This window comes from Rhodanobacter sp. OK091 (assembly GCF_900142825.1).
Taxonomy (GTDB): domain Bacteria; phylum Pseudomonadota; class Gammaproteobacteria; order Xanthomonadales; family Rhodanobacteraceae; genus Rhodanobacter.
Genome location: NZ_FRCH01000005.1, coordinates 1 through 111835 on the forward strand (window position 1 = coordinate 1; position 111835 = coordinate 111835).

General features: G+C 64.5%; 114 protein-coding genes and 1 tRNA gene. 44 read left to right on the top strand and 71 right to left on the bottom strand.

The window, feature by feature from the left end:
- Positions 1-50 precede the first annotated feature (50 nt).
- From BUA26_RS17895 to BUA26_RS17910, 4 genes are all read right to left on the bottom strand, one after another.
- Positions 51-1421, bottom strand: a complete 1371-nt coding sequence (locus BUA26_RS17895) for a pyridoxal-phosphate dependent enzyme (protein ID WP_072762267.1) — start codon at positions 1419-1421, stop codon at positions 51-53.
- Between the two features lie 167 nt (positions 1422-1588).
- Complete coding sequence (locus tag BUA26_RS17900) at positions 1589-1816, bottom strand: HP1242/YdcH family protein (protein WP_072762268.1); 228 nt, start codon at positions 1814-1816, stop codon at positions 1589-1591.
- A gap of 393 nt (positions 1817-2209) precedes the next feature.
- A complete protein-coding gene (locus BUA26_RS17905) occupies positions 2210-2878 on the bottom strand; it encodes a hypothetical protein (protein ID WP_072762269.1) in 669 nt (222 codons plus the stop codon).
- Complete coding sequence (locus tag BUA26_RS17910) at positions 2875-3453, bottom strand: DUF4398 domain-containing protein (RefSeq protein ID WP_072762270.1); 579 nt, start codon at positions 3451-3453, stop codon at positions 2875-2877. The genes BUA26_RS17905 and BUA26_RS17910 overlap by 4 nt, the downstream gene beginning before the upstream one ends.
- A gap of 81 nt (positions 3454-3534) precedes the next feature.
- Between BUA26_RS17910 and BUA26_RS17915 the strand changes: the two genes are divergently transcribed.
- Positions 3535-4647 carry a PilT/PilU family type 4a pilus ATPase gene (locus BUA26_RS17915; protein WP_072762271.1) on the top strand — a complete coding sequence of 371 codons (1113 nt, stop codon included), beginning with the start codon at positions 3535-3537 and terminating at the stop codon, positions 4645-4647.
- 77 nt (positions 4648-4724) lie between these two features.
- Here BUA26_RS17915 and maiA read toward each other — a convergent pair whose 3' ends face one another.
- Positions 4725-5387: a maleylacetoacetate isomerase gene (gene maiA, locus BUA26_RS17920; protein WP_072762272.1), complete on the bottom strand. Its 663-nt coding sequence runs from the start codon at positions 5385-5387 to the stop codon at positions 4725-4727.
- A gap of 225 nt (positions 5388-5612) precedes the next feature.
- On the opposite strand from maiA, the gene BUA26_RS17925 reads away from it, so the two are divergent.
- Positions 5613-6794, top strand: a complete 1182-nt coding sequence (locus BUA26_RS17925; RefSeq protein WP_072762411.1) for a phosphoglycerate kinase — start codon at positions 5613-5615, stop codon at positions 6792-6794.
- Positions 6794-7432 (top strand): HAD hydrolase-like protein, encoded by a 639-nt coding sequence (locus BUA26_RS17930; RefSeq protein WP_072762273.1) that lies wholly within the window; start codon positions 6794-6796, stop codon positions 7430-7432. Before BUA26_RS17925 ends, BUA26_RS17930 begins: the two co-directional genes overlap by 1 nt.
- A 51-nt stretch (positions 7433-7483) precedes the next feature.
- On the opposite strand, the gene tkt is transcribed toward BUA26_RS17930, so the two are convergent.
- A complete protein-coding gene (gene tkt / locus BUA26_RS17935; protein ID WP_072762274.1) occupies positions 7484-9493 on the bottom strand; it encodes a transketolase in 2010 nt (669 codons plus the stop codon).
- Positions 9494-9756: 263 nt separating this feature from the next.
- On the opposite strand from tkt, the gene BUA26_RS17940 reads away from it, so the two are divergent.
- Positions 9757-10422, top strand: coding sequence for an outer membrane beta-barrel protein (locus tag BUA26_RS17940; RefSeq protein WP_072762275.1), 666 nt, complete (start codon positions 9757-9759; stop codon positions 10420-10422).
- A gap of 210 nt (positions 10423-10632) precedes the next feature.
- Positions 10633-11232 (top strand): outer membrane protein, encoded by a 600-nt coding sequence (locus BUA26_RS17945; protein WP_072762276.1) that lies wholly within the window; start codon positions 10633-10635, stop codon positions 11230-11232.
- Between the two features lie 99 nt (positions 11233-11331).
- Here BUA26_RS17945 and BUA26_RS17950 read toward each other — a convergent pair whose 3' ends face one another.
- From BUA26_RS17950 to pyk, 3 genes are all read right to left on the bottom strand, one after another.
- Positions 11332-12336 carry a class I fructose-bisphosphate aldolase gene (locus BUA26_RS17950; protein ID WP_072762277.1) on the bottom strand — a complete coding sequence of 335 codons (1005 nt, stop codon included), beginning with the start codon at positions 12334-12336 and terminating at the stop codon, positions 11332-11334.
- A gap of 148 nt (positions 12337-12484) precedes the next feature.
- The gene (locus tag BUA26_RS17955) at positions 12485-12925 is read right to left on the bottom strand and encodes an energy transducer TonB (protein WP_072762278.1); all 441 of its coding nucleotides are present in this window, start codon (positions 12923-12925) and stop codon (positions 12485-12487) included.
- A 99-nt stretch (positions 12926-13024) separates the two neighbouring features.
- Entirely contained in the window at positions 13025-14494 is a 1470-nt protein-coding gene (gene pyk, locus BUA26_RS17960) for a pyruvate kinase (RefSeq protein WP_072762279.1), read from the bottom strand.
- A 205-nt stretch (positions 14495-14699) separates the two neighbouring features.
- On the opposite strand from pyk, the gene BUA26_RS17965 reads away from it, so the two are divergent.
- Positions 14700-16736: a S9 family peptidase gene (locus BUA26_RS17965; protein WP_083573079.1), complete on the top strand. Its 2037-nt coding sequence runs from the start codon at positions 14700-14702 to the stop codon at positions 16734-16736.
- Here the strand turns inward: BUA26_RS17965 and BUA26_RS17970 are convergent.
- On the bottom strand, positions 16720-17535 hold the full coding sequence (locus tag BUA26_RS17970) for a S1/P1 nuclease (RefSeq protein WP_072762281.1): 816 nt from the start codon (positions 17533-17535) through the stop codon (positions 16720-16722). The two genes, BUA26_RS17965 and BUA26_RS17970, sit on opposite strands and share 17 nt — an antisense overlap.
- Positions 17536-17713: 178 nt before the next feature.
- Between BUA26_RS17970 and gap the strand changes: the two genes are divergently transcribed.
- Entirely contained in the window at positions 17714-18715 is a 1002-nt protein-coding gene (gene gap / locus BUA26_RS17975) for a type I glyceraldehyde-3-phosphate dehydrogenase (RefSeq protein WP_072762282.1), read from the top strand.
- Positions 18716-18805: 90 nt separating this feature from the next.
- On the opposite strand, the gene fdxA is transcribed toward gap, so the two are convergent.
- A complete protein-coding gene (gene fdxA, locus BUA26_RS17980) occupies positions 18806-19129 on the bottom strand; it encodes a ferredoxin FdxA (protein ID WP_072762283.1) in 324 nt (107 codons plus the stop codon).
- Positions 19130-19274: 145 nt separating this feature from the next.
- Here fdxA and azu point away from each other — a divergent pair, with 145 nt between their 5' ends.
- Both azu and BUA26_RS17990 read left to right on the top strand, forming a co-directional pair.
- On the top strand, positions 19275-19721 hold the full coding sequence (gene azu / locus BUA26_RS17985; RefSeq protein WP_072762412.1) for an azurin: 447 nt from the start codon (positions 19275-19277) through the stop codon (positions 19719-19721).
- Between the two features lie 12 nt (positions 19722-19733).
- A complete protein-coding gene (locus tag BUA26_RS17990; protein ID WP_143154325.1) occupies positions 19734-20150 on the top strand; it encodes a group III truncated hemoglobin in 417 nt (138 codons plus the stop codon).
- A 101-nt stretch (positions 20151-20251) separates the two neighbouring features.
- Here the strand turns inward: BUA26_RS17990 and tpx are convergent, their stop codons facing one another.
- Both tpx and BUA26_RS18000 read right to left on the bottom strand, forming a co-directional pair.
- On the bottom strand, positions 20252-20752 hold the full coding sequence (gene tpx, locus BUA26_RS17995; protein ID WP_072762285.1) for a thiol peroxidase: 501 nt from the start codon (positions 20750-20752) through the stop codon (positions 20252-20254).
- 26 nt (positions 20753-20778) lie between these two features.
- A complete protein-coding gene (locus BUA26_RS18000) occupies positions 20779-21216 on the bottom strand; it encodes a hypothetical protein (protein WP_072762413.1) in 438 nt (145 codons plus the stop codon).
- A 376-nt stretch (positions 21217-21592) separates the two neighbouring features.
- Here BUA26_RS18000 and BUA26_RS18010 point away from each other — a divergent pair, with 376 nt between their 5' ends.
- From BUA26_RS18010 to BUA26_RS18020, 3 genes are read left to right on the top strand one after another with little or no spacing between them, the layout of a single operon-like run.
- The gene (locus BUA26_RS18010) at positions 21593-22711 is read left to right on the top strand and encodes a PLP-dependent cysteine synthase family protein (protein ID WP_072762414.1); all 1119 of its coding nucleotides are present in this window, start codon (positions 21593-21595) and stop codon (positions 22709-22711) included.
- A gap of 35 nt (positions 22712-22746) precedes the next feature.
- The gene (locus tag BUA26_RS18015; protein WP_072762415.1) at positions 22747-23541 is read left to right on the top strand and encodes a prephenate dehydrogenase/arogenate dehydrogenase family protein; all 795 of its coding nucleotides are present in this window, start codon (positions 22747-22749) and stop codon (positions 23539-23541) included.
- Entirely contained in the window at positions 23538-25007 is a 1470-nt protein-coding gene (locus BUA26_RS18020) for a UbiD family decarboxylase (RefSeq protein ID WP_072762287.1), read from the top strand. The genes BUA26_RS18015 and BUA26_RS18020 overlap by 4 nt, the downstream gene beginning before the upstream one ends.
- Before the next feature lie 74 nt (positions 25008-25081).
- On the opposite strand, the gene BUA26_RS18025 is transcribed toward BUA26_RS18020, so the two are convergent.
- Positions 25082-25486, bottom strand: a complete 405-nt coding sequence (locus tag BUA26_RS18025) for a DnrO protein (RefSeq protein ID WP_255368412.1) — start codon at positions 25484-25486, stop codon at positions 25082-25084.
- Positions 25487-25879: 393 nt separating this feature from the next.
- Here BUA26_RS18025 and BUA26_RS18035 point away from each other — a divergent pair, with 393 nt between their 5' ends.
- Positions 25880-26494 carry an OmpW/AlkL family protein gene (locus BUA26_RS18035; RefSeq protein ID WP_072762289.1) on the top strand — a complete coding sequence of 205 codons (615 nt, stop codon included), beginning with the start codon at positions 25880-25882 and terminating at the stop codon, positions 26492-26494.
- Positions 26495-26623: 129 nt separating this feature from the next.
- On the opposite strand, the gene BUA26_RS18040 is transcribed toward BUA26_RS18035, so the two are convergent.
- From BUA26_RS18040 to BUA26_RS18065, 6 genes are all read right to left on the bottom strand, one after another.
- Positions 26624-27091, bottom strand: coding sequence for an OsmC family protein (locus BUA26_RS18040; RefSeq protein ID WP_072762290.1), 468 nt, complete (start codon positions 27089-27091; stop codon positions 26624-26626).
- 2 nt (positions 27092-27093) lie between these two features.
- Positions 27094-30336: an efflux RND transporter permease subunit gene (locus BUA26_RS18045; RefSeq protein ID WP_072762291.1), complete on the bottom strand. Its 3243-nt coding sequence runs from the start codon at positions 30334-30336 to the stop codon at positions 27094-27096.
- On the bottom strand, positions 30333-31436 hold the full coding sequence (locus BUA26_RS18050; protein WP_072762292.1) for an efflux RND transporter periplasmic adaptor subunit: 1104 nt from the start codon (positions 31434-31436) through the stop codon (positions 30333-30335). Before BUA26_RS18050 ends, BUA26_RS18045 begins: the two co-directional genes overlap by 4 nt.
- Positions 31437-31456: 20 nt before the next feature.
- Entirely contained in the window at positions 31457-32761 is a 1305-nt protein-coding gene (locus BUA26_RS18055; RefSeq protein WP_072762293.1) for an NAD(P)/FAD-dependent oxidoreductase, read from the bottom strand.
- Positions 32762-32918: 157 nt separating this feature from the next.
- Positions 32919-33302, bottom strand: coding sequence for a DUF302 domain-containing protein (locus BUA26_RS18060; RefSeq protein ID WP_072762294.1), 384 nt, complete (start codon positions 33300-33302; stop codon positions 32919-32921).
- A gap of 30 nt (positions 33303-33332) precedes the next feature.
- Complete coding sequence (locus BUA26_RS18065; RefSeq protein WP_072762295.1) at positions 33333-33539, bottom strand: YgaP family membrane protein; 207 nt, start codon at positions 33537-33539, stop codon at positions 33333-33335.
- 141 nt (positions 33540-33680) lie between these two features.
- On the opposite strand from BUA26_RS18065, the gene BUA26_RS18070 reads away from it, so the two are divergent.
- The 3 genes from BUA26_RS18070 to BUA26_RS18080 are packed head-to-tail and all read left to right on the top strand — an operon-like array spanning position 33681 to position 36058.
- Positions 33681-34049 (top strand): ArsR/SmtB family transcription factor, encoded by a 369-nt coding sequence (locus BUA26_RS18070; RefSeq protein WP_072762296.1) that lies wholly within the window; start codon positions 33681-33683, stop codon positions 34047-34049.
- A 49-nt stretch (positions 34050-34098) separates the two neighbouring features.
- On the top strand, positions 34099-35169 hold the full coding sequence (locus BUA26_RS18075; protein WP_343124231.1) for a ubiquinone anaerobic biosynthesis protein UbiU: 1071 nt from the start codon (positions 34099-34101) through the stop codon (positions 35167-35169).
- Between the two features lie 10 nt (positions 35170-35179).
- A complete protein-coding gene (locus BUA26_RS18080; protein ID WP_072762297.1) occupies positions 35180-36058 on the top strand; it encodes a U32 family peptidase in 879 nt (292 codons plus the stop codon).
- Positions 36059-36125: 67 nt separating this feature from the next.
- Here the strand turns inward: BUA26_RS18080 and BUA26_RS18085 are convergent, their stop codons facing one another.
- From BUA26_RS18085 to BUA26_RS18130, 10 genes are all read right to left on the bottom strand, one after another.
- Positions 36126-36713: an HD-GYP domain-containing protein gene (locus BUA26_RS18085; protein WP_072762417.1), complete on the bottom strand. Its 588-nt coding sequence runs from the start codon at positions 36711-36713 to the stop codon at positions 36126-36128.
- 170 nt (positions 36714-36883) lie between these two features.
- Positions 36884-37534, bottom strand: coding sequence for a PAQR family membrane homeostasis protein TrhA (locus BUA26_RS18090; protein WP_072762298.1), 651 nt, complete (start codon positions 37532-37534; stop codon positions 36884-36886).
- Positions 37535-37657: 123 nt separating this feature from the next.
- On the bottom strand, positions 37658-38866 hold the full coding sequence (gene fabB, locus BUA26_RS18095; RefSeq protein ID WP_072762299.1) for a beta-ketoacyl-ACP synthase I: 1209 nt from the start codon (positions 38864-38866) through the stop codon (positions 37658-37660).
- A 1-nt stretch (position 38867) separates the two neighbouring features.
- Positions 38868-39383 carry a 3-hydroxyacyl-[acyl-carrier-protein] dehydratase FabA gene (gene fabA, locus BUA26_RS18100; RefSeq protein ID WP_072762300.1) on the bottom strand — a complete coding sequence of 172 codons (516 nt, stop codon included), beginning with the start codon at positions 39381-39383 and terminating at the stop codon, positions 38868-38870.
- A 129-nt stretch (positions 39384-39512) separates the two neighbouring features.
- The gene (locus BUA26_RS18105; RefSeq protein ID WP_072762301.1) at positions 39513-40370 is read right to left on the bottom strand and encodes a ubiquinone anaerobic biosynthesis accessory factor UbiT; all 858 of its coding nucleotides are present in this window, start codon (positions 40368-40370) and stop codon (positions 39513-39515) included.
- A 136-nt stretch (positions 40371-40506) separates the two neighbouring features.
- Positions 40507-41709, bottom strand: coding sequence for an alginate export family protein (locus BUA26_RS18110; protein WP_255368413.1), 1203 nt, complete (start codon positions 41707-41709; stop codon positions 40507-40509).
- A gap of 253 nt (positions 41710-41962) precedes the next feature.
- Positions 41963-42532, bottom strand: a complete 570-nt coding sequence (locus tag BUA26_RS18115) for an SCO family protein (protein WP_072762303.1) — start codon at positions 42530-42532, stop codon at positions 41963-41965.
- A 9-nt stretch (positions 42533-42541) separates the two neighbouring features.
- On the bottom strand, positions 42542-43303 hold the full coding sequence (locus tag BUA26_RS18120; RefSeq protein ID WP_072762304.1) for a formylglycine-generating enzyme family protein: 762 nt from the start codon (positions 43301-43303) through the stop codon (positions 42542-42544).
- Between the two features lies 1 nt (position 43304).
- Positions 43305-44828 (bottom strand): copper-containing nitrite reductase, encoded by a 1524-nt coding sequence (nirK, locus tag BUA26_RS18125; RefSeq protein ID WP_072762305.1) that lies wholly within the window; start codon positions 44826-44828, stop codon positions 43305-43307.
- 126 nt (positions 44829-44954) lie between these two features.
- Positions 44955-46214 carry an NnrS family protein gene (locus tag BUA26_RS18130; RefSeq protein ID WP_072762418.1) on the bottom strand — a complete coding sequence of 420 codons (1260 nt, stop codon included), beginning with the start codon at positions 46212-46214 and terminating at the stop codon, positions 44955-44957.
- A 215-nt stretch (positions 46215-46429) separates the two neighbouring features.
- Between BUA26_RS18130 and BUA26_RS18135 the strand changes: the two genes are divergently transcribed.
- From BUA26_RS18135 to BUA26_RS20485, 5 genes are all read left to right on the top strand, one after another.
- Positions 46430-47191 (top strand): glucose 1-dehydrogenase, encoded by a 762-nt coding sequence (locus BUA26_RS18135; RefSeq protein WP_072762419.1) that lies wholly within the window; start codon positions 46430-46432, stop codon positions 47189-47191.
- A gap of 27 nt (positions 47192-47218) precedes the next feature.
- Complete coding sequence (locus tag BUA26_RS18140) at positions 47219-47656, top strand: universal stress protein (protein WP_072762306.1); 438 nt, start codon at positions 47219-47221, stop codon at positions 47654-47656.
- 50 nt (positions 47657-47706) lie between these two features.
- Positions 47707-48144, top strand: a complete 438-nt coding sequence (locus BUA26_RS18145) for a universal stress protein (RefSeq protein WP_072762307.1) — start codon at positions 47707-47709, stop codon at positions 48142-48144.
- Between the two features lie 76 nt (positions 48145-48220).
- Complete coding sequence (locus tag BUA26_RS18150) at positions 48221-48463, top strand: cation-transporting P-type ATPase (protein ID WP_255368417.1); 243 nt, start codon at positions 48221-48223, stop codon at positions 48461-48463.
- Entirely contained in the window at positions 48460-48621 is a 162-nt protein-coding gene (locus tag BUA26_RS20485) for a hypothetical protein (protein WP_178368626.1), read from the top strand. The genes BUA26_RS18150 and BUA26_RS20485 overlap by 4 nt, the downstream gene beginning before the upstream one ends.
- Before the next feature lie 5 nt (positions 48622-48626).
- Here the strand turns inward: BUA26_RS20485 and BUA26_RS18155 are convergent, their stop codons facing one another.
- Positions 48627-49964: a GGDEF domain-containing protein gene (locus BUA26_RS18155; RefSeq protein ID WP_072762308.1), complete on the bottom strand. Its 1338-nt coding sequence runs from the start codon at positions 49962-49964 to the stop codon at positions 48627-48629.
- Between the two features lie 147 nt (positions 49965-50111).
- Here BUA26_RS18155 and BUA26_RS18160 point away from each other — a divergent pair, with 147 nt between their 5' ends.
- Positions 50112-51503 (top strand): MBL fold metallo-hydrolase, encoded by a 1392-nt coding sequence (locus tag BUA26_RS18160; protein ID WP_072762309.1) that lies wholly within the window; start codon positions 50112-50114, stop codon positions 51501-51503.
- 10 nt (positions 51504-51513) lie between these two features.
- Here BUA26_RS18160 and BUA26_RS18165 read toward each other — a convergent pair whose 3' ends face one another.
- On the bottom strand, positions 51514-52071 hold the full coding sequence (locus BUA26_RS18165) for a cytochrome b (RefSeq protein WP_072762310.1): 558 nt from the start codon (positions 52069-52071) through the stop codon (positions 51514-51516).
- Between the two features lie 297 nt (positions 52072-52368).
- Here BUA26_RS18165 and BUA26_RS18170 point away from each other — a divergent pair, with 297 nt between their 5' ends.
- The 3 genes from BUA26_RS18170 to BUA26_RS18180 all read left to right on the top strand — a co-directional run bounded on the left by BUA26_RS18170 (position 52369) and on the right by BUA26_RS18180 (position 54824).
- Positions 52369-53127 carry a cyclic nucleotide-binding domain-containing protein gene (locus BUA26_RS18170; protein WP_072762311.1) on the top strand — a complete coding sequence of 253 codons (759 nt, stop codon included), beginning with the start codon at positions 52369-52371 and terminating at the stop codon, positions 53125-53127.
- Between the two features lie 204 nt (positions 53128-53331).
- A complete protein-coding gene (locus BUA26_RS18175; protein ID WP_072762420.1) occupies positions 53332-53910 on the top strand; it encodes a GNAT family N-acetyltransferase in 579 nt (192 codons plus the stop codon).
- A 29-nt stretch (positions 53911-53939) separates the two neighbouring features.
- Entirely contained in the window at positions 53940-54824 is an 885-nt protein-coding gene (locus BUA26_RS18180) for a universal stress protein (RefSeq protein ID WP_083573093.1), read from the top strand.
- 180 nt (positions 54825-55004) lie between these two features.
- Here BUA26_RS18180 and BUA26_RS18185 read toward each other — a convergent pair whose 3' ends face one another.
- The 6 genes from BUA26_RS18185 to hppD form a co-directional block, all read right to left on the bottom strand.
- Positions 55005-55766 (bottom strand): helix-turn-helix domain-containing protein, encoded by a 762-nt coding sequence (locus BUA26_RS18185; protein ID WP_072762312.1) that lies wholly within the window; start codon positions 55764-55766, stop codon positions 55005-55007.
- Positions 55767-55905: 139 nt separating this feature from the next.
- Positions 55906-57306: an oxygen-independent coproporphyrinogen III oxidase gene (gene hemN, locus BUA26_RS18190; RefSeq protein WP_072762313.1), complete on the bottom strand. Its 1401-nt coding sequence runs from the start codon at positions 57304-57306 to the stop codon at positions 55906-55908.
- Positions 57307-57501: 195 nt separating this feature from the next.
- Positions 57502-58488 carry a fumarylacetoacetate hydrolase family protein gene (locus BUA26_RS18195; protein WP_072762314.1) on the bottom strand — a complete coding sequence of 329 codons (987 nt, stop codon included), beginning with the start codon at positions 58486-58488 and terminating at the stop codon, positions 57502-57504.
- Positions 58489-58518: 30 nt separating this feature from the next.
- Entirely contained in the window at positions 58519-59826 is a 1308-nt protein-coding gene (hmgA, locus tag BUA26_RS18200) for a homogentisate 1,2-dioxygenase (protein WP_072762315.1), read from the bottom strand.
- Entirely contained in the window at positions 59823-60236 is a 414-nt protein-coding gene (locus BUA26_RS18205) for an endonuclease domain-containing protein (protein ID WP_072762422.1), read from the bottom strand. Before BUA26_RS18205 ends, hmgA begins: the two co-directional genes overlap by 4 nt.
- 51 nt (positions 60237-60287) lie before the next feature.
- Positions 60288-61382 carry a 4-hydroxyphenylpyruvate dioxygenase gene (hppD, locus tag BUA26_RS18210; protein ID WP_072762316.1) on the bottom strand — a complete coding sequence of 365 codons (1095 nt, stop codon included), beginning with the start codon at positions 61380-61382 and terminating at the stop codon, positions 60288-60290.
- Positions 61383-61503: 121 nt separating this feature from the next.
- Here hppD and BUA26_RS18215 point away from each other — a divergent pair, with 121 nt between their 5' ends.
- Positions 61504-61977, top strand: coding sequence for a MarR family winged helix-turn-helix transcriptional regulator (locus tag BUA26_RS18215; protein WP_072762423.1), 474 nt, complete (start codon positions 61504-61506; stop codon positions 61975-61977).
- Positions 61978-62096: 119 nt separating this feature from the next.
- On the opposite strand, the gene BUA26_RS18220 is transcribed toward BUA26_RS18215, so the two are convergent.
- From BUA26_RS18220 to BUA26_RS18230, 3 genes are all read right to left on the bottom strand, one after another.
- On the bottom strand, positions 62097-63602 hold the full coding sequence (locus BUA26_RS18220) for a peptide MFS transporter (RefSeq protein ID WP_072762317.1): 1506 nt from the start codon (positions 63600-63602) through the stop codon (positions 62097-62099).
- A 190-nt stretch (positions 63603-63792) separates the two neighbouring features.
- Positions 63793-65292: a peptide MFS transporter gene (locus BUA26_RS18225; protein WP_072762318.1), complete on the bottom strand. Its 1500-nt coding sequence runs from the start codon at positions 65290-65292 to the stop codon at positions 63793-63795.
- Positions 65293-65397: 105 nt separating this feature from the next.
- The gene (locus BUA26_RS18230) at positions 65398-66246 is read right to left on the bottom strand and encodes a tryptophan 2,3-dioxygenase (RefSeq protein WP_072762319.1); all 849 of its coding nucleotides are present in this window, start codon (positions 66244-66246) and stop codon (positions 65398-65400) included.
- Positions 66247-66449: 203 nt separating this feature from the next.
- Here BUA26_RS18230 and pdhA point away from each other — a divergent pair, with 203 nt between their 5' ends.
- Genes pdhA through BUA26_RS18245 form a run of 3 tightly spaced genes read left to right on the top strand, consistent with a single transcriptional unit; the run spans position 66450 to position 69949 of the window.
- Positions 66450-67550, top strand: coding sequence for a pyruvate dehydrogenase (acetyl-transferring) E1 component subunit alpha (gene pdhA / locus BUA26_RS18235; RefSeq protein ID WP_072762320.1), 1101 nt, complete (start codon positions 66450-66452; stop codon positions 67548-67550).
- A 3-nt stretch (positions 67551-67553) separates the two neighbouring features.
- Positions 67554-68534, top strand: a complete 981-nt coding sequence (locus BUA26_RS18240) for an alpha-ketoacid dehydrogenase subunit beta (protein ID WP_072762321.1) — start codon at positions 67554-67556, stop codon at positions 68532-68534.
- Between the two features lie 20 nt (positions 68535-68554).
- A complete protein-coding gene (locus BUA26_RS18245; protein ID WP_072762322.1) occupies positions 68555-69949 on the top strand; it encodes a dihydrolipoamide acetyltransferase family protein in 1395 nt (464 codons plus the stop codon).
- 183 nt (positions 69950-70132) lie between these two features.
- Here BUA26_RS18245 and BUA26_RS18250 read toward each other — a convergent pair whose 3' ends face one another.
- Both BUA26_RS18250 and BUA26_RS18255 read right to left on the bottom strand, forming a co-directional pair.
- Complete coding sequence (locus tag BUA26_RS18250) at positions 70133-70786, bottom strand: DUF6348 family protein (RefSeq protein ID WP_072762323.1); 654 nt, start codon at positions 70784-70786, stop codon at positions 70133-70135.
- A complete protein-coding gene (locus BUA26_RS18255; RefSeq protein ID WP_072762424.1) occupies positions 70779-71306 on the bottom strand; it encodes a M48 metallopeptidase family protein in 528 nt (175 codons plus the stop codon). The genes BUA26_RS18250 and BUA26_RS18255 overlap by 8 nt, the downstream gene beginning before the upstream one ends.
- Before the next feature lie 77 nt (positions 71307-71383).
- Between BUA26_RS18255 and BUA26_RS18260 the strand changes: the two genes are divergently transcribed.
- A complete protein-coding gene (locus BUA26_RS18260) occupies positions 71384-71767 on the top strand; it encodes a VOC family protein (RefSeq protein ID WP_072762324.1) in 384 nt (127 codons plus the stop codon).
- Positions 71768-71770: 3 nt separating this feature from the next.
- Here the strand turns inward: BUA26_RS18260 and BUA26_RS18265 are convergent, their stop codons facing one another.
- The 12 genes from BUA26_RS18265 to BUA26_RS18315 form a co-directional block, all read right to left on the bottom strand.
- Positions 71771-73999, bottom strand: a complete 2229-nt coding sequence (locus BUA26_RS18265; RefSeq protein WP_072762325.1) for a DUF5916 domain-containing protein — start codon at positions 73997-73999, stop codon at positions 71771-71773.
- A 216-nt stretch (positions 74000-74215) separates the two neighbouring features.
- Positions 74216-74539 (bottom strand): hypothetical protein, encoded by a 324-nt coding sequence (locus BUA26_RS18270; protein ID WP_072762326.1) that lies wholly within the window; start codon positions 74537-74539, stop codon positions 74216-74218.
- 27 nt (positions 74540-74566) lie between these two features.
- Positions 74567-75931, bottom strand: a complete 1365-nt coding sequence (locus BUA26_RS18275) for a tryptophan--tRNA ligase (RefSeq protein ID WP_072762327.1) — start codon at positions 75929-75931, stop codon at positions 74567-74569.
- A gap of 34 nt (positions 75932-75965) precedes the next feature.
- A complete protein-coding gene (gene rocF / locus BUA26_RS18280; protein ID WP_072762328.1) occupies positions 75966-76880 on the bottom strand; it encodes an arginase in 915 nt (304 codons plus the stop codon).
- Between the two features lie 361 nt (positions 76881-77241).
- Positions 77242-77430, bottom strand: a complete 189-nt coding sequence (locus BUA26_RS20270; RefSeq protein WP_143154326.1) for a hypothetical protein — start codon at positions 77428-77430, stop codon at positions 77242-77244.
- Between the two features lie 252 nt (positions 77431-77682).
- Positions 77683-77934, bottom strand: a complete 252-nt coding sequence (locus tag BUA26_RS18285) for a hypothetical protein (RefSeq protein ID WP_072762329.1) — start codon at positions 77932-77934, stop codon at positions 77683-77685.
- A gap of 532 nt (positions 77935-78466) precedes the next feature.
- Complete coding sequence (locus BUA26_RS20490; RefSeq protein ID WP_178368627.1) at positions 78467-78664, bottom strand: DUF3606 domain-containing protein; 198 nt, start codon at positions 78662-78664, stop codon at positions 78467-78469.
- Positions 78661-78900 (bottom strand): hypothetical protein, encoded by a 240-nt coding sequence (locus tag BUA26_RS20495; RefSeq protein ID WP_072762331.1) that lies wholly within the window; start codon positions 78898-78900, stop codon positions 78661-78663. Before BUA26_RS20495 ends, BUA26_RS20490 begins: the two co-directional genes overlap by 4 nt.
- A 316-nt stretch (positions 78901-79216) precedes the next feature.
- Positions 79217-79292 (bottom strand) — tRNA-Thr (locus tag BUA26_RS18300).
- A 39-nt stretch (positions 79293-79331) separates the two neighbouring features.
- The gene (locus BUA26_RS18305; RefSeq protein ID WP_072762332.1) at positions 79332-80006 is read right to left on the bottom strand and encodes an SPOR domain-containing protein; all 675 of its coding nucleotides are present in this window, start codon (positions 80004-80006) and stop codon (positions 79332-79334) included.
- Positions 80007-80058: 52 nt separating this feature from the next.
- Positions 80059-80799 carry a type III pantothenate kinase gene (locus tag BUA26_RS18310; protein WP_072762333.1) on the bottom strand — a complete coding sequence of 247 codons (741 nt, stop codon included), beginning with the start codon at positions 80797-80799 and terminating at the stop codon, positions 80059-80061.
- The gene (locus BUA26_RS18315; RefSeq protein ID WP_072762334.1) at positions 80796-81788 is read right to left on the bottom strand and encodes a biotin--[acetyl-CoA-carboxylase] ligase; all 993 of its coding nucleotides are present in this window, start codon (positions 81786-81788) and stop codon (positions 80796-80798) included. The genes BUA26_RS18310 and BUA26_RS18315 overlap by 4 nt, the downstream gene beginning before the upstream one ends.
- Positions 81789-82003: 215 nt before the next feature.
- Here BUA26_RS18315 and BUA26_RS18320 point away from each other — a divergent pair, with 215 nt between their 5' ends.
- Together BUA26_RS18320 and BUA26_RS18325 are read left to right on the top strand one after the other, a co-directional pair.
- Entirely contained in the window at positions 82004-82333 is a 330-nt protein-coding gene (locus BUA26_RS18320) for a hypothetical protein (RefSeq protein WP_072762335.1), read from the top strand.
- 11 nt (positions 82334-82344) lie between these two features.
- Positions 82345-83139, top strand: coding sequence for a M90 family metallopeptidase (locus BUA26_RS18325; protein ID WP_072762336.1), 795 nt, complete (start codon positions 82345-82347; stop codon positions 83137-83139).
- Positions 83140-83148: 9 nt separating this feature from the next.
- On the opposite strand, the gene BUA26_RS18330 is transcribed toward BUA26_RS18325, so the two are convergent.
- The 6 genes from BUA26_RS18330 to BUA26_RS18355 all read right to left on the bottom strand — a co-directional run bounded on the left by BUA26_RS18330 (position 83149) and on the right by BUA26_RS18355 (position 88411).
- The gene (locus BUA26_RS18330) at positions 83149-84576 is read right to left on the bottom strand and encodes an ATP-binding protein (RefSeq protein WP_072762425.1); all 1428 of its coding nucleotides are present in this window, start codon (positions 84574-84576) and stop codon (positions 83149-83151) included.
- Entirely contained in the window at positions 84542-85234 is a 693-nt protein-coding gene (locus tag BUA26_RS18335) for a response regulator transcription factor (RefSeq protein WP_072762337.1), read from the bottom strand. Before BUA26_RS18335 ends, BUA26_RS18330 begins: the two co-directional genes overlap by 35 nt.
- Positions 85234-85551: a PepSY domain-containing protein gene (locus BUA26_RS18340; RefSeq protein ID WP_072762338.1), complete on the bottom strand. Its 318-nt coding sequence runs from the start codon at positions 85549-85551 to the stop codon at positions 85234-85236. The genes BUA26_RS18335 and BUA26_RS18340 overlap by 1 nt, the downstream gene beginning before the upstream one ends.
- Positions 85552-85633: 82 nt before the next feature.
- Positions 85634-86605, bottom strand: a complete 972-nt coding sequence (dusA, locus tag BUA26_RS18345) for a tRNA dihydrouridine(20/20a) synthase DusA (protein ID WP_255368418.1) — start codon at positions 86603-86605, stop codon at positions 85634-85636.
- Positions 86606-86831: 226 nt separating this feature from the next.
- Complete coding sequence (locus tag BUA26_RS18350; protein ID WP_072762339.1) at positions 86832-88160, bottom strand: type II toxin-antitoxin system HipA family toxin; 1329 nt, start codon at positions 88158-88160, stop codon at positions 86832-86834.
- Positions 88157-88411, bottom strand: coding sequence for a helix-turn-helix domain-containing protein (locus tag BUA26_RS18355; RefSeq protein ID WP_072762340.1), 255 nt, complete (start codon positions 88409-88411; stop codon positions 88157-88159). The genes BUA26_RS18350 and BUA26_RS18355 overlap by 4 nt, the downstream gene beginning before the upstream one ends.
- 358 nt (positions 88412-88769) lie before the next feature.
- Here BUA26_RS18355 and BUA26_RS18360 point away from each other — a divergent pair, with 358 nt between their 5' ends.
- The gene (locus BUA26_RS18360) at positions 88770-89903 is read left to right on the top strand and encodes a hypothetical protein (RefSeq protein WP_218587857.1); all 1134 of its coding nucleotides are present in this window, start codon (positions 88770-88772) and stop codon (positions 89901-89903) included.
- A gap of 101 nt (positions 89904-90004) precedes the next feature.
- Here BUA26_RS18360 and BUA26_RS18365 read toward each other — a convergent pair whose 3' ends face one another.
- The 4 genes from BUA26_RS18365 to wecB are packed head-to-tail and all read right to left on the bottom strand — an operon-like array spanning position 90005 to position 97174.
- Positions 90005-90904, bottom strand: coding sequence for a DUF4434 domain-containing protein (locus tag BUA26_RS18365; RefSeq protein WP_178368628.1), 900 nt, complete (start codon positions 90902-90904; stop codon positions 90005-90007).
- Positions 90901-93813: an NfrA family protein gene (locus BUA26_RS18370; RefSeq protein ID WP_083573083.1), complete on the bottom strand. Its 2913-nt coding sequence runs from the start codon at positions 93811-93813 to the stop codon at positions 90901-90903. Before BUA26_RS18370 ends, BUA26_RS18365 begins: the two co-directional genes overlap by 4 nt.
- Positions 93810-96047: a glycosyl transferase family protein gene (locus BUA26_RS18375; RefSeq protein ID WP_072762343.1), complete on the bottom strand. Its 2238-nt coding sequence runs from the start codon at positions 96045-96047 to the stop codon at positions 93810-93812. Before BUA26_RS18375 ends, BUA26_RS18370 begins: the two co-directional genes overlap by 4 nt.
- 17 nt (positions 96048-96064) lie before the next feature.
- Positions 96065-97174: a non-hydrolyzing UDP-N-acetylglucosamine 2-epimerase gene (gene wecB / locus BUA26_RS18380; RefSeq protein ID WP_072762344.1), complete on the bottom strand. Its 1110-nt coding sequence runs from the start codon at positions 97172-97174 to the stop codon at positions 96065-96067.
- Positions 97175-97665: 491 nt separating this feature from the next.
- Here wecB and BUA26_RS18385 point away from each other — a divergent pair, with 491 nt between their 5' ends.
- The 3 genes from BUA26_RS18385 to BUA26_RS18395 all read left to right on the top strand — a co-directional run bounded on the left by BUA26_RS18385 (position 97666) and on the right by BUA26_RS18395 (position 101069).
- Positions 97666-99363, top strand: a complete 1698-nt coding sequence (locus BUA26_RS18385; protein WP_218587858.1) for a DUF2334 domain-containing protein — start codon at positions 97666-97668, stop codon at positions 99361-99363.
- A gap of 343 nt (positions 99364-99706) precedes the next feature.
- Positions 99707-100483 (top strand): ferredoxin--NADP reductase, encoded by a 777-nt coding sequence (locus tag BUA26_RS18390; RefSeq protein ID WP_072762345.1) that lies wholly within the window; start codon positions 99707-99709, stop codon positions 100481-100483.
- Between the two features lie 103 nt (positions 100484-100586).
- Positions 100587-101069, top strand: coding sequence for a DUF456 domain-containing protein (locus tag BUA26_RS18395; protein ID WP_072762429.1), 483 nt, complete (start codon positions 100587-100589; stop codon positions 101067-101069).
- Between the two features lie 12 nt (positions 101070-101081).
- Here BUA26_RS18395 and BUA26_RS18400 read toward each other — a convergent pair whose 3' ends face one another.
- Together BUA26_RS18400 and BUA26_RS18405 are read right to left on the bottom strand one after the other, a co-directional pair.
- Entirely contained in the window at positions 101082-101435 is a 354-nt protein-coding gene (locus BUA26_RS18400; protein WP_072762346.1) for a TfoX/Sxy family protein, read from the bottom strand.
- The gene (locus BUA26_RS18405) at positions 101432-102100 is read right to left on the bottom strand and encodes a PAQR family membrane homeostasis protein TrhA (RefSeq protein ID WP_072762347.1); all 669 of its coding nucleotides are present in this window, start codon (positions 102098-102100) and stop codon (positions 101432-101434) included. Before BUA26_RS18405 ends, BUA26_RS18400 begins: the two co-directional genes overlap by 4 nt.
- A gap of 340 nt (positions 102101-102440) precedes the next feature.
- Between BUA26_RS18405 and BUA26_RS18410 the strand changes: the two genes are divergently transcribed.
- The 5 genes from BUA26_RS18410 to BUA26_RS18430 all read left to right on the top strand — a co-directional run bounded on the left by BUA26_RS18410 (position 102441) and on the right by BUA26_RS18430 (position 107524).
- Entirely contained in the window at positions 102441-103109 is a 669-nt protein-coding gene (locus BUA26_RS18410) for an energy transducer TonB (protein WP_072762348.1), read from the top strand.
- A 175-nt stretch (positions 103110-103284) separates the two neighbouring features.
- Positions 103285-103863, top strand: a complete 579-nt coding sequence (locus BUA26_RS18415) for a cysteine dioxygenase (RefSeq protein ID WP_072762349.1) — start codon at positions 103285-103287, stop codon at positions 103861-103863.
- Positions 103864-103893: 30 nt separating this feature from the next.
- Positions 103894-105258, top strand: a complete 1365-nt coding sequence (locus BUA26_RS18420) for an FAD/NAD(P)-binding protein (RefSeq protein ID WP_072762350.1) — start codon at positions 103894-103896, stop codon at positions 105256-105258.
- 17 nt (positions 105259-105275) lie between these two features.
- Positions 105276-106664, top strand: coding sequence for a cardiolipin synthase (cls, locus tag BUA26_RS18425; RefSeq protein ID WP_072762351.1), 1389 nt, complete (start codon positions 105276-105278; stop codon positions 106662-106664).
- Between the two features lie 74 nt (positions 106665-106738).
- Positions 106739-107524, top strand: coding sequence for a carboxylesterase family protein (locus BUA26_RS18430; RefSeq protein ID WP_072762352.1), 786 nt, complete (start codon positions 106739-106741; stop codon positions 107522-107524).
- Positions 107525-107555: 31 nt separating this feature from the next.
- Here the strand turns inward: BUA26_RS18430 and BUA26_RS18435 are convergent, their stop codons facing one another.
- A complete protein-coding gene (locus BUA26_RS18435; RefSeq protein ID WP_072762353.1) occupies positions 107556-107945 on the bottom strand; it encodes a hypothetical protein in 390 nt (129 codons plus the stop codon).
- 112 nt (positions 107946-108057) lie between these two features.
- Between BUA26_RS18435 and pncA the strand changes: the two genes are divergently transcribed.
- Positions 108058-108711: a bifunctional nicotinamidase/pyrazinamidase gene (pncA, locus tag BUA26_RS18440; RefSeq protein WP_072762354.1), complete on the top strand. Its 654-nt coding sequence runs from the start codon at positions 108058-108060 to the stop codon at positions 108709-108711.
- Between the two features lie 9 nt (positions 108712-108720).
- On the opposite strand, the gene BUA26_RS18445 is transcribed toward pncA, so the two are convergent.
- Together BUA26_RS18445 and BUA26_RS18450 are read right to left on the bottom strand one after the other, a co-directional pair.
- A complete protein-coding gene (locus BUA26_RS18445; protein WP_072762430.1) occupies positions 108721-109200 on the bottom strand; it encodes a putative toxin-antitoxin system toxin component, PIN family in 480 nt (159 codons plus the stop codon).
- Positions 109201-109246: 46 nt separating this feature from the next.
- Complete coding sequence (locus tag BUA26_RS18450) at positions 109247-109435, bottom strand: CPXCG motif-containing cysteine-rich protein (RefSeq protein WP_072762355.1); 189 nt, start codon at positions 109433-109435, stop codon at positions 109247-109249.
- Positions 109436-109570: 135 nt separating this feature from the next.
- Here BUA26_RS18450 and BUA26_RS18455 point away from each other — a divergent pair, with 135 nt between their 5' ends.
- Positions 109571-110539 carry an ion channel gene (locus tag BUA26_RS18455; RefSeq protein WP_083573084.1) on the top strand — a complete coding sequence of 323 codons (969 nt, stop codon included), beginning with the start codon at positions 109571-109573 and terminating at the stop codon, positions 110537-110539.
- Between the two features lie 6 nt (positions 110540-110545).
- A complete protein-coding gene (locus tag BUA26_RS18460; protein WP_072762356.1) occupies positions 110546-110824 on the top strand; it encodes a hypothetical protein in 279 nt (92 codons plus the stop codon).
- 32 nt (positions 110825-110856) lie between these two features.
- Here BUA26_RS18460 and BUA26_RS18465 read toward each other — a convergent pair whose 3' ends face one another.
- Positions 110857-111819 carry a quinone oxidoreductase family protein gene (locus BUA26_RS18465; protein ID WP_072762357.1) on the bottom strand — a complete coding sequence of 321 codons (963 nt, stop codon included), beginning with the start codon at positions 111817-111819 and terminating at the stop codon, positions 110857-110859.
- Positions 111820-111835: the final 16 nt, after the last annotated feature.

Here is a 111835-nt window from a genome sequence, read left to right on the forward strand (position 1 = left end):
GGCAAACTTTCGTGGCGTGAACCGGCGGGCCACGCCGCCGGGCCCTCCGCTTAGTTCACCTTGCGGCGCAGATAGTTCAGCAGGTCGATCCGGGTGATCAGGCCGAGGAACTGCTCGCCGTCCACCACGATCGCCACGTGGCCACGCTCGAACACCGGCAGCAAGGCCTCGATCGTTTCGCTGACCTGGAGTTTCTGCAGGCTGGTCATCATGGCGGTGGAAACCGGGTCGCGGAAACGCGTCTCGTCGACATGCACGTGCATCAGCACGTCCGACTCGTCGACGATGCCGACCAGCTTGTGGCCGTCCATCACCGGCAGCTGCGACACGTCGTACAACTTCATGCGGGTATAGGCGGTGATCAGCAGTTCGTTGGGGCCGATCACCACGGTGTCGCGCTGGGCGAACGGACGCAGCAACAAGTCGCGCAGGTCGCCGTGCTGTTCGCGTTCGAGGAAACCGTTGTCCAGCATCCAGTAGTCGTTATACATCTTCGACAGATACTTGTTGCCGGTGTCGCAGACCAGGGTCACCACCCGCTTGGGCGCGCTCTGTTCGCGGCAGTATTTCAACGCCGCCGCTACCAGCGTGCCGGTCGACGAACCGCCCAGTATGCCTTCCTTGCCCAGCAGCTCGCGCGCGGTCAGGAAGCTCTCCTTGTCGGGGATCGCATACGCCTTCTTGACCCGGGTGAAGTCGCTGATGCTGGGCAGGAAATCCTCGCCGATGCCCTCGACCATCCAGCTGGCGGACTTGGTCGACAGCGTGCCCTCGTTGATGTATTGGGCCAGGATGGAACCCACCGGATCGGCCAGCACGAGTTCCGTCTGCGGCGAATGCACGGCGAAAAATTTGGACAGGCCGCTGAGCGTGCCGGACGAACCGCAGCCGAGCACCACCGCATCGACCCTGCCGTCCATCTGCTCGAGAATTTCCGGGCCGGTGGTCTGGATGTGCGCCGCCGGATTGTCCGGGTTGCCGAATTGGTTGATGAAGTACGCGCCCGGCGTTTCGCGTGCGATGCGTTCGGCCATGTCCTGGTAATACTCGGCATGACCCTTGGCCACGTCCGAGCGGGTCAGCACGACCTCGGCGCCCATGGCCTTGAGGTTGAAGATTTTCTCGCGGCTCATCTTGTCCGGCACCACCAGGATCAGGCGGTAACCTTTCTGCTGCGCGACCAGCGCCAAACCCAGGCCGGTATTGCCGGCGGTGCCCTCGACCAGGATATCGCCGGGCCGAATCCGACCATCCTTTTCGGCACCTTCGATCATCGACAGACCGATGCGATCCTTGATCGAACCACCGGGGTTGGCGCTCTCGAGCTTGAGGAACAGTTCGCACGTCCCGGTATCCAGGCGCTGTGCGCGCACCATCGGGGTACGTCCGATCAGTTCGAGAACACTCTGGTGCACCGTCATGGTGGCTCCGTCACAGGGAACGCCGGTCACGCAGGGAGCGTGTCGATTCGGCAAGACCGCCATGATAACCGAGCCGCCCGGCCGGACGCCGGAAACGCCGCGGCCCCGGCGTCCCTTCCGATAGAGCAGGAAGAGTCCGGGGCCGCGCTTCGCGTGAAATCGCAGGCTCAGTGGATGAGGTGCGCGCGACTCTCCCACATGCGCTCGAGTCGAGCCTTGGCCAGCAGTTTTTCCTTCTTCATGCTGGCGAGAGTGACATCGTCGATGGGTAACACGCCGATATCGGCGTCGTGCACCTTGCTGTCGAGTTGTTTGTGATGCTGATAAAGCCGACGAAATTCGGCATCGGCCTTCATCAATGCCTCGACATCATCACGCTGTTGGTTTTCAAACATGATCCGACCTCCTCGCGAGTGGACTTGCGGATGCCGCGACAGTGCGCATCCGCAGACAGTTGAACGATGCACACATCCACGACCCACGCCGAAAATATCGGTACGCAGGTGAAGTATTGAACGTGGGATAGGCGCATGGTTCAGGTCTGTGACCCACGAGGCCGGGGTGCCTCGTGGGACTTTGACCCTACTCTCCCGATCCAGGTGGTGCAACCCTGTTGTCGGCCTCACGGGAAATCAACAGAATGTCGACGAAAAACCTGTCAAAACAGCATTTTACATTTACGTAACTGAAGCTCCGACGAGCCGCTCAGCAGGTGTCCCGGCAGCCGCCGACCGGTGTCGGACGGCGGCCTGCAGCCGACTTGTCAATGCTGGATCAGGGACGTTTGGTCAGGGCTGGTCCGCGTGGTCCGTATGCTTTTTGGCGGGCTTCTTCTTCGGCGCCGGAGCCGCCTCGACCGCGCCGCCGTCCTGCATCTGCGATCGCATCGCCTTGGCTGCCTGCGCCGCCAGTGCCGCTTCGCGGCGAGCAGCGTTGGCCACCTTGCTCTGTGCCGCCGCCAGCTTCTTCGCCTGCTCGGCTTCCGCCCGCGCCTGATCGGCCGCCTGCGAGTATTCCTGCCCCTGCTGCTGCAGTCGGGCCGCCTCTTCCTGCGCCAACTGGTACTGCAGGCGCTGACGCTCCAGCTCGCGACGCGCCATTTCCGCATCGCGCCGGCTGTTGTCGAGCAGGATCTGATCGTGTTCGCGATCCAGCTGGGTCAGCTTGATCTGGGCGTCCTGAAACTGCGCGGCGGCCTTGGCCAGATCCACGCGACGTTCGGCCAGATACAAGTCATGCGCCCGCTCGTGCGAACTCGCCTGCGCCAGACGGTTGATCGCATCGCGCGCACGCGCCTGTTCAGCCTGGGCGTAGCCGCCCAGGCTGGGGTCGTTGGCGAGCTGGTCGAGACTGCTGTTCAGCCGACTGATGTCGATATCGTCCTGGCGGGCATGCGCGGAGCCCACCGCGACCAGGGCCAGTGTCATCGAGGCGAAAATGATGCCGAGCCGCTTCATGGCTGCACCTCCTGAGTGCTGGAACTGGAGGCGGGTTGCTGGCCGTTGTCAGGCAGGGTCTGGAAACCCGCGCCGGATGGCGGCGTGGACAACTCGGACGAGGGCGGTGCCGGCATGTCCTGGGTGGGTACCGCACCGGAAGATGCCGGCGCCGGAGGTGCCTGTTGCTGTTGCTGCTGTTCGGCGGCAGCCTGCTCGCCCTGACTGCGCAAGCGGGTGTTTTCCTGCACCTTGCTCTGGATCTGCGCCCGTGCCGCGCCCAGTCGGGCCTTGGCCCGGGCCAGTTCGGCATCGGCACGCGATTCCTCGGCCAGATTGGCCGCGTCGGCATACTTGCGCTGGGCCATGGCCGCCTGCGCCTGCTGGAACTTGTCCTGCGCGAAACCCAGGTCGACCGGCGCGTAGTCCGCGGCTCCGGCATCGCGCGCTCCCTGCAATTGCGTCTGTGCCCGATTCATCGAATCATCGGGCGGCGGCACGCTGGCGCAGCCGGCCAGCGCCAGTGTCAGTGCCAGAACAGCCGTTGCCGTACGGATGCGGCCAAGGGATCCGGCCGGCGGTGGAAAGATGTACATCACATTCCTCATGGTGTGTCGCGGCGTATTGTGGACAGGCATAATCCATCATTGCAACGCGCATAGAAACAGGGGTCTTACGTGGATATCGGTTACTTCCTCAAGCTTATGGTAGACAAGGGCGCGTCGGACATGTTCCTGACGACGGGCGCCCCGGTGAACATCAAGGTCGAGGGCAAGCTGTATCCACTGGGCAACACCGGCCTGCCCGGCGGCATGGTCAAGAAGATCGCCTATTCGCTGATGGACGAGGGCCAGGTGCCGCAGTTCGAGCGCAACCTCGAACTGAACATGGCGCTGGCGGTGAAGGAAGCCGGCCGTTTCCGCATCAACGTGTTCAAGCAGCGTGGCGAAGTGGGCATGGTGATCCGCGCGATCAAGAGCGAGATCCCCAGCATCGACCAGCTGCAGTTGCCCGGCATCTTCCGTGACCTGATCATGGAACCGCGCGGGCTGATCCTGGTGGTCGGCGCCACCGGTTCGGGAAAATCCACCACGCTGGCGGCGATGATCGACCAGCGCAACTCGAACACACCGGGCCACATCCTCACCATCGAAGACCCGATCGAATACCTGCACCGACACAAGAAGTCGATCGTCAACCAGCGCGAGGTGGGGCTGGACACGCACAGCTACCACGAGGCGCTGAAGAACGCGATGCGCGAGGCGCCGGACGTGATCATGATCGGCGAGATCCGCGATACCGACACGATGGAGGCGGCGATCGCATTCTCTGAGACCGGCCACCTGTGCCTGGCCACGCTGCACTCGAACAACTCCGACCAGACGCTGGAGCGCATTCTCAACTTCTTCCCCGAGTCGGCGCACAAGAACGTGCTGATGAACCTCGCACTGAATCTGCGCGCGGTGATCAGCCAGCGTCTGGTGGTGGGCAAGGACGGCCGGCGCATTCCGGCTGCGGAAGTGCTGCTCAATACGCCGCTGATCCGCGACATGATCCGCCGCGGCCAGATCCACGAGATCAAGGAAGCGATGGACCGCAGCCTGCAGGAAGGCATGCAGACGTTCGACCAGTCGCTGTACCGCCTCTACAAGGAAGGTCGCGTGGAACTGGAAGAAGCACTCGCCAAGTCTGATTCACGCGACGGCCTGGCGCTGAAGATCCGGCTGGCCGAAGGCGGCAGCAACGACCCGGAACTGATCGGCAACGACCCGTACGGCATGGGCTTCTGAGAAACGAGTGGTCAGAACTGAGAAAAGAGTGATGCAAGCCACTCTCGTTTCTCACTCCTCTTCACTCGTTTCTAGCTTCAAGGTGCATCCGGCTGCCCTTCCGGCGCTGCCAGCCGGAACGCGTCCAGCTCGTTGCATGCCTGATAGATCCGCCACAACGTCGGGTAATTCTCCATCGGCAGTTTCCAGCGCAATGCGTTGTAGACCTGTGGCACCAGGCAGGCGTCGGCCATGCCCGGCGTCTCGCCATGGCAGTAGCGGCCGGTCGCCGCGTTGTCGGTCAGCATCGCTTCCATCGCCTTGAAACCGGTGGCGATCCAATGCCGCGACCACGTGGCGCGCTGTTCCTCGCCGGCACCGAACTGCGCTTCGAGCTGCTGCAGCACACGCAGATTGCCCAGGGGATGGATGTCGCAGGTCACCGCCATGGCCAGCGCACGCACCTGCGCACGGCTGCGCGCATCGACCGGCAACAGTGCCGTCTCCGGCTCGGGATACATCTCGTCGAGATATTCCATGATCGCCAGAGACTGGGTGATCACCCGATCGCCATCGAGCAGGCAGGGGATCAGCTCCTGCGGATTGATCATGCGGTAGCCCTCCGCATGTTGTTCGCCGCCATCGCGCAGCAGGTGCACCGGTCGCGTCTCGTAACTCAGGCCCTTCAGATTCAGCGCGATGCGCACGCGATAGGCAGCGCTGGAGCGCCAGTAGCTGTAAAGCACCAGATCGGTAGCCATGAACCATCCCCTGGATGAGTAACGCTGCGGGTAGCCGCAGTCTAGTCTCAGTGTGGCCTCGACACATGGCCAGCTGCAATGCCGCTTCGCACACCCCGCATGAGGCCGGCCCGTATGATCGGCCGGCGTTTGCATCGACAGGCAACGCTGCGGACAATAGGCGGCTGCCGCCCGCTCAGGGCGAGCCCGATCCACAAGAACCCGATCCACTACTGGAGTTCCGCCGTGTCAGTCATCCGCATGAGTGACCTCGATTTGCGCGATCAGCGCGTGTTGATCCGCGAAGACCTGAACGTGCCGATAGACGACCACGGCCAGATCACCTCGACCCAGCGCCTCGACGCCGCGCTGCCAACGATCAAGGCTGCCCGCGATGCGGGTGCGCATGTGCTGGTGCTGTCGCACCTGGGCCGGCCGAAGGAGGGCCAGTTCGACGCCGAGTCCTCGCTGGCGCCGGTCGCCGCATGGCTGCGCGAGCAGCTCGGCACGCCGGTGCGACTGGTGGCCGATTATCTCGACGGTGTCGACGTCGCTGCCGGTGAAGTGGTGTTGCTGGAAAATTGCCGCATGAACGTCGGCGAGGGCAAGGACGACGAGACGCTGGCGAAGCGCTATGCCGCGCTGTGCGACATCTTCGTGATGGACGCATTCGGTACCGCGCACCGCGCACAGGCATCCACTCACGGCGTCATCAAATTCGCCCCGATCGCCGCGGCCGGTCCGCTGCTGTGCGCCGAGCTGGACGCGCTGGGCAAGGCACTGGAGCATCCGGCGCATCCGCTGCTGGCGATCGTTGCCGGCTCCAAGGTCTCGACCAAGCTGACCTTGCTGGACAACCTGATCGGCAAAGTCGATCAGCTGATCGTCGGCGGCGGTATCGCCAACACCTTCATCGCCGCGATGGGTTATTCGGTCGGCAACTCGCTGTACGAGCCGGCCCTGATCGATGCCGCGAAAAAGGTGCTGGCCGCCGCCAAACGCCGTGGCGCCGAAGTGCCGATGCCGGTCGACGTGGTGGTTGCGCCGTCGTTCTCCGCCCAGGCACCTGCCACGGTGAAACCGGTCGACCAGGTCGGCGACAGCGAGATGATTCTCGACATCGGGCCGGAGACTGCCAAGCGCTACGCCGAACTGATCGCGAAAGCCGGTACGGTGGTATGGAACGGTCCGGTCGGCGTGTTCGAGTTCGACGCATTCGGCAAGGGCACCGAAACGCTGGCCCGGGCGATCGCCGCGTCGAACGCCTTCTCGATCGCCGGTGGCGGCGACACCTTGGCCGCCGTCGAGAAGTACGGCATCGCCGACCAGGTGTCGTACATCTCCACCGGCGGCGGTGCTTTCCTCGAATTCCTCGAAGGCAAGGAACTGCCGGCTGTCACCGCGTTGAAGGCGCGGGCAGCGAAGTAATGCTTTGCCTGTTCGACCTCGACGGCACCTTGATCGATTCCGAACACGGCATTACCGCCTGCGTGAAACATGCGCTGGCGCGGCTGGATGTGCCCGCGCCGGCGCACGAGGAACTCCGCGGCTGGATCGGCCCGCCACTGCGGCACAGCTTCGCGCCGCTGCTGGATCACGATGCGGAGCGGATCGAGGCGGCCGTGGAGTACTACCACGAGCGTTTCAACACGCACGGCTGGCGCGAGCATGAGATCTACCCCGGCATCGAGGTACTGATCGAACAATTGCTCGGCGCCGGCCACCAGCTTGCCGTGGTGACCAGCAAACCGCACCGGCACGCCGCGCCCATCATCGCCCACCTGCCGTTCGGCGAAGCGTTCCTGCGCCTGTACGGCCCGCACCCCGACAGCCCGCACAGCGAGAAAGCCTCGATGATCGCCGAGGCATTGGCGGATTTCGGTGCCAACCCGGCGAATACGGTGATGATCGGCGACCGCCACTTCGACATCGACGGCGCGGTCGCCAACGACGTACGCGGATTCGGCGTGCTGTGGGGTTTCGGCAGTCGCGAAGAGCTGGAGCAGGCAGGCGCCAGCGCGGTCGCGGCGACTCCGGACGAATTGGCCCGGCTGCTGCTCGCCTGACCCCGCGTTGTAGGAGCGGCCTAGGTCGCTCCTACAACAGTCATCAAGTCATCAGCGGATGACGCGCTTCACGGCGTCCATGACGTGCGCCACGGTGAAACCGAAATGCTCGAACAGCTGCGGCGCCGGCGCGGATGCACCGAACGTGGTCATGCCGACCACCTCGCCGTCCAGGCCCACGTACTTGCACCAGAAGTCGGCCGTCGCCGCTTCCACCGCCACGCGTGCGCGGCACCAGCCCGGCAGCACGCCTTCGCGATATTCCAGCGGCTGCGCATCGAACACCTCGGTGCAAGGCATCGACACCACGCGTGCCGCGATGCCTTGCTGGGCCAGCGCCCGTGAAGCCTCCATCGCCAGCTCCACTTCCGAGCCGGTGGCGATCAGGATCGCCTGGAACTTCGTGTCCAGCGGATCGGACAACACATAGCCGCCGCGCATGATGTCGGCGACTTGCTGCTCACTGCGCTGCTGATGCTTCAGGTTCTGCCGCGAGAAGATCAGGCACGAGGGCGCACCCTTGCGCTCGATCGCCGCCTTCCACGATGCGGCCGACTCCACCGCATCGCACGGACGCCACAGCTGGTTGTTCGGGATATAGCGCAGGCTGGCCATGTGCTCGACCGGCTGGTGGGTCGGGCCGTCCTCGCCCAGGCCGATCGAATCGTGGGTGTAGACGTGGATCGCGTGCGCCGGGATCAGCGCGCTCATGCGCACTGCGTTGCGCGCGTAATCGGAGAACACCAGGAAGGTGGCGTCGTACGGAATGAAGCCGCCGTGCAGCGCGAGGCCATTGGCGATCGCGGTCATGCCGAACTCGCGCACGCCGTAGTAGACGTAGTTGCCCTTGCCGTCCGCGCTGTTGCCGTTGGCGGCGTCGAGGCTGCCCTTCCACTTGGTCAGGTTGGAGCCGGCCAGGTCGGCCGAGCCGCCGATCAGTTCGGGCAACAACGGGCCGAAGGCATCCAGGCTCATCTGCGAAGCCTTGCGCGAGGCGACCTCGGGACCTTCCGCCTGCAGTTTCGCGATATACGCCTGGGACTTCGCGGCCCAGTCGGCCGGCAGCTCGCCGGCCAGGCGGCGCTTGAATTCGGCGGCCAGGTCCGGATGCGCGGATGCGTATTTCGCGAACGTGTCGTTCCAGACCTGCTCGCGTTCGGCACCCGTCTTCTTGTGATCCCAACCCGCGTAAATCTCGGCCGGAATCTCGAACGGTGCGTAGTTCCAACCCAGTTGCGCACGGGCGGCGGCGATCTCGTCCTTGCCCAGCGGCGCGCCGTGGCTTTCTTCCTTGCCCTGCTTGTGTGGCGCACCGAAACCGATGATGGTCCTGGCGCAGATCAGCGTGGGCTTGTCGTTCTGCGACGTCGCCAGGGCCAGCGCCTTCTTCACCGCCTCGGCATCATGACCGTCTACGCCGCGGATCACATTCCAGCCATACGCCTCGAAGCGTGCCGGTGTGTTGTCGGTGAACCAGCCGTGTACTTCGCCGTCGATCGAGATGCCGTTGTCGTCGTAGACCGCCACCAGCTTGCCCAGCTGCCAGGTCCCGGCCAGCGAGGCGACTTCGTGCGAGATACCTTCCATCAGGCAGCCATCGCCGAGGAACACATAGGTGTGGTGATCGACGATATCGTGGCCGTCGCGGTTGAAATGCGCTGCCAACACCTTCTCGGCCAGCGCGAAGCCGACCGCATTGGCCAGACCCTGGCCCAGCGGACCGGTGGTGGTTTCCACGCCGGGGGTTTCGCTGGCTTCCGGATGGCCGGCGGTTTTCGAATGCAGCTGGCGGAAGTGCTTGAGCTGACCCATCGGCAGGTCGAACCCGCTCAGGTGCAGCAGCGCGTACTGCAGCATCGAGCCGTGGCCGTTGGAGAGCACGAAGCGGTCGCGGTTGAACCACTTCGGGTTGCCCGGATTGAACTGCAGGAAGTCGTTCCACAGCACTTCGGCGATATCGGCCATGCCCATCGGCATGCCCGGATGACCGGACTTGGCCGCCTCGACGGCGTCCATGGCAAGGGCGCGCACGGCGTTGGCAAGTTCGCGGCGGGTGGTCATCGATACATCTCCGAAGGCTTGGCAAAACGCCGATTGTCGCCGATCCGACCCGGCGCTGTCGCCCCCGCTCACCGTATCCGCACGTTCCCATTCCGCGCACATAGTGCGCCACGAATTAACTCATCCTTAATTTCTCCGGGCCGAATACCGCCGAGCTTCAGCTAAGAATTCGTTCAATGCCCGGTGCGCGGTTTCCGCGCGCAGCCATCCGCGCACGTCCCCAAGTGCCTGATGGCTTGTTGTCTATAAGAAGGAGAATCCCCATGAAAAAGACTTTGCTTGCCTTTGCACTCGCCACCACCAGCCTGCTCGCCCTGCCCGTCTTGGCGCAGGACGCAGCACCGGCGTCCCCGACGCCGGATGCGGCGGCCAGCAGCACTCAGCCCGCCGGCGGCAACTATCAGCCGAACCAGCCGGTCGGCAGCGGCAACTGGTTCATTGACGGCAGTGTCGGCCAGGCGCATCTGTACAAGGGCCCGTATAACGATCACCCGACCACCTATGCGATCAACGGCGGCTACCGCTGGAAAGTAGGCCAGGATCTGGGGCTTGGCGTCGATGTCGGCTACAACGATCTGGGCAACTTCAAGGTGAAGAACGTCTTCAACAGCAACGACGTCAACCTGACTTCGCAGCGCAACGCCTTGCGTGGCTGGACTGCCGGCGTGAACGGCAAGATCAACGTGTGGCAGGGCCTGTACGTCAGCGGCCGCGCTGGCGTGTACGGCTGGAAGGGCCACGGCTACGACAATCAAAGCATCAATCGCCATGACCTCGACAAGGTCAGCTATTACTCCGGCGCCGGTGTGGGCTACGACTTCAGCGACCATTTTGGCCTGGGCCTCTCCTACGACTACTTCCACGCCAAGAAGGATCATGTCGACCTGTCCACCGATACCGCATCGCTGACGGCCGAATACCGCTTCTGAAGATAGGCAACCGATGGCGCGGGGGCTCGCCTCCGCGCCATCGTTGCATCTGATATTAACCTCGGCTTAATACTGAACTAATCGGTATTGAATCTTTCTGCCACTGCCCAATCTAAGGGTTCGAGTGCCGCCGCCCGACTTGGGCAGCGCACCTGCAGCAACGGCCATTCCCCCTCTGGGCCGACTGCCATGACAACTGGAGCATCTCTAATGAAAATGAAAAAGACCCTGCTTGCCCTCGCCCTCACCACCGCCGGCCTGCTGGCCGTTCCTGCCGTGTTTGCGCAGAGCGCGCCGACCGACAACGGCGGCTGGTTCATCAACGGCAACGTCGGCCGTACCGCCATCAACCAGGGCCCGTACGACGGCCATGACACGGGCTATGCGCTCAACGGCGGCTACCGCTGGTCGCTGGCACCGAACTTCTCGCTGGGCGCCGAGGTGGGCTACAACGACCTGGGCAACATCCACGCGAAGAACGTCTTCAACAGCCAGCCGGTCATCGCCCCGGGCAAGTCGCAGCTGCATGGCTGGACTGCCGGTGCCAATGCCCACTTCGATCTCACCCCGAACTGGTACATCAGCGGCCGCACCGGCCTCTACAGCTGGACGGGCCACGGCATGAGCAATGACGTCAACCCGGTCCGCAAGGGCTTGAGCGACAACAGCTGGTATGCCGGCGCCGGCGTGGGCTACAACATCACCAGCAACCTCAGCGTCGGTCTGAACTACGACTACTTCGACGCGCAGAAGCACAATGTCGATCTGAGCACCGACATGGTCTCGGCCAGCGCCGAATACCGCTTCTGATCCACCTTGCCGGTCGCAAGGCCGCATGAAAAAGGGCGCCGCAAGGCGCCCTTTTTTTGTCCGATCCGCCGCATCTACAGCTGCGACGAAGCTAGCTGATCAACCGTTCCACTGCCCCAGCGCGGCCAAGCCGTTGTCACGCGCCCGCGCGTGCACGGTTTTCTGCGCATCGGCGTAGTTCGCCTTCATGTCCTTCGCCCACAGCTTCAGCGCCGCCTGCTGCATGGCGCGACCGTAGGAGAACGACAACGGCCACGGATGCGGGCCGATCTGGTTCATCGCGTTCAGATGCGCGGTGGACTGCAGGTCGGTCTGGCCGCCGGACAGGAACACGATGCCCGGCAGCGAGGCCGGCACGGTGGTCTTGAGCACGCGCACGGTGGCTTCGGCGACTTCCTCGACATCGACCTGCTCATCCGAATCCTTGCCCGGAATGACCATGCTGACCTTCAGGATGGTGCCTTCCAGCATCACGTTCTGCTCGTACAGCGCATTGAACAGGCTGCGCAGCACGGCCTCGTGCACTTCGTAGCTCACTTCGATGCTGTGGTCGCCGTCCATGATCACTTCGGGCTCGACCATCGGCACGATACCCGCTTCCTGGCACAGCGCGGCATAGCGAGCCAGCACGTGGCAGTTCGCCTCGATCGCGGTGGAGCTGGGATTGTCCTCGGAGATGTTGATCACCGCGCGCCACTTGGCGAACTGCGCGCCGAGCTTGGCGTACTCCTGCAGGCGCTCGCGCAAGCCATCCAGGCCCTCGGTGACCACATCGCCCGGGAAGCCGGCCAGCGGCTGCGGACCCTTGTCGACCTTGATGCCCGGGATGATGCCGAGCTTCTTCATCAGCTGGGTGAACGGCACGCCGTCCTTGGTCGACTGGCGGATCGTTTCGTCGTACAGGATCGCACCGGAGATGTGCTCGTTCAGGCCCGGCGTGGTCAGCAGCAATTCGCGGTAGGCGCGGCGGTTCTCTTCGGTGTTCTCGATGCCGACGGCCTCGAAGCGCTTCTTGATGGTGTTGGTCGACTCGTCGATGGCGATGATGCCCTTGCCGGGCGCGACCATCGCCAGGGCGATGCTTTCAAGATCTTCAATACTCATGACGACTCCGTGGTGCGAAGGCGGTGTCCGCCGGCACAAAGGTTGAAGCCGCCTCGAAACCGGAGCGGCATGGTTCAAAACGGCAATTATAGGCCAGATCGGCGGACCGGACGCGCCGGCCCGCGGGCGCCGATATATCAGCGCTGATTCAGGGCGCGTAGCCAGGCAGCTTGCACGCATCCATCAGCTGCTGGCGTTGCGCCGGGTCTTTCGGTGCGTTGAAAGGCACCACGTAATAGGTGGCGACGGGCTCGCCGATGCGGTTGCTCAACGACGGACCGTAACGAAAATGGGATACCGCGCTGAGCGCCGCCGGGCCCAGATCGCTTTTCGGCACGACCTTGACCACCCGCACGTCCAGCGGCACCCCATCGGACCCCACCGTATACGTCACCGCCGCACAACCGGGGTTGTACAGATTCAGCCCGCTGTTGGGCGCATCCATCTGCACTTGGGTATTGAGCAGGATCCAGTAGCGGTAAAGATCCTTCTGGTCGACCTTGCGTGACTGCGCCAGCACCGGCGCCACGAAGACCAGCGCCAATGCCAGCAACAAGGCCTGGCGAAGCGGGCGAAACATGGATTTCATGGCGATCTCCTGGGCCGGAAGGGAAGCTGGTTCAAAGTGTAGCCGCCCTTTCGTTCGGCGGCAGTCAACGTGCGATCAGTGGACAGCCGCGCGTCAGCATCACAGATCGCGCAGACTTTCGACCATCCCGTCGGCGCCGACCGAGAGCAGCTTCAAGGTGTTGGTGCCGCCGCCCTGGCCGACATGGTCGCCGTGGGTGAGCACCACGCGGTCGCCTTCGCTGAGGCGGCCTTGCGCGAACAGCTGCTGCACCGCGGCACGCGTGGTAGCCACCGAACTCAGGCCCTCGTGCGAAAACGCCACCGGCTGCACGTCGCGCAACAGCAGCATGCGTCGACGCGCGTCGGCCAGCGGCGACAGCGCGTAGATCGGCACCGCCGTGCGATAGCGCGACAGCCATTGCGCCGTGGCGCCGGACTCGGTCAATGCGACGATGGCGCGCACGCCCAGCTCGCCGGCCAGCAGCATGGCCGCCAGCGCGATCGCCTGATCGGTGCGATCCAGCATGTGCCCACCCGTGGTCAGGTCTTCTTTCGGCTCGAACTGACGCTCGGCACCGAGACAGATTCGGCGCATCGCCGCCACCGCCTTGTCCGGATGCGCGCCGGCGGCGGTTTCCTCCGACAGCATCACCGCGTCGGTGCCATCGATCACCGCGTTCGCCACGTCCAGCACTTCGGCGCGGGTCGGGATCGGCGACCGCACCATCGACTGCAGCATCTGCGTGGCGGTGATCACCGCGCGATTGCGCTGCACCGATTCGCGGATGATCTTCTTCTGCAGCCCGGGCAACTCGGCATCGCCGATCTCCACGCCGAGATCGCCGCGCGCCACCATCACTACGTCGGAGGCGTCGATGATCTCGCCCAGCACCGGAATCGCATCGGCACGCTCGATCTTCGCCACCAGCGACGCCTTGCCACCGGCTTCGTGCAGCAGGCGGCGGGCTTGATGCATATCTTCGGCCGAACGCACGAACGACACTGCCAGGAAATCGGCACCGATCTCGGCAGCCAGCTTGATGTCGGCCTTGTCCTTGTCGGACAGTGCCGTCACCGACAATCCGCCGCCTTGCCGGTTGAGGCCCTTGCGATTGGACAGCTTGCCGCCGACCAGTACCCGGCAGCGCACTTCGACACCGACCACTTCAAGTACGGTCAGCGCGACCAGGCCGTCGTCCAGCAACAGCACGTCGCCGGCATGCACGTCCTGCGGCAATTCGTAATAGCTGACGCCGACTCGGGAGACATCGCCGGGAGGCGCACCGGGACGGCAATCCAGCACGAACAAAGCGCCGTCGGCCAGCTCCACCGGTCCGTTCGCGAACGTCTCGATGCGTATCTTGGGACCTTGCAAGTCGGCCAGCACGCCGACCTCGCGGCCAGCAGCCAGCGATGCGGCGCGCACGGCGTTGGCTCGCGCCCGATGGTCATCGGGCTGGCCGTGCGACAGATTCAAGCGAACCACGTCGACGCCTTCGGCGATCAATTTTTCGAGCATGCCAGGCGCGTCGGTGGCGGGGCCGAGGGTGGCAACGATCTTGGTACGGCGTATGGGAGTGTCGGTCATAACCACTGAGGCTAGCAGATGCGAGCCATTGCGCCAGCCCTGCAAACGTATGCAATGGATGTCTGGGCGTCCAGACATCTCGGCATCCGCCCGACCGGCCCATCTGGGTAGTGGCATTACGCGGGATAGGTCCCTCTCCCTCCTGCTTGCCTGAAGCCGCACGGAAATCCATGCTACGGATCGCATACAGGGGGCTGTGACACTCATGTCAGGGACATTCGGTTTGACCGTGCTGCTCGCCACGGCCGTTTTCACGGGAAGCGTCTTGGCGCAGGACACCATGCAGGCGCGCCCGCGGCCCAGCATCGACGACTTCGCACGCAACCCTGATTTCACCCAGGTCACGGTGTCGCCGGACGGCAACTATCTGGCGGCCTTGGTGCCCAAACCCGGCAAGCCGCATCAGAACCAGCTGGTGATTCTCGATGCCGGTACCGCCAAGCCGCTACGCGTCCTGAACTCGGGCCCCTACCAGCTCATCAGCCATTACCTGTGGGTGGGCAAGAGCCGGCTGATCGGCACGGTGGCCATCCAACTCGATGGCCTCGACACGCCGATACCGACCGGCGAGTTGTACGCCATCAATGCGGACGGCAGTCGGCCGGCCAACCTGTTCGGCTTCCGCGCCCGCGCAAACACCGAGACCGGCATTGGTCAGAAGCAGCGACGGGATGCGGCCGCGACCGTGATCAGTACCGAACTGGCCGACAGCGGCCGTGTGCTGATCGCAACCCGCGCATTCAGCAGCGACCGTGACGGCACCGATACCGGCATCGAAACACTCGATGTGATCACAGGAAGCAGCCGGCGCATCGGGGTTTCACCGGCGCACGACGCGGACTTCGTCGCCGACCACAACGGCCAGGTCCGTGTCGCCTCCGCCAGCCGCGACTTCCTCGACACGCTGCTGTGGACAAGACCCGACAATGACGCTCCGTGGGTTCTGGTCAACGACCCTGCCAAGTCAGGTGTCAACCTCGTGCCGATCGGATTCAACCGCGACAACAGCAAGCTTTACGTGCAAACCAGCCAGGGCGATGCACCCGACGCGATCGAACTGATGGACATGGCGAGCGGCGAACGCAACCTGGTCTACCAGGGACAGGTTGCCGATCCGATCCGCCTGCTACCCACCGCAGATGGCGAGGACTACTACGCCGCGATCACCGCGGAGGGCCGCCAGGATATTCATTACATCGACGCAAACAGCACTGAGGCCCAGCTCAACCGCGATCTCGCAAAGCAGTTCCCCGGGCGGCTGGTCTACCTCTCCAGTTTCAGTGCCAACGGCAAGCGCGCCATCGTCCATGAGCAAAGCGATCGCAATCCGGGCGACTATTTCCTGCTCGACCTGAATGCACGCAGCGCACACCACCTGCTCAGCACGTCACTCCACATCGATCCGTTGCAGATGCGCCCGATGCAGCCCATCGCCCTGAAGGCGCGCGATGGACTTGCCCTGCATGGCTTCATTACCTTGCCGATGGGACATGCACCGTTTCCCCTGGTGGTGCTCGTCCACGGCGGGCCGTTCGGCGTTTCCGATCCATGGGCGTTCGATCCGGAAGTACAGATGTTTGCCAGTCACGGCTACGCGGTTTTGCAGGTGAACTACCGCGGCTCGGGCGGCTATGGATCACGCTTCATCAGTCGCGGCTACAAGCAATGGGGACTGGCGATGGAGGACGACCTGATCGATGCCACGCGCTGGTCGATCCAGCAGGGTTACGCCGATCCCGCGCGCCTGTGCATCTACGGCGCAAGTTACGGCGGCTACGCCGCGCTGGAAGCGGTGGTGCGCGAGCCCGACCTCTACCGCTGCGCCATCGGCTACGCCGGCGTCTACGACATGCGCGTGCAGCTGGAAAAGAGCGACATCCAGGACACCAATGCCGGCGTGAGCTTCATGCGCCAGACCATGGGCGACGACCCCGCCAGCCTGCTGATGCATTCGCCCCTGGCGGGCGTGGACCGTATCAAGGCCGATCTTCTGTTGATCCACGGCGGCAAAGATCAGCGCGTGCCATTCAAGAATTTTCGCGAGTTCACCACCGCATTGGACAACCAGCACAAGGCGTACGAAACACTGGTGGAACCGGGCGAGGGGCATGGCTTCTTTGTCGAGGCCCACCGGATCGGGGCCTACGAGAAGATGATCGACTTCCTCGATCGCCATATCGGCGATCGCCGCACAGGCTCGCACCTGCGAACCGTCAGTCAGCCACTTACTGGGTCAAGGTGAGATTCAGCACTTCAGCCAGGCGGCGGCCGCCTTCGCGCAGGCGCTGTTCGGCCACCGGCAACTCGGCGCGCACATAAGCCGGGTTGATGTCGTGGCCGTCCGGATAGAAACCGGCTTCGGCGGTGATCCGGCAGGACTCTTCGGCCCATTGTGCGTAAGGGTTGTCCAGCGGCGCCACCGGTGCCGGCATCGCCACCGGAACCGGCGAGTCGAGCTGCTGCGCATAGGCCTGCCATTCGAGGCCGCGGGTGCGCAACATGCCCGAGTCCCACACCTTGTGCAGGTTGCTGCCCTTGCCGTCGAACTGCACTTGATAGGTATTGCCGCCCTTGTCGTCGCGGTAGCCGGCGTGCAGCGGCTGGTGGACGTCGCCGACAAAATGCACCACGAACTTCAGCGCCTCGCGGCGTGCGCTGTCCGACTGGCTGCGATCGCCGAGCACGCCCACGTAGTACTGCAGCGCCGACACCACGCAGCGACCGTCGCGGCAGTCGCGCGGTGGCGCGTAATCGCAGTCGCTGCCGCCGCGAAAATTGATGTAGTGCTGACCGCGGGTCTGCTTCCACAGGGCATCCTGCGCCGGGTCGTCCTGGATCTGATCGGCCCAGTTGGCGATGTCGGCCAGCGAACGCGTGTGCTCCGATGCCAGCAGGCGCTCGACCTCGGCCTCGGCCGCGGGACTGAGATGACGCTGCGCCAGTTCGGCCACCACGCTGTGACCTAGCGGCCCCCACGCCTGCACCGGTGCGGCCAGGAGGCAGGCAAGCAGGACAGTGGCGGCGCGACGGGTCGAGCTCATGCAGATGATCCTTTGGGCAATCGGGGCAGTCTGCCACAGCCGATTCGGGTTTTTATGACAGGTGCGGCAACGGCGGACACGGCGCAGCGAGCGGCCGGCCTCGATTGGCTGTAAAATCGCGGCTTTTCCGGCTGCCGTTCGCAGCCACGTTTTCATTCCTTCTGGAGGACGCCCACTCATGACCATCAAGGTCGGCATCAACGGCTTCGGCCGCATCGGTCGCAACGTACTTCGCGCCGCCGTGCAGAACTTCGGCAATGACATCGAAATCGTGGCGATCAACGACCTGCTTGAGCCGGACTATCTCGCCTACATGCTCAGCTACGATTCGGTGCATGGCCGCTTCAAGGGCGACGTCAAAGTGGAAGGCGGCCACCTGGTGGTCAACGGCAAGAAGATCCGCCTGACCCAGGAGCGCGACCCGGCCGCACTGAAGTGGAATGAAGTGAACGCCGACGTGGTGATCGAATCCACCGGCTTGTTTCTGGACAAGGTCACCGCGCAGAAGCATCTGGATGCGGGCGCGAAGAAGGTCATTCTGTCCGCGCCGTCGAAAGACGACACACCGATGTTCGTCTACGGCGTCAACGACAAGACGTACAAGGGCGAGGCGATCATCTCCAACGCCAGCTGCACCACCAACTGCCTGGCGCCCATCGCCAAGGTGATGCACGACAAGTGGGGCATCAAGCGCGGCCTGATGACCACCGTGCATGCTGCCACCGCCACCCAGAAAACCGTCGATGGCCCGAGCAACAAGGACTGGCGCGGCGGCCGCGGCATCCTGGAAAACATCATTCCCTCCTCCACCGGCGCCGCCAAGGCCGTCGGCGTGGTGATTCCCGAACTCAACAAGAAGCTCACCGGCATGAGCTTCCGCGTGCCGACCTCGGACGTGTCCGTGGTCGACCTGACCGTGGAACTGGAAAAGCCCGCGACCTATGCGGAAATCTGCGCGGAAATGAAGGCGCAAAGCGAAGGCGCGCTGAAGGGCATCCTCGGCTACACCACGGACAAGGTCGTCGCCACCGACTTCCGCGGTGACGCACGCACCTCGATCTTCGACGCCGACGCCGGCATCGCGCTGGACAACACCTTCGTCAAGCTGGTCAGCTGGTACGACAACGAATGGGGTTATTCGAACAAGTGCCTGGAGATGGTGCGGGTCGTGGCGAAGTAAAACGCTTTCGACGTGCGACAGGAAAGCCGGGCGCCCGCCCGGCTTTTTTGTGCGTTGCCGGCCAATGCCGCGACGCATGCGTGGTTTGGCTCAGCGCTTGAGCAAGGGCAGTTTGTCGGGCACGCCGTCCCACCTGGCGGCATCCTCCATTGCGGCGATCTTGCTGGTCAGCACCGGCCACTCTCTGGCCAGCTCCGCGTTGATCGACAGGAAGATCTCTTGCCCGGCCGGAACATCGAGCTCGGGGAAGATCGCGCCGACCGGACATTCCTCCACGCAGAGCGTGCAGTCGATGCATTCATCCGGATCGATAACCAGGAAATTCGGCCCGGCGTGGAAACAGTCTACCGGGCACACCTCGACGCAGTCGGTGTGCTTGCAGTTGATGCAGTTGTCGGTGACGACGTGCGTCATCGCGCCTCCTCCGGCGCCAGCCGATACGTGGCCCCAGTGTCGGCGATGACGGGTGCCCTCGTCATGATCCAGATCAGTGCCGGTCGTGTGCCATCGCGACAGAATGGCCGCGCATCTTCCCTTTTCCCCCACGGAGCCATACATCGTGCGCAAACTGATTGCGATCGCACTGCTCGGCCTGCTGTCCACCCCGCTGATGGCCGCCGAGTGTTCCACCACCGTCGAAGCCAACGACGCCATGCAGTACAACCAGAAGACCATCGCCGTACCGAAGACCTGCAAGACCTTCGGCGTGACCCTGAAACACACCGGCAAGCTGCCCAAGACCGCGATGGGCCACAACTGGGTATTGGCCAGCAGCGCCGACGAGTCCGGCGTGATCGCCGACGGCATGAAGGCCGGCGCGGCCGGCAGCTACGAGAAGCCGGATGACAGCCGTATCATCGCCCACACCAAGCTGATCGGCGGCGGCGAATCCGATGTCGCCACATTCAGTGTGGCCAAGCTCAAGGCAGGCGAGTCGTATGCCTATTTCTGTACCTTCCCCGGCCATGCAGCGCTGATGAAGGGCACACTGAGCCTGGGCAAGTAAACCTGGCCCACGATGTCCCGCATGAATCCACCAGACGTATTCGACGAGTCGGCCATCGCCGCCCTGGTCGACCGCTTCTACGAAAAAGTGCGGCGCGACCGGGAGCTCGGCCCGATATTCAACGCGGCCGTGCACGACTGGGACGAACACAAGCGTCTGCTCACCACGTTCTGGTCATCGGTGGCGTTGCGCGCGAGCAGCTATCGGGGCAACCCGATGGCTGCGCATCGGTCCCATCCGATCCGCGCCGAACACTTCGACCACTGGCTCGTGCTGTGGCGCGAAACCTGCGCGGAAGAACTGGACGAAGTCCACGCCGCGCAGATGCTGGAATATGCCCAGCGCATCGGCCATAGCCTCAAGCTAGGGCTCGGCTTGCGTCCGCAGGCACGTCCGCTCGGCGTGCCGATCGTGGGTGCCGGTCGCTGAACCTCATTTGCGGGAAGAAACCATCCTGTGGGAGCGACTTCAGTCGCGATGGCTTTTGGAAAACCAAGAGCATCGCGACTGAAGTCGCTTCCACCGATCCATCACGCCAACGCGTTCAACGCCGCGTCGTAATCCGGTTCATGCGCGATCTCGCCGACCAGCTCGGCATGGATCACCTTGTCGTGTTCATCCAGCACCACTACCGCGCGCGCGGCCAGGCCGGTCAGCGGACCGCTGGCAATCGCCACTCCGTAGTCGTCGAGGAACTGGCGGCCGCGCATCAGCGACAGATTGATCACCTTGTCCAGCCCTTCGGCACCGCAGAAACGCGCCTGCGCAAACGGCAGATCGGCCGAGATACACAGCACCACGGTGTTGTCGAGCCGGCTCGCCGATTCGTTGAAATGGCGCACCGACATGGCGCAGGTCGGCGTGTCGACGCTGGGGAAAATGTTCAGCACCTTGCGCTTGCCCGAAAATTTCGACAGCCCGGCATCGGACAGATCGCCGCCGACCAGCTGGAACGCCGGCGCGGTCGACCCGACCGCCGGAAACTTGCCGTTGACGCTGATCGGCTGACCCTTGAGCGTGACGTTGGACATGTTGCACCTCGTGAGGAAAAAACGGCCTACAAGTAGAACATGGTCTTGGCCAGAAAGACGATCCCTATCGTCAAGCCCAGCACGATACGGTGGGTAAGCTGGAACCGGCAGACGTCCATCCCGCCATGGCGCATCGCCCACATCGCGTCGACGAATATGGCCAGCACACCGAACGCCAGCAGCACCTTCAGCAGCAGTAGATTTCCGAAGCGCGAGCCGACGCAGTCGAGGCCGTCGCAACGGATGTCGAACAACATGCCGCCACTGACGAACAGCAGGATCACCACCGCCGGCATGAAGCGGCGTGCCGCTGCCATCACCGCCTGTTCGATCCGCTGCATGGTGGCGCCGTCGAAGTGCTTGTGCAGCGATTCGACCACCAGCACCTCGAACGTCACCGCGCCGGCAAACACGATCGCGCAGGACAAGTGCAGCAGGACGATCCATGGATACCAGGCAGACACGGCGAAGCTCGGCGAGAGGAAGAGGTACAGGCTCCACCGCCACCGACGCATCGGCCATGACTTGCATCAAGCGTCGCCGTTCCGTGCCTGCAGGAGCGGTTCCGCTTGCGCAAAAAAAAATAGGCACACGGTCATCCGTGCGATCCCCTGCGACAATTCGTGCGACGCACGTGCGGCAGGAACTGACCTGCGTCAAGAAGGCCCACCGGCATTGCCTCCAACATGCGTGCATGCTCGAAGGAAAATGCGCGATGAGTAGGCGTTCCGAGTTCTTTTCGGAGTTGCTCCGTGTGCGCGTGTGGATCCCGATCCTCGCCATGCCGAAATCCTGGACCTCCGCCATCGGGCACGCCCAGCCATGATCACGGAGTCTTCGATGGATACCATCCTGCGCCTCGTCAATCCGCAGCGTGAAGCCGAACGCCGCTGGGTGCACACCGCCCTGGCCAAGTTGATGCAGGAATCGGCGCGCTCGGCCGACACGCATCTGCTCAAGCTGAATTTCCCCGGATTCCACGGCATCGACTTCTATTTCAAGGACGAGGCCTCGCACCCCACCGGCAGCCTCAAGCACCGGCTCGCGCGCTCGCTGTTCCTGTATGCGTTGTGCAACGGGCGACTGCATGACGGCCAGACGGTGGTCGATGCCTCTTCCGGCAGCACCGCCATTTCCGAGGCGTGGTTCGCGCGCATGCTGGGGCTTCCGTTCGTCGCGGTGATGCCGGCATGCACCGCGCCGGGCAAGATCCGCGACGTGCAGGCACTGGGCGGCGAATGCGATCTGGTCGACGACCCCGCCCGGGTGCACGCACGCGCGGCCGAACATGCCGCACGCGGCGCCTGCCATCTGGATCAGTTCGGCCTCGCCGAACGCGCTACCGACTGGCGCGGCAACAACAACATCGCCGAGTCCATCATCGGCCAGCTCGCGCTGGAGGCGGAACCGGAACCGGAATGGATCGTCTGCGGCGCCGGCACCGGGGGTACTTCGGCCACGATAGGCCGCTACCTGCGCTACCGCCGACTGCACAGCCGCCTGTGCGTCGCCGAGCCCACCGGCAGCGGCTTCGTGCATGGCTGGCGCACGCGCGACGCCGGCGCCGTAGCCAGCCAGCCCACCTTGATCGAGGGCATTGGCCGGCCGCGGGTCGAGCCCGGTTTCCTGTTCGATGTGGTCGACCGAGTCATCGAAGTACCGGACAGCGCCTCGATCGCCGCCGCCTGGCTGCTGGAGGAACTGCTGGGCCGTCGCTACGGCGGCTCGTCCGGCACCAACTTCGTGGCTTGCCTGCAACTGGCCGCGTCGATGCGCGCCCGAGGCGAACGCGGCAGCATCGTCAGCCTGTTGTGCGATCGCGGCGAACGCTACGCACAGACGCTGTTCGATCCGCTGTGGCTGGCCGCCCATCGCATCGACACCACGCCATGGGACGCCGCGCTGCGCGCGAGCTTGGCCAGCGGCAGCATGCCGGTCGAAGCCAGCGCCACGACGTGAGCGCCATCGCTATGCAATACCTCGCGAAGCCCGCGATGACCTTCGCCGTGCTGGGCTATGGCCGCTTCGGCCAGGCCTTTGCCGACTTGTTGCTGCAGGCGGGACATCGTGTTCGCGCGTTCGATCCGCGCGCCGACGTCCCGACCGCGCTGGCTGCCGCGTCGATGTCCGCCGCGGTCGACGCCGCTTCATGGATCGTGCTGGCGATGCCGGTGCCGCAGATGCGCGATGCGTTGCACGCGCTGCGCCCGCGACTGCATGCGGGGCAGACCGTGCTCGACGTGGGCAGTGTGAAAATGCATCCCTGCGCGATGATGGACGAGCTGCTCGGCGCCGAGATCGCCCACGTCGGCACGCATCCGCTGTTCGGGCCGCTCAGCCTGGCCCGCGGCGAGCGGCCGCTGCGCACGGTGATCTGCGCCAGCGCACGGCACCCGCAGGCCGCGGCGCGGGCGCGCGCACTGTTTATCGAACTCGGCTGCGAAGTGATCGAGCAGGATCCGGACAGCCACGACCGCGCCATGGCGAATACTCACGCACTGGCCTTCTTCCTGGCCAAAGGCCTGGTCGATCTGGGCGTGGACGACGACATGACGCTGGCGCCGCCGTCGTTCCAGGGCTTGAAGCACATGCTGGCGGCGGTGCGCGGCGATGCCGGCCACCTGTTCGCCGCGATCCAGCGGGAGAACCCTTACGCCGCCGAAGCGCGTTCACGATTGCTCGTGTCGCTGGAGTCGATCCATCGCAAGCTGCTGGTCGACGACGATGATGATGATGATGATGCGGATGGCAGTCTGGCCATCCCCGGCAGCCCGGGCCTCTTCCCGTGAGCTTTCACGACCTGCGCGGTTTTCTCGCCTTGCTCGAACGCGACCGGCAGCTGCTGCGCGTCGCTGCCGCGATCGATCCGCATCTGGAATCCACCGCGCTGAGCCTGCGTGCGTTGCGCGAAGGTGGCCCGGCACTGCTGATGGAGCAGCCGGCGGGCGCGACGCATGCGCTGCTCGGCAACCTGTTCGGTCATCGCCGGCGCATCGAGCTGGCGCTGGCCGGGCGCCCGCTGGCCTCACTGCGCGAACTCGGCCAGCTGCTGGCGGCGATCAAGGAACCGCGCTGGCCATCCAGCCTGCGCCAGGCCTTGTCGAGCTGGCCGGAGCTGGCCCAGCTCGCCCACGTGGCACCGCAGCGCGTACGCGAGGCCGCGTTCGAGCACGAGACACTGCAGGGAAGCGAGATCGACCTCGCGCGCCTGCCGATCCAGCACTGCTGGCCCGACGATGTCGGCAAGCTGATCACCTTCGGCCTGGTGGTGACACGCGGCACGAACAAGCCGCGACAGAACGTGGCGATCTACCGCCAGCAGGTGATCGGGCCGAACCGCGTGATCATGCGCTGGCTGCCGCATCGCGGTGGCGCGCTCGACTACGCGGACTGGTGCGCCGCGCATCCGCAGCAGCCATTTCCCGTGCTGGTAGCGATCGGCGCCGACCCGGCTACCATGCTGGCGGCGGTGGCGCCGGTGCCGGACAGCTTGTCCGAATACGAATTCGCCGGCTTGTTGCGCGGCCAGCGCACCCGCGTCTGGCACAGTGAATTGGCCGGCCTGGATGCACCGGCCGGCGCGGAAATCCTGCTGGAGGGTTTCATTCATCCCGGCGACACCGCGCTGGAAGGTCCATTCGGCGACCACACCGGCTACTACAACGCTCAGGACCGCTTCCCCGTATTCACCATCGAGCGCATGCGTCTGCGGCGCGAGGCGATCTATCACGGCAGCTACATGGGCCGCGCGCCGCATGACGAACCGTCGGTGCTGGCGCTGGCGTTGAACGATATCTTCGTGCCGATTCTGCAGAAGGTGTTTCCGGAGATCGTGGATTTCTACCTGCCGCCGGAGGCGTGCTCGTACCGCATCGCCGTGGTCAGCATCCGCAAGCAATACGCCGGCCACGCACGACGCGTGATGATGGGCGTGTGGTCATACCTGCGTCAGTTCACCTACACCAAGTTCGTGATCATCACCGACGACGATATCGATGTGCGGGACTGGGCGCAGGTGATCTGGGCGGTATCGACCCGCGTCGATCCGGCGCGCGACGCGATGCTGATGGAGAACACGCCGATCGACTATCTCGACTTCGCCAGCCCGACCGCGGGGCTGGGCTCGAAGCTTGGCCTCGACGCGACCAACAAATGGCCGTCCGAAACAACCCGCACGTGGAGCCGGCCCATCGTGCCGGATGCAGCGGTGGAGCGACGCGTCGACACGTTGTGGGCGGTGCTGCGCGACAGGTAGGAGCGCACCCTGTGCGCGATGGCTCTTCGTCACGTGACGGAAGGCATTCGCGCACAGGGTGCGCTCCTACCGCCTCACGGTTCGTCGTGCATCACGTGTTCGACCGGAGCTGGCCTGTCCCAGCCGGGATCGTTGAAGTACTGCGGGTAGTGCGCGATCGCCGCACGCATGTCGGCTACCGCCCCGACCTTCTTCGGATCGGCCTTCAGCGCCTGTGCCGCGCTCATCAGCGGCGCCAGGATGCCGTGCAGCGCGGCATCAGGCTCGGGCGCCAGCTTGCAGTGGACAAACATGAAGGTCACCGCCTCCTCGACGGTGGTGGCCCGATCCACCGCCATCGGCGCGCTCATGTGACCCATCTCGTAGTGGCGCAGCTCGTCGACTGCGGCATACGCGCGGCGCATGCCGTCGCGCAGCGAGGTGTCGGGCGTCCAGCGCTTCACCGGCGCGGATGCGGCTGTCGTGGCGGCAAGCCTCATGAACGTGCCCGGGAACGGCGTAGGCAGTCATGACCACGCCGAGGCCAGCCGCCAGGGCAAGAACGGTTCTCATGGATTTCATGCAGGAAACTCCAGCAGGCAGTGCAGACTCCGCGAATGGAAGCATGCTAGCGCGCGACGACGCGGCCCCTACTGATTCATATCAACATCACGGCGCACCAGCCGCATTGTTTCGTTTCCGTCCCAATGGATTTTGATCGCGATCAAGTCGCAGGCAAATCCGTGCGCGATGGCTAACCGCCGCATGCGCGGACGCTGTGGCGTAACGTCGCAACCCCCAGGCTTCCCCACCGTGAAACTGACCTGCATCAATTGTCCTCAGGTGTCGTCTCGGAGAATGCGCGCGGCACACACCAACCTAAGGACAACAACATGAAATCCCTGCTTCCCCTGTTTATCGTTACCGCCCTCGCTGTCGGTGCGGCATCTACCGCGCACGCCACCGATACCGATTCCTGGGTGGTCCGTTTCGGGGCGCATACCATCAATCCTCAATCGGATAACGGTCATCTCGCCGGCATGAAGGCCAGCATCGACAGCGACACCAAGCCGACCGCCAGTCTCGAATATCTGTTCGCTCCGTCCTGGAGCGTCGAGATACTTGCCGCATTGCCGTTCAAGCACGAAGTCAGGCTCGATGGTCAGAAGGCGGCCAGCACCAAGCAGCTGCCGCCCGTGCTCGGCGTGAACTATCACTTCATGCCTGAGGCGCAGGTGTCGCCTTTCGTCGGCGCCGGCATCAACTACACGCGCTTCTTCAGCACCAAGGGCGAAGGCCTGCTGCAAGGCGCCAAGGTGAAGATCGACAACAGCTGGGGCGCGGCCGCGCACGCGGGTGTCGACGTCAAGCTGTCGGAGCGCTGGCTGCTGACCGCCGACGTGCGCTGGATCGGTATCAAGGGCGATGTGCATGTCAACGGCGCCAACGTGGGCACGGCGAAGGTCAACCCATGGGTCTACGGCCTGAGCTTCGGCTACCGCTTCTGATCTAAGGACGCCCGAGCATACCTTGGGGCGCTCGTGTCTTCCTTGAGCGCCCTTTCCTTTCGACACGCAGTCAGTGATCCGCAGCAAGGGCGGGTGGCGCCGCGTGGGCGCTGCCCGATCTCGCGCACATCAAGCGGACACCGCGGGATGTACCTGTACACCGCTACCGTCGCGCACGGTGACGTCCACCGCAATACCGTGACGCACGCTTTCGGTGACGATGCAGAAGTCCTCGAACTGTGCCAGCAACCGCTCGATCTGCGCGTAGCTGGCGGCGGTCTCCGGCAGCTCGATCGCCACGTCGATATGCACCACGCGCAGGCGGTTGTGCTCGTTGCGCTCCAGCCGTGCCTTCGCCCTGGCCACGATGCTGCCCGGGTTGTTCTTGTACTTGCGCAACGAGAACAACAAGCTGGCACTCAGGCAATTGGCCACGGCGGCGACCAGCATGCGCGACGGATTCGGGCCAGTGTCGCCGCCCAGCGGCGCGGATTCGTCGGTGTGCAGCGCGGGGATCGCGGTGTCGTCGAACTCGATGCGGAAAACGTAATCCGACTCCTGGGTCAGGGTGAGAGTGAATTCCTGGGTCTCGCTCATGCTCACGCTCCTTCGGGGGATGGTGTCTCGGGTAAGGGATGCCGCTGCAACCATACGTAATACAGCAGCGGAATTACCAGCAAGGTCAGCGCCGTCGACACCAGGATGCCGAAGATCAGCGACACCGCCAGGCCCTGGAAGATCGGATCGTCGACGATAAAGAGGCCGCCAATCATCGCCGCCACCCCGGTCAGCACGATGGGCTTCGCGCGCACCGCAGCGGCGTCGATCACTGCATCGCGCAACGACTGTCCGGCACTCAGCGCATGGTTGATGAAATCGATCAGCAGGATCGAGTTGCGCACGATGATGCCGGCCAGCGCGATCATGCCTATCATCGAAGTAGCGGTGTATTGCGCGCCCAGCAAGGCATGTCCCGGCATCACGCCGATCACGGTCAGCGGGATCGGCGCCATGATGATCAGCGGCACCACGTAGCTCTTGAACTGACCGACCACCAGCAGGTAGATCAGCAGCAGGCCGACTGAGTAGGCCAGCCCCATGTCGCGGAACGTCTCGAACGTGATCTGCCACTCGCCATCCCACTTCACCGCGGCGCGTGTGGTGTCGGTGGGCTGCGCGGTGAAGTACTGCTGCAGCAGCTGGCCGTCCAGCCGGTCGTGGCCCAGTTCGCCGACCAGCGAGAACATGCCGTACAGCGGGCTGTCGGTGGCGCCGGCATCGTCTCCGGTAACCGTGGCATAAGGCAGCAGATCCTTGTGATAGATCGCCTTTTCCCAGTTCGCCGGCTGCACGCCCACCACCTCGGACAGCGGCACCAGCGCACCGCCTTGCGCACGCATGCGCAACGCCAGCAGCTGGCTCATCGCCGCCTGGTCGCCCGCGTCAAGGCGCAGGCGTATCGGCACCGCATACTTCGCGTGGCCATCCATCAGGTAGGTCGCATCGTCGCCCGACAACGCGGTGCGCAACACCTGTGCGATGGACGCCTGATCCAGCCCCAGCCGCGCCGCGCGTGCACGATCGACCACCAGCACCTCGCGTGGCGCATCCGCTTCCACGCTGGTGTCGACATCGACGATGTCGGGGTTGGCCTTGAACTTCTGCTCGAGTTCGCGCGCCGTGCGGCGCACGCCGGCGTAGTCGGGTCCGTAGACCTCGGCCACGATCGGTGCGAGCACCGGCGGACCGGGCGGCACCTCGACCACTTTCACCGAAGCACCGTAGCGCGCGCCGATGCGGGCCAGCGCGGGCCGCACAGCCAGCGCGATGGCATGGCTCTGGCGCGAACGCTCGCTCTTGTCGACCAGGCTCACCTGCAGGTCGCCGACGATAGGGCCGCTGCGCAGGTAGTACTGGCGCACCAGCCCGTTGAAGGTGATCGGTGCGGCGGTACCGGCGTAGCTCTGCCAGTCCTTCACTTCGGGCACGCCGGCCAGGCTCTGCGCGAGTTCGCCGAGCAGCCGGTTGGTGCGCTCCAGCGTGCCGCCTTCGGGCATGTCCACCACGATCTGGAACTCGGACTTGTTGTCGAACGGCAGCATCTTCAGCACCACCGCCTTGATCACCACCAGGCCGACGGCGCCCAGCACCAGCACGCCCATCGCGGCAAACAGCAGACGGCGTCGACGCGGCGCACGGTTGCCATCGAGGAACGGCAGCATCAGGCGATGAAAGACGCGGTGCAGGCGACCGTCGCCCGCGGCATGACCTTCCGTCGGCGTCGCATCGGTGTGCCGGTGATGGCCGAGCAGCTTGAGCGCCAGCCATGGCGTCACGATCAGCGCGACCGCCAGCGACAGCAACATGCCGGCCGAGGCGTTGATTGGGATCGGCCGCATGTACGGCCCCATCAAGCCGGATACGAAGGCCATCGGCAGCAGCGCGGCAATCACCGTGAAGGTGGCCAGGATGGTCGGCCCGCCGACCTCGCTGACCGCCGCGGGAATCGCCTCGCGCAGGGTGCGCCCACCCAGCGCCATGTGCCGGTGGATGTTCTCCACCACCACGATCGCATCGTCGACCAGGATGCCGATCGAGAAGATCAGCGCGAACAGCGAGACCCGGTTGATGGTGAAGCCCATCGCCCACGACGCGAACAAAGTCAGCGCCAGCGTGATGACCACGGCGCTGCCGACCACGATCGCTTCGCGCCAACCCATCGTCAGCAGTACCAGCAGCACTACCGAGAAGGTGGCGAAGATCAGCTTGTGGATCAGCTTGTCCGCCTTGTCGGTGGCGGTCTGGCCGTAGTCGCGGGTCACCGTGACGTGGACGCCGGCGGGAATCACCACGCCTTCGAGCACACGCAGTCGCGCGCCGATCGCGCGGGTGATGTCGGCGGCATTGGTCCCCGGCTTCTTCGCTATCGCGATGGTCACCGCCGGCGCGTTGCCGGTGGCGGGGCCGGCCTTGCCGGCGGGCGCGCCGAACCGGACATAACGGCTGGGCAGATCGGCACCCTGATGGATCGCGGCCACATCGGAAAGGAGCACCGGCTGGCCATCCTTCAGGCCGATCACCAGCTGGGCCACGTCTGCCGCGTCGGCGAGAAAGCGTCCGGCGGTCACCGGCACGTCGCGGCTGCCTGTCACGCGATCGCCGGCCTGCGTCACCACATTGGCCGCACGCAAGGCATTCGCCAGGTCGCCGATCGCCATGCCGTACGCGGCCAGTTTCGCCGCATCCAGGTCCACCACTACCGCCCGCTCGGGTGCGCCGATGGTGTAGACGTCGCGCGTACCGGGCACGCGCTTCAATTCGGTTTCCAGCGTATGCGCGACTTCGGCCAGCTGGGTCGGGCCTCGCGCGGGATCGTCGCTCCACAACGTGAGCGCCATCACCGGCACGTCGTCGATGCCCATCGGCCGCACCAGCGGCCGGCCCACACCCAGGTTGGGCGGCACGAAGTCCTGGTTCTGGAACACCTGGTTGTACAGCCGCACGATCGCGGTCTGCCGCGGCACGCCGACCTGGAACTCCACCGTGATCACCGCCATGCCGGGCCGGCTCACCGAGTAGACGTGCTTGACGCCCTCGAGCTCGGCCAGCTTCTGCTCCAGCGGATAGGCCACCAGGTTCTCGACGTCGTGCACGTCGGCACCCGGGAACGGCACCATCACGTTGGCCATGGTCACGTCGATCTGCGGTTCTTCCTCGCGCGGCGTGATCATCACGGCGACCAGGCCGAGCAGCAGTGCCGCGATGGCCAGGATCGGCGTCAGCGGCGAACGCTGGAAGGTGCGGGCGATGCGGCCGGAGAAGCCGAGCCGTGGCTCACTCACGGCGCCGCTCCGCGCTTGCCGTCGGTCGACCTGTTCTCGATCAGCCAGCGCGCGGCGGCGGCCGGATCGGTGGCGACCCGTTCGCCGTCATCGAGCCCGGCCAGCACCTCGACCCGATCCGCATAGCGATGGCCGATGCGCAGCTGGCGCAAGGCTGCACCGTGTTCATCCAGCACGTATACGCCCAGCAATTCGCCTCGCTGCACCAGTGCGCTGGCCGGCACCAGCAGGCGTTTCGCCTCACCGGTGGCGAAGGCGACCTTTACTGTCATGCCCGGGTACAGGCCCGTATCGCCACCGGGCAACTGCAGCCGCACGTTGAAGGTATGCGTGCTCGGGTCGGCATACGGAAACACGCCGACGCTGCTGGCGGCAACGCGGCGTGCACCGTCACCGGCGAGCAGCACATCGGCCGCATGAAAATGGCGGATGGGGTCGACCGCGCTCTGCGGCACCCGTACGTTGACCCGCAGATCGTCCAGCGACTGCATCGCGATCAGTGGCTGGGGTGACGGCGGACCGGCCTGCACGGCCTCACCCACTTGCACGTAGCGGCGGGTGATGATGCCCGCATAAGGCGCGCGCAGCACCGTGTAGTCCAGCGCCTGGCCCACTTGATTCAACTGGGCTCGAGCCGACGCCAGTGCCGCCTGTGCCGCATCGCGCAGGGCACGCTGCTGATCCAGTTGCGCCGCGGAGACAAAACCCTTCGCGTAAACTGCCTTGATGCGTTCGTACGACGCGGCGGCCTCCTTGTAGGTCGCCGCGGCCGAAGCGACCTGCGCCTGTGCTGCGCTGCGCGCCGACTTCTGCTCGACATCGGTGAAGCGCACCAGCACATCGCCCTTGGCGACGACATCGTTGACGTCATGCGGCAACTCGAGCACTCGTGCGTTGGTTTGCGCCGTGATCGTGGCCTGATTCACCGCCTCCACCACGCCATCCCAGACCTGTTCGTCGTGCGCCGTCTGTGCGTGCACGACCACGCTGGCCAGCGCCGGTGGCGGGCTCTGCGCGGCAGTCGGCATATTCCGGTTGCCGCAGCCGGCCAGCGCGATGACCGCTAACGACATGGCGACGGGATGGAGGAAGAACTTCATGGCAATCGACTCCGGGTGTGTCATCGGGGTGGATTTACACCGGGCTGCGTTCCCGGCTTGAGCCGCTCGATGCCGAGAGCCTTCATCACGTACTTTTCGTAGATCGGATCGGTATTGCCCGAACGGATCTTGCGCATGAAATATTTCTCGAACGCGATCTTGGCCAGATGTACCCACCTGCCCTGCTTCGCCCAGGTGACATTGCGCGGCGGGATCTGCGGAAGAGCCACGAAGGCCGCGCCGCTGTCGCCCATGTCGGCCAGGCAAACCGCGTTCCAGGTCGCCTCGGCGGTGGCGGCATTGCCGTCGATGATGGCCTTGATGTTGGCGGTCAGCGCACCGACCATGGATTCGATCATGAAGCCGGTCTTGGGCGCCCCGGTCGGCACCGCCGTCGCTTCCACCGGCGGGATCGCCACGCATACCCCGGCGGCGAAGATGTTCGGAAACGCCGGATTGCGCTGGTGCTTGTCGATCAGCACGAAACCGCGCGGATTGACCAGACCCTCGACGTCCCGCACCGCAGCCACGCCGGTAAACGCGGGTATCACCATCGAGTAGGCGAATGGAAGCTTGTGCTCCTCCAGCGCCTGGCCGTGCGCGTCACGTTCGCTGACTTGCATCAGTCCGGGCTCGACCTTGTCGATGCGTGCGTTGGTGATCCACTTGATATGGCGCTGACGCAGCTCCTTCTCCAGCAAGCCCTTGGAGTCGCCGACGCCGCCCAGCCCCATGTGGCCGATATAAGGCTCGGGCGTCACGAACGTCATCGGCACCCGATCGCGCAATTTGCGCCTGCGCAAATCGGTGTCGAGGATCATCGCAAACTCGTAGGCCGGGCCGAAGCAGCTCGCACCCTGCGCGGCACCGATCACCACCGGACCGGGCGCTTTCAGGAACTCCTCGTACGCCTGCCAGGCAGCAGTCGCATGGGGCGTGGTGCAGACCGATTGCGTGTACCCGCCGAGCGGCCCCAGGCCCGGAACTTCATCGAATGCCAGGCGCGGACCGGTGGTGATGACCAGGTAGTCGTACTTCAGCTCGCGGCCATCCTGCAGCAGCACCCGGTTTTCCGTCGGGCGAACCGCGCTGGCCGGCGAGTCGACGAACGCGATGTCGTGCCGGCCCAGCGCTGCCGCGGCATCGATCTGCACGTCGGCAGGCTTGCGCCAGCCGATGCCGACCCAGGGGTTGGATGGCGTGAACGAGAACAGGCCACCCTCTCCGACTACCGTAACGCGATGGGCGCTACCCAACGCGGCCTTGATTTCATAGGCGGCACTCATGCCGCCCAAACCCGCACCAATGATGACGACGTCGCACATGGCCGACTCCTACTCAGGGTTGTTGACAGCGTGCGCTGTCCGAGCATGGCCGGACTTGAGCCCAGTCAAGTCGGCAAGAGATGGCTCGTTGTCGACAAGCCGGACAAGCCGGATTGGCACGGACATCGCGCGGGGACTTCCCGACGTGGCCACGGTGCTACCTGGTCTCGTCGATGATGCGCGTGACGACCTGCTCCACTTCGCCAGCCGTCGCCACCAGCGCGGGATCGGTCGAGAGCAGACCGAGCATCGGCACCGGCCGTATCATGCCGATCCAGGTCTTGCCGGCGTCGGTGTAGACCGAAATGCGGCAGGGCAGCGCCATGTTCAGCCGCATGTCCGCCGCCAGCACGCTGGCCGCCTGCCTCGGGTTGCATACTTCAAACACCTTGCACTGGCGCTCGAACGCGATGCCCTTGCCGCGCAACGCGGCACCCAGATCGTGCACGTGCAACACGCTGAAGCCGTTGCGCGTAACGGCTTCGGCCAGGTCGGCGGCGGCCTGCTCCGGCGTCTTGGATGTTTCAACGATGTAGTACATGGCTCACCTCGTCCAGATGGACAACGGCACTCAGGACGGAAAGGCGCAGCCGGGTTTCAGGCCCAGTTTGCGCAACAGCATCGCGAGCGGGCAGAAGCCGGTGAACGCGGACTGCAGCAGGTTGGCGCCCACGAACACCGACAGCCAGATCCAGCCCGGCGCCACGAAATGCGCCAGCGCGATACCCACCAGCACGACGGTGCCGGCGAAACCCAGAACGACACGATCGACATTCATGGCGAAACTCCCGTGGTGGATGGAAACCGATGTGCAGCTCACTTATTCAAGTGTTTCTAAATTAGATTTATCTTAATTAGAGTTTCATGGTAAAGTCAAGCCCGCGGAATCGACAACTGCAATCGCGAGGAATACCACCCGATGAACATGCCGGCCGATGCGGATCTGAACCTTATGCAGTCGCGCGCCGAAGAGGCCTCGCAACTGCTCAGGACCCTGGGCAACGCGCAGCGGCTGCGCGTGCTGTGCCTGTTGCTGGACGGCGAGATGTCGGTGGGGCAGATCAACGAACAATTGCCCGAACTCAGCCAGTCGGCGCTGTCCCAGCATCTGGCCCGGCTGCGCAACGAAGGTCTGGTCAGCACCAGGCGCGAGGCACAAACCGTCTGGTACACCCTGCCCGCGGGCCCCGCGCACGCCATCATCGCCTCGCTGTACGACATCTACTGTGCGACAGACACCGCGCGCGGTGCGAAGAGCCGCTCCGGCCGCAGGCGCCGCGCCGGCTGACATTCACCGTGCATCTCCAGGCCAGGCCTGTTCACTGACACGATCGGGGTTGATCCAGGTCAGCACGGCGGCCTGGGGCAATCGCGACAATGCGCCCCGAACTCCCGGCTTCGAGGTGTCCATGCAACTGGTCTGTCCCGCCGGCAACCTGCCGGCGCTGCAAGCGGCGATCGACGCCGGCGCCGATGCGGTCTACGCGGGCTTTCGCGATCAGACCAATGCGCGCGCTTTTCCCGGCCTCAACTTCAGCGACGCGGAGCTGCGCGACGGCATCGCCTATGCGCACCAGCGTGGAAAGCAGGTCTATCTGGCGCTGAACACCTACCCCGACAGCACGCGTCTGCGGCAATGGTACGGCGCGGTGGACAAGGCCGCCGAGTTCGGCTGCGACGCCATCATCGCCGCCGAGATGGCGGTGCTCGACTACGCCACACGCATGCATCCCGCGCTGAAGCGGCATCTGTCGGTGCAGGGTTCCGCCACCACCGCGCCGGCGCTGCGCTATGCCTACGAGCGCTTCGGCATCAGCCGCGCGGTGCTGCCGCGGGTGCTGTCGATCCAGCAGGTCGAGCGCCTGTGCGAAGGCTCGCCGGTGCCGCTGGAAGTGTTCGCGTTCGGCAGCTTGTGCATCATGGTCGAAGGCCGCTGCCAGCTGTCCAGCTATGTCACCGGCGCCTCACCGAACCGGCACGGCGTGTGTTCGCCGGCCAGCTTCGTGCGCTGGGAGGAACACGACGACGGTCGCCGCAGCGTACGGCTGAACCAGGTGCTGATCGACAAGTTCGAGCCGGCCGAACCGGCCGGCTACCCGACCGTGTGCAAGGGCCGCTTCGACGTGGGCGGCGAGATCTTCCACGCACTCGAAGAACCGACCAGCCTGAACACGCTGGAGCTGCTGCCGCGATTGGCGCAAGCCGGCGTGGCGGCACTGAAGATCGAAGGTCGCCAACGTGGCGTGGCCTATGTCGGTTCAGTCACCCGCACCTGGCGCGCGGCGCTGGACCGTTACCGCGACGCCCCGGCCAGCTGGAGCCTGCAGCCTGGCTGGCAGCAGTCGCTATCGAAACATGCCGAGGGTCATCAGACCACGCTCGGTCCCTATCACCGTTCCTGGCATTGAGGCGACGACGATGAAACTCAGTCTCGGACCGCTGCAGTATTTCTGGCTGCGCGAACGCACGCTGGCGTTCTACCGCGCGGCTGCCGACTGGCCGGTCGACATCATCTATCTGGGCGAGACGGTATGCAGCAAGCGCCGCGAGCTGAGCACGCGCGACTGGATCGTACTGGCCGGCGAGCTGGCCGCCAGTGGCAAGCAGGTCGTGCTGTCGTCGCTGGCGCTGATCGAAGCCGAGTCCGAACTGGGCGTGCTGCGGCGGCTGGTCGATCACGGCGGTTGCTGGATCGAGGCGAACGATCTCTCCGCCGTGCAGCTCTGCCGCGAACGCCGGCTGCCGTTCGTCGCCGGCCCCACGCTCAATGTCTACAACCATCGCGCGCTCGCGATGCTGATGGACGATGGCCTGCGCCGCTGGGTACCCGGCGTGGAGCAAGGCTATAGCTTGTTGCGCGAACTGCGCGACGCGATGCAGGCGGAAGGCCGGCCGATGCCGGAACTCGAGGTGATCGCCTTCGGCCGGTTGCCGCTGGCCTTCTCCGCACGCTGCTTCACCGCACGGGCGCTCGACGTCGGCAAGGACCAGTGCGACTTCCGTTGTATCGACTATCCCGACGGCATGCCGCTGGCCACGCGCGAGGGCCGGCCGTTCCTGCGCATCAACGGCATCCAGATCCAGGGCGAGGAGGTCACCGACCTCGGCCCCGAACTGCCGGCATTGCGCGAACTGGGCGTGGATGTATTGCGGCTGTACCCGCAAGCCGCGGGCATGGCCGAGATGGTGGCTCACTTCCATCTCGCCCGCCGCTCGCCGGTGGCACCGCCACGCATCGGCGCCCGCAACGGTTACTGGCACGGCGAGCCGGGCATGCACATGACCGGGCTCGCATAAGCTCGTCCTCGACCCTGCTCACGAGCAGCGGGGAATCCTGGCTGCAGTTGCGCCTTCGCTGACCGTATCAGCTCAGCCGGTCGAACCAGCTTCTGTCATAGGACAGGAACGCATCGAGGATTTGCGGATCGTGTTTGGTACCCCGTTCGCTGGCCAGAATGAATAACGCATCCTCATGCGACTGGGCTGCATGGTAGGCGCGACGATTGCGTATCGCGTCATAGCTGTCGATCACGGACAAGACCCGTGCTGGCAGGGGAATGGCCTGCTCACGCAGACCATCCGGATAGCCGTTGCCATCGTAGTGCTCGTGATGATGGCGCACCGTCCGCGCGATTTCGTCTCCCAATACCAGGCCCGCATCCATCCGGATGATGTACTCGCCGCGGGCGCTGTGGCCCTTCATGATTTCCCACTCGGCGTCATCCAGCGATCCATGCTTGTACAGGACCGTATCGGGAATACCGATCTTGCCGACGTCATGGAATCGGGCTGCCACATCCAGGGCCAGCAGCGCGTCGCCGCGCAGGCCGAGGTCCTCCGCGAACATCAAGGCCATCTGGCTGACACGTCCGCAATGGACCGACGTGTGCAGGTCGCGCAGTTCCAGCGCAGCACCCAGTACCGGTTCGACCCGCGAAAACCACGTTTCCATGTGCCCCTCCGTCACGACGCCCCACTGCTGTCGCGACGCTGTGTTGTCGATGCGCCCTTTCGGGTACACAGCGTGCCGGCAGCCATGCTAGCGCGCCCAGGCCAACAGAGATACCAGGACTCGGCAATCTGGCAACGGCTGGCATGAGCGAGGCCCGTCCGGGCCGCGAATCAAGCGATGTACATCAGCACGGTGGCGTAGTGGCAGCCGGTGCCGGCAAGCACGAACAGATGCCACACGAAATGGCTGTAGCGCAGCCGCTCGTGCAGCATGAAAAACACCACGCCCAGCGTATACGCCGCGCCACCGCCGAACAGCAGGATCAACCCGCCCGCCGGCAGGTGCAGCCACAGCGGCCGGATCGCGATCAGCGCCATCCAGCCCATCGCCACATACAGCGCGGTGGACAGCCGGTGGAACCGCGCACCCACCACCAGCTTGAACACTAGCCCCAGCAGCGCCAGGCTCCAGATCACGCCGAGCAGGGCCAGGCCCCAGCTACCGCGCAACACACCCAGCGCAACCGGGGTGTAGGTGCCGGCGATCAGCAGATAGATCGCGCCATAGTCCAGCCGCTGCAGCCACGCCTTGGCCCGCTGGTGCGATACCGCGTGATACAGCGTCGAGGCCATGTACAGCAGAATCGCGCTGCCGCCGAACACCGCCGCCCCCACCATCGCCGCCGTGCTGCCGATGCGCACCGCGTTGACGACCAATATCGGCAGACCAACGATGGCCAGCAACACACCGAGGCCATGACTGATGCTGTTGGCCAGTTCCTCGCCGAAGGTGGATGGGCGCGAGGCGGAGATGGATGACATGAGGAGACTTCCGAAAGATGGGCGAACATGTAGGAGCCCGCTAGCGGGCGATGCGGTTGCTTTGATGTTTGGACAGCATCGCCCGCGAGCGGGCTCCTACAACAACAACGGCAGCGGTGACCGCTACACCTTGGCGAACACCAGGCTGGCGTTGGTGCCGCCGAAGCCGAAGCTGTTCGACATCACGGTGGCCAGTTGCGCCGGCCGACTCGAGCGCACGATCGGGAATCCTTCGGCGCGCGGGTCCAGTTCGTCGATGTGCGCCGAGCCGGCGATGAAGCCCTCGTTGAGCATCAGCAGGCTGTAGATCGCCTCGTGCACGCTGGCCGCGCCCAGCGCATGGCCGGTCAGCGACTTGGTCGAGGACAGCGGCGGCACGGCGTCGCCGAAAACCTCGCGCACCGACTGCAACTCGACGATGTCGCCCAGCGGCGTGGCGGTGCCATGGGTGTTGAGGTAGTCGACCCGCCCACTGACGTTGGCCAATGCCATTCGCATGCAGCGCACCGCGCCCTCACCGGAGGGCGCCACCATATCGGCGCCGTCGGAAGTGACACCGTAGCCGACCAGTTCGGCATGGATGCGCGCGCCGCGCGCCCTGGCATGCTCGTACTCCTCCAGCACCAGCATGCCGCCGCCACCGGCGATGACGAAACCGTCGCGGCCGGCGTCATACGGGCGTGATGCGCGCTGCGGCGTGTCGTTGTAGCCAGTGGACAGCGCGCCCATGGCGTCGAATTGCGCGGTCATGCCCCAGTGCTCTTCCTCGCCGCCACCGGCAAACATCACGTCTTGCGCACCATGCCGTATAAGATCGGCCGCGGCACCAATGCAATGCCCCGAGGTGGCGCAGGCGGCGGCGATCGAATAGCTCAGGCCAAGAATGCCGAACGCGGTGGCCAGCGTGGCCGACACGGTGGAGCACATCGTGCGCGGCACCATGAACGGGCCGACCTTGCGCACGCCCTTGTTGCGCACCAGGTCACCGGTCTCGATCTGCCATTGCGCCGAGCCACCGCCGGAACCGGCGATCACGCCGCTGCGCGGATGCCGCACCTGCTCGATGGCAAGCCCGGCATCAGCAATCGCCGAACGCATCGCCACGCAGGCATAGGCGGCGGCATCGCCCATGAAGCGCCGCGGCTTGCGGTCGATCTCGGCATCCAGGTCGATCTGCGGCACGCCAGCCACCTGGCTGCGCAGGCCCTGCTCGGCGTAGCCCGGCATCGCGCGAATGCCGCTCTGGCCCTCGCGCAGCGCGCGCGACACCGTCGCCGGCTGGTTGCCCAGGCACGACACGATACCCATGCCGGTCACCACGACGCGGCGCATCTCAAAAACCCTCGGTGGACTGGAACAAGCCCACGCGCATGTCGCTGGCCTCGTAGATCAGCCGGTCGTCGACGAAGGTCTTGCCGTCGGCGATCACCATCCGCAGCTTGCCGCGCATCACGCGGCGGATATCGATCTCGTAGCGCAGCAGTTTCGCGCTCGGCATCACCTGCCCCGAAAATTTCACCTGGCCCACACCCAGCGCGCGGCCGCGGCCGGGCTCGCCCAGCCAGGGCAGGAAGAAACCGCTGAGCTGCCACATCGCATCGAGCCCGAGGCAGCCGGGCATCACCGGATCGCCGATGAAATGGCAACCGAAAAACCACAACGCGGGATGGATGTCCATTTCGGCATGGATCAATCCCTTGTCATAAGTCCCGCCCTCGGCGGCAATGTGCGTGATGCGATCGAACATCAGCATCGGCGGCGACGGCAGCCGTGCATTGCCGTCGCCAAACAGTTCGCCGCGGCCACAGGCCAGCAATTGTTCGTAATTGAACGAGGAAGGGCGGGTCATGGAAAGCTCACTAGGTGGGGAGGTCGCAGTCTGGATGGCGCAGTGCAGGACTGCCTTGACTCGGATCAACCAGCGTCATCCGGCAGCACATCGTCGCGTCGCTTGCGCGCAGCGATATACCGACGCTCGTCAATCGTCACTTCGATGAGCGGTGCGCGCTGCCCGGGCAAACCGCGCGCCCCGGTTGAGCGCGATACGCAAGCCCAGCGGCACCGATTCCCAAGGCAGCCGTTCGAGCAGATTACGCGCAGTGAGTCCGAGCTCGGTGTCACCGGTCAGTTCCAGTGCACGCTGGAAGAACAGCGTATCGGCGTCCTCCAGACGGCTGGCCAGCAGCAACAGATCGGTGGCGCTGCCGCGCACGCTGGCTTCGGGTTTCCCATCGCCGACGCGCAAGCGGCCATCGTGCAGTTCAAGCACCCAGCGCAGTTGCAGGTCGCTGACCTCGATGCCGAGGCGGCGGCCGCGCATGAATTCCAATGTGCCGTCCTGCAGCGGAACGGCAAGCACGCGCGCCATTGCGCGCTCCAGCAAGGCGCGTTGCCAGCGCAGGGGCAGTACGCGCAGCAGCGGTGCGAACCGGCGCGGCGGTGGCAGCAGGCGCAACAGATGCGGTGCGCGCGATTCGGAGAGAAGCGGGTCGGACATGATGGGCTGCATCATGGCGGGCAACCGCATGGGACCGCCTTGATCGAGGTCAATCGCCATGCCCTGCTGGCGACACGCATCGACGATCGCCAGGTCCAGCAGACCTGCGGCGGTGTCCGCGGGCAGATCCAGCCGACGTGCCAGCGACTGCGCGCGCGTTCGCACCTGCCGCTCGCGCGCCAGGTCACGCGACGGCACGCCGGCGCGCGGCTTCAGCGCCGCCACCGCGCGCACAAGCCGGCGCCGTGCAGCGAGCAGCACGATCAGGCCATCGTCGACGCGGTCGATCGCGCCACGTACATGTGTCAGCGCGAGACGCTCAGGATTGGGCAACAGCATCGGTAGGCTCCGTAGATAGTGTTGGAGCGGCGTGGGAGCAACGACCGGGCAAGTTGCATGGCGCTATCTCGACACAGTGCCAATGCGGCTGCGTTGACTTGCGTCAAAGCAGCCGCGGCAAGACATGCATCTTCGGTCAAAGCGCGTTCGTCAACGCCTGCTGCCCATGCCATTCGAGTTGCAGCCACAGTTTGGCGCTGTCGCGACCGAGGCCGTCGGCGCGATAGTCCGCCATCTTGATCAAGCCGCTGAGGCCCGCCGCCAGCGGGAAGCTCAGCGACGCATTCCATTCGCTGCCATAGCGGCCGCCACGATCGGCATGGTAGTCGTGGTACGACACCACCCAGCCCAGCTTGCCAGCGAGGCCGCTATGACCGAGGTTGCCGCCGACGCTTGCATAGCGATCCTCGAGGCCGCCGGCGGGCGTCACGTTGAACTGGTCGTCCCAGCCATTGAACGCGTGCAGCGTGGCCAGCGGGGTTTGCAGTGCATGATGGCCATTGCCGCCCAGATGCTCCCAGCCCAGTTTCGCGGTGATCCCTTGCACGGTCCAGGCCGGCTCGAGCAGCCAGTAGCTGTGGGCGAAGTGCAGTGGGTTGTTGGCGTAGTCGACTTGCCGAGCCGCCTCCAGTGTCCAGCCCGGCCCATAGCCATCGCGCACGGCCTTGCCGCTCCAGCGCAGACCATAAGTCGCACTGGACGCGCTGGCCACGTCGCGGTCCTCATGCAGATACGCATAGCCCACCCACTGCTGCACACCTTGTATCCAGGCCAGATTCAGCAGATGGGTATTCAGCTTGCGCTCGCGCGCCAGCGGGTTGAGCGCATCAAGTCCAGCCACCCGGTGCACGCGGTCGAGCCAGTCGTAACGCACCGTCAATGCCGCCAGCGGCTGCCATTGCAGTGCCAGCGCGTCGTACGTCTGCTCATACTGGCGCCAGCCGCTGTTGCCGACCCAGCGCTGGTTGTCCAGCAGCAGCCGCTGACGCCCCACGGTCACGCCGAATGCGTCCTCTTGCCAGCCCAGCCAGGCCTGATTGAGTTCGCCGCCATGCGGATCGGTGATCGCCGGATACTGTGTGCGGCCGTTCGCGCCACTGTTGTAGCGCTCGCCGGCGCTGGCCACGCCGGCGCCTTCCAGCAGCCCACTCCAACCGTCGCCGAAGTTCGCGCGCAGGCCCAGCCGCAGACGCAAAGTGTCGGCATTGGCGTCGCGACTGAAGGCATCGTCGTCCACCTGCTCGTGGCGCAGCCGCGCGTCCCATTCGAGTTGCAGCGGTGCGCTGGCGGATGTTGCCGGCGTGCCGGCACCCTCGGCGCGGATCGATGGTGCGGTCATCACCGTTGCCAGCAAGCATGCAACGGAAAGAATCCTGCGTGTCGTTTCTATCATGGCGCGTCCCCTTGTGGATACACGCAGTCTGCAAGCAGCCAGGCATCGAAAAACTGACCTTGATCAGGCCGTCGCGATGAATCCGCCCGCTGTGACAACACGCCACGCCAGCGCACATGCGAAAACGCCGCCATGATGGCGGCGTTTCGCGAATCGACGGATCTCGATGGACGTACAGACGTCCATATCGATCATCGACTCAGTGCCTTGACACCGTCTCGGCGATCGCTTTCACGAACGCCGGATCCAGTCGGCCGATCACGCTGGTGCGCGCCGCCATGCGGCCGTCGGCATCGAGCAGGATCAATTCGCTGCTGTGGTTGAAGTCGCCACCGGGCAACTGCCGATATTGCAGGCCGAGCACGGCGGAAAGCTGGCGCACCTGCGCCGGCTCGGCGCGGGCCAGAGTCCAGAAGCGCGGATCCAGCTTGCGCTTGTCGGCATAGCGGCGCAGCGCGGCGACATCATCGCGAGCCGGATCGAAGCTCACCGCGAGCAGGTCGACCTGCGAACGCACTGCCGGATCCAGCGCATTGCGGGTCAGCCGCAGGCTGTCGATGATCAGCGGACAGACCATCTGGCACGAGGTGTAGAACATCGTCACCAGCTGCGGCCGGCCACGCCGCGCGGACAGCATCTGCTGCCGGCCGTCCTGACCGGTCAGCTGCACCGGCAGCTGATAGACCGAATCGCCAGGCAACGGCTGGGCTGCATGAGCGCTGCCAACCAGCAGCAGAACCATGGCGAGAAATGGCAGCAAGCGTTTCATGACGGTTCCTCAATCGGACTTCGCGCAGCGAAAGCCCATGTTGTTGGTGGTGTCGGCGGCTTTCAGTGCGGACAGCATCGCGATGCGCATCAGCACCGCGTAGTTTTCCTTCTGCTGCATGCTGAGTGCGCCGGCACCGCAGAACTTCAGCAGATCCGGATCGCCCTGGTCGCGGCTGTCGCTGGCGACCATCAACGCATTGAAGTCGTCGACCCACTCCCAGACCAGGCCATTGATGTCGCGCACGCCGTAGACGTTGGCGGCGCCGCCGACCTCCGGCAGGGCCGTGCCGGAAGGCCGCGAGTACCAGCCAAGAATGCTTTCGCGCCATGCGGGGTCGGAGCGTGCATCGCCGCGGGTGGCATCGGCCGCGGCAGCGAACTCCCACTCGTACCAGCTCGGCAGGCGCGCCTGCTCGCTTTCGCAATACGCCTGTGCGGCAAACCAGCTGACCCGCGTTACCGGTTGCCCTGGCAGCGCTTCGTCACCCAGCGCATCGGCAGCAGCCCACTGGGTGAGGTAGCGCGCATCGGCAAGGATGCGCGCTACCTGATCGCGTCGCCAGGAAGGATGAGTCTCCACGAAGGCGAGAAACTCGGCATTGGTGACCAGCTCGGTACGCAGACGGAATGGCGCGACCTGCGCCGCGGCTGCCTTGCCGTCCGCCGGCAACACGCTGGTAAAACTCCCTCCCGGCAGGGCGACGTAGTCCGCCGCCGTTGCCGGGAGCGCCAGCAGCAAGCCCAGACAAGCCAGTGCCAGCGCGCGCATCTCAGTGCGCCGCTGCCGGCGGGGGTGTCGCTTCCGCGCGTGCCTTGGTCACCTCATCCTTGCTGAACTGGCCACCCGGGTTGCCCCAGCTGTTCAGCACGTAGGTCAGGATGTTGGCCACCTCGTCGTCAGTCAGCTGCGACATCGGCGGCATCACCGAATCGTATTCATGGCCGTTGACGGTGACTTTGCCGGTCAGGCCATGCGTCACGATGGTCATGGCGCGCTTCGGCGTGGCCGCCAGCAGGCTAGACTTGGCCAGTGGCGGAAACACATTCGGCAGACCTTCGCCGTTGGCCTGATGGCAGACCGAGCACGTGCCGGCGAACAGCTGTTTGCCCGCGGCGACCTGGTCGTCCTTGGTCAGCGTACCCGACTCATGCGCCTTGGCTGCCGTAGTCACTGCCTGCAAGTTGCTGCCGGCACGGTCGCTCAGATAGACCGAGTCCACTTCCTTGCCCGAGTAGACCGTCTTGTTCTCCGGGCCGTCCACTTTCAGGATGCCCAGCGCACCCTTGTTGAAGGCGCGGAAGATCGAATGATCGACCAGCACGTAGCTGCCCGGCACGTCGGTGTGGAACTCCACGATCGCGGCGCCGCCGGACGGGATCAACGTGGTCTGCACGTTGTGCTGCGCCACGGTGCCGCCCTCGGGCTGCACCTTGTCGAAGATCTCGCCGATCACGTGGAAGCTGGAGACAAGGTTGGGGCCGCCGTTGCCCACGAACAAGCGCACCTTCTCGTCGGTCTTGGCGGTCAGCGCATTGTCGCCGGTGAGCGCGCCTTCCTTGCCGTTGAACAGCACGTAGGTCGGATGCTCGTCGATCGCCTTCTCCATGTCGAACGGCTGATGGCCCTTCTCGCGGTACTTGCCGGTGGTGTAGAAGTCGCCCTGCATCACGTAGTACTCGTGATCGACCGGGCTCAGGCCCTCCGGCGGCTCGACCAGCAGCAGGCCGTACATGCCGTTGGCGATATGCATGCCCACCGGCGCGGTGGCGCAGTGGTACACATAGATGCCCTGGTTGAGCGCCTTGAAGGTGAACTGCGACTCGTGTCCCGGCGCGGTGAAGCTGGATGCGGCACCGCCGCCCGGCCCGGTCACGCCGTGCATGTCGATGTTGTGCGGCATCTTGTTGTTGGGGTTGTTCTTCAGATGGAACTCCACCGTGTCGCCCTGGCGCACGCGGACGAAACTGCCCGGCACGGTGCCGCCGAAGGTCCAGAACGTGTAGCTCACGCCCTCGGAGATCTGCATCTCCTTCTCAATCACTTCCAGCTCCACGATGACCTTGGCGGGATAGTTGCGATGGATCGGTGGCGGCACATGCGGCGGGCTGGTCAGCACGGCGTGGATCGGCGCGCCCTGCGGCGGACCGAAGTCGCCGCGTTCGGAGGCGACCGATGTGCCGGCGGCCGGTGTAGCGGCGGTCGTGGCCAGACTGGATGAAGCAGACGGCTTGCCGGAACACGCCGCCAGCGCAAGCATCGCGGCAGCGGCGAGATAAAGGTGCGGACGTGTCATGAAGGTTCTCCCTGGGTTCTGCTGCCAGATTATGAGAACGCGGTATGGCACCTTTGATCTGGATCAGCCGGAATGGATTTGCGGCGGCGCTGCGTCACCCTGCCACAGCCCATGGTCCACCTGGCTTCAGCCGGGTTTGCCGTCAGCACGCGGGGTCAGATAGATCCATGCCGAACGCAGCACCCACGGCAGAAACGCCAGCAACCAGCCGTATGCGGCGACCACCAACCACAGGTAGACGTCGCCGCCGAACTCGGCGCGGATGCGCACCAGCGCCACCGCTTGCAGCAGCGCGAAGCACAGCCACGGCACCGCACCCATCTGCATCGGTCGGCCCGAGTGGCCCTGGGTCACGCGGGTCACCATCGCTACCAGCATCGAGCCGAAGTAGCCGATCGCCAGCGCATGCAGCGGCGCGCGGAAGAACAGCATCTGGCCGCTGGCGGCATAGATCACGTCCTGCACCGCATACAGCGCGAAGGCTACCGGCAGCCACGCAAACGCCAGATGCAACACCGCCAGCACGCCTGGCCGCATCACCTTCCATGGCTGCCACGCCAGCGCATGCCAGGCGAATACCAGCGCCAGCGGAATGTCGGCCAACCACAGCCAACCCAGCGCGCCGCGCCAGTCCAGCAGCAGATGTGCCAGCAACAACGCCCACACCACCGGAAGGCTCCAGCGCGGGCGGACCACCGAATAGCTCTTGATCACATTGCTGCTGAAGAACGGCAGCATGCGGTGCGTCACCGAGAAGAAGATCGGCAGCAGCAAACCGAAGGTGCCTAACCGCGTGGCCAACCGCGCGCATTCGTCCGGAGCGCCGAACAGATAGGCCAGAAAAGCGATCAAGCCGAGCACACCCAGTGCCAGCGCCAGCAGACAGGAACGCGCATGGTCGTTGCGATCGCTGGACGCACGCAGTACCGACGCCAGCGTGACCAGTCCGATCAGATAGCCCAGCAGCATCAGCGCCATGCCCAACGCCAACAGCCATGGAAGATCGAGCAATCCCACATTCGCCAGCACGTAGCCGCCGAACACGCAGCCGGCCACCGGCACGTAACGCGATCGTGGCAACGAAGGCCGATTCAGCCAGCGCGGAAACACCGTCAGCAGGAAGCCGAAGATGAAAAGCGGAAACATGCCGTACTGGATCAGCATGCTGTGCGCATACGCCGGCGGAATCGACGGCTGCGGCCAGCTGCCCAGTCCGAAACGCATCCAGGTCAACTCAAGCGCCCACCACGCCATGCTCAGCAGCACCGCGACGGAGCCAGCCAGGAACAGCAGCCGGTGCGGCGCCGAGGCGAGCAAAGCCGGCAGCTCGGCGAAGGTCGCGGGCTTGACGGCTGAAGTGGGCAATGAAGTGGGCGATTCAGCCATGGCGAGCCAGCTCGGATAAGAACGACTCGCCATGCTGGCAGGTTGGCAGGGACAGCGGCCATGACCTGCATCAGCTGCCGTGCCGCGATGCCGGAAGGCTCCGCCACAATCACCATGATCGCATGCCGCCCCGGCAAGACATTCAGTTGATCCCGGTCAACACCGCCCCAGGCCATCTCGCGCACGCTGCCGTCATCAATCGCGGAGGCACGATCATGCGCAGGCTAGCCGGCAAGGTGGCGTTGGTAACCGGTGGCGCCGTGGGTATCGGCGCAGCCTGCGTGGCGCGACTGGTGGAAGCGGGCGCACGGGTCGCCATCGTCGACCTGCATGACGGACCGGGTCGGCAGCTGGCCGGCCAGTTCGGCGACGCTGCCCGCTATTTCCACGCCGACGTCTCGGTGGAGGCCGAGGTGGCAGCGGCGATCGCCGGTACCGTGGCAGCGTTCGGACGTCTGGATGTGCTGGTCAATAACGCCGGCATCGCGGGGCCGAACAAGCCCACTCACGAACTCACCGAGGCCGAGTGGGACCGGGTACAGGCGGTCAACGTGAAGGGCGTGTTCTTCTGCACCAAGCATGCGATCGCTCCTCTGCGCGCAGCCGGTGGCGGCAGCATCATCAACCTGTCGTCGATCTACGGCCTGGTCGGTGCGCCGGACGTGCCGCCCTACCACGCGTCCAAGGGCGCGGTGCGGCTGATGAGCAAGACCGACGCGTTGATCTATGCGGCCGACCGCATCCGGGTCAACTCGATCCACCCCGGCTTCATCTGGACGCCGATGGTGGAACAGCACATCGCCTCGATGGGCGGCGATCCGCAGCAGCACCGGCGCGAAGTCGATGCGTTGCACCCGCTAGGCCACATGGGCGAGCCGGACGACATCGCCTGGGGCGTGGTCTACCTCGCCTCGGACGAGGCGAAGTTCGTGACCGGCAGCGAGCTGGTCATCGATGGCGGCTACAGCTGCCGCTGAAGATTCATTCCAACCGGGGAATCAGCCATGTTCAAGCACATCCTTCTACCCGTCGATGGTTCTGACCTGTCGCTGCGCGCCGTCAGGCTCGGCGTCGAGCTGGCGAAGACCTGCGGCGCACGCGTGTATGCGCTGCATGTGGTGGCGCCATTCCACACCATCGCCTACATGGCGGAGATGCTGGCGGCCACCGAAGTCGTGTACACCAAGGATGCCATCGTGCGCGCCAGGCAGTACATCGCCGAGGTGCAGCGCATCGCCGCGGAAGCCGGCATCGAGTGCGCCGGCAGCTATGTATTCGATGACCATCCGCACGAAGCCATCCTCGCCACGGCGCGCGAGCAGCATTGCGATCTGGTGGTGATGGCATCGCACGGCTGGCGCGGCTTCACCCGGCTGCTGCTGGGCAGCGAGGTGCACAAGGTGCTGCTGAAAAGCGAAATCCCCGTGCTGGTCTGCCGCTGATTCTCCGCCGTCCCAAAGGCGCCTTGATCGATTCAACGCAGGAGTCACCCATGTTCAAGCACCTGTTGTTGCCTGTCGACGGATCCGAACTGTCGTTGCGCGCGGTCGATCGCGGGATCGCGCTAGCCGCCACGCTGGGCGCCCGGATCCATGCGCTGCATGTGTTGCCGCCATTTGCCGCGGCCACGTATTTTGCCGCCATCGCCCAGGCCGACGAAACGATATACGTCGAGCGTGCCCTGGCCCGTGCCGAGTGCATACTGGGCGAAGTGCGGCACCGCGCGCAGGCCGCCGGAGTAGCCTGCGAGAGCAGCCACGAGATCGATGGCCGGCCCTATTGCGCGATCGCCGCCGCCGTTTCGAAATACCACTGCGACATGATCGTGATGGCCACCCACGGCAGGCACGGCATCGAGAAGCTGTTGCTGGGCAGCGTGACCCAGAAGGTGCTGCTGCTGGCCGAGGTACCGGTGCTTGTCTGTCATTGAAAGCCGCATGAGCACCATGAGGCCGCCTCAACCTACCAGGCTGACCGGACTGGATCCGGCCTAAGCGGCGCGCCGGCTGGCCGCGGAGGGTCCAAACCTGCTGACCGGCAGCATGCCCAAGACACTGTGGAAGATGGTCATCGGCGTACTGCTGGAACCGATGTTCCTGATGCTGCTGGTCGCTGGTGGCTTGTACCTGGCGTTGGACGACCAGGCCGAAGCGGCGTTCCTGCTGTCGTTCGTGTTCGTGGTGATCGGCATCACGCTGGCACACGAGCGCAAGACGCTACGCGCGCTGGAATCGCTGCGCGAACTGTGATCGGCGCACCATTCTTCCGCAGTGTGATGGCGCCGGCGCTACCCGATGCGGCGGCGCTGGCCTGGATCGCCGGCATGCTGCTGGCGAGCGGCGCCTGGCTCGAGGGCTGGCCGCATTTCGCACGACGTATCCTCGCGTGGCGCACGGCATCGGATTGAGGCATTCAACGTGCAGTCGTCGCCGTGACCGCCTGATCCCGCCCCGCGCGCTTGGCGTCGTACAACGCCGCATCGGCACGCTGGATCAGATCCATGGCGTCGTCGCCGGCGGCGGACTGCGCCACGCCGATGCTGATGGTGACCGCGCGCCGAGACCAGGCAAAGCCGCGGAAGGCACCGAGGATGCGCGCCGCCACGTCACTGGCCCGGCTTATATCGGCATGGGGCAGCAGCAACGCGAACTCCTCGCCGCCATAGCGTGCGGCCAGATCCGACGGGCGCAGCGCGGTGCCCAGCAGATGGCCGGTGATGCGCAATACTTCGTCACCGGCGAGGTGGCCGAAATCGTCGTTGTAGCTCTTGAACCTGTCCAGATCGAGCATCAGCAGGGAGAACATCGCGTCATGCTTGCGCTGCCCGTGCAGCAGGTTCGCCAGCGCATCGTCGAACGCGCGCCGGTTAGCCAGCCCGGTCAAGGTGTCGGTGTCTGCATCGTTGCGCAGCAACAACGTCTCGCGACGTTGGCGCTCCAGCTTGTCGAGCAGGTTTGCCACCCACCACACCAGCAACGCCACCGCGGCACCGCTGAACAACGCCATGAACGCGAATGCCAGCGTTTCAGGCAGGCCCAGCCCGGACTGCAACATCTCGAACACGAAAGCAAAGACCACCGGCAGTAGCAACGCCGGCAGCAACAGGCGGCGCGCAAATGCACCACCCAACGTATCGGCCGTGGCCACCCGGGTAAGGCCGGTGGTGGGTGTGGAGGACAACCAACCCAGCACCGCCAGCAGCAGGAGCGTGGTGTAGATCGGCACCCGGTCGAACAGAGGACCGTGCTTGCTCGCCAGCGCGATGCCATACGAGGCCAGCCCGATCATCGCGATCGCCAGCAAGGCGATAGCCAGCCCCTCGCGCAGATACAGCCAGCGGCGCGCGGATACCAGCAGACCCAGGCCGCCGAGCAGCACGAACACCAACGCCATGAGCGAATCGTCGACCAGATAGTCGACGCCAGGATCCGCCGCCCAGACATATTCGCCGAACGTGGCCACGCCGATAGTCATCACGGCAAGCGACAGCCACGACGCCAGGCGCAATCGCAACGACCCGGAATCATCCTGGCTCAACAGCAGCGAACTGCCGGACAGCGCAAAGCCGATGGCGGCATTGGGCTTCATCGAAGGCTGCACCGGCACCGCGGCGGTCAGCAGCGGCACGTTCCAGCACCAGCCTGCCAGCAGGACCAAAGCAACCACGCTCATCATCACGGCGACGGCGCGCGAGAAGTGGGTGAATCCCCGGACGACCCGTGGGTCCTGATGGAACGGCACTGCAATCATGGTCGCTACGCTGGCCGGTGGGTCCGCCGCTGTCAATGTTCGATCGAACAATGCGCCGGTTGACGCCGATCAATCCGATTCTCGCAGCACCCTGCCACAGTCCCGGCACGAACTGACCGAACGCCCGCAACCACAGGCAAAACAAGCATGATCATCTATAGCTGCCACGGGGCCGCCAAACAGGTCACCGGCTCCTGTCACCTGATCACCTGCAACGACTACCGCGTACTGGTCGACTGCGGCATGTTCCAAGGCGGCCCGGAGATAGAGCGCGGCAATGCCGAGCCGTTCGGCTTCGACCCGGCCGGCATCGACGTGCTGTTGCTGACCCACGCGCACCTGGATCACTGCGGGCGGATTCCGTTGCTGGTGCGACAGGGTTTCCGCGGCCGCATCCTCACTACTGCCGCCACCCGTGAGCTGGCCCGCGTGGTGATGCTCGATGCCGCCGGCCTGCAAGAGGAGGACGCGCGCCGGGCGGAGCGCCGCAACCGGCGTGGCGAACCGGTGACGCCACCGCTGTACACGCTGGACGATGCACTGCACGCGCTGGATTTCTTCGGCCCGGATGTCGGCTACGACGAAACCGTGCACTTGACTGATGGCATCACCGCCCGCTTCCTGGATGCCGGCCACATCCTCGGCTCCGCATCGATCCTGCTGGACGTCGACGACGGCACGCTGCGCCGCAATCTGCTGTTCTCCGGTGATCTGGGCAACCCGGGCCGGCCGATCGTGCGCGATCCGGTGCCCGCACCCGCCGCCGACTACGTGGTGATGGAAACCACTTATGGCGACCGCCCGCATCGTTCGGTGCCGGATTCCATCCAGGAGATGTACCAGGCGATCCGCGACACGTTGGCGCGCCGTGGCAATGTGGTGATCCCCACCTTCGCGCTGGAGCGCACGCAGGAGGTCCTCTATTACCTGAATCACGGCATTCGCGAAGGGGCGATCCCTGCCCATGTGCGGGTATTCCTGGATTCGCCGATGGCGATCTCCGCCACCGAGATCTTCCGGCGCCACCCGGAATGCTTCGACGACGACTTTCTCGCCGAGCTGCAGCACGGCGATCCGTTTGACATGCCCGGCCTGCATTTCACCCGCGACACCAGCGAATCGATGGCTATCAACAACATCGAGGACGGCGCAGTGATCCTGGCCGGCTCCGGCATGTGCAACGGCGGGCGCGTGCGCCATCACCTGAAACACAATCTGTGGCGCGATCGCTGCAGCGTGGTGTTTGTAGGCTATGCGGCAGAGGGCACGCTGGCGCGGCGGATCGTCGACGGTGCCACCACGGTACGCATCTTCAACGAACCGATTGCGGTACGCGCGCAGGTGTGGACGATCAACGGTTTCTCCGCGCATGCCGATCAGCTGTCTTTGCTGTCATGGCTGGGCGATGCGCCCCGCCGTAAGGTATTGCTGGTGCACGGCGAGTACGAACGCGGCATGCAGGCGATGCGCGATTGCCTCGCCAGCCGCGGCGTGGCCTGCCAGCTGCCGGGCATGCACGAGCCGATCAAGATCGACTGACCGATGCCGCTTACGCAAGCCGGTTCCTCCGCGGCAGCATGCGAAGCAAGGTGTTGTCGCGGGCCACGTAGTGATGGAACAACGCCGCTGCTGCATGCATGCCGATCAAGTAGTAACCGATCGTGCCGATGGTTTCGTGGATCTCTTTCAGCGAGTCGGCAAGCGTCTTGTCGACACCGAGCAGAGCCGGCAGTTGCAGGCCGAAGAACGGAATCGGCTTACCCGCGGCGCTGAGGCTGAGCCAGCCCAGCAACGGCATCGCGACCATGAAGATATACAGCGCCAGATGCATCAGGCCGGCCAGGCGCTTTTGCCAGAGCACCGGTTCCGGCTGGATGCGCGGCGATACGCCGAACCAGCGAATCGCCATGCGCAGGAATACCAGCACAAACACGGCCAGCCCCAACATGAAATGCCACATCTTCAGGCCCTCGCGCAGGTCGCTGCCGCGGGGAAACCATTCACGCAGGTTGATGCAGACGTACACGGCCACCAGCAGCAGGAGCATCAGCCAATGCATGGCAATCGACAGCGAGCCGTAACGATCGATGGTGTTCTTCCAGTTCATGGTGATCCTCCGTAGTAGGCCCCGGTCACCTCTGGCTATATGCGAAACGACATCGGACCGGAAACAAGCGGCGTCAGCATGCGCCCATGCGATACGCATCGACTTGAGCCTGATCAAATTCGCGGCCGGTGACCGCTGCGTCATCTGCCACGCGCCGTCGCACATTGGCGGTACTTGCGGCGTTTCGCCGCGTCCGGCTTTCCATCGCATGAAGGCGGAGCGCCGTGTGATAGTTTTCGCAGGCAGGGAACTCCAACCTGGCCAACCTGGGTCGGTTTCCGCCCGCGCGAGGCGTCGATGGAACCCACGGCCACTGTGCTCGACCTCAATCAGCTGCGCCGCAGCTGCAGCTCATGCGCACTGCACGAGCTGTGCCTGCCGGCAGGCATCGGCGCCGACGACCTGAACCGGCTGGATGCCACGGTGAAGGACAAGCGCATGCTGGATCGCGGCGCCATGCTGTACCGTGAAGGCGACAAGTTCGATGCGCTCTACGTGGTGCGTTCCGGCTCGCTGAAGAGCTTCGTGCAGAACGAAGCGGGCGACATGCAGATACTGGCGTTCCATCTGCCCGGCGAGATCATCGGCTTCGACGCATTGGCATCGAACCAGCATGTCAGCCAGGCCGAGGCACTCGAACGTTCCAGCATCTGCGAACTGCCTTATGCCCATCTGCAGCGGGTCACCAGCGAGGTGCCGGCGCTGCATCGGCAATTGATGCGGGTGATCAGCCGCGAGGTGGTGGAGGAGCACCGGCACCTGATGGTGATGGGCCGGCAGCAGGCGCAGGAGCAGATGGCCACCTTCCTCAAGAGCCTGGCGAACCGTTATCAGCGTCTGCAGCGCGACGGCGCCGCGCTCAACCTGTCGATGTCGCGTTACGACATCGCCAACTACCTCGGCCTGGTGGTCGAGACGGTCAGCCGGCTGTTTTCTCGCATGGAGGAAATGGGCGTGCTCGAGGTCAATCGGAAATCCGTGCGCATCCTGCGTCCCGACCTTCTGGCCGGACTCTGCCGCGCCGACACCATGTCGAAGCAGAAAGACGCCAGCTGAGCTCTGCCCCACTGCGGGCCGCCATCCGCCCTTTCGCCCGCGCATCACGCCGCACCCGGCGACCCGGGCGGCTCGATACGGCGATCTATTGACGGAGGTCAACTGGCACCGGCGGCTAGCGGCGTACAAACATCGTGCAGGAAGTCGCCATGTCCGCCCACCGGGCATCGGAGCCGCATGATCACCCGCATCGAGAACCACGCCATGCCCAATATCGCTCACCCTCAAGCCGACGCTGACGACGCCACCGACATCCATTTCGGAAAGCTGAGTGGCACACACTGGATCGAATCCCTCACCGACGGCACGCGAGTGCTGATCCGGCCACTGCGCGAAGAAGATCGCGAGCGCGAGGAAGACTTCATCCATCGCCTGTCGCCCGCTTCCCGCCGATTTCGTTTCATGGGCGGATTCAAGGAGGCCAGCCCGGAACTGATCAACCAGTTGATGGATGTCGACTACGATCAGCGGATGGCATTCGTCGCGCTGGCCCACGACAACGGCAAGCTGCGCGAAGTCGGCGTGAGCCGCTACAGCGCCACCGACGACCAAGGCCATTGCGAATGCGCGGTGACGGTGGCCGACGACTGGCACCATCGCGGCCTCGGTGTGCTGTTGATGCGGCACCTGATCGACCTCGCCCGCAGGAATGGCTTCAAACAGATGGTGTCGCTCGACTCCGCCGACAACGAGGCGATGCGCGACCTCGCCAGCTATCTGGGTTTTCGTCGCCGGCTCGATCCGGGCGATTCGACCCAGGTCATTCATACGCTGGATCTCTGACCAGCGCCGTTCCCGTCGAGATGCCGCTCATGCACACGGAAAGATCTGAAACCGCCCGCATCGATTCCGCCGCCGATCAGGCCACGCTTGTCGCCGGCCGCTGTGACGTACTGGCACTGGTGACCTCGACCTGTCCCTGGAGTCCAGCTGCGGTAGCCGGCGCGTCGCTCGCTTCGCGCTGGGGTAGCAACCTGACCGGCTGTTTCCTGGAACCCTCGGCGCGAATGCTGCACGACGCCGATCACGAGCCCACGGTACTGGGCTTGCTGGAGAAACCGCCTGCCCATGATGCCGATGCGCACGCCGCGTTCGGCGCTTTCGCGCGGCAGTCGGGCGTGCACGAAGCAACCTGGGCAGTCAGCCACACGGGCTTGGCCCGGACCCTGAAGCATCTGGGCGCCTGGCATGACCTGGCGGTGATCGAACGGGACATGGTGGAGACTTCCGGGTTGCTCGACATCCTCGGCGAGGCGATCCTGGGCAGCCAGCTGCCGTGCCTGATCCTGCCTCCACGCTGGAACCGCGAGCTCAGCTTCGAGCACGTGGTGATCGGCTGCAACGGCAGCATCGAATCGATCCGCGCGATCCATGCCGCCCTGCCGTTTCTGCGGATGGCCAAACACGTGACCCTGGTCGATGGCGACGTGCGCAGTTCGAACGACGCCGACAGCTGCCTGCCGCACTTCGATCCGTTCGTCTATCTGCTGCGCCACCGCATCACCGCCAAACCGCAATACATCCGCGCCTCGTCCGACCTCGCCGGCGATATCCTGCTGAAGAAGGCGCGCAATGCGCAGGTCGATCTGCTGGTGATGGGCGCCTACAGCCGCTCGCCGGCGCGTGAGCGCGTCTTCGGCGGCGCCACCCGGCGCGTGCTGGAAGAAGCGGACATTCCGGTGCTGATGCAGCACTAGGGACGCCTTGATGTAGCTCGTCATCCCGGAATCGCGAAGCGGTATCCAGGACCCAGCGCCTTTAGGCATCGCCGCGTTACGCGAAAGACAGTAGATGACCAGCCATGCGGCTGTTGAAAACCGCGGGAATGACAAAACGGAGGTCGGTCAGGACGTCCCTGGGTACATCGCGCAACCGCATCACTCGGGCAACAGTGCCTGTCCGATCGCGCGCAGGCCTTTCGGATCCAGCACCTGCAGTTCGCGCCCTTCGATCTGGATGAGCTTCTGGATACGGAAGCGGCTGAGCACGCGACTGACCGTTTCGGCGGCCAGTCGCAGGTAGTTGGCGATGTCACCGCGCGACATGCTGAGGTGGAATCGGGTGCCGGAGAATCCTCGCGCCTCGTAGCGCGAGGCCAGATCCATCAGGAACGCGGCAACCCGCTCGTCGGCACTGTGGTCGCCGGCCAGCAGGCTGGCGGTGCCCAGCTCCTTGCTGAGCATGCGGAACAGATGCTGCTGAACGGCGGGGATGCGCGAAGCCAGCGCACTCATCGCCGGAAACGAGAACCGGCAGAAGAACGTGGTGTCCAGTGCTACCGCATCGCACGGGAAGTGCTCCGGATAGATCGCGTTGAGGCCGATCACTTCGCCGGGAAGATAGAAACCCAGCACCTGTTCGCGACCGTCCTTGTCGACCATGCGGGTCTTCACGGTGCCGCCGCGCACGGCGAAGATCGCGCGGAACGGGTCGCCGGTACGAAAGATGTGTTCACCCGCGCGGAACGGCCCCACATGCTCGACCAGGCACTGCAGCGCAGCGAGTTCGGGCTTGTGATAACCGGCCGCGATGCAGGCGCTGGAGAACGCACAGGTGCCACAGAAACGCGCCTCGTCACCGTCATCGGCGATCGGGCTGGGCGGATCGGGCAGGCGACCTGCCGGGTGCTTGGATTGCATGAGGATGATGGATGCCGGGTTGGGGCTGGATGATTCAGCTCGCTCGCGAACGGATCGTGCTCGACCGGGTCAGGCTTGGTCAAACCATGCCTGACCAGACCAGATTCGATCAGATCAAGTTTGATCAGATCAGGTTCGATCAGATCACGCGCGAATATCGCGGTGTCTGCGCCGCGTCACCTCGATAGGCGTCGAAGCACATGGCGATGATACGCAAGAGCAGCCGCCCTCGCGAGGTCACCCGCAGCATGCGCGCGTCTTCGACGATCAGACCATCGGCCAGCAACGGCGCCAGCTGCTTCCGCTCGCGCAGGAAGTATTCGTCGAACAACAGCCGATGGCGCGTGCCGAAGGCACGCTTGTCCAGCACGCCATGGCACATCAGCTGGCCGATCAGCTCGCGCCGGATCAGGTCGTCCTCATCCAGTTGCAGGCCCCGCGCCACCGGCAGGCGGCCGGCGTCAAGCGCCGCGTAGTAGCCGACCAGGTCGCGCGCGTTCTGGCTGTAGCTGTCACCAATGCGGCCGATGGCGCTGACGCCGAGGCCGACGATGTCGCAATCGCCATGCGTCGAATAGCCCTGGAAATTGCGCTGCAGCGTGCCGGCGCGCTGCGCCCGCGCCAGCTCGTCATCGGAGCGGGCAAAGTGATCCATGCCGATGTAGACGTAGCCGGCCGCGCTCAGCTTCTCCAGCGCGCAACCGAACAGCGCCAGCCGAGTCGCCGCATCGGGCAGTTCGGCCGCGTCGATCTGGCGCTGCGCCTTGAACATTTCCGGCAGATGCGCGTAGCCATAAACGGCGACGCGATCGGGCCCCAGCGCCACTATCTGATCCAGCGTGCGGCTGAAACCGTCCAGCGTCTGCAACGGCAGGCCGTAGATCAGGTCGACGCTGACCGAACGGAAGTGCGCGGCACGGGCTGCGTCGATCACCTCGCGAGTCTGCTCGAAGCTCTGGATGCGGTTGACCGCCTGCTGCACCGCCGGGTCGAAGTCCTGGATGCCGACCGAGATGCGGTTGAAGCCCAACTCGCCCAACGCCCCGACGTACTTGCCGTCGGCATAGCGCGGATCGATCTCGATGCCGTATTCGCGATTCGTGTCGTGGCTGAAGCTGAAATGACGCGCCAGCGATTCCATCAGCTCGCGCATGCGCACCGCATCGAGAAAGTTGGGTGTACCGCCACCGAAGTGGAGCTGGCGCACCGGCCGGTCGCGGTCGAACAGCGGCGCGATCAGCTCGATCTCGCGGTACAGCCGTTCGAGATAGCGATCGGCCTGGCCCACGTCGCGGGTGATCACCCGGTTGCAGCCGCAATAGAAACACGGGCTCATGCAGAACGGCACATGCACGTATAGCGACAGCGGACGGGGAATCGGCTCCTCGTTGGACGCCCGGATCGCCGCGCGCAACGCCGTCTCGTCGAAATCGGCGGTGAATTGCGGCGCCGTCGGATAGCTGGTGTAGCGCGGGCCGGCCACGTCGTAGCGGGCGATCAACGCGGGATCGAATTCAGGAATAGAGACGGGACTGGCCATGGAGAGGAGTCTGTCCATGTACCGGGTCGCGCGCCTTGATCCGGATCAATTGGCGCGACTGCCGCGGCGCACCTGCACTTCTTTTGTAGGAGCCCGCCAGCGGGCGATGCTCCTGCTCTGATGGTCGATAAGGAAATTCAAAGCCAGGGCATCGCCCGCTAGCGGGCTCCTACGACAGCGAGGTCGCGGTGCGCTTCAGGGCTTGTAGGGTTCGATCCGCTGCTCGATCGAACCGAAGATCGAGGCGCCGGCGGCGTCGGTGATGTCGATGCGCAGGGAATCGCCGAATTTCATGAACGGCGTGCTGGGTTTGCCGTCGCGCAGAGTTTCCACCGTGCGTTGTTCGGCCAGGCAGGAAGCGCCCTTGCCGGTGTCCTCGTTGGCGATGGTGCCGGAACCGACGATGGTGCCGGCGGCCAGCGGCCGCGTCTTCGCCACGTGGGCGACCAGTTCGGCGAAGCTGAACTGCATGTCGACGCCACACTCGGCCTCGCCGAACCAGGCGCCGTTCAACCAGGTACGCATCGGCAGGTGCAGCTTGTCGCCCTGCCAGGCGTTGCCGAGTTCGTCCGGGGTCACCAGCACCGGCGACAGCGCCGAGCGCGGCTTGGACTGCAGAAAGCCGAAGCCCTTGGCCAGCTCGTCGGGAATCAATCCGCGCAGGCTCACGTCGTTGACCAGACCGATCAGCTGGATATGCTCGGATGCCTGCGCGGGCGTGGCCGCCATCGGCACGTCGTCGGTGACCACGATGACTTCGGCCTCGAGGTCGATGCCGTAATCCTCGCTAGGCACCACCACCGGATCGCGCGGACCGAGGAAACCGGCACTGGTCGCCTGGTACATCAGCGGATCGGTGTAGAACGACTTCGGCACTTCGGCGCCGCGGGCGCGGCGCACGCGCTCGACGTGCGGCAGGTAGGCGCTGCCGTCGACGAATTCATAGGCACGCGGCAGCGGCGAGGCGAGTGCAGCCATGTCCAGCGCGAATGCGCCGGTCGCGTGGCCCGCGTTCAACTCGTCGGACAGCGCGTTGAGTCGCGGCGCCGCGTTCGACCAATCGTCCAGCGCCGCCTGCAGTGTCGACGCAATGCCGCCGGCCTTCACGGCGCGGGTCAGGTCGCGACTGACCACGATCAGCGTACCGTCGCGGCCGCCTTCCTTCAGACTTCCCAGTTTCATGCAATTCCCCAGACAAAATGGTGTGACGGCTCAGGCCTGCGACGGCTCGAAATGCTTGCGGATGCCCTGCCAGCATTCGTAATAATTGTCCTGCAGCTGCGGTGAAGCCAACGCTTGCTGCGTGGGGCGGATCACCCTGCGCGTCTCGAACATGAAGGCCATGGTGCCGCCGATCACGTCGGGTTTGGAAAGGTCGGCAACCGATGCCTTCTCGAACGTAGCTGCATCCGGGCCATGTCCGCTCATGCAGTTGTGCAGCGAAGCACCACCCGGCAGGAAGCCCTCGGCCTTGGCGTCGTACACGCCGGTGATCAAACCCATGAACTCGCTGGCCACGTTGCGATGGAACCAGGGCGGCCGGAACGTGTGCTGCGCGACCAGCCAGCGCGGCGGAAAGATCGCGAAGTCGATGTTCGCCGTGCCGGCGGTGTCGCTGGGCGAGGTCAGCACGGTGAAGATCGACGGATCGGGATGGTCGTAGCTGATCGAGCCTATCGTGTTGAAGTGGCGCAGGTCGTATTTGTACGGCGCGTAGTTGCCGTGCCAGGCGACCACGTCCAGCGGCGAGTGGTCGATCTTCGCCGACCACAGCGCACCCTGGAACTTGGCGATCAGTTCGAACGCGCCGTCGACATCCTCGTAGGCGGCATGCGGAATGAGGAAGTCGCGGGCGTTGGCCAAACAATTGGAACCGATCGGACCGAGATCCGGCAGACGCAACAGTGCGCCGAAGTTCTCACAGACATAACCGCGGGCCTGGTCGCCCAGCAGCTCCACGCGGAAACGCACGCCGCGCGGAATCACCGCGATCTCCTGCGGCTCGATCTCCAGCACGCCCAGCTCGGTGGCCAGCCGCAAGCTGCCCAGCTGCGGCACGATCAGCAACTCGCCATCGGCGTCGTAGAAGAATCGCCCCTGCATCGAGCGATTGGCCGAATAGAGGTGGATACCTATGCCGGCCTGCTCGGCCGCGCCGCCATTGCCGGCGAGCGTCGTCAACCCGTCGACGAAATCGACCGGCCCGGAAGGCAGCGGCAGCGGGTCCCAGCGCAACTGGTTCGGCGTGGCGGGCGCCTCATCGAAGCGATTGTGGAAGGCGGCATGCGCCAGCGGCTGGAACGGCTCGTGCACCGCCGCCGGACGGATCCGGTACAGCCAGCTGCGCCGGTTCGTGTGGCGCGGCGCGGTGAACGCGGTGCCCGAAAGCTGCTCCGCATACAGACCATGCGCCACGCGCTGCGGCGAGTTCTGCCCCTGCGGCAGCGCGCCGGCGATCGCCTCGCTGGCGAATTCGTTGCCGAAGCCGGATTGGTAACCACGAGATTGCATCGCACTCATCGATCTTCGCCTTCGAGCCCCTCTCCCGATGGGAGAGGGGTTGGGGTGAGGGTTCGGTTTCCGATGGCGCTCAAGATCGCCTCAAGCACCACATCCATCTGCTGCAGAACTTCATTGTCCCAATATCGCAGAACCTTGAGGCCTTGCGACTCGAGAAATCGAGTACGTGTCCGATCGACTTCATCGTTGTGCTGTGAACCGTCCAGCTCCACCACCAGTTTCATCGCATTGCAGTAGAAATCGACAATATATGGCGGGACCGGATGTTGGCGACGAAACTTCAGGCCATTCAGTTGCCCGGCTCGCAGCCGTTGCCACAGCTTGTGTTCGGCATCCGTGCCGCCTTGGCGCAACTCACGTGCATGCTCGCGTGTTCGTGTAGGCAATGGTGACTTGATGCGTTCCGGCATGACCGAACCCTCACCCCAACCCCTCTCCCGCGGGGAGAGGGGCTTTTTCATTCACAGGAAACCGCGTTTCATCTGATCGCGTTCGATGCTCTCGAACAGCGCCTGGAAATTGCCCTCGCCGAATCCCTCGTTGCCCTTGCGCTGGATGATCTCGAAGAAGATCGGACCGACCGCGTTCTGGGTGAAGATCTGCAGCAGCTTGCGTTGTTTGGTTTCCAGGTCGGCGTCGATCAGGATCTTGTTCTTCGCCAGCCGCTGGACGTCCTCACCGTGGTTGGGTACGCGCTCGTCGATCACCTCGAAATACGCGTCCGGCGTATCGAGGAATTCCACACCGGCGGCGCGCATCTTCTCCACCGTGGTGTAGATGTCGTCGGTGAAGCAGGCGATGTGCTGGATGCCTTCGCCGTGATATGCGTCGAGGTATTCGTTGATCTGGCTCTTCGGGTCGCTCGACTCGTTCAGCGGGATGCGCACCACGCCGTCCGGCGCGGTCATCGCCTTGGAGACGAGGCCGGTCTTGACGCCCTTGATGTCGAAGTAGCGGATCTCGCGGAAGTTGAACAGCCGCTCGTAGTAGTCCGACCACTTCTGCATGTTGCCGAAGTAGAGGTTGTGGGTCAGATGGTCGATGAAGGTCAGGCCGAAACCGGTGGGATGCTGGTCGGCGCCCTCGATCGCCACGTAGTCGGCGTCGTAGATGCTGCCCAGGTCGCCGTAGCGATCGATCAGGTACAGCATGCAATCGCCGATGCCCTTGACCACGGCCGCGTTCACCGCCTTGCTGGCTTCCTTGTGGTCGATCTTCTCGCCACCGTTGCCGAGGACGGTCTGCAGTACCTGCACGCCGGGTTTGCGGAAGCGGATGGCGAAACCGCACGCGCAGGGGCCGTGCGCCTTGGCGAAATCCGCCGCGAACGAATCCGGATCCTCGTTGACCAGGAAGTTGACCCCGTTCTGCCGATACACCGTGATCGGGCGCGCCTTATGCTTCAGCACGGCGGTGAAGCCCATGCGCTTGAACAGGTCGCGCAGCTCGCCGGCGCGGCCGGCCGGTGCGGCAAACTCGACGAATTCGAAACCGTCGATGCCCATCGGGTTCTCGAACGTGGTGACCTGCATGCCAAGGTTCGGTTGGGCGTTCATGGCGCTCTCCTGTATGTCGGTGCACGATGACGACGTCTGAGCGTGCCATGAGCGTGCCACCATCGGGATAATCCCCACGTTATAGTTTCATATGAAACCATTTGCAAGGAGCGTCGCCGCAGTGCCCGCCAAACGACAGCCTGCCCCCACCACCGCCGAACATGCGCCGCTGGAGCTGGAACACTTCCTGCCGTACCGGCTTTCGATCCTGTCCAACACGATCAGCCAGGCGATTGCCGACGACTATCAGCGCCGCTATGACATCTCGGTGACCGAATGGCGGGTCATGGCGGTGCTGGCCCGTTTCGACGGACTGTCAGCGCGCGAAGTGGCCGAGCGCACCGCGATGGACAAGGTCGCGGTGAGCCGCGCCCTGGCGCGGCTGGTCGCGGGCGGCCGGGTCAGCCGGGCGATCCACAACAACGACAAGCGCCGCTCGGTATTGGGCCTGACCGAGGCGGGCTGGGCCATGCACGACGAAGTCGCGCCGATGGCGCGTGCGCGCGAGCGCGAAGTGCTGGCGAAACTCGATGCCGAGGAACGCGCCTGGCTGGAACGCATCCTCGACAAGCTCACGCCTGTGAAGCAGGAGTGAGAAATGAGAGAGAGCAAGACAGCCGCCTAGCCCGGCTCTTCTCTCATTTCTCACTCCTCTCCACTCATTTCTCGCTCCTCCCCACTCATTTCTCGCTCCTCCCCACTCACTTCTCAGCCTCACTTCACCCCGTGCATCAGCCGGTTGATCAGCGGCGCGATCAGGAATAGCAATACACCACCGCCGAGCAGTATCCAGAAGCCCATGCTGTAGCCGGACAGCGCCGACTCCACGGTCATCCCGGTTTCGCCGCTGACGCCAGCGGCGAACAGGCCGGCCAGGTTGTTGCCTATCGCGGTGGAGAGGAACCAGCCGCCCATGCCCAGGCCGACCAGCCGTGGCGGCGCCAGCTTGGTCACCATCGACAAGCCGATCGGCGACAGGCACAGCTCGCCGGCGGTCTGCAGCACGTAGCACAGCACCAGAGTCCACAGCGGGATCAAACCGTCGCTGCCGACCAGACGGGACAGCGCGTACATCAACACCGCAAAGCCCAGCGCATTGCCGATCAGGCCCAGCCCGAACTTGCGCGGAATCGACGGTTCGATGCGCCGCTTGTCCAGCCAGCCCCAGGTCAGCGCCACCAGCGGCGCCAGCGCCACGATCGCGATCGGATTGACCGACTGGAACCAGCCGATCGGGAAGTCCCAACCACCCAGATCGCGGTCGACGATGTGCTGGGCGAGGAAGTTGAACGAGCTGCCGGCCTGCTCGAAGAACATCCAGAACAGCACGTTGAAGGTGAAGATGATCAGCATGGCGATCGCCCGCTGGATCTGCACGCGGCCGGTACGAATCGCCTCGATCACCAGCACCACGCCCACACCGAGGAACAGCGCCGTCAGCAGCCATTGCAGCATCACCGCCCCGGCGCGATCCATCAGCAGATAAACCAGCGGAATGGCCACCAGCACGCCGATCGCCACATAGACCACACGCATCGGGCTGGCGACTTCCGGCGCCGGCATGCCGACCCGGCCGAGCTGGCGTCGACCGAACCAGAACCACACCAGGCTGATCAGCATCCCCACGCCGGACGCGGCAAACACTACGTGGTAGTTGTCATGCGCCGGTGTGCCGAAGACGTGTCCGGCAAGATAGCTGGTGAGTACAGGCGCGATCAGCGCGCCCGCGTTGATGCCCATGTAGAACAGCGTGAAACCGCGATCGCGACGCGAATCGCCAGGGGCATAGAGCTGCCCTACCATCGAGGAGATATTCGGTTTGAACAGGCCGTTGCCGACGATGATCGTGGCCAGCCCGAGCATGAAGATCTGCTGGTTGGGCACCATTACCATGAACAGTCCGGCCGCCATCACCACCGCGCCAAGCAGGATCGCGCGCTGGTAGCCGATGACCCGGTCGGCCACGTAGCCGCCGAAGACCGCGGTGGCATAGACCAGCGCCAGATAGGCGCCATAAGTGCGGCTGGCCGAGGCCTGGCCGGCGTTATCGCCATCGAAGAACTGCGCCACGATATACAGCGTCAGCGCCCAGCGCATGCCGTAGAACGCAAAGCGTTCCCAGAACTCCGACATGAAGAGCATCCACAACGGGCGCGGATGGCCAAGCGTCTGCGGGTAGTCGGGCGCGGCGCCCGGCGGCGTATGGGTGGCTTGGCTCATGGATTTTCCCGGTGATGGTCGGCACTTCACGTGCGGACACGTAATTTCTTGCGGGAAGATGTAATCGATGGCGGCACGCCGCGTCAAATGCGCTGCAACACGGGACATCGGCCCCGCAAGAAAATGTGAACGGCAAAATGCAGAAAGGCGGCCGATGGGCCGCCTTTCTGCATGGCAACCAGTTTCCGGATCAGCGCACGCCATGCATCAGCCGGTTGATCAGCGGCGCAATCAGCAGCAGCAACGCGCCGGAGGCGGCCAGCAGCCAGAAGCCGAAGCTGAAGCCCGACAGCGCCGAGGCGGCGGTCATGCCGTGCTCGCCGGCGATGTAGCTGGCCAGCAGGCCGGACAAGTTGCCGCCGGCGGCGGTGGACAGGAACCAGCCGCCCATCGCCAGGCCCACCAGCCGCGGCGGCGCCAGCTTGGTCACCATCGACAAGCCGATCGGCGACAGGCAGAGCTCGCCCACGGTCTGCAGCGAATAACACGCTGCCAGCGGCCAGAACGGGATCATGCCCTGCGGGTCGATCAGATGCTGGAGCGCGTACATCAACACCAGGAAGCCCAGGCCGTTGAAGATCAGGCCGAAGCCGAACTTGCGCGGGATCGACGGCTCCATCCGTCGGCGCCCCAGCCAGCCCCAGGCCAGGCTGACCACCGGCGCCAGCAAGATGATGGTCAACGGACTGACCGACTGGAACCAGCTCACCGGGAACACCCAGTTGAACATCTTGCGGTCGACCAGGTTCTCGGCCAGGAAGTTGAACGAGCTGCCGAGCTGGTAATAGAACATCCAGAACAGCACGTTGAAGCCGAAGATGATCAGCATCGCCCACACGCGATCCAGCTGGATGCGGTCGTGACGCATCGCCTCGGTGATCAGCAGCGCCGCGACGCCCACCGCCAGCAGCCCGATCAGCCATTGCAGGCCGATGGTGCCGACCCGCGACAGCAGCAAGTAGATCAGCGGCACCGCCGCCACCGCTCCCACCAGCACCAGCAGCGAGCGGGTGCGGCCTTCCATGCCGGGCAGCGGCCGGCCCACGCCGCCGAGCTGGCGCCGGCCGAACCAGAACCACAGGAAGCTCAGCAGCATGCCCACGCCGGCGGCGATGAACACCAGCTTGTAGTTCTGCTGCAGCGGCGTGTCGGTGAAGGTCGCAGCCAGCCAGCCGGTCAGCAGCGGCGCCACGAACGCGCCGGCGTTGATGCCCATGTAGAACAGCGTGAACCCGCGGTCGCGGCGAGGGTCGTCGCGGCCATAGAGCTGGCCTACCATGGAGGAGATGTTCGGCTTGAACAAGCCGTCGCCCACGATGACCATAGCCAGGCCCAGCAGGAAGACCGTCTTGTCGGCCACGATCAGGGTGAACAGGCCCGCCGCCATCACCAGGGCGCCGATCAGGATCGCGCGCTGGTAGCCGATCAGCTTGTCGGCCACGTAGCCGCCGAAGATGCCGGTGCCGAAGATCAGCGCCGTATAGGTGCCGAAGATCGCACCGGCCCAGCCCTGCCCGGAGGGATCGCCGTGGTAGAACTGCGCCACCACGTAAAGCGCCACCGCCCAGCTCACGCTGTAGAACGCGAAGCGCTCCCAGAACTCGGTCATGAACAGCATCCACAGCGGGCGCGGATGGCCGAACAGCTGCGGATAGTCCGGTACGGCGTTTGTCTCGGCAATCTGATTCATGGATTCCCCTGGATGGTTCCGGATCGGCGCAGTGCACGCCGCCCGGAATCGTGATGTCGGTAGATGTAATGGCTACTCGCGCGCAGCATCAATGTGCCACACGGTTCAGCTGCCCAGCACGGTGCGTACGTCCAGCAGCTCGGGAAAGAACTCCAGATCGAGCGCCTTCTTCAAAAAGCTCACCCCGGATGAGCCGCCGGTACCGCGACGATGGCCGATGATCCGCTCCACGGTTTTCATATGGCGGAAACGCCACAGCTGGAAACTCCCTTCCACGTCCACCAGCTGTTCGCACATGTGATATTCCGGCCAGAAATCCGCACGACTTTCGTAGATGCGTTTGAGCACCGGCAGCAACGCCTCGCTGCGCCGATAGGCCTGGGTCCAGTCGCGTTGCAGCAGTTCGGCCGGCACGGCATGGCCGCGTCGCGCCAGGTAACGCAGGAATTCGTCGTACAGGCTCGGCGCTTCCAGCACCTCGCGCAGCTGGGCCTGCGCCGCCGGATCGTGGGCGAACACCTTGAGCATGCCGGCGTTCTTGTTGCCCAGCAGGAATTCGATCTGCCGGTATTGCAGCGACTGAAAACCGGACGACGGCCCCAGCACGCCGCGAAACTCCAGGTACTCCGACGGCGTCAGCGTCTCCAGTACCGCCCATTGCTCGAACAGCTGGCGCTGCACCTGTTTCACCCGCGCCAGTATTTTCAGGCAAGCGTCGATATCGTCCACCTGCAGATGCGTCACCGCCGCCTTCAGCTCATGGATCAGCAGCTTCATCCACAGCTCGGAGACATGGTGCTGCACGATGAACAGCATTTCGTCGTGATGCGGCGGCTGGCTCAACGGCTGCTGCGCCGACAGCAGCGTGTCCAGATGCAAGTAGCCGCCGTAAGTCATCTGGCCATTCAGGTCCGTCTGGATGCCTGCCTCGATATCACGCTGGTTGTCACTCATGCGGCTTCGTCGTCCTGCAAGGATTGACCATTTTAGCGGTTGCTGCGGTTCATGCCGTACGCCCACGAATGCTGCACCGTACCTTGCAGTGCAACATGCCGGCCTGTTATCAAGCGCGGTCTTGTTCGGACCTACGGCTCCCACCGACCCGGTAAAATGCCGTGTTCCATTGCTTCCCTTCTTCTATCACCCCGGAGCGAGTCGTGACCATCGCCGCCAAGTTTGAAATCGAATACCTGCAATATCTCGATGCCGAGGGCAAGCAGGTCCGTGACGATCTGCCCGAGTTTGCGAAAGACCTCGATCACATGGTCGAGCTGTACAAGCTGATGTTGTCGACCCGCGTGTTCGACGCCAAGTCGATCGCGCTGCAGCGCACCGGCAAGCTCGGCACCTACGCCAGCTGCCTGGGCCATGAGGCCGCGCATGTCGGCATCGGCAGCGCGATGAAGCCGGAAGACGTGTACGCGCCGAGCTACCGCGAATACGGCGCGCAGCTGTATCGCGGCGTGCAGCCGCGCGAGGTGTACATGTACTGGGGCGGCGACGAGCGCGGCAACGACTACCAGAAGGAACCCGCGCGGCACGATTTCGCCTGGTCGGTGCCGATCGCCACGCAATGCCTGCACGCCGCGGGTTCCGCGCTGGCGTTCAAGATCCGCGGCGAGAAGCGCGTGGCGGTCTGCACGATCGGCGACGGCGGTTCGTCCAAGGGCGACTTCTACGGCGCGATCAACATCGCCGGCGCGCAGAACCTGCCGCTGGTCTGTGTCATCGTCAACAACCAGTGGGCGATCTCGGTACCGCGCAAGATCCAGTCCGGTGCGCCGACGCTGGCGCAGAAAGGCATCGCCGCCGGCCTGTTCTCGATCCAGGTGGACGGCAACGACATCATCGCCGTGCGCAAGGCGATGGAGGACGCGCTGGAGCGCGCGCGCAGCGGCCAGGGAGGCAGCGTGATCGAGGCGGTGACCTATCGCCTGGGCGACCACACCACCGCCGACGACGCCCGCCGCTACCGCGGCGAGCAGGAAGTGAAGGACGGCTGGGAAAAAGAGCCGATGAAGCGCCTGCGCAAGTGGCTGGTGGCCAAGAAAGTATGGGACGACGCAAAGGAAGAAGCCTGGAAGGCCGAATGCGACGAGTGGATGGACAACGAGGTGAATGCCTACCTCGAGACCAGGACGCAGCCGGTATCGGCGATGTTCGACTACATCTTCGCCGAAGTCCCCGCCGATCTCGCCAAGCAGCGCGATTACGTCCTCTCCCTTGAAAACCAGCTCGAATCCAAGAAGGGCCACTGAGTCATGGCACAAATCACTCTCATCGAAGCCGTCACCCAGGCGCTCGCCTATGAAATGGCCCACGACGACAGCGTCGTGGTGCTGGGCGAAGACGTCGGCGTCAACGGCGGCGTGTTCCGCGCCACCCAGGGCCTGCAGGAAAAATTCGGCGAGCTGCGCGTGCTCGACACGCCGCTGGACGAAACCACGATTGCCGGCGTCACCGTCGGTCTTGCCGTGCAAGGCATGAAGCCGGTCGCCGAGGCGCAGTTCGAGGGCTTCATCTATCCGATGATGGAGCAGATCGCCTGCCACGCCGCGCGCATGCGCAACCGCACCCGCGGCCGGCTCACCGTGCCCGCGGTGTTCCGTGCACCGTGGGGCGGCGGCATCCGCGCACCGGAGCATCATTCCGAAGCGAACGAGCACCTGTTCACCAACATCCCCGGCCTGCGCGTGGTGATGCCGTCCTCGCCGGCGCGCGCCTACGGACTCCTGCTTGCCGCGATCCGCGATCCGGATCCGGTGATGTTCTTCGAACCCAAGCGCATCTATCGCCAGTACAAGGAAGAGGTGCCGGACGACGGCGAGGCTCTGCCGCTGGATGTGTGCTTCGTGCTGCGCGACGGCACCGACGTGACCCTGGTGACCTGGGGCGCGCAGGTGAAGGAGGCGCTGGAGGCCGCCGACGAACTGGCCCAGCAAGGCATCAGCGCCGAAGTGATCGACGTCGCCACACTGACCCCGCTGGATTTCGACACTATCGCCGAATCGGTGCAGAAGACGGGCCGCTGCGTGATCGTGCATGAAGCGCCGAAGACCGCCGGCTTCGGCGCCGAAATCGCGGCACGGCTGGCCGAGGAATGCATGTACGACCTGCTCGCGCCAGTCGAGCGCGTCACCGGCTTCGACACGCACATCCCGCTGTTCCGCCTGGAAATGAAATACATGCCGAGCGTGGAGCGCGTCGTCGACGCGGCCAAGCGCACTCTGGCTGCCAGCTAACCTTCAACGGACCCGATCCCATGGCTGATATCAAGACGTTCTACCTGCCCGACCTCGGCGAAGGCCTGCCCGACGCGACCATCGTCGAGTGGCACGTGAAGGTGGGCGACAGCATCAAGCTCGATGCGCCGCTGTGCTCGATGGAAACCGCCAAGGCGGTGGTCGATGTGCCCTCGCCGTACACCGGCAAGGTCACCAAGCTGCACGGCGCTCCGGGCGACATCATCGAGACCGGCGCCGCGCTGGCCGATTTCGAGCCGGACCCGAACGCGAAGCAGCGCGCCGAAGCCGAATCCACCGGCCATCACCACGGCCCCAAGAAAAGCGTGGGCAGCCCCGCCGCAGACGACCGCAAGGTGGTCGCTTCGGATGAAGGCGGCGAAGTCGAAGAGACCACCGCAGCCCGCGAAGACGAAGGCACCGTGGTCGGCGCGATGGTCAGCGGCAGCCATGTGCACGTCGAACAAGCCGCCAGCATCGGCGGCGTCAAGGCCGTGCCGGCCGTGCGTGCGCTGGCGAAGAAACTCAAGGTCGACCTCGCCCGCGTGCGGCCGAGCGGCGCCGACGGCGTGGTGACGATGAAGGACGTGAAGGATGCGGCCGCGAACGGTTCGGCCACGCTCGGCGCCGCTCCGGCGCGTGCCGTGCCTGCCTCCGCCGGCCGCCATCTCGCACCGGAGCTGCCGCAGCCGGGCCATGCTTCACAGGAACCGGCACGCACCGCCACTTCCATTGCCGGCAAGCCGGTGCGTACCGCGCCGCCTTCGCAGCAGGCCAGCGGCCAGCCCGAGCAGCTGAAGGGTGTACGTCGCAACATGGCCCGCGTGATGGCCGACGCCCACGCCCAGGTCGTGCCGACCACCCTGGTCGACGACGCCGACCTGCACGCGTGGATCGGCAAGCAGGACATCACCGCGCGGCTGATCCGCGCCATCGTGTCCGCCTGCAAGACGGTGCCGGCATTGAACGCCTGGTTCGACGGCAAGAACCTCAGCCGCACCCTGCATCCGCACGTCGACATCGGCATCGCGGTGGATACCGACGACGGCCTGTTCGTGCCGGCGCTGCGGAATGCCGATGTGCTCGACGCCGCCGGCGTACGCGCCGCCATCAAGCGCCTTCGCACGCAGGTGGAAGATCGCAGCATCCCGGCGTCAGAACTGTCCGGCTACACCATCAGCCTGTCGAATTTCGGCATGTTCGCAGGCAGGTACGCCACCCCGGTAGTGGTGCCGCCGACGGTCGCCATCGTCGGCGCCGGCAAGCTCAGCCACGACGTGGTAGCAGTGATCGGCGGCATCGAAGTGCATCGCCGCATGCCGCTGTCGCTCACCTTCGACCACCGCGCCGCCACCGGCGGTGAAGCCGCGCGCTTCCTCAAGGCGATGCTGGACGATCTGGCGCTGCCGAACTGAACTCGCTACATCGTGCAAGAAAATGGGCGCCTCACGGCGCCCATTTTTTTTTACCATGATACCCACCCGAGGCTGTAGGAGCCCGCTGGCGGGCGATGCTTTTGCTTTGATGTCTGGATGTGGAGATTCAGAACAAATGCATCGCCCGCCAGCGGGCTCCTACGACAACAAGAGGCAGCGGGGTCAGTAATCGCGCACGTCCAGCAACATGAAACAACGCGCGCTGTAGTCGCCGCCATGCGGCCATGCCACTGCGGTCAGCGCCAGGGTTCCCGCTGTCCACAATTCGTTGTCGAGCAAAGCCTCGCTGCGCGAATCGTCGCCGCTGCCAGCATGGCTGTGCACCAGCCGAAGCCAGTGCAGCTCGGGCGTCAGTGCTTCACGTTTCAATGCGGCCTCGATCGCCGCCAACGCCTCGGCCGGCATGCTCATGGCATCGCCGTCCGCGCCTCGCACGTTGAACGGGCCGATGAACACGTCCCAGCTGCGCACGCCGATATCCCATGTGGCAATTCGCATCCGGCGATCGTCGGTGACATACCAGCACGCAGCCAGCAACACGTGGAACGCGCTCTGCTCGAATGCATGCAAGGCATCGCGGCAACCGGCTTCACCCGCGCCGAGGCCAGCGAAGCTTTCCTCGATGCGGCGGTCCTCGCTCAACACCACGTCGACATCGAGGCGACCCGGTTCGGTCGCGCTGCCCTCGTGCCACTCGGCACGGATCGCGGGGAAATCGCCGTCGGTGACCAGCCAACCGTCTTCGTCCGCGTCCAGTTCGACATCGTGCCGCTCGAACAACCGCAGCAGGTATTTCTGTAGCGCCGCACTATTCATCGCCATTTCCGGTTGTTGCGTTCGTCGTCGACGGCAGCTCACGCCAGGTCAGATACACGCGCAGGTCGAACTCCAGCTGATGGTAGTCCGGCAACATGTGCTGGCACAGCTGGTAGAACGCCTTGTTGTGATCCTGTTCCTTCAGATGAGCCAGTTCGTGCACCACGATCATCTGCAGGAACTCGGGTGCGGCCGCCTTGAACAACGTGGCCACGCGGATTTCCTTCTTCGCCTTGAGCTTGCCGCCCTGCACGCGCGAAATCGCCGTGTGCAGACCCAGCGCGTTGCGCACTACATCGAGCTTGCTGTCGTACAGCACCTTGTCGATGCCCGGCGCGTTCCTCAGATGCTGCTGTTTCAGATCCATCGTGTAGGCATACAAGGCCTTGTCGCTCTGCACTGCGTGGCGCTGCGGATAACGCTTGGCCAGATGCTCGCCAAGACGCTCCTGTGCAATCAGCTCGCGCACCTTGTCCTGCAAGGTGGCCGGGTATGCCTGGAGGTATTTGAGCGGAATCATGCGCGTATTCTCGCATTGCGCCGGTTCACGCGCTTCGGCGTAAAACACATACTTTCGATTACCAGCGGAGGTGTCCCATGCATCACAGCCGGCTCAGCACCATCGTCATCGATTGCGACATCGACGACCTCGACGTGGCCACCGCGTTCTGGAGCCAGGCGCTAGGCAAGCCGGTCGCCAATCCCGATCAGGACGGCGATGGCAGATATGCCGAACTGCAGACTGCTGCGGATGAACCACTTATCGTGCTGCAGAAAGTGGACCACGCCAGCCGCGTGCATCTGGATATCGAGACTGACGACCTGGATGCGGAGGTGGCCCGGCTGGAAAAGCTCGGCGCTCGCCGCGTTGCCCTGGCACATGATCGCTGGTGGGTGATGGAAGCGCCCAGCGGCCAACGCTTCTGCGTGGTGCAGCCGCAGCGCGCGGCGTTCGGGCCGCACCTCAACCGCTGGGACTGAGGCCTATATGTCGAAGCGATAGCTGACCTTGACCAGCAGTTGCTCGTCATCGCGCAATCCAAAACTGTTGCCGAACACGTCGGTGGTGCTGTGCGAAAAGCTGTCCTGTGTGTAGCCGCCGCGACCGTAGACCACATACAGATAAGACAGCGGCGCCAGTTCATAGCGGTAACGGATCTGCAGGCCGAGGTTGCGCACGCTGAAGTCATCGACCGGGTCATCCGTGGCGACCGCGCGACCGTTCGCGCCGACGCGGTAGCCGCCACGCACACGCGCATCCAGTCCGATCGCCTGCAGTTTCAGCCGCAGCTCCTGGCGACTGTCGATGTTCCAGTTGAAGCCGGCGTCGAGCTCCAGGCTGTGCTCGTTGAAGCGGCCGATCAGGTTGTCGTGTTGCCATACCAGCCAGTCCGGCATGTGCTCGTAATACGGGCCGGCATACACGCTGAAGGCATCGTTGATGAAATAGGTCGGCAGGAATTTGACGTTGTAACCGACCTGGTGATTGCCGCCGAGGCCGCCGCTGACGACCTCGGCATTGAGCTTGAACGCCCAGTCGCCATGACGCGGACTGATGCGTTCGTAGACCAGATCCACCCAGGGCGGCAGATACAGCGCACCGTGGCCACGGGTCAGCAGATCATCCCAGCCGGCGCTGTTGATGTTGAGCTGCACCTGATCGGTGGCGCCGTTGCGCAGATCGCTGCGGTCGCCGATGCGCAACTGGCGGCGCAGGCGCAGCCCGTGATCGTTATCCAGCGCGTCGATGCGGAACTGAAAATCATGCGAGCTGTATGCCGAGTCGGCCGGCAAATCCGTGTAGCGCTTGCGCACTTCCCAGTGGCCATAGTTGAAGTTGTTGCGCTCCAGGTAGCCGAAATCATTGACCTGCAGCTGATCGCCGAAATGCATGCCTAGCCACTGCTGGCGCCAGCCATTGCCCATCTCATAATCCGCCACCACGGTTGCGCCGCTGTCGCGGCTATGCGTGCCGGACTGCAGGATGTCGCTGCCGATCAGGTTGGTCGCTATGGTCCATTGCGGGGTCAGCCGCCAGTGGTGATCGATGCCGAGCACGGTTGCCTGCCGATCCAGCCACGGCCGATCGACGCGGGTCAGCAGCATGCCCAGGCTCTGGTCGCCGAAGTCGTGGGTTATCCGTGCGGCGCCGAAGAACCGGCCAGCCTCGCCAGCCTCGTCCGCCGCCATCACGCCGTAGCTGGTGGTGCCCACGCTGCCGTTGAGCTTGACGGCGGCGTCGATGTCGGCCGCTCCGTGGCCATCGTCGGACGGACCGCCGACACGCCGCGTGTAGACGAGCTGGCTGTTGTCGTCGAGCAGGCTGAAGTCGAAGATGCCCTGGTTCTCGGTGAAGAACGGCCGCTTGTCGCTGACATAGGTTTCGGTGGCGCTGAAGTTGACCACCAGATCGTCGCTTTCGACCTGACCGAAGTCGGGATTCAGCGCCGCGGTCAGCTGGAACTGGCCGTTCGGCTTCCACAGCAGGTCGGCACCTTCCTGCAGGCGGCTGCGGCCGCGTACGTTGTCGTACAGGCCGGACATGTATGGCGTGACCGCCAGCAGCGACTGGCTGTACTGCTGCACCTCGACCGGGCTGAATTCGGAAAGGAAGCGCGGACGGGTGAAACTGGCGACCGGCCAGGAATCGCGTTCACCGGTCGAGCCCACAACGCGATCGAGATACACCCTTAGCGTTCGCTTGCCGTCATGGTCGGCGTGCATCGGGGCGATGTACCACGGTATCAGGATCTCTACGGTCCAGCCGGCGGCGTCCTCGCTGACCGCATGCTTCCAGTTGCCGTCCCAGTCTTTGTTGAAGGTGTTCTGGTTGGTGATCACGGCATCGTTGATGCCACCGGTCGAGCTGACCACGAAGTCGTAGCCGGTACGCCCATCGCCATCGAAGTCGACCATCAGGTTGACGCGATCGACCTGATCCTCGAAATCGCGCTGCACGCGCTGTCGCGTGCGTGGAACATCCGCCGGCTGGTCGCAACGAAAGGCCACCGCGAGGCCTTTCGGCGTAGCCAGGATCCAGGCCTCGGTATGCACCGAGCCGGGCTTGCCGCTGAGCGGCTGGGTCTGGCGGAAATCGGTAATGTGGCGCGCGCCCTCCCATTCACCGGGCTCGATGTGGCCGTCGATGTCGACAGCGAGTGCAGGTGCCGACAATGCGGCCAGGATCACGAACAACAGGCATGCCATACGCATGTCGTGGGGACTTCCATTTGATGCTGCGCAGGATTGCGCTACGCGGCGATGAATTCGCCGCGTCGGATAGATGCGCAGATTGCACTTTGCGTTTAGCTGTCATCGACAGCCATAAGTCACGCATGACTTGTGGCAGGCAGTGGCTCGCCGTGATGGATGGCTTACCGCTTCACACGCGACAGAATCGTCGGCATGGCGCAACTGCCATCGGGCGAGTCAGCGGCGGCGACCCCAGACCACATGGCGCAGCAGCATCGCCAGCAGCAGTACTGCGGTAAATGCGCCATAGCCGTACAACGCAGGCAGTACCTGTTGCCAGATCGCGCCACTGGCGCGCCCGAAGCCGTCGACCACGGGCAACTCGACACGGTCGAAACCGATCACCGCGCACTGCGCGGCGGCGATCAGCGCCAGCAGCAGGGCTGCAGCATCCACGATGCGTCTAGCCAGGGTGCGCGGCAAACTCTTCGGATAGGCCCAGTAGGCCCAGCACAGAATCAGCAGCCACGGCGCAAGCAGCAGGATGGCGAGGTAGCGCATCGGTCAGTCACTCATGCATCGGGCGCATCATTCCTGCGCCGCGAGTTGATCCAGTGCTTCGCGCAGTTGCGCAAGAGCGTCGTTGCGTGCCGAGTCGTCGCGGTAATCGGGTGTGCTGGCAACCGGCTCGCCATCCAGCGCCAGGGTCATGCCCGACGCCTCGACCTGCAGTACAGCTGCGGCTGCACCCAGCGTCTTGAGACGTTTCTGCAGCGCACCGGCTGCCTTTGGATCGGCGAACGGCATCGACAACAGCAACTCCTCACCGTCCGCGGAGAACAGGCGAAAACGAAAGTTACCATCGGCGTCGCGGAAACTGGCGAAGCGCGGCATTTTGCCCTGCTTCGGCGTCGCCTTCGGCGAGCTCGCCGTGGTTGCCACCGAAGTGGCGGAACGCAGCCCCAACGCGTCGCGCAAGGCGGCGATTTTCGGCGTGGCGATCGCCCGTGCTTTCTGCGCACCTTGTTGCAGGATCGCCTCGATTGCCGCCGGATCGGCCATGAACGCCTCGTAGCGTTCGCGCATCGGCGCCACGTCGGACTCGATTCGTTCGTACAGCACCTGCTTCGCCTCGCCCCAGCCAATGCCGTCCAGCAACGCCTGACGGAATGCCGCCGTTTCAATCTCGCTGGCAAAAGCGCGGAAGATCGTGAACAACGGAGAGTTGTCCGGATCCTTCGCCTCGCCCGGCAAGCGCGAGTCGGTGACGATACGCATGATCGTCTCGCGCAGCTGCTTCTTGCCTCCTTCAAACAGCGGGATGGTGTTGTCGTAGCTCTTCGACATCTTGCGCCCGTCCAGGCCCGGCAGTGTCGCGACCTGCTCCTCGATCAACGCCTCCGGCAGCACGAAGAACTCGCGACCATGGATGTGGTTGAAGCGCTGGCCGAGATCGCGCGCCATCTCGATGTGCTGGATCTGGTCGCGGCCCACCGGCACCTTGTGCGCATCGAATGCGAGGATATCGGCCGCCATCAGCACCGGGTACATGTACAGGCCGGCGGTGATGCCGGCATCGGCGTCCTCGCCGGTCTCCACATTCCTGTCCACCGCCGCCTTGTACGCATGCGCGCGATTGAGCATGCCCTTGGAAGCGACGCAGGTGAGGAACCAGGTCAGCTCGGGAATTTCCGGAATGTCCGACTGGCGGTAAAACGTGACCCGCGCCGGATCGAGGCCAGCGGCCAGCCATGTGGCTGCGATCTCCAGCCGCGAACGTTCGATCCGCGCCGCATCGTCGCTCTTGATCAGCGCGTGATAGTCGGCCATGAAATAGAACGCATCGACGTCATCCCGCCGGCTGGCTTCGACGGCGGGACGGATCGCGCCCACGTAGTTGCCCAGATGCGGGGTGCCGGTGGTGGTGATGCCGGTCAGGACTCGGGTCTGCATGCTGCTCGCTTGTGTTGTCTTCGGAGTGGAATGATCAACGGATCAGAGTGGACTTGCCGAACAGCGATTCGACCAGGTCCACCGCCAGCTTCGCGGTCTGGTTGCGCTTGTCGAATGCCGGGTTCAGCTCGACGATGTCCAGCGACGCCATGCAGCCGGTGTCGGCGATCATCTCCATGCACAGCTGCGCCTCGCGGTAATTCGGCCCACCACGCACGGTGGTGCCGACACCCGGCGCGATGCTGGGGTCGAGGAAATCGACATCGAAGCTCACGTGCAGATGGGTGTTCCCGTCGATGCCGGCCAGCGCCTCCTCCATCACCCGCTTCATGCCGACTTCGTCGATATGACGCATATCGTGGACCTGCATGTCCGCACTGCGCACCATCCGCTTCTCGCCTTCGTCGACCGAGCGGATGCCGATGTAGCGAAACACATCCGGCGTGGTTGCGGGCGCATGACCGCTGAGGCCGGTCAGCTCGGCCGGGCCGATACCGCACAGACAGGCTACGGGCATACCGTGGATATTTCCCGTTGGCGTGGCCTGCGCCGTGTTGAAATCGGTATGTGCATCCAGCCACAGTACCCGCAGCTGCTTGCCCTCGTCATGGCAATGGCGGGCCACGGCCGAGATCGAGCCGATCGCCAGGCAATGATCGCCACCGAGCATGATCGGCAAACGCCCCGCCTGAAGCTCCTGATGAACGGCCGTATAGACGGCCGTATTCCAGGCCACCACCTCATCCAGATGGCGATAACCGTGCTCCGGCGGCTGCCACGGATTGAGCGGCCCCTGCAGATTGCCGCGATCGATCACCTTCAGCCCCCGACGCTCCAGCTTTGCCGCCAGATTGGCCACCCGAAGCGCCTCCGGCCCCATGGCGGCACCGCGATGACCGGCACCGATGTCGGTCGGCACGCCGATCAGTGAAATGGTCTGTCTGCTCATATCTCTGTTTTACCTGCCTGTGGCACGCCGACGGGCACGGGCCACGGCCGTCACGCTCCGTCGATGTCGGTGCGGCGGCCAGCGAGGGCGGCATCGAGCCACCGCTCCCAGGCGAATCACCGGCGTCCGTGTGAGAAAGATATTCGCAACATGAAGCATCACGAACCGGCCGAAGTTTACCGGAATAGGTCCGTCCACGCCGTTGCACCGCCTCTCGCACAGCGCAACGCACTGCCAGCGAATTGCTGACGGATTGCGCCAATCGTTTCAGGTCAGGATCGAAAACGGCAGCAAGCCGCAGCACGGCGTTATGGTGGGCGCCATGCGCTTCGATCTATCCACATCGGGATGAGGCGTATGTTTAGTGGGATACGCCCTGACTTCGCGCCAGCTCATCTTCGCGGCGCGAGCGCGCAGCCGAACTCCAGGACACCAGCTCGTCGCGACGAACCATCCCGGTGTTCGAATCACGTGCGATCTTTCCCAACAGCATCCCTGCAAACAGCGCCACTCCACGCCAGAAGGCGGAATGTGCAAGAAGCGTTTGCATGTCGTTACTCCCGGCTGCCCCTGTGCAACCGTCGAGCCGATCCTACTGGTTTTCACGCCGCGTGCACATAGTTTTCGCATTCGGAAACGCCGAGTTCCGGCGTGAAAACAGCCCCTGACATTTACATAACACTTCGAGACCGACGACGTACCGCAGCCGGGATTCGGGGAACGATTTTTCGGTGTTGCGCCGAAGCGGGATCAACGCTCGGCATGGCGCCGAGCGGCATGGATTCCTGCCCAGGTACGGGGGCTATCCGACCTGTGAAAGGCTTTGTTGTTCCGGATGCGGCACCAGGCCGTACTTCGCAAGAATGACCGGTTCCGAGTATTCACCACGATCGATATCTGCAGCCTGCGCATACACCAGTACGCCATCGCGTTGTTCGGCCAGCATCTCGCCGCGCGTGCGGGCCAGCTGTTCCATGCCATGGAGGATCGGTTTGTCGGCAACAACGTCGCCGCCCACCTCGCAAAAACCCTGCACCACGTAAAGTGTTCCCATGATGTGTCCTCGCGTCTCAGAAGATTGCCCCTGATAGCTTCGAGCCTGAACAAACGAAAGTGTACAGTTCGCGATAATGAAGTTAAGTATCTTCGGAACGGTTCAGGCATGGCGCCCTACAGACGAGGGAAAAATCAGCCGCCGAAATGGAGGTCGTCCCGTAAGACATTTTTTTAATGAGCGGTCTCATGTTGTTCCACGAACATGCTCACGAAATTACTCACATGCGATGCGCGATGGGAGTCACAGCGAAGCCGCCATCAGCCGACCTGCCGGGGTTGGGTACCATTGGCCCAGCAACGACAACTGGGCGAGGTCTCTCCGCTCCAGTCGAAGACCGACGATAGGGTCATAGCGGCGATTCCAGACGCATGGGACCGCGCAGAGCTGGCTCAGCATGCACCGTTCATCGCCATCGAGAGGACAAGTCATACGGTTGCTCCGCGGGTTCTCGAGGGTTGAACCCCGTGTCACCGTGAAGCCGCCTGTGTGCACTCAATGGCACAGCGCAGTTAACAGGCGTGGGTGCGGTTCATATCCGCGGGCCTGCATCAAACGACTCCAAGGCGTACCGGGTGGCGAGATACAGCCCCACCACGCCTACCTCGGTACTGCCGGTGGTTCGTACCGCCTCGATCAGATCCTGATCGCTGCAGGCGAAGCAGCCACACCAGTGTGCACGGCTCAGCCGGTCGCGGACATTGATCCGCTCGCCCACACTCGCGATCACGCGGTAGCGCCCGTCCAGAGGTCCTGTGACTTCTGGTAATTGGCCAGGGGCACGATGGCATCGGCACCATGCATTTCCACCCGCGTGGCGAGTCCGGAGTCCAGGTGCTCCGCACGGGCGGCGTTTCGGGCCTGCTTGATGGCGGGGCCGAGTTGCAGGCCGTCCGCGAGCGTGATGCTCATGTAGCGAATGCACCACAGACCGCTTTCGTTTTGCTTGACGGTATAGAGGATCATGCGCAGCACCCATGCAAGGGAAGTCGCCCCGGTCATCGGTCCGCGCTGACAGAGGACAGTCTGGACCTGACTCGCGGGGCATGGGCATGCTGGCGGCGTTGGTGTCTGGATGGGATCAGCAGAGCACGCTGCTACGTGTAGGCGTCCGCCTATAGGCAACAGAATCGCGCCCCCGGAGCCAATTCACACCGGATGGCAGGGGCACTGCGCGGGTTTCAATGACACGACCGGAACCTATGGGCACAAAAAAAAACCCGCTGCCATGCGGGTTTCGTTGGAGTCCTGGGCCGTGACGGGGTGGCTTGGGAGGGTCATTTGGTGCCGGCACCCGGATTCGAACTGGGGACCTACTGATTACAAATCAGTTGCTCTACCAACTGAGCTATGCCGGCGAAGGTCGGGGATTCTAGCAGGCCAGCCGGGGCGCATGCTCAAAAACAGCCGGTGCTGTGTGAACCGATGCCGCTGGCATGGACGCGGCTGCGCCAGTCGAAGCGGCTGCTGTCGGCAACCACCAGATCCAGCCAGTACTCGGGCACGCTTTCGCTGCGTTCGCTCATGCGGGCGGGGAAGCCGGCGGCGACCACTTCATCACGGCGCTTGCGCGCGTTCGCCGGATCCTTGAACAAGCCCAGCGAAACGGTATTGGGCTGATCGCCGGAACTGACCACGAAATAATCGCTGATCTGGTGCGCACCAAGCTGCCGCGCCTGCTCCAGCGCCTGGGCGCGGCTGCTGGCAGCCGGCAGATACACCCACCAGCCACCTGACTGACTGGCCTGCTCCTGGCGCGAACGCATGCGCGTGGCCTGCGCAGTGAGCGCCTGACGCGCATTGCGCAGATCCTGCGGCGTCGCGAACGGACCCAAGGCGACGCAGCTGTAACTGAGGGCGGATGACGTCGCCGTGTCCGCTACCGGCGGGGCCGCCGTGGCAGGCGTCGAGGGTGCCGGTGCGGTCTGCGGCAGCTCCGACAGGAGACGCAGCTCCGTCACGCCCGGATCGCTGGCGCTGCCACCCCGGGCATACGGCTGCCCCAGCAACAGCCAGGCGCCCACAGCAATATTGAGTGCGCTCAAAAGCACAAACAGCAGACGCAGAAACATCGAACCCCCATCACCCGGCAGCAATCGCCATTCTAGACGGACCGCGCCGGCGTCATGGCGTGTTGGCCCACACGGCCAGGCCACGCAGCACGCTGTCTTGACTTAGCTGGGCCGGTATCGAGAGCAACGACGCCAGGCGTGCCGCATCGCCGCCGCCGAGGATCAGCGCCGGCGTGGTGCCCAGCCGCGGCGCCATCCGCGCGGCGAAGCGCTCGATCAGCGCGGCCGCCGCCTGCCAGCAGCCCGACACCACCGCGTCGGCAGTGTTGTCGGCCAGTTCGAGAATGTCGCCGGGGCGATCGGGTCGCACCCGGGCGGTCGCGTCCAGCAGCGATTGCTGCATCAGCTGCGGACCCGGCGCGATCAGACCACCCAGATGCTGGCCATCGGCGGCCAGCGCATCGAGGGTAAGCGCGGTGCCTGCACCGGCCACGATGCAGGGCGCATGGCCATCGGCGCGCGCCGCGACCATCGCAAGGAAACGATCCACGCCCAGCCGTTGCGGCTCGGCATACGCGTTGCGCACGCCGCAGGCACTGGCGGGCGTGCGCAACCAGCTGGGCGCGCGGGCGAACAAGCGTTCCGTAACGTTGGTTACCTGGGCTTCGCGCGCGGTGTCGACGACCGACGCTGCGATCACCGTCACCGGCCGCTGCAGTTCGGCCCAGGCCGATTCCAGCGCCGTCGCCATGTCCGGTTGCCAGTCGACTGCGCCGCGCGCCAGCCATCCGGCTGATTGCGCCTGCAGCGCCCACTTCAGCCGCGTATTGCCCATGTCGAGCAGCAACTTCATGGGCGACGTACCGTGACTTCCGCGCTGTCGATCTGCCGCACGCTGCCGTCGGCCATGCGAACCCGCAATGCGCCGCGCGCATCCACGCCGGCGCCGATGGCGTCGAATGCGCCGAGTACGCCACTCAGCTGCAATGGCTGATCGCGCAGCAGATCATGTCGCGCATAGTCGTCGACGAAGCCGGCGAAACCGTCACGCTCGAATTGCCGCAAGCCCTCGACCAGCGCCTCGACCAGTACCGCGGCGACACGGTTGCGGTCCGGTGGCGTACCGCCGGCCAGCGTGGCCAGATCGCAAGCCGGTTGCCCGGCCTGTGTGCGCAAAGCCGCGGTCAGTCGCAGATTGAGGCCGATGCCGATGATCGCCGCGCACGGCCCTTGATATTCACCGCTGAGCTCGACCAGGATGCCGCCCAGTTTGCCAGCCGGACGTTTATCGGCGGCGACCGCCAGCACGTCGTTCGGCCATTTCAAGCCGGCCCCGGCCATGCCCAGGTTTTCCAGCGTACGCAGCACGATCACGCCCAGCGCCAAAGACAGGCCACTCAACGCGGCAAAGCCCTGATCGAAGCGCTTGAGGCAGGACAGATACAGGTTCAGCCCCGGCGGCGACAGCCATCGGCGGCCACGCCGGCCACGGCCGGCGGTCTGGGTTTCGGCCAGCACGACGCTGAAATCCTTGGCCGTGGCGCCGCGGCGCTGCAGTTCGCTGGAGGTGGAATCTAGTTCCCAATGCACCTCCAGCGCGCCCAAGGCGCTCAGCGTAGAGGCCGGCAAGGCGGCGCGGATCTGGGTGGCATCCAGCATCTGCAGTGGCCACGGCAGCTGATAACCGGCAGCGCCACGCGCCTCGATCGGCACGCCACGGGCGCGCAAGGCCTCGACCTGTTTCCAGATGGCGGCCCGGGTCACCCCGGCCTGCGCCGCGAGGCCCTCGCCCGGAAGCGGCTCACCCGCGGCGAGCAGCGCCAGCAACTGCGCCGGCTGCATCAGCCAGTCCCGGTCGCGGTGGCGATCGCCAGTTGGTGGCAATCGGAGAAGGAGAAACCTGGCAGGATGGGCATCGGCGGATTTTAGCCCGGCTCGCGCGTCGTGCGGCATGCGGCGTCGCGTGACAGCCGTCAAAACGGCAGCACTGGCACGCCGCCGGCGTTTCTGAGACGATCAGGACCTTCGCTTGCGGGTCGTCAGGGAGTTCGATCGCCATGCGCCTCACCCATTGGCTTGTCGGTTGCGCCTTGTGCATTGCCGGAATCGGCAGTGCCACGGCAGCGAGTTTGGAAACCCAGCAGGGGCAGGACAGCTCCTCACACACTGCGCTCGAGAGCACCAGCTCGCACGACGGCAACACCAGCAGCGGCGGCGATGCGCTGGGGTTGAATCGCGATTGCCCGTCGGCCAGAAGCAGCGACAACTCAGGCAGTACCTCCAGCAACGGCAACGATCGCTCGGGCGGCGGTGGTTCGTCGGTATCGATGCCGGCCCGCCGGCCGCATCTGGGCTGGCAATCGCTGCTGCCTGGATCAATCCAGTAGCACTCGGCGTCGTGCCCGGGCGTTGGTGGCGATCGCTGCGGGCTCGGTTCGAACCCCCTCCGATTGCAGACTCGCTGTGGCGGCGCGCATTGATCGGCTGCCCACTGGCACGTCGGCTGGATCCCGAACGGCAATACGAACTGCGCCAGCTGGCCACGCTGTTCCTCGCCCGCAAAAATTTCCATGCGCTGGCGGGGGCCGTACTCGACGATTACTGGCGGCTGCTGATTGCCATGCAAGCGTGTCTGCCGGCCCTGCGGCAAGGCGCTGCCAGCTTGCGCGGCTGGCGCGAGATACTCATCTATCCGGGCGAGTTCAAAGTGCGCCGCAGCCATCACGATGACCATACCGGCGTCGTCACCGAAGGCGACGAAGTACGGATCGGGGAGGCGTGGGAACATGGCCCACTGGTATTGTCATTGGCCGATGTGCAGTTGGATCTGGAGCAGCCGTGGGACGGCTACAACGTGGTCGTGCACGAGATGGCCCACAAGCTGGATATGCTAGACGGCCCGCCCGATGGCGTACCGCCGCTGGTGGAGATTCCGCGGCGGCGCTGGATCGAGCAGTTCCAGCTGGCCTATGACCGGCTGGTCGATACTCCGCCGGACAGTCACGCCAGCCCGATCGACCACTACGCAACGGAAAGTGCCAGCGAATATTTCGCAGTGGTCAGCGAACTGCACTACTCGCAACCGGCGTTGTTGCGCGAGGCGGAGCCGGCAATCGCCGATCTGCTGGAGGCGTTCTACGGCCGCTCGCCCGCCGAAGGTTGCGAACCGCCTGGCTTATGCCGTCCGCGCTGAACCTTCGAGTCAGCTCGCCGCCAGTCGCACGCTGAAGCGCGCGCCGCCGAATTCCGGCGAGCGATCGACCACCAGCTCGCCCTGATAGGCATGCACGATATCCTGCACGATCGACAGCCCGATGCCGTGGCCTTGCACTCGCTCGTCACCGCGCACGCCACGCTGCAATACCTTTTCAATCTTTTCCTCAGCGATGCCCGGACCGTCGTCTTCCACGCTCAGGCTCAGCCCCGGTCGCTGCCGACCCGATTGCGGCCGCATCTTCACCACCAGCAGCACGCGGTGACCCGCCCACTTGAACGCGTTCTCCAACAGATTGCCCATCAGCTCCAGCAGGTCGCCCTGCTCGCCGTAGAACACCGCGCCGTCCTCGATGTCGAATTCGCACAGCACATTCTTGGCGGCATAGACCTTTTCCAGACTCTGCACCAGATCTTCGGCGTGACCGGCGATCGGCACCGCGCTGGCGAAGGTGCGACGGCCCGTGGTGGCGGCGCGCGACAGCTGGTAGGCGACCAGTTCATCCATCCGCCGCACCTGGGCAAGCACGCTGCCGCGCAACGATGGCTCATCGCCAGCCGTTGATTCCAGTTGTGAACGGATCACCGCCAGCGGCGTCTTCAGGCTGTGCGCGAGATCGGCCAGGGTATGCCGGTAACGGGTGCGCTGCTCGCGCTCGTTGTCGATGAACGCGTTGATGCGTTCGGTCAGACCGGTCAGCTCCAGCGGATACTGGCTGTCCAGCAGTTCACTGTCGCCGAGCTCTACCCGGCTCATGTCGCTGGCCACCTTGCGCAGCGGGGTCAGGCTCCAGCGCAGCAGCAACAGCTGCAGCACGATCAGCATCACACCGAGAATCGACAGCCAGATCACCAGTGAGTGCCGGAACGCTGCGTTCACGCCTTCGAATTGCTCTTCAGTCTGCGCCACCGTCATGGTGAGCTGAACCGATTTGCCCTTCTCGCCGGTATCGAGCGCCACCCCGTAGCTGTAGTAGTACAGCCGACCCATGCGCGTATCGATCGGTCCGACGAATTGGCTCTGCCCCGGCTCCAGCGCTTTCAGGAAACTGAAGTCGCGGCCGATCGCCGACGACGACTCCCAGCGATACCCGTAATCACCCACGGCCACCGCGTACAACCCGGATCCCGGTCGCGAGAAATTCGGATCCGGCAAGGTGTCGCTGGGCGGCAGCAGTTTGTTGCCGTAGCGATTGACTTCCGTATTGGTGATGTAGGCAATCGCGAAATTCTGCAGCCGGTCATGCAACGCGCTCAGCTCACGGTCCTTGTTCGCCTGTGAAAGGGTCAGCCCGACCAGGCCGAGGAATCCGGCCAGCACGAAGCCGGTGGCGATCGCCGCGCGTGCCGCCAGTGACAGCGGGCGGCGCGGCGATTCCAGCTCATTCGTCGTCGCCGTCGGTGCGCGGGATGGCAAAGCGGTATCCGCGTCCACGTACCGTCTCGATGGGTTTGAGGGAGCCTTCCGGATCGAGCTTGCGCCGCAGCCGGCCGATGAACACTTCGAGCACGTTGGAATCGCGGTCGAAGTCCTGCTGGTAGATGTGCTCGGTGAGGTCGGCCTTGGAGACCAGCTCGCCGGCGTGCAGCATCAGGTATTCCAACACCTTGTACTCGTAGCTGGTCAGATCGACCAACTTGCCTTCCACCGTCACCGTCTGCGCGGTGGTGTCCAGCTTGATCATGCCGCAGGCCAGAATCGGCTTCGACCAGCCGCTGGCGCGACGCACCAGCGCGTTGATCCGCGCCAGCAGTTCTTCGACGTGGAACGGCTTCACCAGGTAGTCGTCGGCGCCGTACTTCAGCCCCTCGACCTTGTCCTGCCAGCTGCCGCGAGCGGTCAGGATCAGGATCGGATAACGCTGGCCGGCCTCGCGCAGCGCCTTGACCAGATCCATGCCGGACATCTTGGGCAGGCCCAGGTCGATGATCGCCAGATCGAACGGCACCTCGCGGCCGAGGTAGATGCCCTCCTCGCCATCCTGCGCCGCATCGACCGCAAAACCGTCCCGCTTCAGGCGTGCCGCCAGCGTCTCGCGCAACGGCGCCTCGTCCTCCACCAACAGGATGCGCATCAGTGTTTCTCCTTGCTGCCCGGATTCTTGCCGGGCGGGTTCTTGGTTGACGGTGTCGAAACTGGATTCTTGCTCGCCTCGGAGGAAACCGCCATCTCTCGCACATGACCGTCCGGCGTGAGTACCTTGATGCGGTATTCCTGCCGGTGCCCGATTCCGCGCTGCTTGGCCGACAGCACCTTGCCCCCGGTATCCTGTTGCACCTTGAGTACCGCCTGATCCAGCGTCATCGCCGCCGACTGCGCCCCGGCCGTCGCCACAACACCCATGGACAGCCATATGAGCAGAGCAGGGATGAAGTTTTTGTGCGTTGTCATGCGTGAAAATTCCGCCCGGCAGCTGCCATGCTGTGTAGCCTAGGCAATCGGGGCTGAATACTGACCGGATGACCGTCAGCTGTCACGCGGTCACCGAGCAGGGCGCCAAAGCCTGTTCGAGCAGGCCCCAGCCCGCCCCCGGCAGATGCGCCCCTTCGCTGATCGTGCGGCGGAACGCACGCGCGCCCGGCTCGCCCTGGTACAACCCCAGCAAGTGCCTGCTGATGTGCTTGAGCGCGGTGCCGCGCACCAGTTCGGCCTCGATATACGGACGCATGTGCCGCAGCACGTCGTCGCGCTGCGGCAGCGGCTCGCCGTACAGCGCCGCCTCGACCTGCGCCAGCAGATACGGATCGTGGTACGCCGCGCGCCCCAGCATCACCCCATCCAGCCGGATCAGATGCGCCCGCACCTGTTCGACCGTGGTGATGCCGCCGTTGATCACCACGATCAGCTGCGGAAACTCGCGCTTGAGCCGGTACACCCGCTCGTAGTCGAGCGGCGGGATCTCGCGGTTCTCCTTCGGCGACAGCCCCTGCAGCCACGCCTTGCGCGCATGCACCATCAGCACCTCGACGCCGGCAGCGAGCATGATCTCGGTGAAATGCTGCAGGCCGGCGTAGTCGTCCTGGTCGTCCACCCCGATGCGGCATTTCACCGTAACGGGTACGCTGACCGCATCGCGCATCGCCTTCACGCAATCGCCGACCAGCGCCGGCTCGCGCATCAGGCAGGCGCCGAAACGGCCCGACTGCACTCGATCGGACGGGCAGCCGACATTGAAATTGATTTCATCGTAGCCGGCCTCGGCGCCAAGACGCGCCGCCTGCGCCAGCTCATGCGGATCGCTGCCGCCCAGTTGCAGCGCCAACGGATGCTCCTGCTGGCTGTGCTCCAGCAGTCGCAGCTGTTTGCCGCGCACCAGCGCCGCGCTGGTCACCATCTCCGTATATAGCCGCGCCCGCGGCGACAGCAGCCGATGAAAATAGCGGCAATGCCGATCGGTCCAATCCATCATCGGGGCGACGGATATGCGCCAGTCGCCGGGATCCAGCGACTTTTGGCTCTGCAGCGGATTTTCTTTGATTTCTGTGGCGCTCACGTTCTTGGGCATTTCCGGCAGTTTTCGGGGTGTTTCGAGTATTACGGTGCCACGTTAGTTGCTTCATCAACGGTCATGTAGCGCCACTTCACGGGCAAGTATGGTTCAACGCCGCCGAAGCAACGACTCAATAACGAAGAACGAAGACTTCCACGAATCCCGAGGATCGCAAGGACGCTTATTTTTTCCCCGGCAAATCGGATCGTCCCCTGACGGCGCGACGTGCCTTCGTCGGAGCGGAATCCGAGGAGCTACGGAAGGCCTCGCCCAAATCCGCACCGTCCATGGCGTACACCCGTTTGTCGCGCAAGCCGGCGATGCCATCCTGCCACGCCGACAGCATGCGCTTGCCGATGTCGACGAAACCCGGGTGCTCATTCATGGCGTCACGCACGCGGGGGCCAACGTCGATCATCGCGTCCGTGATTCGATCGACCATGAGCCTCTGGTCCCGGGCGGAAATTCCAAAGGTCGCCGTGATGAATTGCTGAAGCTGCTTCCTGGGCGCCCAGGTCTTCCTCCCGCCGAGGGCTATGCCCGGTGGGTTGTTGCTGTAGTCCGCATAGGCTGCGGTAGTGATCATGCCGCAAGCGGGGGTGAGATGGACGTCCTCTCGGCCGGTGTAGAGCAAGGCGACATTTTTCGCATGGCAGTTGGCGTTTCGGAGCGCATAGGTCAGAAGCAGCATGACCGCCATTTGCTGAAAGACACCGGACCGGTTGGCGACCGGTACGTGATCCCGCACAGCCTTCCCGATACGCTCCCAAGTCGTCTCATACTTGGCCGCCGGGCGCAGCCCAAGCAGCGCGCAGAAGTCCTCCATGCCCCAGTGGGGAACGCCATGCTCGTCCACGTCGAAGCGGTGGACGATCAACGCCTGGCCATCACGCGAGATCTCGGTCCTGGCGGTGGGCATGACCTGGGCTGCGACTTGCATGCACAGGTGCTCGTTCAAGGTAACAAACGGCAAAAGCCTGGATGAGCCTTTGATGATGTGACGGTGGGTGACCAGCGTTATCTTCTTGTGGGGACCCGCAGCTATCTTTTCTGCGTTCGCATCCAGGAATTTCGGAACCACGCCGGATACACCACTGGTGGCGTGCTGACGCACCAGCTCCGCGAAGGCCTCCTCGGAGTTGTCCCCTTGAAGCAGATCAGCGACATCCACCGGCTTGGGTGGTTCTTTCAAATTGACGCCCGGCGGCGCCACCTGGATGCGGCCGATCATGTTGCGGCCAATCACCGCCAACAACGCCATGGGACTGGCGCCGACATGCGGACCGAACTGCTCCTGCAACACCTGAAGCAGGTAGCCCTCCGGCAAATTCATCTGGAATATCGGATGCAGCACGTCGTCCCAGAGATAGGGGTCGTGGCGTACCCGCATGGTCAGAGAGACGAAGTCTTCCGGTGCCACGCCCTGGTGATAAGTCATCAAGCTTTTGAAGTCGCCAATGGACTCCAGCGCGGCGACTTCGCGACCAAGCACGTAGACCGAGAGCTTCATGTGCCACCCCGCTCGCGACGAAGTTCATCCAGTGAGCCTGACCACCCCAATTCGGTGAACTGCAACTCCATTCCCAGGACGGCCAGCACGGCCAACAGTTTTCGCGAACCGAATTCCGCCGTCTTCCCTCGCTCGAAGCGGGAAAGCGCTTCCTGGGTAAGGCCGGCACGCGCGGCGACCTCGCCCTGCTTCAGGCCGAGAGATCTCCGCCTGGCGGTTACCGCTTCTCCAAGTTCGAGAATTGTCTGCATTTGATGTATTTGTCAAAAATGGGAGTCATGGGCCGATATTTGACAAATAGATCAATAAAGCCATCTTACGCCTAGATGATGTCTTGTGATCACGTCTGCCAACTACGTCACAAAAAACATAGTTCACCGCGACAAATTGGCGCGTGCTAACCAAATTTTGATCTCCCTGAATGTCGATTCGTTAGACTCGCCTGCGCCAGTGAGGGTCGGGTACCCAGTCTTCCGATAAAGGCTGATTCGATCGCTGTGCTGCGGGATGGTCCGACATGGTTTCGGCCTTCCGTGCAGTCTTCGCTGGCATTCCCAACGGTGGTTCCATCGCCCCCTTTTGCCTTGGCGCAGGGGAGGCAGCCGTTTTATGGACGATTTTCATCAGTGCTCGGACGAGCGCGACTCAACTCAACTTCGCAAGTTTTCCCATGGCGCCGTCTTCATGCCGTGGCGGACCACTTGTGCCATAGCCATGACTCCTGAACCGGGTAAAGGATCGCCCAATTACGAGAACTCCAATCTGATGACAAATCTTGCAACTGCCGCAAAGACCTTTTTGGTCCCACTTGCAGCATCCCTTGCCCTCTATGCCGCGGCGGCACCACTCGCTTCGAACGCCCATGCCCAGGCCGCGACGACTCTCAAAACCCCCATCTACGGCGTCACTCTGGATGACCTGTCCAACATCAATGCGATCGTCACGTCGCTGACCAAGCTGCCGTACAAGCCCACGGTCCGCGTGGTGTTCGATCCGGGCACGACCGCCGCCGAGTACTATCCCGCACTGGTCAAGCTGCATACGGTGGCCAACGTGATGGGCGAGATCATGGACTCGTACTACTTCCCGACCGATATCAACACCTATACGGCGCGTACCAAGGAGCTGGTCTACGGCCTGAACGGCACAGTCGACGTGTGGGAGATCGCCAACGAGATCAATGGCGAATGGCTGCGTCAGGATCCGAGCGGCAACAACACCACGGTGAATGCGGAAGAGACCGCCATCGGACAGATGGTCGCCGCCGCGAATTCGATCGTGAAGGGCGTCGGCGGCAAGACCGCCATCACGCTTTACTACAACGATGACAGCAAGGGCACCAACTGCTGGGAGAAACCGCAGGATTACTGGAAGACCTGGCCTACCACCTTCCTCTCATCCGCCGTGCGCCAGGGTGCCGACTACGCATTCTTCAGCTACTACCCTTACCAGGACTGCCCTGGACTCTCCCCCTCGTGGGGCGCCGACTTCAGCGCACTCGAGAGCATCTTCCCGAACGCCAAGGTCGGCTTCGGTGAGATCGGCACGTCGAGCACCAGCGCGCCCACATCGGTGCAGACGAACCTGATCAAGACGTATTACCCGATGGTCAATACCAATAAAGATCCGAAGTTCGTCGGTGGTTTCTTCTGGTGGAATTACGCCGAGCAAATGGTTCCGTACACCAAGGCGTACTGGACCCTGCTCGACCAGACGATCGCCCCGCTGAAGGTCCCGCAGTAAACAGAGACCGTTCCATGCAATAGATCGATCGCCTTGCGTGATCGCTTTGCAAGTAAGACAAAACGCCTCCAGCTGGAGGCGTTTTGTCTTTTTGCACGTGGCTAGCGCCGCAATACGTTCGCCAGCTCGGGCAGATAACGCAGCTCGAAAAAAACGCTATCACCCCCGCACGGCGCTCGCTGCGCCAATGCCGCGGTGGCTTCGACGACGGGCAACGCCGATGCGGTGAACGCCGTGTCCCCGCCGGTCTGGCGGAAGATTTCGTAGACGATGCCGTGGGCATGCACTCCTGTACATTGGCTCACCGCGCCGAGATACAGCTCACGCTCTCCCTTTCCGAGGCGCCCTGTGCCCGCGCCGTCCTGTACCCAGGCCCGCACGCCGCTGCGCTGGATGTCGGCCAGCAGCTCGGCATAACGCGATGGCGTCATATTGCCCGCGAAGAACGAGGTCACGTAGATCGGCCGCTGCGCGATGCCATCCAGCTGGCGTCGCTCCGCCGCGAGATAAGCTTGCAGCCGCCCGCGTGCAGCGGGATCGCGCCAGCGCCTGTCGTCGATCTCGATCGGTAGATACCAGCCGGCAATCGCTTCGCTCCCCAGCTCTCCGGCCCATTGGCGGGCGGCCTCGGCGTTGCGGCGCGACAGCATGCGCAGGTAGTCGTCCAACTCCATCGTCGACGCTTCCTGGCGCTGAAAAAAAGCGGGATCGCTGTCCAGCCCCAGCACGATACGCAAACCGGCAGCGTGCGCCTCGCGCACTCGCTGTAGCAACCATGCGTGTCCGGCCTGGTCGCCGAAGGCGTCGCCGTACCGGGTCCACTGCACCACCAGAGTGTCGAAGCCCCGTGCATGCACTTGCGCAAACATCGACGGCCACTGCGCTTGCGCGACCTCGCGATCGCGCAGCTGAGGCTGGTAGAAGACCGCCGTGGTCGCGTCGACCAGCAACGTCGACAGCAGCAGCGTCAGTCCCGTGAGCCAGCGCAGTGCGAGGCTCACCACTGGGTCCTCACGATCAGGAACACCGCGTTGTTCTCGCGCAGGTAACTGGTGAAGGCGTGCTGCCCTTCCACCGCGACGATGAAGCGATGCGGATAGGCGTCGTAGCGGGTTTCGCCGTACCACAGGTTCCATTGCAGACCGACGCCGGCTCGCGCATCGCGGACATAACCCGCGCCGTGCGCGCGGTCGATGCCGGTGTATTGCATATGGACATAGGGCTCGATGGTTTGGCCGTCCACCAGTTTGTGCTGCCAGCCCAGCTGGTAGTCCGCGGTGAACACGGTTTGCCTGGCGCGCAGGTAGTGGGCGACGTCGACGTAGAAGTTCTGGGTGAACCAGCCCCGCCCGGTCGCATGCCAGTCGTCGTTGAGCCGCGGGCTGAAGGACCACGACCCGCTGGCACGCAGCATGGTGTCGTTGTGGGTGTCGCGGCTGTTGCCGGCAGGTGTTTGCTGCTCGATGGACAATATGACGTTCTGCGAGAGCAGCGGCTTCCAATGCACACCCACACCCAGCATCGGCGAATGCACCGGCCACACCGAACCGCTGGCGCCGCTGCCGGCGAAGACGCGCGCATAGGCGGCCAGCGTATTGGCGTCGCCACCGGTGAGATGGGGATCGAGGCGGTATTGCGCTTCGAGTTGCATGTAGCTGCGATAGGAGACGCCCGGCGCTGCCGCATTGGCCGCCGAGGACACGCTATCGCCCAAGGTCATGTCGGCATTGAAGCGCCACTTGCGGCCGAGATCTTCATGCAGGCGCCGCAAGGTGTAGCGCTCCTGGTCTTCGCCTTCCCGCGTCGCGCCGCCGCTTGAAGTGTCGGCATCGGCGGCGGGACCGAGCTGGTCGATCGCCTGCGCCGCATAGACCTGCGCCTGTGCGCTGTCGCCGAGCTGCTGGTGCACGTATAGCAGTTGCCGGGTCAATGCCGGGTCGTCCGGGTTGGCCTGGTGCGCACGCTCGAATTCCACAACCGCTTTGTCCGGCGCACCCGTCTGCAGATAGGCGTAGCCCAACGATGCCGCCAGCCTGGGGTCGTCGGGCGCGAGCGCGCTGGCATGCTGCAGCGAAACCAGCGCCTGCTGGGCTTCGCCGGCGTGGCTTTGCAAGGCCGCCAGGCGCGCGTAGTACCGTGGATCGGGATGCATGGCTACCGCGTTTTCAAGATCGGCACGCGCCAGCGCCGGATCGCGCGGCTCGTCGGCCTGCGCGCGCAGCCACCAATACGTATGATCCCGTTGACCACCTTGCGCTGCATACGTATCCAGCCAGGAACGTGCCACGGCCGGTTCGTCGATGGCGAGTGCGGTGGTCGCGGCGGCCATCAGATCGGCCGACCGCATGTGCGCCGCCGGTACCGAGCGCCAGGCCTGCAAGGCCGTTGCATAGTCCTGCGCGCTATAGGCCTGATAAGCCAACGCCCGGGTGACCTCGCTGTCGGGCTTGCGCTTGTTGGCCTCGGCGTAGGCGTACTCGGCCAGACCTGGCCGGTCGTTGCCGTAGCAATCGCCGAGCTGTCGCCACAGTTCGGCGGGATAGCTCGGTGAGAGGTCGATCATCACCTGGCGGATGCCATCGCAGTCGCGTAGCGCGGCAAGGATGGAAATCTGCGCGATGCGCAGCGGCACGCTTTCCAGCGGCTGCCGCAGGCGTGCGCGATCGTCGGATGAAAACAGCGCCGGCTGCTTGTCGGCCAGCACGGCTACGCGGGAAAACAAGGCTGCCGAGCCCGGGTTGCCGGCAAACGGGTATGCACCCAACAGCAGTTGCTTTGCCTCCCCACCGGCACCCGCATCCATCAAGCGATAGCTGAGGGGATCGAGCAGATGATGCCCCTCCGGTTGGCTGATCAGAACCTCGGCCTGCTGCCTTGCTTCGGCATACCGGCCCTGCTGCAGATCCAGGCTGAAACGATCCTCGCGGAAACTGCTGTCAGGCAACCGCGACAGCATGCGCTGCGCCATCGCGTTGTCGCCACGCGCCATCGCCAACGGCACCGAAAGGCGCGCCTGCAACGCGCCGTTGGCAGGATAGTGCGAGGTATAGCGGGCCAACAGCTCCGGTCGATCGTGCGCCACCAACGCGAACAGGTTTACCCATTGCCGCTCGTCTTTCTCGCTGGCGAATGCGGGCTGGCGGGACGCCATATAAGTGGCCAGTCCTTTGCGATCGTTGTGGTTGGCCATGGCCTGAGCCATGGCCAGGTCCTGTGCCGGCGCATCCAGCCCGCCACGCGATTGCAACTGACGTGCGGCATCCAGCTTGCCGAGCTGAAGCAGCAAATTGAACCATTGGCTGCGCTCGTCGGTGCTGAGCTTGTCGCTGGCATCCAGTACGGCCAGTTGCGCATCGGCGCGCTGAAGGTCTCCGAGGTAAATCGCACGCTGGACCAGTGCATGACGCAAAGCGCGACCTTCGGGGCTGCGCGCGAAATCCGGGGCATCGAGTTCTGCCTGCGCCTTGGCGAGATCGCCCACCTGCAAGTCGTCGAAGCCGCGCTGGGCGCGGCATACCGGCCTGCCGTCGCGACTGCAGTCCACGGCAGGTGTCGCGGCAACGGGCGGAGGGGCGCGTAGCCGTGGATCGTTCGGCGTGTAGCGGCGTTGCTCGTCCAGCAATTTCCGCGCTTGCGCCGCATGGCCGAAATGCCGATAGGCCTCGGCCAGGTCCAATGCGGTGTCGATGCTCTGCGGCGCCAGCGCGCGCGCGCGCGCGAACTCGGCAACTGCGACGCGCTCATTGCCGGCGCGCATGGCCGCATAACCGGCCTGACGATGCGGATACACCATGAACTGCCGGTAGCGGCTGCTATCTGCGGCTGATTCCTGCCCCGCCACGTAAAGCGGCCACGCCGGCGCCATGACGAACAGCGCCATCGCACATCGAGTCGACCATGGCTGTTTCATGCTGCTTGCTCCGTTGACGTCGCCACCTGCGCCGGTACATCGGCCTCCTTCTCCAGAAGGTTGGCGATGCTCGGCTGCAGCGCTGCCTGAAGAGCCAGTGCGCGATCCAGTATTTCGCGACTGATCGCACCCTGCTCGACCAGGAACTCCCCCAACGGCTGTGCACTGCGCGCATAGTTCAAAAGCAATGACCTGAATGCCACTTCATCCAGATGACCTTGCGCGATCAGGATCTCGCCCAGCATGACCTGGCGCGACACATAGCTGTCCCATAGTTGCGCCATGCGGCCGCCGTTGATTTGCCCATGGCGCGCCGCGGCGTCAAGCAAATGATGCGAGTCGCGATCGCGGTCGTACACATGGGCGTACCAGCGACGCAGGCCGACTGCGACCTGGCCCTTGTGTGCGATCACATAGCGCACCGGCCGGCCGAGCTGGCGCGCGATGGCCGCCAGCGACACCGGATCGATGTAGGACTCGCTGGCAAGAGCCAGCGTGTGGCCTTCGAAGCGCAGCGGCAGCACGGCATAATGCAGCGCCATGCGCGCCGGGAGCATATTCAGCAATTCGCGCGGCAACTTGGCGAAGTCCACCGATTCGCAACCGACGCCGATCTGCTCGGCGATCGAGCGGGCCAGTTGCGTGGCGCTGATCCGGGACTGGTGGATCATCGAGCTGCCCAGTTGCAGACCGTCGATGCAATGCAGTTCCGCTTCACGCAATTCCAGCGCCGATACCACGCCATTCCCGACCAGTATCTCGTCGAGCGAACGCTTGGCGTGGTTCTCGCCACCGATGCTGGGGAAATCGTGGGTAGTCTTGTCCCAGGCCACGCGACGTGGATCGCCGCACTTGATGATCTGGCGGATCGCCCGCCAGTTGGCGAGAAAATTGATCAAGTTGCCCCACAGCAGTCGCGGTATCGACAACAGGCCCTGTTTCACGCCGTAGTAGCCGGACACAAAAATGATCCGCTGCAGCATGCGGTTGCCCATCAGCGCGATGTTCGCTGTCAGTATGGTGTCGAACCACGGCCGCCCCTCGAAGATCGAGACGAAGCGCGGCGCTTCCGTCCACACCTGCTGCAGCAGCCAGATCACGATCAGCTGGAGCAGGATCAGCATCGCCGCGAAACTGACGAAGTTGTTGATCGCGCCCTTGCGGTCGCGCCACAGGAAATAGTTGAGCACCAGACCGTGCTTCCAGCCGTGTGTGCGGTAGCCCTGGTAGACGATGCCGATGATCCAGCGCGATTTCTGCCGCACCGCCGTCGCCAGGCGGTCGGGAAAATATTCGCGCACGCAGATCACATTGGACTCGCGCCGGCTCTGGCCGAAGCAGTTCTCGCACGCAGGGCGACGCTGCTGACGCAGTACCGGGAATCGCACGAAGATCTCCTCCATGCCCCAGGCCTTCAGGCGCAGGCCGATGTCGTAATCCTCGGTAAGGCTCTGCACGTCGAACGCGACGCCGTTGCCCGCTTCTATCAGCGTGAGCACGGCGCGTCGGCTGAAGCAGGTGCCGACGCCGGCGCTGGGCACCTGCCCTGCCAGTGCCTCGCGCACAGGCACGTCCTTGCCGTGCAGCTCCGCGAATTCGTCCAGGTAGTGCAGGCTGGTGAAATTGTTCCATTGCCGCGCGAACGGGTAGACCGGGATCTGGATCAGATCCTTGCGGTCAACCAGGAAGTTGTACAGCCGCAGCTCGTGCTCGCACACGACGTCTTCGGCGTCGTGCAGAATGAAGCCTTCGAACTTCATGCGGGCGCGCTGCTCGAACTGCAAGATGGCGTCCAGCACGTTGTTGAGGCAATCGGCCTTGCTGGTCGGCCCCGCCCGCGCGCATACCACCTTGTGCACGTTGGGAAAGCGCGCGCATACCTCGTCGACGTCGCGCTGGGTATCCGGGTCGTTCGGATAGGTACCGACAAAGATGTGATAGTTCTCATAGTCCAGCGTGGTCGCGACCAGCTCGGCCATGTGGCCGATCACACCGGTTTCATTCCAGGCCGGCACCATGATCGCCAACGGCTTCTCGGCGGGGCCGTACAGCTCCTGATAGTCGGTACGCTCGTGCTTGCTGTAGATGAACAGCGACTTCCACAGCCGATGCGACCAGTAAACGGTGTCGATAAACAAGTCGTCCACGCCGCTGACCAGCATCAGCAATGCGATCGCGGTGGCGACCACGCTCAGGCCGTAAAGGTAGGTTGAGAATCCGTCCAGCCACCACATGCCGCACCCCCATCGCGTTAGATCGCCACGCGCAGGCGCTCGCCGCTCGCCAACGCGTTTTGCAGTAGATCGACGATCCGGATGCTGGCGTGGCCATCACCGAACGGATTGCCCGCGCGTGCCATCGACTGGTACGCGGCCGGGTCCGACCAAAGCTCCTCGATCTGCCTCACGATGGATGCACGTTGTGTGCCAGCCAGCCGGGCGCAACCGGCTTCGATCGCCTCCGGCCGCTCGGTTTCCGTACGCAGCACCAGCAGGGGCACGCCGAAGGTGGGGGCCTCTTCCTGCAGGCCTCCGGAATCGGTCAGTACCAGCCAGGAGTCGATCAACGCTTGCTGCATCTCCAGGTAGTCGAATGGCGGACTCAGGCGCACGTTGGCCAGCTCGCCGAGGATGGCATGTACGGGTTGGCCCACCACCGGATTGAGATGTACCGGAAACAGCACCTGCAGCTCCGGGTGACGACTCGCGACATCGGCGATCGCGTAGCAGATCTCGCGCAGGTCGCTGCCCCAGTTCTCGCGGCGATGCGCGGTGACCAGCAGATGGCCCCGCCCCTCCACGCCACGCCGCACCCGGCGATGCCGCACCACCCAATGCTGCGCATCGATCACGGTATTGCCGGTGACGAATATGCGCTCTTGCGGAATCGCTTCTTCGCGAAGCGCTCTCGCCGCGCGCTCGGTCGGTGCGAAATGGAAACGGGTGATGCGGCTGACCATCTGGCGCAGCCCCTCCTCGGGGAATGGCCGGTCGAGGTCGTAGGTCCGCAGGCCTGCTTCGACGTGCGCGACGGGAATCCGGTGATGAAAGGCGCTCAGCGCGCCGAGGAAAGTGCTCTCGGTATCGCCTTGCACGATCACTAACGACCAGGACTTGTCCGCCATCACGCCGTCGAGCAACTTGCGGCAATCCGTGCTGAATTCGCACAGACTCTCGCCGCCGCGCTCAAGCGAGATGTCGGGAACGATGTCAAAGCACGCAAGCATCTGGCGTGCCATTTCGTCGTGCTGCCCGGTGTGCAGCCATTGAGGCCGCCATCCGCTGGCGCGGAGGCTGTGATACAGCGGCGCCAGTTTGATGATTTCCGGACGCGTGCCACAGATGATCAGTATGTCCTGCATACATTTCCCCTCGCAGGACGGCGACGCGGCCCTGCCACGCGGCACCTTTTCCTTAGCCTTCAAAGCTTCATCAGTAGCAAGTGGACCGTGGACGCTTATTCGGGCGACGCCCGCGGCCGGCAAGCGCCGGCGGCCAAGAAACTGTGCATGAATGTTTGATTTTGAGAACTAGTCGTTAAATTTGGAGATATTGTTAGGGAAATTTATCCAACATGCACTTGACTAAAATCAATATATCGTGTGGCTAACTAAAAAAACTGATCATTCGGGCGTAGGCTTGCCGTTGGAAGGCAGGGCGTCCCCTTCGCGGGATCAGGGATAGGGCATTCGGGATGCATATCGCATTTCCAGCAATGCGCGCGGTAGCCGCGCGTCGACCCAATCACTGCGCGTGAGGCACTCCCATGACCAGATCAACGCTTCTCAGGCTGTCGACTTTCAAGTCCCTCGTCGCTAGCGCAGTACTGGTCTGCGCTGCGGCATCCGGCCCGATGTCCCTCGCCAGTGCCACGCAACTGACCCCCGCTCCTACAGCGGCCGTGCAGTCCACGGGTTCCCGCACGCTTCCAGCGCCGCCGCCGCCCCCAGGCGCCGCACTGCCGACGAAGGATTCGCTGACCGTCCTCTCGACGCCGACCACTTTCGTGACGTCCGCGCTGCTGCTGGCACCGAACCAGTACACCGGCGCACCCGGTGCAAACCCGAACCAGAACACCTTGGTGCTGTATGACACCTCCGGCCAGTGGGGCTGGTTGGGCGAGGCCTATGGCGTGATGGCCGGCAACCTGGTCACCCACGGCAGCAAATACACCTTGCATCCGGCGGTGAACTACGTCGCGGGCGAACTGGGCAGCTACACCGGTCTGATCTATATCGGCTCGACGTATGGCGAACCGCTGCCGACCGCGCTGCTCGACGACGTGCTGGCGACCACCAAGCCGGTGCTGTGGATGAACGACAACATCTGGCAGCTGTCGGCCCGTGCCAGCAACTTTGCCGGGCAGTACGGCTTCACGCCCATGTTCTTCGACTTCAGCAATGCGCTGACGGTGACCTACAAGGGCATTGCACTCCAGCGCAATGCGCTGACGGTTCCTACCGGCCTGCTGCAGACAGCGATCAACGACCCCACCAAGGCGCAGGTACTGGCCACGGCAACCAACGACGTCGGCGGCACCATCAACTGGGCCACTCGCGGCGCCAACCTGACCTATATCGGCGAGATCCCCTTTAGCTATACGGGGCCGAACGACCGCTATCTCGCGGCCGTCGATTTGATCAGCAAGGTATCCAACCCGACCATGCTGTCGCGCAAGCGCGCACTGGTGCGCATCGAGGATGTCGGCCCGGATGCCGATCCGGCCGAGCTACGTGCGGTCGCTGACTACCTGTATAGCGTGCATGCACCGTTCAGCGTGACGGTGATCCCGTACTACGTGGACCCGAACGGTTATTACAACAACGGCATACCGGTTTTCCAGCATCTATACCAATCACCCAACGTGGTCAAAGCGCTGAAATACATGCAGTCGAGGGGCGGAACACTACTGATGCATGGGTATACGCACCAGTACTCCAATATCGCCAACCCCTACAGCGCGGTCAGTGGTGACGATTTCGAGTTCTTCCGCGCGCACATCAACTCGAGCAACTATGTGGTCTTCGACACGCCCGTGGCGGAAGACTCCATGTCGTGGGCGCTAGGACGCATCACCAGTGGTCAGCAGGATTTCGCCAAGGCAGGCCTTTCCGCGCCGACCATTTTCGTGCCGCCGCACTACGCCGCTTCGGCCATCGACTATCAAGTGTTCCAGTCCGCCTTTACCGCACGCTACGATCGCGGCCTGTACGCGTCAGGCTGGTGCCCGAATGGAGCCTGCGGCACCGGCACACCGGACTACACCAGGATCTACGGCGAGTTCTACCCGTACCTCGTACGTGACATTTACAACTCGGTGGTGGTGCCGGAGCAGCTTGGCAACGTCGAACTGGTCGAGTTCAACAACAACCCGCCACGCTTTCCTGCCGACATCCTCTTCAGCGCCAAGTGCAACACCGTTATCCAGGATAGTGTGCAGAGCTTCTTCTTCCACCCATACCTGAATATCAGCTACCTGAAGCAGATCGTCGCGGGCCTGCAGGCAATGGGCTACACCTTCGTACCTGCGAACACCGTCAAGCAGGGCTGACGGATCGTGGCTGGCAGGCCGCCGCTGCATGGCGGCGACCTGCCTCTGCGACACATCATCGCCAGCCGATCCAGGTGAGGGGCGCACGTGCCCCGGTGGCCGCTGCGATGCCTTGTTTCCATGCCACCCATTCGATCGGCACATGACGCCGCTGGACGTTCCCGGAAGGAACGGGCACCACCCCGTGCCGACAGCCGCATGCCATATCGCGTAAAATGCCGAGACGGCCCTGAGCTCATTGCGACATTCGCCAGGCCCCGGCACCCCGCCCTGCCTGCAAGCGAGCATCGCTGCCGCGGTGCGCAGCGCCGCCCGACCCCCGAGAGATATCGAGACAAGCACCATGGTGGCAATGGCAACCGAGCACGTCATCGACGTGCGGCACTGGAACGACACGCTCTTCAGTTTTCGCACTACGCGCGATCCCGGCTTTCGCTTCGACAGCGGGCAGTTCGTGATGATCGGATTGGAAACGGACGGACGACCGCTGATGCGTGCGTACTCCATCGCGAGCGCCAACTGGGAAGAGCACCTGGAGTTCTTCTCGATCAAGGTTGCCGACGGCCCGCTCACCTCGCGCCTGCAGCATCTGCAACCCGGCGACACGCTGATCGTCACGCGCAAACCCACCGGCACGCTGGTGCTGAACGATCTCAAACCCGGCAAGCATCTGTACCTGCTCGGCACCGGCACCGGACTGGCGCCGTTCATGAGCATCATCCGCGACCCCGACACCTACGAACGCTTCGACAAGATCGTGCTGGCCCACGGCGTGCGCCACATCGACGACCTCGCCTACGCCGACTATCTCGAACACGAACTGCCGCAGCATGAGTACCTCGGCGAGCTGGTGCGCGAGAAGCTGATCTACTACCCCACGGTCACGCGCGAGGCGTTCCGCCATCGCGGGCGCATCACCGATGCTATCGTCGATGGCGTGATGAGCGAGACGATCGGTCTGCCGCCACTGAATCCCGCTACCGACCGCGTGATGCTTTGCGGCAGCCCGGTGATGTTGAACGATTTGTGCACGTTGCTCGACGGCCGCGGATTCCACGCTTCGCCGCGTACGCGCGAGCCCGGCGATTACGTGGTCGAGCGGGCATTCGTGGAGAAGTGACCTGCGAGGAGCGAGTGGAGGCACAGCTTTCTCTCGTTTCTCACCCCTCTCCACTCACTTCTGCTCCAATCCCTGCATCGCCCGCATCGACCAGACCAGCATGATGGATATCGCGTTGTACGTACTCGCCGCATTGTTGATCGTCGGGGGTCTGGCCGGTGCCGTGCTGCCGACGTTGCCGGGGATTCCGATGCTCTTCGGCGGGATATGGCTGGTCGCCGCAGTAGACGATTACCGGCATCTCGGCCTGTGGTGGCTGCTGGTCATCGGCGCACTGGGCAGCCTCGGCGTCATCGTGGATTTCGTCGCCAGCACGCTGGGCGCCAAACGCGTCGGCGCCAGCAAGCTGGCCTTGTGGGGCGCCACGGTGGGCACTCTGATCGGGATGTTCTTCGGCATTCCCGGCCTGCTGTTGGGACCGTTTCTCGGCGCGCTCGGCGGTGAGCTTGCATCCGGCACCAGCGTGCTGCGGTCGGCGCACGTAGGGGTCGGCACCTGGCTCGGCCTGCTGTTCGGCACGCTGGTCAAACTCGTGCTCTCGTTCGTGATGGTCGGCTTGTTCGGCGTGGCGATGCTGTTTGGTTGACCGGGCCGCAGGTCAGCGACGCGATCTGCGCGGCGCGCCGGCGGCGCTCTTCGCCAGCCAGCCGGCCAGCTGCACCGTGTCGCGACTGAGCGCAGCGGGCAGCACGATGTAATGCCGGCTCGGCGCCGCACCCGGCTGGGCGATCAGCCGCGACGCGCCGGCGAGCTGCAGCAGCGCCGGCTGGTCGGCGGGCGCCAGTTTCAACGCCATGCCGCCTGCCGTCAGCCAAGCACACGGCTTTTCATCGAGCCAGGCCATCAGCCCACCGAACATCGGCTTGAAGCGCAGATCATGCAGCTTGCCCAGATGCGCGGCCGCGTCCTCGAGCTCGCCACGCATGACAGCGAGTGCCGCCGGCATGCTCATGTCCGCGCGTCGGGAATCACGTACAGCAGCACGGCGAGGAAATGCAGCACGCTGCCGGCCAGCACGAACACGTGCCACAGCGCATGGTGGTACGGCAGCCGCCGCCACAGATAGAACGGCACGCCCAGCGTATAGGCCGCGCCGCCGCCGATCAGCAACAGCATGCCGCCGGCCTGCAGGTGTTTGCTGAGCGGCTCGAACGCGACCATGCCGATCCAGCCCATGCCCACATACAGCAGCACGGCCAGTTTGTGATAACGCTTGAACAGGCCCAGCTCCAGCACACTGCCGGCCAGCGCCAGCATCCACACCGCCACGAACAGGCTCCAGCCCCAGACACCGGGCAGCGCGATCAAGGTGAACGGTGTATAGGTGCCGGCGATCAACACATAGATCGCGATGTGATCGAGCGCGCGCAGGGCCGGCTTGGCGGCGGCGACGGAAATCGAGTGGTACAGCGTGGAGGCGGTATACAGCAGCACCAGTGACGTGCCGAACACCGCGCAGGCGACCACGGTGAGCGCATTGCCATGCAACGCCGCAAACGCCACCAGCGTGGCCAGCCCGGCGATGCTGAGCACGATGCCGACGCCGTGAATGACGCTGCTGGCCAGTTCGTCGCCGAAGCTGTAGCGCGGGATCAGCGCGCCGGATGTGACGGACATGGTGAACTCCTGACTGCGCGGCAGGCCTGCCAGCGCCCCGACTACCTTAACGGGCGCGTCGACGCTTGCCTACCGTTGACCCACCTTGCTGCGTAACCACAGCCATCCCTTGAGTTCAAGGTGGTCGCCGTTCTTCCCGGCACGCCTGGCCGGTTGCCGATGATGGATTTTGCAGAAGTACCTCGCGACCCGCGACAATGCCGCCCCCGTATGGCCGTCCAGCCGCCTGCTTGCGCAAGATCACCGCAGAGGCATACGCTGCAGTCGCGGCACCGCGATCCCCCTGCTCACGCAGCGCGACTGCCGCCACATCCCCACAGTCGATGTCAGGAGGTCGCCCATGTCGTCCGCAAGCCTGGCCGTTGCTCATCGCCCACACCCCGACAGTGCACGCATCGCCGCCCTCAGCGCCGCGATGGCACTCAACCTGGCCGTCATCCTGATTGCCACCCGACCGATCACTCCGGCGCAATTGGCGGTAGTCAGCCAGCTCACTCCGGCGTCGCTGATCCGCATCATCGATCCACCGGCGGTGCTTCCGCCGCCGCTGCCGGTCGAGCTGAAACCGTTGCCGCATCCACCGATACCGCCGCGGGCGCTTCCGCGCCCCACACCGGTCAGCCCGCCTGTCGTCATGCCCAGCGAGGAAGGCCGTATCGCCGCGCCGCCGATCAGCGCGCCGACGCTGCTGCCCAGCGATGCCGCTCCCGGCGCGGCGGTGGCGGCACCCGCGATCGAGGCCAGCCTGGCCTATCGCGTGGCCCCGTTGCGTTTCCCCGCGCAGGCCCGGCAACAGCGCATGCACGGCACCGTGCTGTTGCGAGTGCTGGTGGATGAAACCGGCAAGCCGCTGCAAGTGACGGTGGAACAGGGCAGCGGCTATGCCCTGCTCGACCGCAGCGCACGGGATCAGGTCCTCGCCGGATGGCGCTTCCTGCCCGCGATGGTGAATGGGCAGGCGGTGCGTGCATGGGCCCGGGTGCCAGTGAGTTTCCAGCTGCTCGATTGACCGCCGCACCAAGCCCGGCCGCACCAAGCCCGGCCGGGCTTTTCCAGGTCCGCAGGCGCTCGCCCTACGAGCCGGCGCGGACGCTTCAACGTGGCGAATATCCGACTGCCGGCTTACGCGTCTTTAACGATACGCATGCTCCACTGGCGCCCATCCACCCTGCCAGGTTTCATGCATGGGCAAGCACTCGAACACCTTGAAAACCCTGCGCGCGATCGCGCTCGAACATGGCGCCGCCGAGCAGCCCGATCTCGCCTTGATGGCACGCGAACTGGGTAGGGTGGTGCATCAGAATGCACCGGCAATGGCCGCACGCCTGGCTCCGCTGCATGCACGCCGACGCGGCTTCGAACGCTGGCTGCTGGCCGAGCGCAGCAAACCGGCACTCAGCGTGCTGGTGATGGCATGGCCACCGAATCATCTCACCCCGGTACACGATCACGCCGGCTTGTGGGGCCTGGAATTGACCCTGCATGGCGCACTGGAAGTGCAGTCGTACAGACGCGATCCCGTCTCGGGCGACTTGCGCATGCAAGGCCTCGACTGGCTCGGCCCGGGCGACGCCACCTGGTTCGAAGGCGATCGGCACTATGCGCACCGCTGCCGCAATCTGTCCCGCTACGATACGGCGCTCACCCTTCACGTCTACGGCGGCAATCTGGCAGAGTACCTCGCGTACGAGCAGGCGGAGCCGGCCGGGCGATGGATCGCACAGCCCCAGCGCAGTGCGATTGCCGGGCATCTGTTGCGCTGACTCGCACGACACTACCCAACAAGGAATTTCATGTTTCGACGGGTCGCCATCATCGGTGGCGGTGCCGCGGCAGCCACGCTGCTCAGCGAACTGCTGGAGCGCAAGCCGCCGCAGCCGCTGCATCTGGACTGGTATACGGGCGGCGGCACGTCTGCGCGCGGCGTGGCCTACAGCACCAAGTCGGACCGCCACCTGCTGAACGTGCGGGCAGCGTCGATGAGCATGTTCGCCGGCAGGCCGCGCGGTTTTCTGGACTTCGTGCAGCGCGATGATCCGGCGATCTCCGGCACCGACTTCCTGCCGCGCCACCGCTACGGCGACTATCTGGAGGCGGAAGTGGCGCGCGCACTGCAGCAGGGCAAGACGCACGGACATGACGTGAACATCATCCCATTCGCGGTCGATGCGCTGGTGCCCGAGCGCGAGGGCGCCACCGTGATCCACGGCGAGGAAAGCCACCAGGTGGATGCCGCCGTGCTGGCGCTGGGCGCACTGACGCCGCAGCCGCTACCCGGCGTCAGCGCCGGCGCACTGGTCAGCGGCCGCTACGTGGTGGATCCGTGGAGCTTGCTGGCCGCTGCCGGCGAGTTGCAGCCGCCGCGCAAAGTTGTGCTGATCGGGCTGGGGCTCACCGCGGTCGACGTCCTGCTCGACCTCTCCGTGCAATGGCCGCAGACCGAATTCATCGCGATCTCCCGTCACGGCCTGTTGCCCGAGGCGCATCTGCATGCGGCCGCCGCGCCCGCCGGTGACAGCGCCGAACTGATCGAGGCGATGCATGACGCACCGGAAATCCGGCACTGGATGCACCTGATGCGCGAGGCGATCGCGCAGGAAGGCAAGGAGTGGCGCACCGTCTTCGACAGTGTGCGGCCGCACGTGCCCGGCCTATGGGCCGATCTGCCGCTGGAACAACGCGCGCGCTTCATGCGCCATGCGCGCTGGGCCTGGGAGCGCGTCCGTCACCGCATGCCGCCGCAGGTGGGCGCGGCGATCAGCGTGCTGGAGCAGACCGGACGCCTGCAACGCCAGCGCGGACGCGTGCAGTCGGTGGACGCCTTCGGCGACGCGTTGCAGCTGAACCTGAGCCACGCCGGCAAGACGCGCACCTTGAATGCCGACCTGATCGTTCAGACCGTCGGCCTGGATACCGACGTGCGTCGAACCAGCCATCGGCTGATCAGCCAACTGCTGACCAATGCGCACATCACGGCCGACCCACTCGGGCTGGGCGTCAAGGCCGACACGGATGGCCGGCTGCAACATGACAGCCAGCACTGGCCGCACCTGTTCGCCATCGGCAGCCTGTTGCGCGGCACGCTCTGGGAATCCACCGCGATGCCGGAGATTCGCCAGCAGGCGCGCCATCTGGCCGATCGGCTGCTGAGCGCCTAGCGCCGCCGGCGCCCGCGATGACAGCCAGCGCATTCACCCTCGGCATCGCCTTGCTGCACTTGCTGGGCATGTTCGCGGCGATGCACGCGGTGATGTATACGCGCACACCGCAGGGCGCGATCGGCTGGGCGCTGGGTCTGTTGTTGCTGCCGTACGTGACCTTGCTGCCGTACCTGTATCTGGGCTCCAGCCGCTTTCTAGGTTATCGCGTGGGGCATCGCCCGTTGCCGCGCTCGGTATCTGCCGCGGCGGACACGCTCGCCATCGACTCAGGCTGCACTCGTTTCGCCGCGATCAGCGCGCTGCAGGGGCGGCCATTTCGCGGCGGCCATAAACTGCGCCTGCTGATCAACGGCGAAGCCGCGTTCGACGTGATGCTGGCAGCCATGGCCGCGGCCGAGCACTGCTTGCTGGTGCAGTTCTTCATCATCCACGACGACGCGCTGGGCCGGCGCCTGCAGCAAATACTGCTTGAGCGCGCGGCCGCCGGCGTGCAGGTCTGCGTGCTGTTCGATGGTATCGGCAGCCATGCGCTGCCGCGGCATTATGTCGACACGCTGCGCGCCGGCGGCGTGGCGATCCACCGGTTTGCCACCCATCGCTGGCGCAACCGGCTGCAGCTGAATTTTCGCAACCATCGCAAGATCGTGGTGGTGGACGGTGCGCGCGCCTTCGTCGGCGGCCTCAACGTGGGCGACGAATACCTGGGCCTGAAACCGCCGTTGGCGCCGTGGCGCGATACCCAGCTGGAATTGCAAGGACCGGCCGTAGCCGACCTGCAGCAGCTGTTTGCCGACGACTGGCAGTGGATCACCGGCACGCGACCTCCGCTGCTGCCGTCACCACCTTGTGACGGCAACGCCACTGCGCTGGTCGTCGCCAGCGGCCCGGCCGATCTGCAGGAAACCGGCTCGCTGTTCTTCGCTGCCGCCATCAACGCGGCACGTCAGCGCGTATGGCTGAGCACGCCTTACTACGTTCCCGACCACGCCGTGCGTGCGGCGCTGCAGCTGGCGGTGTTGCGCGGGGTCGACGTGCGCGTGCTGATTCCGGTCCGCCCGGATCACCACACGGTATTTCTCGCCTCCACCTTGCATGCCTATCACGCGGTGCGCACCGGCATTCGCGTCTTCCGCTACCAGCCCGGCTTCCTGCACCAGAAAGCGCTGCTGATCGACAGCGACAGCGCCGCGATCGGCAGCATGAACCTGGACAGTCGCTCGTTCCGTCTCAACTTCGAGGTCGCTGCGCTGGCCGTCGACCCCGCTTTCGCCGCCGACGTGGCGACGATGCTGACGGAGGATTTCCGCCATGCCCGGGCCGTGGACGAGCGCGAATACCGCGATGCGCCGTACCTGCGCCGGGTGGCGATGCACGTGGCGCGGCTGTTCGATCCGCTGCTGTAGGCGATGCGGCGATGCGGCTCGCCCACCGCGCGGCATCATCATGAACTGGAGTACTTCATCGTGGATTTCCTGCCATGCGCCCTCTCATCCTGCTGCTTCTCTTGATGGTCGTCAGCCTTGCCAGCCATGCGGGCGAACCCGCGCACTTCATACCGCGCTCGCTGGAGCTGCATGGCAAGACATACCGGTACCAGGTCTTCATTCCGGACGGCTGGACGGCCAAACGCACATGGCCCATGGTGCTGTTCCTGCATGGCAGCGGTGAGCGCGGCAACGACAACCACAGCCAGCTAAGCCAGGGCCTGCCGCCGTGGCTGGCGCAGCACGGCAAGGACTTCCCCGCGGTAGTGGTGATTCCGCAGGCGCCGGCAGACAGCGAGTGGAGCGGCGAGGTCGAGCAGATGGCATTGCAGGCGCTGGATGACAGCATCGCGAGCTGGCGTGGCGATCGCCGGCGGCTCTACCTCACCGGCCTGTCGATGGGCGGTTACGGCTCGTGGCAGATCGCACTGGATCATCCCGGCATGTTCGCCACCGCCGCGATCATCTGCGGCGGCATCAGCCATCCCAATGACATGGAGTGGTTGCGCGTGCGGGGCATTCCCGCCCGGATCACCGATCCGTATGCATGGGTGGCCATGCACATCGGCAAGCTGCCGGTGTGGATCTTCAACGGTGCCGTCGACGACGTCGTGCCGCCGGACGAATCGCACCGCATGCACGCCGCCCTCGAGAAGCGGGGCGACGAGGTCCGCTACACCGAGTTCCCCGGCGTCGGACATGGCTCATGGGAAGCGGCTTATGCCACTGCGGAACTGTGGCCATGGATGTTCGCGCACCGGCTACCGGCCATCCCATGACCCTCCGAAGCATGCGCCCCGGCGTGGCGTCTCAACCCGACTCGCGCTTGTCGCCGGAATCCCCTCCCCGGCGACTGCACAACCAGCCGATATAGATGCCCAGCGCCACGCCCAGCAATTCGCACAACACCCGCGTGCCGATACCGTCCGGATCATGCACCTGCGCCAGCTTGGCCTTGAGCAGTTGCAGCGACTGCAAGCGCGCGTAGTTGAAATAGAACAGATCCCACAGATCGCCGCTGGCCGTCAGCACTGTCGCCAGCAGGAACGACCAGCCGATCTGCGGGCCATAGCTCCAGTCGTTGCGCCCTCCCAGCCAATGGAACAGACCGAACAGCAGCAGGCCCGCCAGCGCCGAAATGATTCCCGCCTCGATGCCGCCGATGATGCCGTAGCCCATCCAACTTTGATCGTAATGCATGGTGCCGCGGCTTCCATCGATGGTTGTCCTGCGCATTATGCCTGCAGCCGCTCATCGGGCTGGCGACGCAGCCGCGCTAGACTCGTATGTCCGTCCATCCGCGAACTGCAGCATGAGCCACCATCTCTCGTCCCGCGCCGCGCTGATCGTCGTCGACGTGCAGCCGGACTTCATGCCCGGTGGCGCGCTGGCCTGCCACGAGGGCGACGCGATCGTGCCGGGCATCGACCGATTGTTGCGCTCGCGCCTCTTCCGCCACGTGGTGGCGACCCAGGACTGGCATCCACGAGGGCACGTCTCGTTCGCCAGCTCGCATCCGGGCCGCACGGCGTTCGAACAGCTCGCCTTGTACGGCCAGCCACAGACGCTGTGGCCGGACCATTGCGTGCAGGGCACGCCCGGCGCCGTGCTGCACCCGGCGATCGATTGGTCGGCGCTCGATGCGGTGATCCGCAAAGGCAGCGATCCCGGCGTGGACTCCTACAGTGGCTTTCGCGAGAACCACGGCCCGGGCGGCGCGCGTCCCAGCACCGGCCTGGCCGGCTGGCTGCGTGAGCGCGATGTCGACGAGGTGTTCGTATGTGGGCTGGCACGCGATGTGTGCGTGCTGTGGACGGCGCAGGATGCCTTGGAGCTCGGTTTTCGCGCCCGCCTGCTGTGGGATCTCAGCCGCCCGGTGACGCCGGACACCGATGCGGCAACCCGCGCTACGTTACTGGCGCAAGGCCTCCCGATCACCGAAGCCGGTGAGTTGCGGCGAGACTGAAGCGGGCAGTCACCCGGGCTTGTGCGGTCGCGCGTCGGCTATCGACCACGACTGCGGCAACCGGATCGCGAACAGTCCGGTGCTGCGGGTGCGCCGGTCCAGCTTCAACAGCTCCTTGTCCTTGCTGAGCAGCCAGCTGGCCCCCGATGCCAGCGCCAGCTCCAGAAATTTCTGGTCATCCGGATCGGCGCAGCGCGGCAGGCGGACTTCATCGTCGCCTACCGTCGATGCCTCGGACGGCAGCCACTGGATCAAGGCGTCGAAAGCGTCACGGAACCCGGGACGCTGTCTATCGTCGATCGGCAGTTGCGGGTAGTGCAGCACCCGGTGCCATTCCTCGCGACAATCGTCGCGCGTCACCGCCTGCACCGCCCCGCTCCGCAGCGCCGCCAGCACATGCGAGCTCAACGAGTCGCCGAACACGAACAGATCCAGACACACATTGGTATCCAGCACGATGCGCGGCACCGGATGGTCGATGCGAGTCATCGCAGCAGCGCCGGGCAAGACCATCGCATGAGTGCGGCCGCTCCCATCAAACGTCGTTTTCGGATGCCGCGGTTACCTGCGGTTCGCCGTCCTCATCGATCTGGATGCTCAGCGTGATGGGCCGGCAACATACCTGGCAGTCTTCGATGTAGTGCTGATCGCCGGCCGATGCATCGACCAGGATCTCGATGGGCTCGCCGCAATACGGGCATGAGATGTCGAAGGGCGTAAGCATGGCGCACTACCGAAGCATGGATAACGCAGCTTGCCACAGACCAGTCGCACAGACCGCCACAAGACGCGCGCTACAATCGATACGCCTCGCCGCCCCTGTCCTGAACGGCATCCATTCTTGCGAATCAAGCCAGCGATGAATCCCAAGCAGATACTGCGTTTCCTGAATCAGCCCCGGACGGTCGACATCGCCGGCCGGCCGTTCGTGAGCCAGGGCTTGTCACACCGCATCTGGGACGATATCTATCATCGCGCGCTGACCGTGCGCTGGCCGGTGTTCTTCGGCCTGGCGGCGACCATCTTCCTGCTGCTCAACACCTTGTTTGCCGGGCTCTACCAGCTCGGCGCGCAGTCCATCGCAAACCAGTATCCGCACGGTTTCGCCGGCGCGTTCTTCTTCAGCGTGGAGACGCTGGCCACGGTCGGTTACGGCGACATGCATCCGCAGACCGTCTACGCCCATATCGTGGCCACGGTGGAAATCTTCACCGGCATGGTCTGTATCGCGGTGGTCACCGGCTTGATCTTCTCGCGCTTCTCGCGGCCGCGCGCGAAGATTATCTTCACCGATCATCCCATCGTGCGGATCATCGACGGCAAGCCGACCTTGATGATACGTGCGGCAAACACCCGACTGAATCTGATCGCCGAAGCGTCGGCGCAATTGCATCTGCTGCGCCTGGAGACATCGCCGGAGGGTTTCAAGCTGCGCAGGATCCACGACCTGAAGCTGGTGCGCGATCGCCATCCGATCTTCATGCTGAGCTGGAGCCTGATGCATGTGATCGATGAAACCAGCCCACTCCACGGCGAGACCCTGGAAACACTGGAAAACACCCAGTCAGCCTTCCTGCTGAGCATCGAAGGCATCGACGAGACGACCTCGCAGTCCATGCTCGCACGCCGGCAATGGAGCCATCAGGACCTGCGCTGGAACCATCGCTATCTCGATCTCGTCAGCGACGACGGCAAGGGACTCAATATCATCGACTACGGCATCTTCCACGCCGTGCTGCCGCTGGATGAGGGTGAGCGCCTCGTCGGTTTTGGCAGCGAGGCGGTACTGCCGTCAGGCGATACACTGAGTCTTTCCTCTAAAGGATAACCATCCATGGCCGAGCGCGAGTTCGACAATTACCTTGCCCGCTCCGGCGCCACCCTCGAGGGCTCCCGCTATACCGCCTATCTTGCGGTCACGCCGCGCAAGAGCGGCTTTCCGATGTATTTCGCGATCTGCGAGAACCGCAGCTTCCGCGACAAGACCATCGCCGAGACCGCCGCCGCCAAGGCGCTGGCCGACATGCTGGGCCTGGAGGACGACGGCACCCCGATCTTCCCGGACGGCTACACGGGCTTCGACGACGACAAGCCGGCAGACCCGCCGCCATAGCCCGGCACCTGGCGCTCGCCAGGCGGCGCACATCACAGCGTCAGCAGCACCTTGCCGATCGCCTCGCGGCTTTCCAGATACGCATGCGCCCGGGCGCCGTCGACTAGCGGAAAACGCGCCGCGATGTTCGGCCGCAACCGGCCGGTGCGCATCTGCTCGAACAAGGCGGCCGCCCGCTCACGGCGGATGGATGCACTGGTCAGCACGTTCCACAGATCGCCGCCGGTCAGCGTCAGCGAGCGATCCATCAGCAAGCGCGGATCGACCGGATCGGGATCGCCAGCCGCCATGCCGTAGAACACCACGGTGCCGCCGATGCGTGTCGCGGCGAGACTGTCGCCCAGGGTACGACCGACCGAGTCGTAGACCACGTCGGCACCGCGCCCTGCGCTCAGTTCCTTCGTCTGCGCCAGCAGCTCGCCGTAATCGCACGCGGCATCCGCACCGGCCGCCAGCACCGCGGCACGTTTCGTGGTGCTGGACGCCACGCCCAGCACGCTCGCCCCCAGTGCCTTCAACATCTGCACCAGCAGCTGACCGACGCCACCGGCCGCGGCGTGCACCACCGCCACATCGCCACGCCGCACGCGATAACTATCGGTCACCAGATACTGCGCGGTCAGTCCCTGCAGAAGGGTCGCGGCCGCGATATCGAATGTGATGTCATCCGGCAACAGGATCAGTTTGTCGAGATCCACCGCGACCAGCTCGGCATTCGCATACGGCATGTCGGCGAAACCGACCCGAGTGCCGACAGGAAACAGCAAATCGCCAGCTGCCGGCTGCTCGATCACTCCGGCACCCTCGTAGCCGAGAATCCACGGTGCGCTGCCGCTCAGGTGATAGTTTCCGTTGCGCCGGTAGACGTCTGCGAAATTCAGCCCGACGCTGCGCATGCGCACCAGTGCCTGACCGGGCGAGGGGATCGGGTCGGGCTGTTCGCTCCAATGCAACACGTCGGGGCCACCGAACTTTTCAAACAGCAAGGCGTGCATGGCATGGCGCTCCGAA

Bases quoted from the DNA above. Each gene is read 5' to 3' on its own strand.
- BUA26_RS18400 (WP_072762346.1), bottom strand. From the start codon at position 101,435: ATGAGCATGCCGGCGGCACTCGCTGTCATGCGTGGCGAGCTCGAGGAC.
- BUA26_RS18110 (WP_255368413.1), bottom strand. From the start codon at position 41,709: ATGACCGCACCATCGATCCGCGCCGAGGGTGCCGGCACGCCGGCAACA.
- BUA26_RS18335 (WP_072762337.1), bottom strand. From the start codon at position 85,234: ATGCGCATCCTGTTGGTGGAGGACGAGGCGCCGTTGCGCGAGACGCTG.
- fabB (WP_072762299.1), bottom strand. From the start codon at position 38,866: ATGCGCCGCGTCGTGGTGACCGGCATGGGTATCGTGTCGTGCCTGGGC.
- BUA26_RS17900 (WP_072762268.1), bottom strand. From the start codon at position 1,816: ATGTTTGAAAACCAACAGCGTGATGATGTCGAGGCATTGATGAAGGCC.
- BUA26_RS18415 (WP_072762349.1), top strand. From the start codon at position 103,285: ATGGGCAAGCACTCGAACACCTTGAAAACCCTGCGCGCGATCGCGCTC.
- BUA26_RS18055 (WP_072762293.1), bottom strand. From the start codon at position 32,761: ATGTGCGACGTCGTCATCATTGGTGCGGGTTTGGGCGGCATGAGTGCC.
- BUA26_RS18375 (WP_072762343.1), bottom strand. From the start codon at position 96,047: ATGTGGTGGCTGGACGGATTCTCAACCTACCTTTACGGCCTGAGCGTG.
- tpx (WP_072762285.1), bottom strand. From the start codon at position 20,752: ATGTCCAACGTCACGCTCAAGGGTCAGCCGATCAGCGTCAACGGCAAG.
- BUA26_RS17950 (WP_072762277.1), bottom strand. From the start codon at position 12,336: ATGAGTATTGAAGATCTTGAAAGCATCGCCCTGGCGATGGTCGCGCCC.
- BUA26_RS18105 (WP_072762301.1), bottom strand. From the start codon at position 40,370: ATGCTGTTGCCCAATCCTGAGCGTCTCGCGCTGACACATGTACGTGGC.
- BUA26_RS18120 (WP_072762304.1), bottom strand. From the start codon at position 43,303: ATGCGCGCGCTGGCACTGGCTTGTCTGGGCTTGCTGCTGGCGCTCCCG.
- BUA26_RS18145 (WP_072762307.1), top strand. From the start codon at position 47,707: ATGTTCAAGCACCTGTTGTTGCCTGTCGACGGATCCGAACTGTCGTTG.
- BUA26_RS17970 (WP_072762281.1), bottom strand. From the start codon at position 17,535: ATGAGCTCGACCCGTCGCGCCGCCACTGTCCTGCTTGCCTGCCTCCTG.
- BUA26_RS18035 (WP_072762289.1), top strand. From the start codon at position 25,880: ATGAAATCCCTGCTTCCCCTGTTTATCGTTACCGCCCTCGCTGTCGGT.
- BUA26_RS18270 (WP_072762326.1), bottom strand. From the start codon at position 74,539: ATGCGCTACCTCGCCATCCTGCTGCTTGCGCCGTGGCTGCTGATTCTG.
- BUA26_RS18430 (WP_072762352.1), top strand. From the start codon at position 106,739: ATGCGCCCTCTCATCCTGCTGCTTCTCTTGATGGTCGTCAGCCTTGCC.
- BUA26_RS17990 (WP_143154325.1), top strand. From the start codon at position 19,734: ATGTCCCGCATGAATCCACCAGACGTATTCGACGAGTCGGCCATCGCC.
- BUA26_RS18390 (WP_072762345.1), top strand. From the start codon at position 99,707: ATGGTGGCAATGGCAACCGAGCACGTCATCGACGTGCGGCACTGGAAC.
- pncA (WP_072762354.1), top strand. From the start codon at position 108,058: ATGAGCCACCATCTCTCGTCCCGCGCCGCGCTGATCGTCGTCGACGTG.
- wecB (WP_072762344.1), bottom strand. From the start codon at position 97,174: ATGCAGGACATACTGATCATCTGTGGCACGCGTCCGGAAATCATCAAA.
- BUA26_RS18320 (WP_072762335.1), top strand. From the start codon at position 82,004: ATGCGCCTCACCCATTGGCTTGTCGGTTGCGCCTTGTGCATTGCCGGA.
- BUA26_RS18240 (WP_072762321.1), top strand. From the start codon at position 67,554: ATGGCACAAATCACTCTCATCGAAGCCGTCACCCAGGCGCTCGCCTAT.
- BUA26_RS18165 (WP_072762310.1), bottom strand. From the start codon at position 52,071: ATGAACTGGAAGAACACCATCGATCGTTACGGCTCGCTGTCGATTGCC.
- BUA26_RS18355 (WP_072762340.1), bottom strand. From the start codon at position 88,411: ATGCAGACAATTCTCGAACTTGGAGAAGCGGTAACCGCCAGGCGGAGA.
- BUA26_RS18230 (WP_072762319.1), bottom strand. From the start codon at position 66,246: ATGAGTGACAACCAGCGTGATATCGAGGCAGGCATCCAGACGGACCTG.
- BUA26_RS17910 (WP_072762270.1), bottom strand. From the start codon at position 3,453: ATGTACATCTTTCCACCGCCGGCCGGATCCCTTGGCCGCATCCGTACG.
- BUA26_RS18050 (WP_072762292.1), bottom strand. From the start codon at position 31,436: ATGAAGTTCTTCCTCCATCCCGTCGCCATGTCGTTAGCGGTCATCGCG.
- BUA26_RS18305 (WP_072762332.1), bottom strand. From the start codon at position 80,006: ATGTTTCTGCGTCTGCTGTTTGTGCTTTTGAGCGCACTCAATATTGCT.
- BUA26_RS18405 (WP_072762347.1), bottom strand. From the start codon at position 102,100: ATGTCCGTCACATCCGGCGCGCTGATCCCGCGCTACAGCTTCGGCGAC.
- BUA26_RS18385 (WP_218587858.1), top strand. From the start codon at position 97,666: ATGTCCCTCGCCAGTGCCACGCAACTGACCCCCGCTCCTACAGCGGCC.
- BUA26_RS18010 (WP_072762414.1), top strand. From the start codon at position 21,593: ATGGATACCATCCTGCGCCTCGTCAATCCGCAGCGTGAAGCCGAACGC.
- BUA26_RS20270 (WP_143154326.1), bottom strand. From the start codon at position 77,430: ATGCAAACGCTTCTTGCACATTCCGCCTTCTGGCGTGGAGTGGCGCTG.
- BUA26_RS18410 (WP_072762348.1), top strand. From the start codon at position 102,441: ATGTCGTCCGCAAGCCTGGCCGTTGCTCATCGCCCACACCCCGACAGT.
- BUA26_RS18195 (WP_072762314.1), bottom strand. From the start codon at position 58,488: ATGAAACTGGGAAGTCTGAAGGAAGGCGGCCGCGACGGTACGCTGATC.
- BUA26_RS18130 (WP_072762418.1), bottom strand. From the start codon at position 46,214: ATGGCTGAATCGCCCACTTCATTGCCCACTTCAGCCGTCAAGCCCGCG.
- BUA26_RS18025 (WP_255368412.1), bottom strand. From the start codon at position 25,486: ATGAGGCTTGCCGCCACGACAGCCGCATCCGCGCCGGTGAAGCGCTGG.
- BUA26_RS18255 (WP_072762424.1), bottom strand. From the start codon at position 71,306: ATGATTCCGCTCAAATACCTCCAGGCATACCCGGCCACCTTGCAGGAC.
- BUA26_RS18340 (WP_072762338.1), bottom strand. From the start codon at position 85,551: ATGACAACGCACAAAAACTTCATCCCTGCTCTGCTCATATGGCTGTCC.
- BUA26_RS18450 (WP_072762355.1), bottom strand. From the start codon at position 109,435: ATGCTTACGCCCTTCGACATCTCATGCCCGTATTGCGGCGAGCCCATC.
- BUA26_RS17930 (WP_072762273.1), top strand. From the start codon at position 6,794: ATGCTTTGCCTGTTCGACCTCGACGGCACCTTGATCGATTCCGAACAC.
- nirK (WP_072762305.1), bottom strand. From the start codon at position 44,828: ATGACACGTCCGCACCTTTATCTCGCCGCTGCCGCGATGCTTGCGCTG.
- BUA26_RS18465 (WP_072762357.1), bottom strand. From the start codon at position 111,819: ATGCACGCCTTGCTGTTTGAAAAGTTCGGTGGCCCCGACGTGTTGCAT.
- BUA26_RS18135 (WP_072762419.1), top strand. From the start codon at position 46,430: ATGCGCAGGCTAGCCGGCAAGGTGGCGTTGGTAACCGGTGGCGCCGTG.
- pyk (WP_072762279.1), bottom strand. From the start codon at position 14,494: ATGACCGACACTCCCATACGCCGTACCAAGATCGTTGCCACCCTCGGC.
- BUA26_RS17945 (WP_072762276.1), top strand. From the start codon at position 10,633: ATGAAAATGAAAAAGACCCTGCTTGCCCTCGCCCTCACCACCGCCGGC.
- BUA26_RS18185 (WP_072762312.1), bottom strand. From the start codon at position 55,766: ATGCAATCCAAGCACCCGGCAGGTCGCCTGCCCGATCCGCCCAGCCCG.
- BUA26_RS18170 (WP_072762311.1), top strand. From the start codon at position 52,369: ATGGAACCCACGGCCACTGTGCTCGACCTCAATCAGCTGCGCCGCAGC.
- BUA26_RS18275 (WP_072762327.1), bottom strand. From the start codon at position 75,931: ATGCAGACCCGAGTCCTGACCGGCATCACCACCACCGGCACCCCGCAT.
- BUA26_RS18245 (WP_072762322.1), top strand. From the start codon at position 68,555: ATGGCTGATATCAAGACGTTCTACCTGCCCGACCTCGGCGAAGGCCTG.
- BUA26_RS18080 (WP_072762297.1), top strand. From the start codon at position 35,180: ATGAAACTCAGTCTCGGACCGCTGCAGTATTTCTGGCTGCGCGAACGC.
- BUA26_RS18285 (WP_072762329.1), bottom strand. From the start codon at position 77,934: ATGGGAACACTTTACGTGGTGCAGGGTTTTTGCGAGGTGGGCGGCGAC.
- BUA26_RS18040 (WP_072762290.1), bottom strand. From the start codon at position 27,091: ATGAGCGAGACCCAGGAATTCACTCTCACCCTGACCCAGGAGTCGGAT.
- BUA26_RS18155 (WP_072762308.1), bottom strand. From the start codon at position 49,964: ATGATTGCAGTGCCGTTCCATCAGGACCCACGGGTCGTCCGGGGATTC.
- BUA26_RS18370 (WP_083573083.1), bottom strand. From the start codon at position 93,813: ATGAAACAGCCATGGTCGACTCGATGTGCGATGGCGCTGTTCGTCATG.
- BUA26_RS17965 (WP_083573079.1), top strand. From the start codon at position 14,700: ATGTCAGGGACATTCGGTTTGACCGTGCTGCTCGCCACGGCCGTTTTC.
- tkt (WP_072762274.1), bottom strand. From the start codon at position 9,493: ATGACCACCCGCCGCGAACTTGCCAACGCCGTGCGCGCCCTTGCCATG.
- BUA26_RS18315 (WP_072762334.1), bottom strand. From the start codon at position 81,788: ATGCAGCCGGCGCAGTTGCTGGCGCTGCTCGCCGCGGGTGAGCCGCTT.
- BUA26_RS18160 (WP_072762309.1), top strand. From the start codon at position 50,112: ATGATCATCTATAGCTGCCACGGGGCCGCCAAACAGGTCACCGGCTCC.
- fabA (WP_072762300.1), bottom strand. From the start codon at position 39,383: ATGACCCGCCCTTCCTCGTTCAATTACGAACAATTGCTGGCCTGTGGC.
- rocF (WP_072762328.1), bottom strand. From the start codon at position 76,880: ATGAGCAGACAGACCATTTCACTGATCGGCGTGCCGACCGACATCGGT.
- BUA26_RS18115 (WP_072762303.1), bottom strand. From the start codon at position 42,532: ATGAAACGCTTGCTGCCATTTCTCGCCATGGTTCTGCTGCTGGTTGGC.
- BUA26_RS18175 (WP_072762420.1), top strand. From the start codon at position 53,332: ATGCCCAATATCGCTCACCCTCAAGCCGACGCTGACGACGCCACCGAC.
- hppD (WP_072762316.1), bottom strand. From the start codon at position 61,382: ATGAACGCCCAACCGAACCTTGGCATGCAGGTCACCACGTTCGAGAAC.
- fdxA (WP_072762283.1), bottom strand. From the start codon at position 19,129: ATGACGCACGTCGTCACCGACAACTGCATCAACTGCAAGCACACCGAC.
- BUA26_RS18090 (WP_072762298.1), bottom strand. From the start codon at position 37,534: ATGTCATCCATCTCCGCCTCGCGCCCATCCACCTTCGGCGAGGAACTG.
- BUA26_RS18070 (WP_072762296.1), top strand. From the start codon at position 33,681: ATGAACATGCCGGCCGATGCGGATCTGAACCTTATGCAGTCGCGCGCC.
- BUA26_RS18420 (WP_072762350.1), top strand. From the start codon at position 103,894: ATGTTTCGACGGGTCGCCATCATCGGTGGCGGTGCCGCGGCAGCCACG.
- hemN (WP_072762313.1), bottom strand. From the start codon at position 57,306: ATGGCCAGTCCCGTCTCTATTCCTGAATTCGATCCCGCGTTGATCGCC.
- hmgA (WP_072762315.1), bottom strand. From the start codon at position 59,826: ATGAGTGCGATGCAATCTCGTGGTTACCAATCCGGCTTCGGCAACGAA.
- BUA26_RS18065 (WP_072762295.1), bottom strand. From the start codon at position 33,539: ATGAATGTCGATCGTGTCGTTCTGGGTTTCGCCGGCACCGTCGTGCTG.
- BUA26_RS18460 (WP_072762356.1), top strand. From the start codon at position 110,546: ATGGCCGAGCGCGAGTTCGACAATTACCTTGCCCGCTCCGGCGCCACC.
- BUA26_RS18085 (WP_072762417.1), bottom strand. From the start codon at position 36,713: ATGGAAACGTGGTTTTCGCGGGTCGAACCGGTACTGGGTGCTGCGCTG.
- cls (WP_072762351.1), top strand. From the start codon at position 105,276: ATGACAGCCAGCGCATTCACCCTCGGCATCGCCTTGCTGCACTTGCTG.
- BUA26_RS17905 (WP_072762269.1), bottom strand. From the start codon at position 2,878: ATGAAGCGGCTCGGCATCATTTTCGCCTCGATGACACTGGCCCTGGTC.
- BUA26_RS18225 (WP_072762318.1), bottom strand. From the start codon at position 65,292: ATGAATCAGATTGCCGAGACAAACGCCGTACCGGACTATCCGCAGCTG.
- BUA26_RS18260 (WP_072762324.1), top strand. From the start codon at position 71,384: ATGCATCACAGCCGGCTCAGCACCATCGTCATCGATTGCGACATCGAC.
- gap (WP_072762282.1), top strand. From the start codon at position 17,714: ATGACCATCAAGGTCGGCATCAACGGCTTCGGCCGCATCGGTCGCAAC.
- BUA26_RS18360 (WP_218587857.1), top strand. From the start codon at position 88,770: ATGGACGATTTTCATCAGTGCTCGGACGAGCGCGACTCAACTCAACTT.
- BUA26_RS18205 (WP_072762422.1), bottom strand. From the start codon at position 60,236: ATGCCGGAACGCATCAAGTCACCATTGCCTACACGAACACGCGAGCAT.
- BUA26_RS18220 (WP_072762317.1), bottom strand. From the start codon at position 63,602: ATGAGCCAAGCCACCCATACGCCGCCGGGCGCCGCGCCCGACTACCCG.
- BUA26_RS17955 (WP_072762278.1), bottom strand. From the start codon at position 12,925: ATGAAATCCATGTTTCGCCCGCTTCGCCAGGCCTTGTTGCTGGCATTG.
- BUA26_RS18180 (WP_083573093.1), top strand. From the start codon at position 53,940: ATGCACACGGAAAGATCTGAAACCGCCCGCATCGATTCCGCCGCCGAT.
- BUA26_RS18250 (WP_072762323.1), bottom strand. From the start codon at position 70,786: ATGAATAGTGCGGCGCTACAGAAATACCTGCTGCGGTTGTTCGAGCGG.
- BUA26_RS18435 (WP_072762353.1), bottom strand. From the start codon at position 107,945: ATGCATTACGATCAAAGTTGGATGGGCTACGGCATCATCGGCGGCATC.
- BUA26_RS17895 (WP_072762267.1), bottom strand. From the start codon at position 1,421: ATGACGGTGCACCAGAGTGTTCTCGAACTGATCGGACGTACCCCGATG.
- BUA26_RS18265 (WP_072762325.1), bottom strand. From the start codon at position 73,999: ATGCGTATGGCATGCCTGTTGTTCGTGATCCTGGCCGCATTGTCGGCA.
- BUA26_RS18455 (WP_083573084.1), top strand. From the start codon at position 109,571: ATGAATCCCAAGCAGATACTGCGTTTCCTGAATCAGCCCCGGACGGTC.
- BUA26_RS18060 (WP_072762294.1), bottom strand. From the start codon at position 33,302: ATGTACTACATCGTTGAAACATCCAAGACGCCGGAGCAGGCCGCCGCC.
- BUA26_RS18350 (WP_072762339.1), bottom strand. From the start codon at position 88,160: ATGAAGCTCTCGGTCTACGTGCTTGGTCGCGAAGTCGCCGCGCTGGAG.
- BUA26_RS17940 (WP_072762275.1), top strand. From the start codon at position 9,757: ATGAAAAAGACTTTGCTTGCCTTTGCACTCGCCACCACCAGCCTGCTC.
- maiA (WP_072762272.1), bottom strand. From the start codon at position 5,387: ATGGCTACCGATCTGGTGCTTTACAGCTACTGGCGCTCCAGCGCTGCC.
- BUA26_RS18310 (WP_072762333.1), bottom strand. From the start codon at position 80,799: ATGAAGTTGCTGCTCGACATGGGCAATACGCGGCTGAAGTGGGCGCTG.
- BUA26_RS18140 (WP_072762306.1), top strand. From the start codon at position 47,219: ATGTTCAAGCACATCCTTCTACCCGTCGATGGTTCTGACCTGTCGCTG.
- BUA26_RS18395 (WP_072762429.1), top strand. From the start codon at position 100,587: ATGGATATCGCGTTGTACGTACTCGCCGCATTGTTGATCGTCGGGGGT.
- BUA26_RS18445 (WP_072762430.1), bottom strand. From the start codon at position 109,200: ATGACTCGCATCGACCATCCGGTGCCGCGCATCGTGCTGGATACCAAT.
- BUA26_RS18015 (WP_072762415.1), top strand. From the start codon at position 22,747: ATGACCTTCGCCGTGCTGGGCTATGGCCGCTTCGGCCAGGCCTTTGCC.
- BUA26_RS20495 (WP_072762331.1), bottom strand. From the start codon at position 78,900: ATGATCCTCTATACCGTCAAGCAAAACGAAAGCGGTCTGTGGTGCATT.